The sequence below is a fragment of the Cyclobacterium sediminis genome (assembly GCF_054781075.1).
The window spans coordinates 288,358-403,700 of the sequence record NZ_BAAGVC010000007.1 but is presented as its reverse complement, the minus strand read 5'-3'; the positions used below and the strand labels follow the sequence as shown (position 1 = coordinate 403,700).

At 39.0% G+C, this 115,343-nt stretch carries 101 protein-coding genes (1 of these 101 running past the window's edge); 50 read left to right on the top strand and 51 right to left on the bottom strand.

The genetic code is table 11. The annotated features are described in order from the left end of the window. On the top strand, positions 1 to 403 hold the 3' portion of the coding sequence (locus ACYVHJ_RS10410) for an EcsC family protein (protein ID WP_339902036.1). 374 nt of this gene lie to the left of the window's left edge; 403 of the gene's 777 nt are visible here — the last part of the coding sequence; its start codon lies beyond the left edge, outside the window; its stop codon occupies positions 401 to 403. A 21-nt stretch (positions 404 to 424) separates the two neighbouring features. On the opposite strand, the gene ACYVHJ_RS10405 is transcribed toward ACYVHJ_RS10410, so the two are convergent. Both ACYVHJ_RS10405 and ACYVHJ_RS10400 read right to left on the bottom strand, forming a co-directional pair. Next, the gene (locus ACYVHJ_RS10405; RefSeq protein WP_460514493.1) at positions 425 to 1,519 is read right to left on the bottom strand and encodes a Gfo/Idh/MocA family protein; all 1,095 of its coding nucleotides are present in this window, start codon (positions 1,517 to 1,519) and stop codon (positions 425 to 427) included. After that, positions 1,516 to 2,133, bottom strand: coding sequence for a hypothetical protein (locus tag ACYVHJ_RS10400; protein WP_460514491.1), 618 nt, complete (start codon positions 2,131 to 2,133; stop codon positions 1,516 to 1,518). The genes ACYVHJ_RS10405 and ACYVHJ_RS10400 overlap by 4 nt, the downstream gene beginning before the upstream one ends. 301 nt (positions 2,134 to 2,434) lie before the next feature. Here ACYVHJ_RS10400 and ACYVHJ_RS10395 point away from each other — a divergent pair, with 301 nt between their 5' ends. Continuing rightward, positions 2,435 to 3,181 carry a hypothetical protein gene (locus ACYVHJ_RS10395; RefSeq protein WP_460514489.1) on the top strand — a complete coding sequence of 249 codons (747 nt, stop codon included), beginning with the start codon at positions 2,435 to 2,437 and terminating at the stop codon, positions 3,179 to 3,181. Positions 3,182 to 3,278: 97 nt separating this feature from the next. Here the strand turns inward: ACYVHJ_RS10395 and ACYVHJ_RS10390 are convergent, their stop codons facing one another. Together ACYVHJ_RS10390 and ACYVHJ_RS10385 are read right to left on the bottom strand one after the other, a co-directional pair. Continuing rightward, complete coding sequence (locus ACYVHJ_RS10390) at positions 3,279 to 4,859, bottom strand: FG-GAP repeat domain-containing protein (protein ID WP_460514487.1); 1,581 nt, start codon at positions 4,857 to 4,859, stop codon at positions 3,279 to 3,281. A 132-nt stretch (positions 4,860 to 4,991) separates the two neighbouring features. Then, positions 4,992 to 5,432, bottom strand: coding sequence for a response regulator (locus tag ACYVHJ_RS10385; protein WP_460514485.1), 441 nt, complete (start codon positions 5,430 to 5,432; stop codon positions 4,992 to 4,994). A gap of 284 nt (positions 5,433 to 5,716) precedes the next feature. On the opposite strand from ACYVHJ_RS10385, the gene ACYVHJ_RS10380 reads away from it, so the two are divergent. Both ACYVHJ_RS10380 and ACYVHJ_RS10375 read left to right on the top strand, forming a co-directional pair. After that, positions 5,717 to 6,088: a BlaI/MecI/CopY family transcriptional regulator gene (locus ACYVHJ_RS10380; RefSeq protein WP_460514483.1), complete on the top strand. Its 372-nt coding sequence runs from the start codon at positions 5,717 to 5,719 to the stop codon at positions 6,086 to 6,088. Further along, a complete protein-coding gene (locus tag ACYVHJ_RS10375; RefSeq protein ID WP_460514481.1) occupies positions 6,085 to 7,329 on the top strand; it encodes a TonB family protein in 1,245 nt (414 codons plus the stop codon). The genes ACYVHJ_RS10380 and ACYVHJ_RS10375 overlap by 4 nt, the downstream gene beginning before the upstream one ends. An 87-nt stretch (positions 7,330 to 7,416) precedes the next feature. Here ACYVHJ_RS10375 and ACYVHJ_RS10370 read toward each other — a convergent pair whose 3' ends face one another. After that, positions 7,417 to 8,253 carry an alpha/beta fold hydrolase gene (locus ACYVHJ_RS10370; RefSeq protein ID WP_339902044.1) on the bottom strand — a complete coding sequence of 279 codons (837 nt, stop codon included), beginning with the start codon at positions 8,251 to 8,253 and terminating at the stop codon, positions 7,417 to 7,419. Between the two features lie 159 nt (positions 8,254 to 8,412). Further along, positions 8,413 to 9,615 (bottom strand): MFS transporter, encoded by a 1,203-nt coding sequence (locus tag ACYVHJ_RS10365; RefSeq protein ID WP_460514479.1) that lies wholly within the window; start codon positions 9,613 to 9,615, stop codon positions 8,413 to 8,415. A gap of 618 nt (positions 9,616 to 10,233) precedes the next feature. Between ACYVHJ_RS10365 and ACYVHJ_RS10360 the strand changes: the two genes are divergently transcribed. Beyond that, positions 10,234 to 11,466, top strand: coding sequence for a DEAD/DEAH box helicase (locus tag ACYVHJ_RS10360; protein ID WP_460514477.1), 1,233 nt, complete (start codon positions 10,234 to 10,236; stop codon positions 11,464 to 11,466). A gap of 232 nt (positions 11,467 to 11,698) precedes the next feature. Here the strand turns inward: ACYVHJ_RS10360 and ACYVHJ_RS10355 are convergent, their stop codons facing one another. From ACYVHJ_RS10355 to ACYVHJ_RS10290, 14 genes are all read right to left on the bottom strand, one after another. After that, a complete protein-coding gene (locus tag ACYVHJ_RS10355; RefSeq protein ID WP_460514475.1) occupies positions 11,699 to 12,373 on the bottom strand; it encodes an ABC transporter ATP-binding protein in 675 nt (224 codons plus the stop codon). Next, positions 12,366 to 13,040 (bottom strand): molybdate ABC transporter permease subunit, encoded by a 675-nt coding sequence (gene modB / locus ACYVHJ_RS10350; protein WP_339903579.1) that lies wholly within the window; start codon positions 13,038 to 13,040, stop codon positions 12,366 to 12,368. Before modB ends, ACYVHJ_RS10355 begins: the two co-directional genes overlap by 8 nt. Beyond that, positions 13,040 to 13,810, bottom strand: a complete 771-nt coding sequence (gene modA, locus ACYVHJ_RS10345) for a molybdate ABC transporter substrate-binding protein (RefSeq protein ID WP_460514472.1) — start codon at positions 13,808 to 13,810, stop codon at positions 13,040 to 13,042. Before modA ends, modB begins: the two co-directional genes overlap by 1 nt. A 188-nt stretch (positions 13,811 to 13,998) precedes the next feature. Beyond that, on the bottom strand, positions 13,999 to 15,102 hold the full coding sequence (locus ACYVHJ_RS10340) for a serine hydrolase domain-containing protein (RefSeq protein WP_460514470.1): 1,104 nt from the start codon (positions 15,100 to 15,102) through the stop codon (positions 13,999 to 14,001). A 31-nt stretch (positions 15,103 to 15,133) separates the two neighbouring features. Continuing rightward, on the bottom strand, positions 15,134 to 15,634 hold the full coding sequence (locus ACYVHJ_RS10335; RefSeq protein ID WP_460514468.1) for a MepB family protein: 501 nt from the start codon (positions 15,632 to 15,634) through the stop codon (positions 15,134 to 15,136). 495 nt (positions 15,635 to 16,129) lie between these two features. Next, positions 16,130 to 17,413, bottom strand: coding sequence for an alkaline phosphatase family protein (locus ACYVHJ_RS10330; protein ID WP_460514466.1), 1,284 nt, complete (start codon positions 17,411 to 17,413; stop codon positions 16,130 to 16,132). 82 nt (positions 17,414 to 17,495) lie between these two features. Then, positions 17,496 to 18,122 carry a hypothetical protein gene (locus ACYVHJ_RS10325; RefSeq protein ID WP_460514464.1) on the bottom strand — a complete coding sequence of 209 codons (627 nt, stop codon included), beginning with the start codon at positions 18,120 to 18,122 and terminating at the stop codon, positions 17,496 to 17,498. A 206-nt stretch (positions 18,123 to 18,328) separates the two neighbouring features. Next, a complete protein-coding gene (locus ACYVHJ_RS10320; RefSeq protein WP_460514462.1) occupies positions 18,329 to 19,138 on the bottom strand; it encodes a DUF1206 domain-containing protein in 810 nt (269 codons plus the stop codon). A gap of 130 nt (positions 19,139 to 19,268) precedes the next feature. Continuing rightward, the gene (locus ACYVHJ_RS10315; RefSeq protein ID WP_460514460.1) at positions 19,269 to 19,928 is read right to left on the bottom strand and encodes a DsbA family oxidoreductase; all 660 of its coding nucleotides are present in this window, start codon (positions 19,926 to 19,928) and stop codon (positions 19,269 to 19,271) included. A gap of 258 nt (positions 19,929 to 20,186) precedes the next feature. Beyond that, positions 20,187 to 20,753: a carboxymuconolactone decarboxylase family protein gene (locus ACYVHJ_RS10310; protein ID WP_460514458.1), complete on the bottom strand. Its 567-nt coding sequence runs from the start codon at positions 20,751 to 20,753 to the stop codon at positions 20,187 to 20,189. A 56-nt stretch (positions 20,754 to 20,809) separates the two neighbouring features. After that, positions 20,810 to 21,373, bottom strand: a complete 564-nt coding sequence (locus ACYVHJ_RS10305; protein WP_339903124.1) for a TetR/AcrR family transcriptional regulator — start codon at positions 21,371 to 21,373, stop codon at positions 20,810 to 20,812. Positions 21,374 to 21,525: 152 nt separating this feature from the next. Then, complete coding sequence (locus tag ACYVHJ_RS10300; protein WP_460514456.1) at positions 21,526 to 22,485, bottom strand: NAD-dependent epimerase/dehydratase family protein; 960 nt, start codon at positions 22,483 to 22,485, stop codon at positions 21,526 to 21,528. A gap of 210 nt (positions 22,486 to 22,695) precedes the next feature. Then, entirely contained in the window at positions 22,696 to 23,097 is a 402-nt protein-coding gene (locus ACYVHJ_RS10295) for a hypothetical protein (RefSeq protein ID WP_460514454.1), read from the bottom strand. Further along, on the bottom strand, positions 23,094 to 23,600 hold the full coding sequence (locus ACYVHJ_RS10290; protein WP_460514452.1) for a hypothetical protein: 507 nt from the start codon (positions 23,598 to 23,600) through the stop codon (positions 23,094 to 23,096). The genes ACYVHJ_RS10295 and ACYVHJ_RS10290 overlap by 4 nt, the downstream gene beginning before the upstream one ends. A 186-nt stretch (positions 23,601 to 23,786) precedes the next feature. Here ACYVHJ_RS10290 and ACYVHJ_RS10285 point away from each other — a divergent pair, with 186 nt between their 5' ends. Together ACYVHJ_RS10285 and ACYVHJ_RS10280 are read left to right on the top strand one after the other, a co-directional pair. Beyond that, positions 23,787 to 24,572: a 3-keto-disaccharide hydrolase gene (locus ACYVHJ_RS10285; protein ID WP_460514450.1), complete on the top strand. Its 786-nt coding sequence runs from the start codon at positions 23,787 to 23,789 to the stop codon at positions 24,570 to 24,572. After that, positions 24,569 to 25,921, top strand: a complete 1,353-nt coding sequence (locus ACYVHJ_RS10280) for a Gfo/Idh/MocA family oxidoreductase (RefSeq protein WP_460514448.1) — start codon at positions 24,569 to 24,571, stop codon at positions 25,919 to 25,921. Before ACYVHJ_RS10285 ends, ACYVHJ_RS10280 begins: the two co-directional genes overlap by 4 nt. A gap of 204 nt (positions 25,922 to 26,125) precedes the next feature. On the opposite strand, the gene ACYVHJ_RS10275 is transcribed toward ACYVHJ_RS10280, so the two are convergent. From ACYVHJ_RS10275 to ytxJ, 13 genes are all read right to left on the bottom strand, one after another. After that, complete coding sequence (locus tag ACYVHJ_RS10275; protein WP_460514446.1) at positions 26,126 to 26,998, bottom strand: SDR family oxidoreductase; 873 nt, start codon at positions 26,996 to 26,998, stop codon at positions 26,126 to 26,128. Between the two features lie 53 nt (positions 26,999 to 27,051). Next, entirely contained in the window at positions 27,052 to 27,633 is a 582-nt protein-coding gene (locus tag ACYVHJ_RS10270; RefSeq protein ID WP_460514444.1) for a Crp/Fnr family transcriptional regulator, read from the bottom strand. A 560-nt stretch (positions 27,634 to 28,193) separates the two neighbouring features. Continuing rightward, entirely contained in the window at positions 28,194 to 28,550 is a 357-nt protein-coding gene (locus tag ACYVHJ_RS10265) for a helix-turn-helix domain-containing protein (protein ID WP_339903116.1), read from the bottom strand. 2 nt (positions 28,551 to 28,552) lie between these two features. Then, positions 28,553 to 28,846 carry a type II toxin-antitoxin system HigB family toxin gene (locus ACYVHJ_RS10260; protein WP_460514442.1) on the bottom strand — a complete coding sequence of 98 codons (294 nt, stop codon included), beginning with the start codon at positions 28,844 to 28,846 and terminating at the stop codon, positions 28,553 to 28,555. Between the two features lie 278 nt (positions 28,847 to 29,124). After that, a complete protein-coding gene (locus ACYVHJ_RS10255) occupies positions 29,125 to 29,799 on the bottom strand; it encodes a hypothetical protein (RefSeq protein WP_460514440.1) in 675 nt (224 codons plus the stop codon). A gap of 477 nt (positions 29,800 to 30,276) precedes the next feature. Then, complete coding sequence (locus tag ACYVHJ_RS10250; RefSeq protein ID WP_460514438.1) at positions 30,277 to 31,197, bottom strand: MBL fold metallo-hydrolase; 921 nt, start codon at positions 31,195 to 31,197, stop codon at positions 30,277 to 30,279. 69 nt (positions 31,198 to 31,266) lie between these two features. Further along, positions 31,267 to 32,460 carry a hypothetical protein gene (locus ACYVHJ_RS10245; protein WP_460514436.1) on the bottom strand — a complete coding sequence of 398 codons (1,194 nt, stop codon included), beginning with the start codon at positions 32,458 to 32,460 and terminating at the stop codon, positions 31,267 to 31,269. Between the two features lie 4 nt (positions 32,461 to 32,464). Next, entirely contained in the window at positions 32,465 to 32,905 is a 441-nt protein-coding gene (locus ACYVHJ_RS10240; RefSeq protein ID WP_460514434.1) for a hypothetical protein, read from the bottom strand. A gap of 687 nt (positions 32,906 to 33,592) precedes the next feature. Next, the gene (locus tag ACYVHJ_RS10235) at positions 33,593 to 37,342 is read right to left on the bottom strand and encodes an NACHT domain-containing protein (RefSeq protein WP_460514431.1); all 3,750 of its coding nucleotides are present in this window, start codon (positions 37,340 to 37,342) and stop codon (positions 33,593 to 33,595) included. A 302-nt stretch (positions 37,343 to 37,644) separates the two neighbouring features. Further along, positions 37,645 to 38,100: an SRPBCC family protein gene (locus ACYVHJ_RS10230; RefSeq protein ID WP_460514428.1), complete on the bottom strand. Its 456-nt coding sequence runs from the start codon at positions 38,098 to 38,100 to the stop codon at positions 37,645 to 37,647. Between the two features lie 69 nt (positions 38,101 to 38,169). Continuing rightward, positions 38,170 to 38,328 carry a hypothetical protein gene (locus ACYVHJ_RS10225; protein ID WP_460514426.1) on the bottom strand — a complete coding sequence of 53 codons (159 nt, stop codon included), beginning with the start codon at positions 38,326 to 38,328 and terminating at the stop codon, positions 38,170 to 38,172. Positions 38,329 to 39,251: 923 nt separating this feature from the next. Continuing rightward, complete coding sequence (locus ACYVHJ_RS10220) at positions 39,252 to 42,095, bottom strand: outer membrane beta-barrel protein (protein ID WP_460514424.1); 2,844 nt, start codon at positions 42,093 to 42,095, stop codon at positions 39,252 to 39,254. A 186-nt stretch (positions 42,096 to 42,281) separates the two neighbouring features. Continuing rightward, on the bottom strand, positions 42,282 to 42,620 hold the full coding sequence (ytxJ, locus tag ACYVHJ_RS10215; protein ID WP_339901052.1) for a bacillithiol system redox-active protein YtxJ: 339 nt from the start codon (positions 42,618 to 42,620) through the stop codon (positions 42,282 to 42,284). Between the two features lie 159 nt (positions 42,621 to 42,779). Between ytxJ and ACYVHJ_RS10210 the strand changes: the two genes are divergently transcribed. Further along, the gene (locus tag ACYVHJ_RS10210; protein WP_460514421.1) at positions 42,780 to 44,174 is read left to right on the top strand and encodes a DUF4403 family protein; all 1,395 of its coding nucleotides are present in this window, start codon (positions 42,780 to 42,782) and stop codon (positions 44,172 to 44,174) included. 8 nt (positions 44,175 to 44,182) lie between these two features. Here ACYVHJ_RS10210 and ACYVHJ_RS10205 read toward each other — a convergent pair whose 3' ends face one another. The 8 genes from ACYVHJ_RS10205 to ACYVHJ_RS10170 all read right to left on the bottom strand — a co-directional run bounded on the left by ACYVHJ_RS10205 (position 44,183) and on the right by ACYVHJ_RS10170 (position 53,996). Continuing rightward, the gene (locus ACYVHJ_RS10205; protein WP_460514419.1) at positions 44,183 to 44,857 is read right to left on the bottom strand and encodes a 3'-5' exonuclease; all 675 of its coding nucleotides are present in this window, start codon (positions 44,855 to 44,857) and stop codon (positions 44,183 to 44,185) included. 1 nt (position 44,858) lies between these two features. Continuing rightward, complete coding sequence (locus ACYVHJ_RS10200; protein WP_460514417.1) at positions 44,859 to 46,805, bottom strand: DUF294 nucleotidyltransferase-like domain-containing protein; 1,947 nt, start codon at positions 46,803 to 46,805, stop codon at positions 44,859 to 44,861. Between the two features lie 84 nt (positions 46,806 to 46,889). Then, positions 46,890 to 48,788, bottom strand: coding sequence for an acetate--CoA ligase (gene acs / locus ACYVHJ_RS10195; protein WP_339901047.1), 1,899 nt, complete (start codon positions 48,786 to 48,788; stop codon positions 46,890 to 46,892). Between the two features lie 88 nt (positions 48,789 to 48,876). Continuing rightward, the gene (locus ACYVHJ_RS10190; protein ID WP_339901045.1) at positions 48,877 to 50,562 is read right to left on the bottom strand and encodes a sodium:solute symporter family protein; all 1,686 of its coding nucleotides are present in this window, start codon (positions 50,560 to 50,562) and stop codon (positions 48,877 to 48,879) included. A gap of 23 nt (positions 50,563 to 50,585) precedes the next feature. Next, positions 50,586 to 50,849 (bottom strand): DUF4212 domain-containing protein, encoded by a 264-nt coding sequence (locus ACYVHJ_RS10185; RefSeq protein WP_014019634.1) that lies wholly within the window; start codon positions 50,847 to 50,849, stop codon positions 50,586 to 50,588. A 170-nt stretch (positions 50,850 to 51,019) separates the two neighbouring features. Beyond that, the gene (locus ACYVHJ_RS10180; protein WP_460514414.1) at positions 51,020 to 51,541 is read right to left on the bottom strand and encodes an AAA family ATPase; all 522 of its coding nucleotides are present in this window, start codon (positions 51,539 to 51,541) and stop codon (positions 51,020 to 51,022) included. Further along, positions 51,541 to 52,158, bottom strand: coding sequence for a nicotinamide mononucleotide transporter family protein (pnuC, locus tag ACYVHJ_RS10175; RefSeq protein ID WP_460514412.1), 618 nt, complete (start codon positions 52,156 to 52,158; stop codon positions 51,541 to 51,543). Before pnuC ends, ACYVHJ_RS10180 begins: the two co-directional genes overlap by 1 nt. 95 nt (positions 52,159 to 52,253) lie before the next feature. Further along, positions 52,254 to 53,996: a GMC family oxidoreductase gene (locus ACYVHJ_RS10170; RefSeq protein WP_460514410.1), complete on the bottom strand. Its 1,743-nt coding sequence runs from the start codon at positions 53,994 to 53,996 to the stop codon at positions 52,254 to 52,256. Positions 53,997 to 54,385: 389 nt separating this feature from the next. Here ACYVHJ_RS10170 and ACYVHJ_RS10165 point away from each other — a divergent pair, with 389 nt between their 5' ends. The 18 genes from ACYVHJ_RS10165 to ACYVHJ_RS10080 all read left to right on the top strand — a co-directional run bounded on the left by ACYVHJ_RS10165 (position 54,386) and on the right by ACYVHJ_RS10080 (position 75,429). Continuing rightward, a complete protein-coding gene (locus ACYVHJ_RS10165; protein WP_339901039.1) occupies positions 54,386 to 56,101 on the top strand; it encodes an IlvD/Edd family dehydratase in 1,716 nt (571 codons plus the stop codon). Positions 56,102 to 56,166: 65 nt separating this feature from the next. Further along, positions 56,167 to 56,943 (top strand): SDR family NAD(P)-dependent oxidoreductase, encoded by a 777-nt coding sequence (locus ACYVHJ_RS10160; protein WP_460514407.1) that lies wholly within the window; start codon positions 56,167 to 56,169, stop codon positions 56,941 to 56,943. Between the two features lie 654 nt (positions 56,944 to 57,597). Beyond that, on the top strand, positions 57,598 to 58,614 hold the full coding sequence (locus ACYVHJ_RS10155) for a family 43 glycosylhydrolase (protein ID WP_460514405.1): 1,017 nt from the start codon (positions 57,598 to 57,600) through the stop codon (positions 58,612 to 58,614). Positions 58,615 to 58,789: 175 nt separating this feature from the next. Continuing rightward, positions 58,790 to 59,419 (top strand): hypothetical protein, encoded by a 630-nt coding sequence (locus ACYVHJ_RS10150; RefSeq protein WP_460514403.1) that lies wholly within the window; start codon positions 58,790 to 58,792, stop codon positions 59,417 to 59,419. 104 nt (positions 59,420 to 59,523) lie between these two features. Next, positions 59,524 to 60,894 (top strand): serine hydrolase, encoded by a 1,371-nt coding sequence (locus tag ACYVHJ_RS10145; protein ID WP_460514401.1) that lies wholly within the window; start codon positions 59,524 to 59,526, stop codon positions 60,892 to 60,894. Between the two features lie 41 nt (positions 60,895 to 60,935). Beyond that, positions 60,936 to 61,634, top strand: a complete 699-nt coding sequence (locus ACYVHJ_RS10140) for a DUF1826 domain-containing protein (RefSeq protein WP_460514399.1) — start codon at positions 60,936 to 60,938, stop codon at positions 61,632 to 61,634. A gap of 54 nt (positions 61,635 to 61,688) precedes the next feature. Further along, the gene (locus ACYVHJ_RS10135) at positions 61,689 to 61,979 is read left to right on the top strand and encodes a hypothetical protein (protein WP_460514397.1); all 291 of its coding nucleotides are present in this window, start codon (positions 61,689 to 61,691) and stop codon (positions 61,977 to 61,979) included. Positions 61,980 to 62,110: 131 nt separating this feature from the next. Beyond that, a complete protein-coding gene (locus tag ACYVHJ_RS10130; protein WP_339902666.1) occupies positions 62,111 to 62,374 on the top strand; it encodes a hypothetical protein in 264 nt (87 codons plus the stop codon). Between the two features lie 209 nt (positions 62,375 to 62,583). Further along, positions 62,584 to 64,116, top strand: coding sequence for a sulfatase (locus ACYVHJ_RS10125; RefSeq protein ID WP_460514394.1), 1,533 nt, complete (start codon positions 62,584 to 62,586; stop codon positions 64,114 to 64,116). 16 nt (positions 64,117 to 64,132) lie between these two features. Beyond that, positions 64,133 to 64,639 carry a GNAT family N-acetyltransferase gene (locus tag ACYVHJ_RS10120; protein ID WP_460514392.1) on the top strand — a complete coding sequence of 169 codons (507 nt, stop codon included), beginning with the start codon at positions 64,133 to 64,135 and terminating at the stop codon, positions 64,637 to 64,639. A gap of 199 nt (positions 64,640 to 64,838) precedes the next feature. Next, entirely contained in the window at positions 64,839 to 65,576 is a 738-nt protein-coding gene (locus tag ACYVHJ_RS10115; RefSeq protein WP_460514390.1) for a hypothetical protein, read from the top strand. Positions 65,577 to 65,620: 44 nt separating this feature from the next. After that, on the top strand, positions 65,621 to 66,949 hold the full coding sequence (locus tag ACYVHJ_RS10110; protein WP_460514388.1) for a hypothetical protein: 1,329 nt from the start codon (positions 65,621 to 65,623) through the stop codon (positions 66,947 to 66,949). A 130-nt stretch (positions 66,950 to 67,079) separates the two neighbouring features. Further along, positions 67,080 to 67,985 carry an alpha/beta hydrolase gene (locus tag ACYVHJ_RS10105; protein ID WP_460514386.1) on the top strand — a complete coding sequence of 302 codons (906 nt, stop codon included), beginning with the start codon at positions 67,080 to 67,082 and terminating at the stop codon, positions 67,983 to 67,985. Positions 67,986 to 68,407: 422 nt separating this feature from the next. Then, a complete protein-coding gene (locus tag ACYVHJ_RS10100) occupies positions 68,408 to 70,516 on the top strand; it encodes a bifunctional aldolase/short-chain dehydrogenase (RefSeq protein ID WP_339902658.1) in 2,109 nt (702 codons plus the stop codon). A 9-nt stretch (positions 70,517 to 70,525) separates the two neighbouring features. Continuing rightward, positions 70,526 to 71,809, top strand: a complete 1,284-nt coding sequence (locus ACYVHJ_RS10095) for a TIM barrel protein (RefSeq protein WP_460514383.1) — start codon at positions 70,526 to 70,528, stop codon at positions 71,807 to 71,809. A gap of 36 nt (positions 71,810 to 71,845) precedes the next feature. Next, on the top strand, positions 71,846 to 73,177 hold the full coding sequence (locus ACYVHJ_RS10090) for an FGGY-family carbohydrate kinase (protein WP_460514381.1): 1,332 nt from the start codon (positions 71,846 to 71,848) through the stop codon (positions 73,175 to 73,177). A gap of 18 nt (positions 73,178 to 73,195) precedes the next feature. Continuing rightward, positions 73,196 to 74,119, top strand: coding sequence for an alpha/beta hydrolase (locus ACYVHJ_RS10085; protein WP_339905765.1), 924 nt, complete (start codon positions 73,196 to 73,198; stop codon positions 74,117 to 74,119). Further along, a complete protein-coding gene (locus tag ACYVHJ_RS10080) occupies positions 74,116 to 75,429 on the top strand; it encodes an apiosidase-like domain-containing protein (RefSeq protein ID WP_460514379.1) in 1,314 nt (437 codons plus the stop codon). Before ACYVHJ_RS10085 ends, ACYVHJ_RS10080 begins: the two co-directional genes overlap by 4 nt. A gap of 89 nt (positions 75,430 to 75,518) precedes the next feature. On the opposite strand, the gene ACYVHJ_RS10075 is transcribed toward ACYVHJ_RS10080, so the two are convergent. Then, complete coding sequence (locus ACYVHJ_RS10075) at positions 75,519 to 75,941, bottom strand: YjbQ family protein (RefSeq protein ID WP_460514377.1); 423 nt, start codon at positions 75,939 to 75,941, stop codon at positions 75,519 to 75,521. Positions 75,942 to 76,046: 105 nt separating this feature from the next. Here ACYVHJ_RS10075 and ACYVHJ_RS10070 point away from each other — a divergent pair, with 105 nt between their 5' ends. The 3 genes from ACYVHJ_RS10070 to ACYVHJ_RS10060 are packed head-to-tail and all read left to right on the top strand — an operon-like array spanning position 76,047 to position 78,661. Beyond that, positions 76,047 to 76,514: a GlcG/HbpS family heme-binding protein gene (locus ACYVHJ_RS10070; RefSeq protein WP_339905677.1), complete on the top strand. Its 468-nt coding sequence runs from the start codon at positions 76,047 to 76,049 to the stop codon at positions 76,512 to 76,514. A gap of 45 nt (positions 76,515 to 76,559) precedes the next feature. Further along, entirely contained in the window at positions 76,560 to 77,717 is a 1,158-nt protein-coding gene (locus ACYVHJ_RS10065) for a pyridoxal phosphate-dependent aspartate aminotransferase family protein (protein ID WP_460514375.1), read from the top strand. A 14-nt stretch (positions 77,718 to 77,731) separates the two neighbouring features. Beyond that, positions 77,732 to 78,661, top strand: a complete 930-nt coding sequence (locus tag ACYVHJ_RS10060; RefSeq protein ID WP_460514373.1) for a sugar phosphate isomerase/epimerase family protein — start codon at positions 77,732 to 77,734, stop codon at positions 78,659 to 78,661. Between the two features lie 53 nt (positions 78,662 to 78,714). On the opposite strand, the gene ACYVHJ_RS10055 is transcribed toward ACYVHJ_RS10060, so the two are convergent. Then, positions 78,715 to 79,794 (bottom strand): endonuclease/exonuclease/phosphatase family protein, encoded by a 1,080-nt coding sequence (locus tag ACYVHJ_RS10055; protein WP_460514370.1) that lies wholly within the window; start codon positions 79,792 to 79,794, stop codon positions 78,715 to 78,717. A 123-nt stretch (positions 79,795 to 79,917) separates the two neighbouring features. Here ACYVHJ_RS10055 and ACYVHJ_RS10050 point away from each other — a divergent pair, with 123 nt between their 5' ends. The 8 genes from ACYVHJ_RS10050 (at position 79,918) to ACYVHJ_RS10015 (ending at position 92,967) form a co-directional block, all read left to right on the top strand. Next, complete coding sequence (locus tag ACYVHJ_RS10050; RefSeq protein WP_460514368.1) at positions 79,918 to 81,495, top strand: ATP-dependent DNA helicase; 1,578 nt, start codon at positions 79,918 to 79,920, stop codon at positions 81,493 to 81,495. A 133-nt stretch (positions 81,496 to 81,628) separates the two neighbouring features. Beyond that, positions 81,629 to 83,758 carry a PA14 domain-containing protein gene (locus ACYVHJ_RS10045; RefSeq protein WP_460514366.1) on the top strand — a complete coding sequence of 710 codons (2,130 nt, stop codon included), beginning with the start codon at positions 81,629 to 81,631 and terminating at the stop codon, positions 83,756 to 83,758. 148 nt (positions 83,759 to 83,906) lie between these two features. Next, on the top strand, positions 83,907 to 86,726 hold the full coding sequence (gene uvrA / locus ACYVHJ_RS10040; RefSeq protein ID WP_460514364.1) for an excinuclease ABC subunit UvrA: 2,820 nt from the start codon (positions 83,907 to 83,909) through the stop codon (positions 86,724 to 86,726). A 163-nt stretch (positions 86,727 to 86,889) separates the two neighbouring features. Continuing rightward, complete coding sequence (locus ACYVHJ_RS10035; RefSeq protein WP_460514362.1) at positions 86,890 to 88,350, top strand: MBOAT family O-acyltransferase; 1,461 nt, start codon at positions 86,890 to 86,892, stop codon at positions 88,348 to 88,350. Between the two features lie 5 nt (positions 88,351 to 88,355). Beyond that, positions 88,356 to 89,285 (top strand): hypothetical protein, encoded by a 930-nt coding sequence (locus ACYVHJ_RS10030; RefSeq protein ID WP_339902618.1) that lies wholly within the window; start codon positions 88,356 to 88,358, stop codon positions 89,283 to 89,285. Between the two features lie 442 nt (positions 89,286 to 89,727). Next, positions 89,728 to 90,708, top strand: coding sequence for a formylglycine-generating enzyme family protein (locus tag ACYVHJ_RS10025; protein ID WP_460514359.1), 981 nt, complete (start codon positions 89,728 to 89,730; stop codon positions 90,706 to 90,708). A 17-nt stretch (positions 90,709 to 90,725) separates the two neighbouring features. Continuing rightward, positions 90,726 to 92,042, top strand: coding sequence for a Gfo/Idh/MocA family protein (locus tag ACYVHJ_RS10020; protein ID WP_460514357.1), 1,317 nt, complete (start codon positions 90,726 to 90,728; stop codon positions 92,040 to 92,042). A gap of 4 nt (positions 92,043 to 92,046) precedes the next feature. Then, positions 92,047 to 92,967: a hydroxypyruvate isomerase family protein gene (locus tag ACYVHJ_RS10015; protein WP_460514355.1), complete on the top strand. Its 921-nt coding sequence runs from the start codon at positions 92,047 to 92,049 to the stop codon at positions 92,965 to 92,967. 79 nt (positions 92,968 to 93,046) lie between these two features. Here the strand turns inward: ACYVHJ_RS10015 and ACYVHJ_RS10010 are convergent, their stop codons facing one another. Next, positions 93,047 to 93,520, bottom strand: coding sequence for a YcxB family protein (locus ACYVHJ_RS10010; RefSeq protein ID WP_303613205.1), 474 nt, complete (start codon positions 93,518 to 93,520; stop codon positions 93,047 to 93,049). A 347-nt stretch (positions 93,521 to 93,867) separates the two neighbouring features. Between ACYVHJ_RS10010 and ACYVHJ_RS10005 the strand changes: the two genes are divergently transcribed. Then, positions 93,868 to 94,089, top strand: a complete 222-nt coding sequence (locus ACYVHJ_RS10005; RefSeq protein WP_339900771.1) for a hypothetical protein — start codon at positions 93,868 to 93,870, stop codon at positions 94,087 to 94,089. Position 94,090: 1 nt separating this feature from the next. Here ACYVHJ_RS10005 and ACYVHJ_RS10000 read toward each other — a convergent pair whose 3' ends face one another. After that, positions 94,091 to 94,507, bottom strand: a complete 417-nt coding sequence (locus ACYVHJ_RS10000) for a Fur family transcriptional regulator (RefSeq protein ID WP_339900767.1) — start codon at positions 94,505 to 94,507, stop codon at positions 94,091 to 94,093. A 120-nt stretch (positions 94,508 to 94,627) separates the two neighbouring features. After that, the gene (locus tag ACYVHJ_RS09995; RefSeq protein WP_339900766.1) at positions 94,628 to 96,403 is read right to left on the bottom strand and encodes a sodium:solute symporter family protein; all 1,776 of its coding nucleotides are present in this window, start codon (positions 96,401 to 96,403) and stop codon (positions 94,628 to 94,630) included. A 294-nt stretch (positions 96,404 to 96,697) separates the two neighbouring features. On the opposite strand from ACYVHJ_RS09995, the gene ACYVHJ_RS09990 reads away from it, so the two are divergent. The 8 genes from ACYVHJ_RS09990 (at position 96,698) to ACYVHJ_RS09955 (ending at position 105,233) form a co-directional block, all read left to right on the top strand. Next, a complete protein-coding gene (locus ACYVHJ_RS09990; protein ID WP_339900764.1) occupies positions 96,698 to 97,768 on the top strand; it encodes a phosphotransferase enzyme family protein in 1,071 nt (356 codons plus the stop codon). Between the two features lie 18 nt (positions 97,769 to 97,786). Further along, positions 97,787 to 99,880, top strand: a complete 2,094-nt coding sequence (gene recG, locus ACYVHJ_RS09985; RefSeq protein WP_460514352.1) for an ATP-dependent DNA helicase RecG — start codon at positions 97,787 to 97,789, stop codon at positions 99,878 to 99,880. Positions 99,881 to 99,966: 86 nt separating this feature from the next. Next, entirely contained in the window at positions 99,967 to 100,803 is an 837-nt protein-coding gene (locus tag ACYVHJ_RS09980) for an OmpA family protein (protein WP_339900761.1), read from the top strand. Between the two features lie 10 nt (positions 100,804 to 100,813). After that, entirely contained in the window at positions 100,814 to 101,470 is a 657-nt protein-coding gene (locus ACYVHJ_RS09975; protein WP_460514349.1) for a pseudouridine synthase family protein, read from the top strand. Between the two features lie 76 nt (positions 101,471 to 101,546). Next, positions 101,547 to 102,518, top strand: a complete 972-nt coding sequence (locus ACYVHJ_RS09970; RefSeq protein WP_339900758.1) for an AAA family ATPase — start codon at positions 101,547 to 101,549, stop codon at positions 102,516 to 102,518. 32 nt (positions 102,519 to 102,550) lie between these two features. Next, complete coding sequence (locus tag ACYVHJ_RS09965) at positions 102,551 to 103,591, top strand: sensor histidine kinase (RefSeq protein ID WP_339900756.1); 1,041 nt, start codon at positions 102,551 to 102,553, stop codon at positions 103,589 to 103,591. 23 nt (positions 103,592 to 103,614) lie between these two features. After that, positions 103,615 to 104,349 carry a LytR/AlgR family response regulator transcription factor gene (locus ACYVHJ_RS09960; RefSeq protein ID WP_339900755.1) on the top strand — a complete coding sequence of 245 codons (735 nt, stop codon included), beginning with the start codon at positions 103,615 to 103,617 and terminating at the stop codon, positions 104,347 to 104,349. Positions 104,350 to 104,477: 128 nt separating this feature from the next. After that, positions 104,478 to 105,233: a LytR/AlgR family response regulator transcription factor gene (locus ACYVHJ_RS09955; protein WP_339900754.1), complete on the top strand. Its 756-nt coding sequence runs from the start codon at positions 104,478 to 104,480 to the stop codon at positions 105,231 to 105,233. 52 nt (positions 105,234 to 105,285) lie between these two features. Here the strand turns inward: ACYVHJ_RS09955 and ACYVHJ_RS09950 are convergent, their stop codons facing one another. Continuing rightward, positions 105,286 to 106,647, bottom strand: coding sequence for a PhoH family protein (locus ACYVHJ_RS09950; protein ID WP_339900753.1), 1,362 nt, complete (start codon positions 106,645 to 106,647; stop codon positions 105,286 to 105,288). 371 nt (positions 106,648 to 107,018) lie between these two features. Here ACYVHJ_RS09950 and ACYVHJ_RS09945 point away from each other — a divergent pair, with 371 nt between their 5' ends. After that, positions 107,019 to 107,489: a nucleoside triphosphate pyrophosphohydrolase family protein gene (locus ACYVHJ_RS09945; protein ID WP_339900752.1), complete on the top strand. Its 471-nt coding sequence runs from the start codon at positions 107,019 to 107,021 to the stop codon at positions 107,487 to 107,489. 472 nt (positions 107,490 to 107,961) lie between these two features. Here the strand turns inward: ACYVHJ_RS09945 and ACYVHJ_RS09940 are convergent, their stop codons facing one another. Together ACYVHJ_RS09940 and ACYVHJ_RS09935 are read right to left on the bottom strand one after the other, a co-directional pair. Then, entirely contained in the window at positions 107,962 to 108,786 is an 825-nt protein-coding gene (locus ACYVHJ_RS09940) for a helix-turn-helix domain-containing protein (RefSeq protein WP_339900750.1), read from the bottom strand. A 210-nt stretch (positions 108,787 to 108,996) separates the two neighbouring features. Next, positions 108,997 to 109,251, bottom strand: coding sequence for an addiction module protein (locus ACYVHJ_RS09935; RefSeq protein WP_460514344.1), 255 nt, complete (start codon positions 109,249 to 109,251; stop codon positions 108,997 to 108,999). Positions 109,252 to 109,516: 265 nt separating this feature from the next. Here ACYVHJ_RS09935 and ACYVHJ_RS09930 point away from each other — a divergent pair, with 265 nt between their 5' ends. Next, entirely contained in the window at positions 109,517 to 110,065 is a 549-nt protein-coding gene (locus ACYVHJ_RS09930; RefSeq protein ID WP_460514342.1) for an REP-associated tyrosine transposase, read from the top strand. A 108-nt stretch (positions 110,066 to 110,173) separates the two neighbouring features. Here the strand turns inward: ACYVHJ_RS09930 and ACYVHJ_RS09925 are convergent, their stop codons facing one another. Further along, complete coding sequence (locus ACYVHJ_RS09925) at positions 110,174 to 112,357, bottom strand: S9 family peptidase (RefSeq protein ID WP_460514340.1); 2,184 nt, start codon at positions 112,355 to 112,357, stop codon at positions 110,174 to 110,176. A 289-nt stretch (positions 112,358 to 112,646) separates the two neighbouring features. Here ACYVHJ_RS09925 and ACYVHJ_RS09920 point away from each other — a divergent pair, with 289 nt between their 5' ends. Next, entirely contained in the window at positions 112,647 to 113,750 is a 1,104-nt protein-coding gene (locus tag ACYVHJ_RS09920; protein ID WP_460514338.1) for a serine hydrolase domain-containing protein, read from the top strand. A gap of 56 nt (positions 113,751 to 113,806) precedes the next feature. Here ACYVHJ_RS09920 and ACYVHJ_RS09915 read toward each other — a convergent pair whose 3' ends face one another. Then, positions 113,807 to 114,583, bottom strand: a complete 777-nt coding sequence (locus tag ACYVHJ_RS09915; RefSeq protein ID WP_339900745.1) for a type III pantothenate kinase — start codon at positions 114,581 to 114,583, stop codon at positions 113,807 to 113,809. Positions 114,584 to 114,712: 129 nt separating this feature from the next. Between ACYVHJ_RS09915 and ACYVHJ_RS09910 the strand changes: the two genes are divergently transcribed. Next, positions 114,713 to 115,192, top strand: coding sequence for a GNAT family N-acetyltransferase (locus ACYVHJ_RS09910; RefSeq protein ID WP_339900743.1), 480 nt, complete (start codon positions 114,713 to 114,715; stop codon positions 115,190 to 115,192). The last annotated feature ends 151 nt before the right edge of the window (positions 115,193 to 115,343 follow it).

Genomic DNA, 115,343 nt, shown 5'->3' with positions numbered 1-115,343 from the left:
TTTGGCCATTAAAATGAAAATGCTATTCAATATAGCGGCAGCTTTTGGCCACGACACCAAAGACCTGAGAGAGAGATTGTTTGTACTTTATATTTTTAAGCTTAGCTTTTCTACGCAGAAAACGCGAAATGAAACCATAGGTATCCTTGAAAATTGGAACAGCTTCTCTCAAACTTTACCCGACAATTTGGATGACTTTGACTGGAGACAATTTCAACTAGAGTACCGAGATTTTATGGACCTTGCCAAACTGGCTCAAATGATACCGGTGATCGGTGCAGGAATAGGGGCAATTGCCAATTATAAACTGAGCCAGATGCTCGGGAAAAATGCCATCCTTGCTTACCGGCTTAGACACCTCCAAGAGGTAAAAGCAATCTCCGGAAATAACCCCGTCACCTAAAGCAAATTTGGGCTTACTTTTTTATTTAAGGTATATACGCTTTCCTTTTTTTGCACTTTCCTTGGCTGCATCTAAAATTTCTACCACCACCAAATTGTTTTCTAAAGAGGATAGATCTTTAGCAGTTACTTGAATTTCCCCTCTCACCACAGCTGCTAAATATGCAAAAGGGTCATTGTATGGATTGGTTCTTTTGGACAGGGTCTCTGCCTTTTCTTGTTTTTGTCCTTCAGATCTGCTCAACAAACTTGTACTGTTTTTAGCTACCATATACCCCGTCTTTCCATATACTTCCATGTCTTTTCTGCTAAAAGGCCAGTTCCAGGAAGCCTGTATTACCCCTTGGGCTTTGGGATATTCTAATAGAATGGTTGCTTCATCATCCACCTTGGGATAAATATCAGGTTTGATCTGTTTTAACTCAGCGGTAACCGATATGGGTTTTACCCCATCCATTAACCAAGTCATCAAATTGGCGCCATAGCATCCAAAATCAATGACAGCTCCCCCTCCATTCAAAACAGGATCTGTGAGCCAATCCAAAAATTCCTGATTGACACCAATCTCCATGGGTCCTTCATGCCCATCATTGACAATTACCCTTCTAACAGGACCTATTTCCTCTGCTTTCAGTCGCTTTTTTAGTTCATGGTTACTTGCATACCAGGTTGTTTCGTAATTGGTCAATAAATGGATCTGATATTTTCTGGCCAAATCTGCCATCTCTTTGGCATGTTCCATGCTGACCGCCAAAGGCTTCTCTACCATAACATGTATTCCTCGGGGAGCGCAAGCCTGCACTACCTCTAAATGCTCATAAATGGAACCAAATGCCGTGACAGCTTCAGGCTTAACAGCTGCAAAAAGTGACTCCATATCCGGATAAAGCAATTGCTTGTCTAAACCATGTTGAGACATCAAGCGATTGGCCAAATCTTTATTTGGTTCCACTATTCCTACAATCTCCACATCCCCCACATCTTCCCTGCCCAGTATCCAGTGAACATGGGAATGAGTAAGGCCCACCACCGCAATTTTCACAGCTGATTGTGCAAATAGACACTGAAAAGGTAGCAATATAAAAGCAGCAAAAAATATTAGTATTGATTTTTTCATGGTTTATTGTTTTTAATAGCGTCAATCAAATTATGGAAAAAACCATCTGAATTGCTTTTTCTTTTTCTTCTGGCTTTCTGTCGTCTTTTCTTATTTTGCTTTTTCCCCTTCACCAGGACCGATCTCACTGAGATCCCCACTTGTCCACTATACCAAGGTTGCCTACCAACAATATTGATATTGGGTTTATAATCTACAGAGAAATTTATCCCTAGCAAAGTAAGCTCTACACCACCAATAAAATCAACCCCTAGGGTTTTGTTGCCGTAGGTACGGATTATTTGCATGCTCTCGCTTACTTTCTGCCGACTTTCCTCTATTCCTACAGCAGCCCCAGCCCCGTAATAATAGTTTAGCCGCTTGGATAGTAGTGGCCGGTGTCTTTCCAATAGGGCATGGATGGTGGTATTGTACCCAAAATCTGACTGGACAATCCCCTCTAGGGTCAGTCTTTTTGTGAGTCGTTGCTGGACGGTAAAACCCAACATGCGTCCTTGATCATTATTTCCCAATCTCAATCCTGCGCTGGTGCCATAACTCTGTCCATAAGACCAAGAATAGCTTCCAATCAACATTAAACCTGTGAGTACAAGTGCTAAAGTGTATTTCAACATCACTATCAATTAAATATCAGGAACATCTACCAAAAAACCAGCCAGAACACGAAAATAAAACAGGAATTTTCTCGCTCGTAGCCATTTAGAATTAAATTAGGCAATGACAAAGCGCATATTTTAGGCTAATTTCTCTTTCTTTAAATCCTATTGTCTAAATAACGAGCCTTTCAAACAATAAAACATTAAAACTCCTAAATTATTAATCAAAAAGTGCTTGAATGAGAAGGATTTTCAGCCTTGCCTTGTGATAATGTTTTAATAAATAATTAAATTTAAGTTTAACAATGGAGCCTGAGTTATGAAATCAATTCTTTTATTTATTTGTTTTGCCATTTGTACCACGGTTTTTTCACAAGAACTGGAGGGTTCTTGGATTTTAACCCATCAAAATGGTGTTGCCATTACCGACCAAGAATTTATAAAAATATACCAGGATGGTTATTTTGCCTTTGGGGCAAAAGAAATAAAAGGAGACAAGTTTCTCTATGCCGGAGGAGGGGAATACGACTTGAATGGAAATGTTTACGAGGAACACCTCGACTTCCTAACCCTGGATCCAGATCAAATAGGGACTACCAATAAATACACATTGGACTTTGCCAATGATCGATTAGTCATTTCCACCAAGATAAAAGGGGAAGACCTGATCGAAATTTGGGAGAGGGTATCCCAGGAAAAAGACGAGCTGACAAGAAATTGGGTAATTACCGGAAGGAAACGTGGAGATAAGATAGCTGAAATGTCTCCGGGAGCGAGAAGAACCGTTAAGATTTTAAGTGGAGGGCGATTTCAGTGGATTGCCTTTAATTCTGAAACAAAAGCATTTAGTGGCACCGGTGGAGGTGAATATGAAGCCAAAGATGGGAAATACATTGAAAAAATCACATTCTTTTCCAAAGATGACAGTCGGGTTGGTGCTCAATTAGAGTTTGATTACAAGGTAATTGACGGAAAATGGCACCACAGTGGCTTGAGTTCAAAGGGCGATCCCATATATGAAATTTGGTCACCTTATGAAGAGGCCTATAAAAAGGAAAACAACTAAGAACAAAAGCCAATCAGGCTTAAGCCAAGTGTAAAGAAGCATAAATTTCTCAGCAAGCCAATAGGAGCTGTAATGGTAAAGCCATCAGATTTTGGGGTCAATTGGAACTTGTATTTTCAAGCCAAGCAAAAGGTAGGGTGCCATCTGACCATTTTTCAAAAAATCTGCTATAATCCGTACCAAATATCATTGAACCAAGAAGGATGTCAAGGTCGCCATCCCCATCCATATCTCCAGCATCCATAGCCATCCATCGTCCGTCTGCACTACCGGAAAAGGTGAAAGAATCAAAATTCAGGTCTCCTTTATTCTCAAGGTAAACAAAACTCTCCTCAGGACTTCTTTCATAATCCGGAAAAAAACTGATTGCCGCAATATCGACGTCCCCATCCTTATCAAAATCTGAAGGAATGGCTTTGTAGGCCCCATTAAGCGGATAAAAAAATGATTCTTTAAAATGGTTTGTTCCATCATTGATATAAACCCTGATCCCATGATAGGGCTTGAGTATTGGATCATAATCTGCATTATCTCCGGCAGTATAAATAATATCCTCTATCCCATCTCCATTAAAATCGTATAAATCAAAATAACTAGATCCATATGTTGGAGGAAACCTTAATACCGGTTCCTCTGCAAAATTGCCATTTCCTTGATTATGGTATATAAAAATACCCTCATCTCCCTGGCCAAAAAGCGCGATGATATCTTTTAATCCATCATTGTTCAAGTCACGGATATATGCTTTGGTAGCTCCCGGCTTATTCCTTAAAATAAACTTTTGAAAATTTCCAGTAGGACCTTGCTTCCACCAGCCCAGGCTTCCGGTATTTTTCCCGTATTCAGCAATGACCATATCTTCCAATCCATCCCCATCAAGATCTCCCATGTCCATATGTACGGGTCTTTGTAAATCTTTGGCCACAATTTTTGTTACCTCTCCGGCGGCATTTGGCAAGCGCATTACAAAACCCAGATCCATGTCTGTAGGGTTAAATGTACCGATTACCAAAGCATAGGAATACAGTTCCCCTTTATGCACCCATACTGTCCCTTCCGGGCTCGAAGCTGTTTTCTGCACTTTAAATTGATTGTTCATGATGGAAAAGGAAGACCTACCTGCATCACTAATGTACCAGCGATCAGGGCCTATGATTTTCACCATTAAATGCATTGGGTTCTTAGTCTTATTGGGCGGGCGATGGAGTTTAAAGTTATTTAAGCCGGTTTTAATTTCTTTGACTTCAGTTTCCGGCAATTTGTCAGGAGCCTTCTCCAAATAATAAGCTTTGATTTTGTCAAAGATCAAAGTGTCTATTGTGGGAGACTTTGGGAAAACATTATTTCTTTCTACAATTGCACCGGCTCGTCCTCCCTCCAAAAGATTTTCCCTGCTGCTGTCTGATTCATAGATACCAAAAAAATGACCCATTCGTGGGAGAATTGTTTTCCAGGTAGTTTTATCCAACTGACTGGGATCTGGGTACAAATGACATCCGGTACAATATGTTTTGGCAAGCATTTCTGCAGGCTTATCCAGAGGGTCTTGTAAAGCCTCCTTTTTCACTTCCTCCTTTGGGTTGGTAGGGTCCTCCTTTTGACTTTTTTTGTCATTGGGATTACATGCTTGGCCTAAAATGATAAAACAAAGGGCAAGAAAGTACAGGGCTATCCTCATGAATGCAAAGGTTTGGATCTGATAGACAATGAATCGTCAAAGATAACCAAGGACTGTTAAAATCAAGCCATTAAATAAAAATCAATACCAAATACATTGGTAAAAACTACCTAAGTTCAATAATGAGATGAACTAATTGGCTTGTTTGTTTAGCTGCTCACCCGGCCTCAAACAATGAAGAATGGCTGTCTCAAGCTTTTCAAGATCAAAAGGCTTGATCAATACATAGTTCATTTGTGATGATTTCGTTTTGGCCATGTCGGAAAGGTCTGCGGTTACAGCCAACAAGGGAGTATTTTTTCGTAATTCGCCACATGCTCCGCTCCTTATTGCTTCTGCCGTTTGATAACCACTCAATACCGGCATTTGAAGATCCATGATAACTAAATCATAATAAGATTGCTTGATTAGTTCCAAAGCTTGCTTTCCGTCACTAGCCATATCAATTATAATGTGATCCCAATTTTTCAACATTGACTTCATTACCATTCTGATAATAGGATCATCGTCAACGATTAAAAATCGTTTGCCTTCAAACTCTAAACTAAAGTTATTGGATTTGCTGTTATTCATTGTTAAAAAGTAGGCTCGCTGAAAATAAAGACATAATATTAGAAAAATATTATTTAATTACCAAATATTTATTACAAACGGCGTATTAGTAGAATTAAAGTTCATTTTTTTGTTAAAATTATATTGAGCCGATTCTAAATCTAGATAATTACATCTTCGGAAATTAGGTTTCCTTATATAGAGAAATTCACACAGAACACTAATCTCTTAAATAAAATACGTTAACCTCGTAGAGATACGTAATTTTAATAGTTTAACTAATTTTTATTTTTTAAGTTTACATTATGGAAGCACTAACAAACAATGAGGAGCAGGTCATGCGAATCATCTGGAAACTGCAAAAGGCATTGATAAGGGATGTATTGAATGAATTACCTGAGCCCAGGCCTCCTTACACCACATTGGCCTCAATCATCAAGCAATTGGAAAAAAAAGAATACCTAGATCACAAAACTTATGGAAATACACATGAATATTTTCCTTTGATAAGCAAAAAGACTTACCAACATAGCAGTTTTAATCAGATGGTAAAAAACTACTTCGATGGGTCTGCGAAAAATGTTTTGTCTTTTATGGTGAAAGAAGAAAAGCTAACTGAATGCGACATCCGGGAGCTGGAAAAAATTGTTGAAAATTATAAAAAGAAATCATCATGACAAGCCTTATCAATTACCTATGGGAAGGAGCTGTTTGTTTGACCATTCCTTGGTTGTTTTACAAGGCCGTCTTTGAAAAAAACACCTTCTTTGCATGGAACAGGGCTTATTTGCTGTGGGCAATAATCATGGCACTGGTTCTCCCTATTTTGGATTTTGAAGGTATAAACAGCATAAATTTGGCCAATGAAACTTACTTTTTTCAATTGCCAACTTTTGAATTTGACGGTTCAAATCAAGATGCAAATTTTTTCATGTCACTTTCCCTGAGCAGCATTTTGGTAGGCCTTTACTTTGTGGGAATGCTTTTTCCACTTACCAAATTTATAATAGGTATCCGCTCCTTAATACGCTCGGCAAAAAAAGCAAAAACCTCTCATAAGGGTAAATACACCCTATTGGAACATGCCTCTTTTGAGCCTTCTTCCTTTTTTCACTTGATCTTTTTGCCTCAAGGTTCACTTCAGTTAAGAAACAAAGTGGATTGGATAATAGATCATGAAGCAGCTCACGCTGATTTCAGACACAGCATAGACAAGTTACTGCTGCAATTGGTGAAAATTATCTTTTGGTTTTACCCCATTTATCTTTTGTACGAAACGGAATTAGAGGTGATCCATGAGTATCAGGTAGATAATAAAATGACCGCTAACTACCCGGTCGAAGAATACGCCTTGCTGCTAATTCATTTAGGAAGACCAAAAAGTGTAAATCAGTTGGCACATAATTTTAATAAATTTCAAATCAAAAAAAGATTAACCATGATGACACAACCCAAATCAAAAAGAATAACCAAAGGGCTTTATGCTTTGGCATTACCGTTATTTTTATGCCTCTTAGCATTGGTTTCATGTGAACAAAAGGATGAAATCGTGGAAGTAGAAATCCCGAAAGCTGAAACAATAACCGAACAAGCAATTCCAAATGCGATTTTTGAAATTGTTGAAGACATGCCGGTCCCTTATGAAGGTATGCAAGGATGGAACAAGTATTTAAGCCAAAATCTTAAATATCCTCAATCTGCCAGAGATCAAAAATTAGAAGGAACAGTTTACTTGCAATTCATAATAAACAAAGAAGGGAAATTAATTAACCCCACTGTAATAAAAAGTGTGGATCCGGATCTTGATGCAGAGGCACTAAGGGTAATAAAAAATTCACCCGATTGGACCCCGGGGAAACAAAAAGGAAAGGATGTAAATGTTAAAATAAATCTACCAATTCGGTTTAAGCTGAATTAATAATTCTTGGATTATTTGTGTTTGATTTTCCCGGTCGTGAGTAACAATTACCCGCGGCCGGGATTTTGGGTTTAAATGCCGTAAATGCTATTCTTTGATAAAATCAACCACTGCATGAATCACCTCCGGAGAACGTAACCGATGACCTAAACCGGTGGTCGTTATTAATTCCGATTGTGGCCAATGCTGATGAAGCAGCCGGGCATTACTAAAATCTGTCAACCCATCTTTTTGGTCATGAATAATAAGTCCGGGAATGGTCAAATTTTTAACCAAGTTAGGCAAGTTAACTTTGTTTAAATCTTCTTGAATAAAGGCTTCAAATTCAGCCGTAATATTTTTTATCGTGTGCAACTTAAGTCCCAATACTTGCTTGTAATACCCAATAAACTCTATGGCACTTCCCGGAGTTGACAAAGCGACAAGTTTCTTTACAGGTGGTAGCTTATACTTAGCAAAGGCATAAAAAAAAGAAAAGCTACCAATAGAATGGGTGACCACCGCCTCCACTTCTCCAACATCTTTTAATATTTGATTGATTAAAGCAGCATTTTCAGGTACCGTAAAGCGTCTACCTTGGCTTTGTCCATGTGCTGGTGCATCATAGGCCAATATTGTATAATCATTAGTTCCCAAAAGCACCTCAATGTATTCCTTCCATCTAAAGGAAAAGCTCTGCCAACCATGAATGAATAATATTTTCTTCGGTCCATTTCCCCATTGATATTGTCGAATCTTATTCCCTTTAAAAAGAATATTCGACTCCTTCGCGGTTCGAAGAAAGTCAATTTGTTTTTTACTTATTTTGGTACGAATCGGGGAGCAAAAATACTTGAAACCCAACTTTCCTCCTTGCTCTGGTGCAATACTATTCATGGTATTCAGAAAGAGTCCTGAAAACCTGTAGAAAAATCCACTTTTCATTTTAAAATTTAGAATTATTGGTGATCTGTTATTCGGGTTATATAAAAAGAATCGCTGTTACCCTCAAAACAAAAGTAAAATAAAATTCTTGATTTCTTAACAAAAACAAAAATTAAATCACGTATTTAAAAATAAACCAAATTATTAACTAATATTTTTTTACTTCGCCGGCACCAAATCCACAACTTTTATTCTTCTAATCAATGGTATACATAATAGGCTAATTACTATAGCGATATAACCAATGTACTCAAAATTCAAAAGTTTTCCATCTGTGCCTTCCACTAAAATAAGGCCTCCTATAAAAGAAGCTAAACCGGAACTTAATTGTTGAACAGCTGAATTGAAACTAAGAAAGCTTCCTCGGTTTTCAGCCTTGGCAGTACCGGTGATAAGCGCTGCAGCAGGAACCATCCGCCCATTAGAAGTAACAAAAAACAAGGTTGAAACCAGCAAAGCAAGTACAATGGGTGTGGTTCCCAAATGCGTAATTATGCCAATTGGAATAACATTTAAGCTCATAAAAATGGTGAAAATGGGGACTTTCCCATATTTGTCTGTTAACCTCCCCACCCATGGAGAAGTAAAAACCGTAAAAAAACCCCCTGCCATATAGATATAAGTCAATTGGATTTCAGAAAAGCCTACATTGGCTACCATAAATGGGCTCAAAAAAGGAATCACCATAAACTGCCCTAACATCATCATTACCGTTAAGGAAATGGCTCGCATTTGGTTGCCATTGTTGGCGACTCTCCGGATCACTTGAAGGGGATTTGGCTTTAAATTTCCTTCACTTTTAGGCACGGAGATAGAGGGAACGAATTTATAAATAAGCCCTAGTATTATCGTGGCAAGTAAAGCCAAAAAGAAAAATGGAGCGTGCCAATTGGACATGCTGGCAATAAAAAGACCAAAAGGAACGCCTACTACCGATGCCACTGAGAAAGCTGCCATTACCAAGCCCATTGCTCTACCTCTTCTTTGGTCAGGTATGGTATCTCCTATAATTGCAAAAATTAATGCTGAAGTTAAACCTCCAAATAGTCCGGAAAGAATTCTCGAAAATAACAAAAAAGGATAGTTGGGAGACAATGCACAAGCCAAAGTCCCTACCAAAAAGCCTAAAAACACCCACATCAGTATACTTCTCCGATCATATTTGTCTAGGATAAAAGCACCAAAAAAGCTACTTACCCCTGCACTTAAAGTGTAGGATGAAACCAATAAACCAAATTCTTGTGGAGATATATGAAATATTCGCATCAACTGAGGACCCAATGGCATTAAAATCATAAAATCCACTATATGGGTAAAATTGATGGCCGCCAAGGTCCAAAGTAGAAGTTTCTCCTTTTGCATTTCATAGAAATTTATTTTCTTAAAACCTTTCTCCCTTACTTAAAGTTCTTTGAATTATAGATATAAAACAAAAGATAGTAAAGCCTCACATTTGTGAATTAAATGGCAGGGAGCTAAAAAACGGACAACTAAAACAAAATTACTTAGGGCAGACCAAGCCATAAAGTAAAATAATAGGCCTTATAATATTATATACAAAATTTGCGATTGATTAAAAATTGGTGTAAGGCACTTCCAATCCAATAAATCTACCTACCTTTACAAACTTTATCAACTCCTATATACAATTGCGTTTAAACTTATTGTTTTTGAATTCAAGTAATTCAGGTGAATTGATAGCCTGATTTTCTTGGTATTTAGATTATCTATTGAACATCCACGATGAATGGTTTTGGTGATACTCCATCAGGGTAACCTTTGCAGAATTCAAAGCGAATTTGTCAATTAATCAAGCCATTTCGGGTTATATCTCCTTCAATCTTAATTCTAGCAATTTAAAACCCAATATAATTATATAGGTTAATATCAGCCGGATAGGCAAAAATTTTAATTTGCACTACAACACATAATACGTGAGGTGCAAAGCACAGGCATACATTGCCGCATAAATGAAAAAGCATGACATTCGAACAATTAGATCTTATAACGCCAATCCTGAAGGCACTTCAGGAAAGAAATTACAAAGAACCAACAGCCATACAGGCCCAGGCCATCCCTAAAATACTGGCCAAGCGAGACATTCTGGGAAGTGCCCAAACAGGTACCGGAAAAACTGCGGCCTTCTCACTTCCTATCATTCAGTTACTTCACACAGAGAAAAACAATCATAAAGGTAAATTAGCCATCCAATCCTTGATAGTAACCCCAACCCGAGAATTGGCCATTCAAATTGATGAAAATATAGCCCATTATGGAAAATACACCAAGCTAAGACATGCTGTAATATTTGGAGGAGTCAAACAAGGGGCCCAAGTAAACGAACTTAGGCGAGGAGTGGATATCTTGGTGGCAACTCCGGGCAGATTACTAGACCTTATCAATCAGGGATTTATAAAATTGGATCAAATCAAAATCTTTGTCCTTGATGAGGCAGATCGTATGCTGGACATGGGCTTTATTAATGACATCAAAAAGTTACTGAAGTTATTGCCAAAAAAGCGCCAATCACTATTTTTCTCAGCTACTATGCCGGACAATATTGTTTCTTTGGCAGGAAAAATTCTTACGGACCCGATTAAAATCGAAGTTAACCCGGTTTCTTCTGCCGCAGAAACAGTCAAACAAAAGGTTTATTACACCAATAAAAGCTCAAAGAAGGACTTGCTTTTCCACATTTTGGAAAACAAAGAAATCGACCAGGTTTTGCTTTTCTCTAGAACCAAACATGGGGCAGACAAGATTACCCGAAACCTCAAAAGCAAAAACATTCAGGCTGCAGCCATTCATGGCAATAAAGCGCAAAATCACCGACAAAAAGTATTGACCCAGTTTAAAGATGGCGCGATTCGTGTTTTGGTGGCCACAGACATTGCCGCTCGAGGGATAGACATCGACAAATTACAATATGTAATCAACTACGATGTCCCTGAGGATCCGGAAACATATGTACACAGGATCGGAAGATCAGGAAGAGCAGGAGAGTCGGGGACCGCTATCTCTCTTTGTGAGCCGGAAGAAAATGCCTATGTTAAATTGATAGAAAAATTGATCAGTCAGAAGATCTCCACGGTGGACAATAACCCATTCCCCCAGACAGATAAACCAATGACGGCTTCAGAAAAAAAAGAATTTAACAAGGAAAAACAACGTAAAAAACAAGCTTTCTTTGCCAACAGAAAAAGGTCAAGATAAAAGCTTTGGCAAATAAAATCAATTCCACTGCCCTTTAACAGCAGTGGATTTTTTATTTGCCCTCTTAACTCGGATTATAGAATAGCTATCACATCATTTTTAGGGAAGCTTACTAAAGGCAGAAAGGCAGGTCTAAAACAATACAAATAGCGACTGATTTTGAAGGAGCTTTACCATGCATTAGAAGGTTTAACCTCCTTTCTTATTGGGACTACTTTCACGAAAGAAGAGACTATTCCTTAAAAAAATCTTCAGGGCGACCATCAAAACTGAAACCACCATTTTCTAGAACCAACACCCTTTGGGCCATCCGGGAAATCTCGGAAGCATCATGACTCACCAAAAGCGTGGTCAAGCCATATTCTTGGTGAAATTTAACAATATATTCCTGCAGGTTTTTCCGCATCTTCATATCTAATGCAGACAATGGCTCATCCAAAAGTAAGACCTTAGGCTTTCTCACCATGGCCCTTGCCAAAGCAATCCTCTGCTTCTGTCCTCCGGACAACTTCACTGGACTGTGATCAGCAAGCTGCTCCATTCCTATGCTTTGCAATAAGTCCATAACAAAACTTTTGTCTTGCCTTTTTTCCAAGGCAAACACCAGGTTCTCAAAAACTGTCATATTGGGAAAAATGGAATACTCCTGAAAAATCATCCCAATATTCCGCTTTTCGGCTTTTAAAAAAACCTTTTCTGTAGTGTTTACCCAAGCCTCCTGATCTACGGTCAACAGGCCCTCATCAGGCCGCATCAAGCCTGCAATCATGCGCAAAACACTAGATTTACCCACTCCTGAAGGCCCATATAGCCCTACTAGCTCGCCCTTTTGAATACGGCAAGAAAGATCCAAGGCTATTTTACCTTCTGCTCCCGACAGCGTTTTTTTAAGTAACAACTCAATCATAGGAGAGCAATCGATTTTTCCTATGATTGATTAGGTAAGTCATCAGAAGCACTGAAAAAGAAAAGGCTATTAATAGCAAACTGTATTGGTTGGCCATCTCATAGTTCATCCCCTCCACCTCATTATAAATGGCCACAGAAATCACTCTGGTTTCTTCAGGAATATTTCCGCCCACCATTAACACCACGCCAAACTCCCCAATAGTATGTGCAAATGTGAGTACCCCTGCTGTGATCAAAGCATTCTTCATATTGGGCAAAAGTATATGAAAAAGGGTCTGCCAAGAACTTTTTCCCATCGTTTTGGCTGCATCAAGCCAGGCGTTTGGAATACCGGAAAACCCGGATCGCAGCGGCTGAACCATAAATGGAAGACTGTAAATAATCGAAGCCAAAACCAAGCCGTGAAAGGTAAAGACCAAGCGCAAATCAAAATAATTTTCCAAGAATTGCCCCAGCTTATTCTCTGGACTAAAAGCCAATAGAAGGTAAAAGCCCAAGACCGTGGGTGGCAAAACCAGAGGCATACTGACCAAAGCCTCTACGACATATTTAACCTTATATTTACTATATGCCAACCAATATGCCAAAGGAATTCCTACCAGAAATAGCAGGCCGGTGGTCAAAGTGGCCAATTTTAAGGTCAATATAAAAGGTTCAAAATTCATTATTCTTCTTCTTGAACAAAGCCATAAGTTTTGAAAATTTCTCTAGCTGTCGGAGATTTTAAATAATCGAAAAACATAGCCGCCTCAGCATTGCCTTTGCCAAATTCCGTAATGATGGCTCCTTGGTGCAAAGGATTATGGCTCTTTGCAGGCAATAGATAATAGCCCTTACCATATTTTTTCATGGTAGGAGCAAGGGCGAGGGAAAGGGCTATTATGCCAACATCTGCCGCACCTGTAGACAAAAATTGGGCAGTTTGAGAGATGTTTTCACCCAAAACTATTTTGGAACGAATGCCATCATATAACTGATAAAATAGCAGACTTTCCTTAGCTCGCTTACCATAAGGAGCATGGTTTGGGTTGGCAATGGCTACCTTTTTTAAGTTCAAACGACTTAGCCCTTCCAAAGTGGATGCATCACAATCAAACTTTCTGCTCCAAAGTACCAACCTTCCTACACCATAAATATGAATGTCAGACCCACTAAGTCCCTTTTTGATCAGCAATTTGGGATATTCTACATCTGCAGACATGTACAAATGGAAAGGTGCCCGGTTGGAAAGCTGCTCATATAGTTTACCCGAAGAGCCATAAATCGGCACCACCTCTTTACCCATGTCTTTAGTATAAACTTCAATGATATCGTCCAAAGCAAATTTTAAGTCCGAAGCAGCAGCCACACGAATGGATTGCTGGGCATGTAGGGAGTGAAAGCCTATTAAATAAAACAGCGTAAAAATTGCAAGATAAGGGTAGACACTCTTCATTGTACTGGTTTGGCAAAAGCGTTGTTTTGGGTCTGATTTGGCTTAGTTTCTAATTCATTTAAAGATAGATTGAATGCCCTTCTTTTCCAATTCAAGCCTATTTTTCCTTTTAATTTCTCTTACTCTGAAAGGGAATTTACAAAGGTAAGCATTTAAACCCAAAGCCAACCAACCGTGAGATTACAAGGTCAATTCCCTATCACAAGATTTAGCTTTCCCCACATCTCATCATGAAAGATTATCGGCACCAGGGCCTCATTAGGGGCTTCTCCCATCCTCACCACAACCAGCTTTTGCTCAGGCACTACCTCTACAAACTGACCATTTTTACCCATTCCTGCAAACAGATCATCCGGAGCATGATCTGACAAACTCTTATTAAAAGAGCTGGCAAGCGCCGGGAAAATGATCTTACTTTTGCCATTTAGCCACCATAAATAACCATAAGAAGGATTGAGTTCTTGGGAACTATTGACCATTTGTTGGTAATATTCCTCCGAATAAACTGCTTGATTATCTTCCCAAATGCCTTTGTTTAAGGTAAGCAAGCCAAATCTGGCCATGTCCCTAGCGGTACTCCAATACACATTGTTATATCCTAAAGGAACCCACCTTCCATCCATGCCGGTGATAGATTCTATTTTCTGATCAGTAAAACTATTGTAGCCCATACCCGAAGCATTGCTGATCACGCTTTCCAATAAGGTATAAGCAGCATTGTGATAGTACCATTGTGTTCCGGCATCTGTTCTATACTCCAAGCAAGAAGGTGCCGTACAATCCAAATCCGAAACCTCATAATCCAAACCCGTGCTCATGGTCAGCTGATGCTTTATCGTGATTAAATCTTCCTTTTCTTGATTCAAAGAAGTCCAGCCCTTGCCCAAATAATCAGAGGTTTTATCATTAATTGACAATAACCCTTCTATATCTGCTGTACCAACAAGCGTAGCGGTCAATGTCTTACCCGCAGATGCCCAATACCACATACTCCTTTCATCAAATGCTGCCGTGTTTAAAATATTGTTACCCCAGTATTTTTCAACGACAATTTTGCCATCCTTAAGGACAATAAATGCCCTGGTTTTATTGTCCTCCAAATAGGTGTACAGGTTTTCTAATGCCAAATCATCCCAGCCTAGGGTATTAATTGGAATTGATTCCCAGAAATCTGTTTCGGCGGGCGGAAAATACAATTCATTTTCTTGATCCTCCGGAAGAACATTCTTTTCACCACAGGATAAAAATAATCCTGCCACTAAACCAACTATTAAAATATATTGCTTCTTCATCTGTATCACAATTTCTGGAAGAGAAAAAAGCTTAAAGCCCTACCAATTCATACATCTTTTTAACCTTATCAAGGTCAATTTCAGCACTTATTTCGAAAAAATAATTCAATTGCCATTTTTGACTTTTCCTTGCTTGTGCATTCAAAATTGTTTCCCACTCAGGATAAACTCTAAACGCCCTTTTCCCTTCCTTTTCATGGGTACTTAGCAAGCCATATTTAGCCATTGCTGTTTTAGGGAAAACAAATTGTCCCAATCGACCGGCTGAGCAAATGTTAACAATTAATAATTCAAAAGGGTCCGCTAGAGTAAATGGAGCTATTGGCCCATCTCCATCTCGCTTCCAAATGGTAACAAATTGCCCGGATTTCTTTGGCGTAATTTTGGCTTGTCTGCAAATCACGGCTTTTCCATTCAATTTAAATTGACAAGCATGATAGGCCTTGGACTCGCTTTCCCACGCAAAGTCGCTTATATCAAGCCCACATTGTTCATATACATCTTGTTTTACCAGCTTGAGGATTTTATTCATCTACCTTACTTTACAATAGCCCTTTTATTACTTGCTGAAATCGCTTCAAAATTAGCCGTAAGTTGCTGATTTCAATTTCACCATAGCGATGTTAAACTAAAATCTCGAAACAGCGCATTTTTCTAACAATTTCAACCCTCTCTGAGAAAGTTTAGGAAATCCTTTTCTTCAATCCGATTTGAAAAAGCTGTCCAAATTATTCTACAGTAAATCTAACCAATACTTCCTTATCAAATAATATATTCGAAGACCAATTTAATTCACCATCACAAGTAGGGTTTTCAAAACGATAGAAATATAGCCTGTGTTGGGGCAAATTTGTGAATACTTTTCATCATCGAAAGATTTAATCATTAAGAAACCATTGAAAACAAATAGAGGTTTGTGATGATTAATTAGACGGAAAAAATTCTAAAGTCCTAAAACGCCTTATTCTCCATGAGTATTAAATGAATAAAATTTTTGAATCAGGAAGGCTCTATTAATAGTTCCCAATTATTTCAAAACACTTTTAATTACCTTCAAATCCCCATCTATATCCTTTGGAATTGGTAAGCCTAAGACCTCACACATCAAAGGAAAAACATGGACAATACCCAAGGGAGCTAGGGTGTAGGCTGATTTAAAAGCAGGCCCCTTGGCATAAAAAATGCCATGCATTGCCTTGTTTTTTGGCTCAAAACCATGCACACCAATGGCTTTAATATTGTGTTTGATCATCAACTCTTTCTTTTTACCGGGTAAAAAATAATAGCCGTAGTCCGGTATTAACTGGATCGCACCCCAATCTTTGCTCTTTGGTCTATTAACAAATCCCGGAATATCTTCCGGCGTATATACCTCAAAATGATCCCTTCTTTGCTTAAACGAATGAATCAATGCCTCTGTATTGACACCTTGGTGTGGGTAGATGTTAACCATCGCTCCATTGTCTACTGCCCGGTACAAACTGTCATTTTTAATAGAACCTATGGGAATGATATTGGAAGCAGGAAGGTCTACCATGCCATGGTCAGAAACAATCACTATATTTACAGGAAGTCCAGTTTCAGCCACTCCTTTAAAAAGTTGTCCTAAATGGTTGTCCAATGCATAGAGGGCCTCTTTTATTTTCTCCTCATTCCCCGGACCATAATCATGACCTGCCTTGTCCATGTCTTCAAAATACATGGAAATTAAATGAGGCCTTTTTTCTTCAGGCATTTTCAGCCAGTCAAGGGCTTGAGCTATCCGCTCCTCATTTTTTACTTTGGAATCATAGGAATGATAATAGGTTGGATGTATTCCTTGAATATCGGCTTCTGAGCCTACAAAAAAATAACTAGCGGTTACCATATTGGCCTTATTGGCTTCCTGCCAAATTGGAGAACCTTTATAAAACCTGCCATCAGTAGCCGTTTCTACATTTTTATAATCATACAGCTTTTCTTGTTCATGACTATAAAACGAATTTCCCAAGATCCCATGGTTGTCAGGATACATTCCGGTAACTATGGAATAATGGTTTGGAAAAGTCTTGGTCGGATAAGCGGGAATTAAAGCTTCCGAACGAACACCTTCTTTAACAAAAGCATCTAAGTTTGGAGGCTTGTATTTCTGCAAATAATCCCATCTAAACCCATCCAATGATATTAATAATAAATAAGGCTTTTTCAGAGAAGTTTTAGAATTGACAGTCGTAGCAGTTTGTAAAGAACCATGCATTTTCCGACTACAGGAAAAGATACTTGCCATTCCTATTATCAGTATCAAGAAACCACCAATAACTCCCTTTTTCATAAATACTAAAATATGGATTATGCTATTTTGGACAAATGTATGAGATTTTAGTTTTATATAAACCGGCAGCAATTATTCATTCTTACTCCTTAACTTTTTTAAAGATATATCCCGAAGGGCTCTTGGTATAGGCAATGCCACGTCTTTTGGTAATTATTTCCTCCCGTGTTGGTATTACTCCGCTCTTTGGAATCAGGTAATCGCTCAGTTTATTTTCTAAAATGGAAAATTTATCATCCGCTAGTCTTCTATAAACAGCAGTCAATTGATAAGAAGGGTCTAATGAAGCAAGGCTTGCATCCCCATGTGAATTGTTACATACCAATAGACCTCCAATTTTTAGATAAGACTTGACTGCTTGCCCTACAAAGCCTGCATATTGAGAGATCACCAAATCAAAATCTTTGGCAAGCCCATCAAAACTTTGCTCATAATCTTGTTGATAAAAATGGAATATTGCCTCTTCTTTATACCTTTTATTGGCTGAAACAAAAGCCAAGGTTTCCGGATCTTCAAAAAACTTGAAAGTATTTTTAAAGGAATCTGCATAAATCACCTCAGAAAATACCAAAGAGGGTGTAATATGTACATGTGAACCGGGGTAGAATACCTTATCAATCGAATATTTCTCGTTTAAAGCAACAAAAAGACCGATGGACGTATGCCCTTTGTCAACATGAAACTTTTTATATAGGTTGGGAATAACCATTGGTTTTTAACTTATGAATGGAAGTGAAACATGCCCCGCATATTACCACTGATTACCATTACTAAGCTAGAGGGATTTTAGCAAAATTAAAAACACAATATTGATTTAAGAAAAGTAGCGAGGCCTAACTATCCCATTTAGCTTCGCCGAAATAGCACTTTTACAAAAGTGAACCAACAAGTTGTATCATTTCAAAAATTTAATAATTAAAAATCCATTTTATGTTGGCTTGCTTTAAAAATCAGAAATAGGCCGAAGGCTAACATTCCTAAGGCAATCACTCCTAAAACAACCCCTCCAAATTCATTTTGGATAAAATTAAAAGCATCTTTTGTTCCTCCCGATTTCGAGGCATCATAGGTAATGGCAGCTCTTACAGTGAGGTAGGCTATTACGCCCACAACTATTCCTCTAGAGGTATAGCCGACACGACCGGAACTAATCATTAATTGCTGGGCTCTGTCATTCATTCCTGATTCTTTGACCTTGTCTTTAAATTTACCTGAGAAGGCAATAAAAATCTGTATGATGGCTCTTATTAAGAAAATTAATGCCACCGAAGCAACGATCCACCGCCCATATTCCTGTGATAAAAGCTGCTGAATCATTGACTCTTTCCCTCCTCCACTGCCACCGCTTCCGCCGCCAATCAACAACTGAAGGGCATTAAAAATGATAAAAAGGTAAAAAATACCACTGGAAAAATATCCCAACCTGTACATTATACCTTTGGAATCGTTTCCCTTATCCTCAGTATCTTTAAAGGTTTGATACATTCTCCAAAAAACATAACCTGCCAAGCCCAACACCACAAGCCAAAGTAAAACTTGCCCAAAGGGTTGATCAATTACGAACTTTAGGGCACCATTGCTTCCGGTTTTTTTACCTCCCCTTCCAAAAGCTTCCCATGCTGTTAGCCCTCCAATTAAAAGATAAACAACTCCTTTGGTACCTATTCCAAGACGGGCAATTTTTTTCTTTTTCTGCTTGCTCGGATTCAAATCTGATTTTTCCATATATGGGTTGGTTTATCACAAAAAATTCAAATTTGATGCCAAAGAATATTGATCCCCAATTATTTATAAAAAACCTCCAATTTCAATTGGTTTTGGACCGGATTGAATTGGAGGTAGATAACCCAATGTTTTATTGTTCCTGGTGAGTACTAGTCATTATATCTGTCAATACCTTCTTGAATACCTCAACTGGTTGGGCTCCCGTCAAAGCACTTTGCTTGTTAAAAACAATGGTTGGAACAGACCTGACACCCGCATTTTGCCAATATTCTTCCTTGCTTTTTACTTTCTTTCGAGCTTCTACATCCTCTAATCTGGCCAAAGCCTCGGAGGCATTAAAGCCAACATCCAGCAAGGCTTCCTTTAAGACTTCCCTGTCGGAAACATCTTTTCGCTCACTGAAAAAAGCAGTGGTCAAACGCATCGTTAATTCTGTTTGTTTGCCAAACTCCTCGGCATACTCCAATAAGACATGGGCTTCAAAGGTATTGGACATGCGCATTCCTTCAAAATAATCGAACTTAAATCCCAACTCATCTCCGGCCTCTGTCATCATTTCCTGAGACTCCTTTTGTTGTTCTAGCGTACTGCCATATTTTTCGGCAATGTGCTCATGAAGATCCTGCCCTTCGGCAGGCATATTGGGGTTCAACTCAAAAGGCTGCCAAGTTATGTCCACCTTATCCTCAATGCCAAGTTCACTTATGGCCTTCTCCATACGTTTGTAACCTATGGTGCACCATGGACAAACCACATCCGAAACAATATCTATTTTCAATTTTTCTTTCATCCCTTTACTCCTTTTTTGTCAATGGCTTACAATCTTACACAAACATATAATATAAGCAGTTTGTTTTGTTCAAGGCAATTAGTCCATTATCAGTCTCTCAGATCCAATTTTCTCAGGAAATCACCCAAAGTTGGAATGAATACTCCATTTATGGATCGGAATTTACCGGTTAAATGGGAATAAACTACCTTTCGAAATTAAAGTGAAAGGTAGGTATCAATCGTTTATTTATCGCTAATGTATAAAAGCCTACAGACTTTACACACCTTCAGCATTTTCCTTCTCCCAAGCAAACTTTTGAAAAGGCGCATCTACAGGTGTATTGGCAATATGATTGGTATAGTTACTGATTACTTTTTGTGACAAGCCCAAAATAATCTCCAACACTTGTCTTTCACCATATCCGGCTGCATAAAAGGCTTGCAAATCTTCTGAGTTTACATGTCCTCGGTTACGAACGATCGTTAAGGTCATGTTCCGCAAGGCCTCCAATTTGGGATTTTCCAAAGGAGTCTCATTGCGCAAAGCATCTGTAATGTCATCATCTACCTTCATCATTTTGGCAATACCTGTATGGGCAGGCACACAATAATGACAAGCATGTTCCACATTGATTGTTTGCCAAACGACAGTTAATTCTTCTTTATCAAATGAAGAGTTAGTAAACAATTTATGGATCGTCTGGTAAGCCTCAAGTAATCCCGGAGCTCCTGCCAATACGCCATGCAAACCGGGAATCATTCCATTTGCCTTGTTCGATTGTTCCAATAGTTCTTTGCTACCTTCCGGAGCGGTTTCGATGTTGTGAATTTTTAAAGTTGTCATATTATTCATTTTAAATTATTTCTAAATGATTGTTTAGATTTAGTGTAAAAAAAAGGTCAAATGCTGCTGAAGGTCATTTCAATATAGTCTTCGATCTCTTCCCGACTATTGACTCTACTCGCAGCAGCCAAACCATGTTTGGCAATGACCAGAAAATTGGCTTGTTTCAAAAGAAGGCTATCCTCTTTTTTAGAGCCTATCCTAAGTTTTTCCAAGAAAAGCAATTTCAAATTGTCCATAAAAGACTTTACCTGGGTTTTAATTTCAGGATCATCACTTTCAGAAAATTCATTGTAGGTATTTGTCAATAAACAACCTTTCTCATTTCCTTCCACAGCACATATGGCTACGGAATCATAAAAAAACTGTTTAATGTCTTCTACCCCATTGCTGGCTTTCTTGAATTTTTCAAACATGGCAGCTACTTTTGATTGGTAACAATTGAGGCTTTCAAGAAAAACGCCACGTTTGCTACCAAAACTCGAATAAATAGAGAATTTATTGATGCCCATTTCTTTTTCAAGCATTTGCATAGAAGTCCTTTCATAGCCATTGCGCCAAAACAAACGCATTGCTTTATCGATGACCTCTTCTTCCCTATATTCTTTTTTCCTTGCCATTGTCTGAACTACAATACAAACCTAACCGATCGTTTTGATTAAAGCAAGCTTTTCTTTAATTTATATTTATTCAGCCAATTAAGGAGGTGTATTCCCGTGTAAACCGAAGATTTCTGATAAAACTTAGAAAATAGATTTTACCTTAATAAAGGTCAAGATTTGGTAACAATTCCTTTTTGCTCAAAATAGTAGCTTACAGCCTCGTAAACAGCTTCAAGGGAACTGTATCGAGGTTGATACCCCAATAAATCCTTTGCTTTCGAAATGCTTCCACAGGGGCTGTGGGCAATGTGATCCCATGTAAACTCCTTATCGGTATTGCTCACGGTCTTTTCCCAACTTTCCCAGGGGAGAAATTGTAAATTGGCCTCTTTTCCAAACTTTGCAGCCATGGCTTCAGCAAATCCTCGCAAGGTCAGGGCTTGTTCGGAGACCACATGAAAACTTTCTCCAATGCCATAATCTCTATTTTCAATAGACTTAATGAAAGCTTGTGCGACATCAGCTGCATGTACATGGTGCACCGTTTCCATGCCAAAATTAGGTAATTGCACCTCTTCTCCTGTGGCCAGACGAACAAATACTTCGGGATTAAAATTACCTGCAGGATTTACAGGAAGCCAACCCGGCCCCACAATATGACCGGGATGTAAAATGGTAACCGGAAATCCATTTTCCTGATGAAAAGCATGGAGATAGGCTTCAATTTTGGCTTTATCTATACCATATTCACCAAATGGTTTGCGTGTTTGCTCTTCGGTGGTTGGTACTTGCTCACTGTGCCCGTGTACCCACATGCTACCACAATGGAGAAAATGCTTGATCTTTCCGTTCAAGGCTTCAGCCAATTTCCGTGCACTTTCTTCTGTAAAGCAAATTAAATCAATTACGATTTCCCCTTTTAGTGCTACTATTTGCGTACAAAAGGTGCCGGATTCTTCAGCTTTTTCCCGATCAATGGCTACATGTTCCACTGATTTCCATGCCGGGTGTTGGTTGTATGGATTACTTTGTTGCCTACTTACACAAACTACACTGTGGCCTGCCTCCACGAGTTTAGGAACCAAATAGGTCCCAATATGACCTGTACCTCCTATAATTATTACTCTCATTTGGTGCTATTCAATTTTAGATAAGACATAGACTCGCACCTATGCCAAAAAGAAATACCCTGCAATCGCGCAACAGGCCATGGCTGAGCCCATGTTTTGAAAGAAAAATGCCAATAATTAGCAACATTTCTACTTTGGTCTCAATAGGGTTCAATAAAAATAACGCAATTTATCAATGGTTAAAACCACTATTGGTCTCGTTAATAAAAATTATTGGTATTGCGGCCAAGCCCTATAAGCAAGCACCCCTCCACTAAGCAACAATAAAACTTGCAAGAACAAACTTGGTGCTGTTTCTAAATGCCTCCCAATGACGAAAAGTAAAAATACCATGGAAAAGAAGGCCAATAAGCCGGTAACTTCTTTTTCCTTTTCACCGACCTTCCTGTTGTAAAAAATCTTAGCTACCAAGCCTCCATACAGAAAGGTAAACCATATCAAGCGATGCCTGAGTTGTTTGACCACTAGGCTAAAAGTGGGAAAATCTTTCCCTTCCAGCATCACCAACACGATATCAATGACTACCATCAAGGCTAGCAATACCGCCACCACGATTTTAATGGTACGGATTTCTGACAGGTGCTTTTTTAAAAACTTTTTTAGCTTGCTCATGGGCTGACTATATAGTTCATGGACCAAAAAAAGTGACCGTATAAAAGGCCTGCTATTAAAATAGCCGTAAGAAAGGATTTGGTTTTTTCAAAGGGAACTTTGAAACCTATGATAACCATAATAATTGTCAAGCCAAACAGGATCAAGACGGGAAATATTCCGTTAGCCATTTTAAAAGCAGCATCGGTGGTGCCCAGAAAAAGGTGTCCGGCAATTGCTCCCAGGGCAAAAGGAATAAAAAAAGACTTACCCTTGGACCATTCCAGCAAGAGCACATTGGAAGTATCGTCCTCAACATCATTAAGAATAAGCATGATTTCAATAATGAAATAGGCAAGCGCCAAGCCTATCATTATATTGACAACTATGGTATAGCCTGTACTTTCCATCATCTCTTGAAAAAACTTAGCATAATTTAAGAATTTTTTACCCAAAATAAAATACCCAAACAAATTATTTACACCAAATTGCATATGGGTAACACCCGCCAATTGGCTGTTCAACCCATTGTAATTCTAAATGACTTACTTTAAGTGAAATTAATTTAAACCGAGAATCTGGGCTTAAAATATTCACCTAAATTCTACGAGTGAGCAAGATTGAGGCAAAAATCACTGGTACAGAAAATCAAATTTTGCTGAAGCAGACAATTCGAATTATATTTATAGCTGAAAATTTAAATCTATAATATGAAACAAATCATTTATTCCTTACTTGCTTTGGTAGCACTCAATGCTTGCAGCAGCAATACCAAGACGGAAAATAGTACTGAAGTCCAAGAAAAAGACGACTGGATAATTCTTTTTGACGGAACGACAACTGAGGGCTGGAGAGCCTATAATGGCGATGAACTCCCTCCAGGCTGGGTAATAAAAGACGGAGAACTAACCTACGACACCGAAATGGGTTTAGAACAAGATTATACTGGAGGTAAAGACATTATTTACGGTGCGGAAGAGTTTGAAAACTTTGAATTGTACTTGGAATGGAAATTACCTAAAGGTGGCAACAGTGGCATATTCTATCACATTCCTGAGGTAAAAGAAAGTTCTGGACCTTCAGGATTGGCTCCTGAATACCAACTTATTGATGATGAAAATTATGCTTCCATACATGATCTGACTGCTTACAATAAAAAAATGGGTGAAACCGAAAATTTGGACCAATTGCAAGATTGGCAAAAAACTGCCTCTGATTATGCAATGTATCCTGCCGATCAATCTAAAGTAGATTTAAATCCTGTAGGTGAGTGGAACAGCTCCAAAATAGTTTATACCCCAGAAAAAGTAGAATATTGGCTAAACGGTAAAGTTGTGGTTTCATTTGTTCCCGGGTCTGAAGATTGGGAAACAAGGAAAAACTCCGGCAAATGGAGCGGTGCACCTGATTACGCGAAAGCCAAAAAAGGATATATCGGCCTTCAAGATCACGCAAGTCCGATATGGTTTAGAAATATTAAAATCAAAAAATTATGAATCAAAAATTAATAAATAGAAGAGACCTATTGAAAGGTGGGGCTACTGTGGCCATTGCATCCATGCTTCCTTCTTGGGCCTGGGCATCAAGCGAAAATGGTCGATTAAGAACCGCACACGTTGGTTTAGGTGGTATGGGAAAAGCCGATCTTAAGGCAATTTCTTCCCACGAAAAAGTAGACGTGGTGGCCCTTTGTGACGTTGATTCAAAGATGCTTGAACCCCTAAAAAAGGAATTCCCTAAGGCCAAACTTTATTCGGATTACAGGGTAATGATGAAAGAAATGGCAGACGGTATCGATGCGGTTGTAGTCTCCACTCCGGATCATACACATGCTCCTGCCTCTATGATGGCCATGGATTATGACAAACCTGTTTATTGTCAAAAACCCCTTACCCACCATGTCTCTGAAGCGAGAGCCATGAATAAGAAGGCAGCAGAAAAGAACTTGGTAACTCAAATGGGTATTCAAGTGCACTCTTTCTATGATTACAAATTGGCTACATTGCTTATACAATCAGGCATAATTGGCAAGGTGAAGGAAGTAAGGGCCTGGTCACCCAAAAACTGGGGGACTGATGATCCCAAGCCCCAAGGATCTGATCCGGTTCCTGAAAACCTAGACTGGAACCTTTGGTTAGGAACTGCGGCAGATAGGCCCTATAAAGAAGGGCTGTATCATCCCGGAAACTGGCGTAAAGTCCTGGACTTTGGCTGTGGAACCCTAGGTGATATGGGCGTTCATATTTTTGATACGCCTTACAATGCCTTGGAACTGGATGTACCAAAAACCATCAAAAACAAGTGCAGAAAACCCACAGGATTTGGCTTCCCGGAAGAAAACACTGTAACCTATCAATTTCCCGGGACGAAATACACCACTGATAAATTCAAATGGGTATGGTATGATGGTGTAAACGCACCTAAAAAAAGCAAAAAACTTAAGCTACCCAACAATGAAGAGCTGCCGGACCAAGGGGCCATGTTTATTGGTGAGGAAGGCAACCTTTTGCTACCTCACTTTATGCAATTGCCCAAACATATAGTGAAAGGCAAATACCAGGAACTAGACCTTACTGAACTCAAAAAGTCCGGAAAAATTGGTGAAGTGTTTAGGGACTATGAAGTGGAAGGCAAACGTCACTACCACCAATTTGTGGATGCATGTCTAGGAAAAGACGAGTGTTCTGCTCCTTTCTCTTACGCTTCCAGATTAACGGAAACAATACTATTGGGCGTAATTGCAGGAAGATTTCCAAATAAAACCTTGCATTGGGACAGTGCCTTGGCGCGTTTTGAAGAAGACGAAGCCAATCAATATTTAGATGGCAGTTACAGGACCTTTTAAAAAATAACAAGAAGCTGTTTGAATAAATTATTTTGCCTACCGGCGAGCAATTGATAGAGTACCACAGATTACCTAAACCAAAGTTTTCCTTCGGTTTATTAATGTTTTACGAATGTGGAATCGAAAAAGTATCAAATTGGATATAAAGTCGGTGGAATATTAAATAGACTCATTCAAACAGCTTCTACTTTTATATTTGGTGTTTTAATGCTTGTTCTTTTTCATTTTTTCCACTTCTATTTTAAAGAAGTCCCCAAGCTTATGGTTTCCATAAGAATCAGCAATATTATCGAAAGCCATGGCTGTCATAAAAAATTCAACAGGTCCATAGGTTTTGGATGAAGTGAATGTTCTTAAAAGCCAAATCGTAAACCGCCTGGTCCAGTCCGGGAGATGAATTATTTTAATTGGCTTTTGCCAAGCTTTCAATGCCAAAGCTGCCAGGTCATTTTGGCTTAAAATATCCGGTCCACCTACGGTTGCCTCCTTAGTCCCTAACTTCATTTGATCCACGCAGACTTTGGCCAAATCCTCACCATGTATGGGGTTTAAGCGTTTAAGTCCATCACCAAATAAATAAACCCTCCCAGCTTTGGCCATGCTTAAAAAATCTTTCATATCGGAGAAAAATCCATTGGGCCGAAGGATGCAATATTGCAAACCGGATTTTTTCAATTCATCCACAAAACGCTCTTTGGCTTCAAAAATTTTAAGCTGTCTTAACTTGTCTCCATTAATGGCTGAAATGTACTGAAAGGCCTCTACCTTTTCCTTTATCGCTTCCTTCAAAAGGTTTGAATTGCCTTGGTAGTCAACATCCATATACCGCATCCCCTCTTTTTGCCGGGTGATGCCAATGCTAGAAAAAACCCAATCGATACCTTTTGTTATTCCTTTAATTGAATCGGGATCGGTGACCTGACCTACAAAAAAATCATCCACTTCTTTAAATAGACTTTTTTGTGTCTCTTTTCTGATCAATACCCTGACCCAGTAGCCTCTCTTCTTTAGCTCCTTTACTAGAAATTGGCCCAAATATCCGGTGGCTCCAGCCACTAATACTTTCTTTGCGTTCATCTTTTTTTATTTACAAAGAAAGCCGTCTTCTGCCTCATGGCTCTTGACGATCGTCAAGAAATTCGCTTATTGAATACACGGGTTTTGATTCTGCTTAAAGTTTCCGGTGAAACGCCTAGAAAAGAGGCAATGTATTGCTGTGGAACGCGCTGAAATAATTCTCCTTGGGTATTCAACAAGTCAACATACCGTTCTTCTGCTGATTTGGTCACAAAGGAAGCAATTACTCTCTGACAGGTGATCAGCTCATTCTCTGTGGCAATTCTAGCAATAACCTCAAACTTGGGCGCTAGTTCTAATAGGCGGTTAATTCTTGATTTCCCAAACACAAATATTTCGGTATTCTCTATGGCTTGATAATTCTCTATGGCCGGTATATTGAAAGTATAGCTCTCTCCGGCACAAATAAATTGCCCCTCGGTGTAAAAAAAAGCGGTTTTGTCGTTCCCATCCACATTATAAAAAAGCCTTACGCATCCTTTGGTCACAAAGAATATATCGTTGGCAATTTTACCTTCTGTAAAAATCATTTCATTCTTCCGGAAGGTTTTCTTATCTACAGCCTCCCGAAGCAGGTCAATTTCATCCTTATTCAGCGAGGTGTAAAGCTGAATATTTTCAATCAGTTTTTCCATTCAATTGGGATAATTTAATTTTAGAATTTCAGCCCATTGGACTTGCCGGTTCCCTTTTTCTCCAAGCACAATAAAAATCTAAAATACTGGTTTTCTTATGGATTGGTATAAAAAATCACCCAAAATAAGTTTGTAAACGCTAGAATTGCCTACTTCCGGAAAAAACCAATCACCTCAAAAGTCAATATAGCCTCATTCCTAGCGGGGGCCACCAGCCAACTGGTTTAATAAAATCAGAAAGCAAAATAAAAAGCCCCAGCTAGCTTAATGGGACAGGTATGTCCAAAAGGGAAAAACCACCTAATAATCACGCATAAAACATCGTAAAAGTGACTTTAGCCTCCTAAAAAAACAAAACTACGTAAAGGATAAACCTATAACTACCAAACTTTTTCATCCTCCAATCATTGAAAAATAAAACAGGGAAAACCATTCCCCATAGTAAACCAAGTTCCCAACACCCTGAACTGGTCCCTGAACACGGTCCCTGAACCTGTGGTCCCTGAGCGGAGTCGAAGGGCCAGCTGTCAGCATGCTTAGCTATTAGGCAACGTTTTTTATTAATAATCTTGAACCAAAACTTCAGTCGGAATATGAAGTGTTGAATTCAGTTTTCTAATCATTCCTAAAGTCAGTTTACGCTTTTTACTTAAAATCTCACTAACTCGACTTTTAAATCCAACAACTTCTGCTAAATCCTTTTGTTTCAATCCCAACTGTTCCATTCGGAATTTGATTGCCTCAATTGGATCAGGCATTCCAATTGGAAAGTTCTCATTTTCATATCTGTCAATTAAAATTGAAAGAATTTCCAATTCATCTCCTTCATCAGTTCCTTTTTTTGCTTCAAAAACCTCTTCAAGTCTATTCAGAGCGTTTTGATAGTCTTTTTCGTTTCTAATTGGTGCTATTTTCATAATCAAATGTTATTTGCGTCTATTTTATCGTATTCTGCGTGAGTTCCGATGAATCTTATCCAGCATATTTGATATTCAAAGTTGAACTTTACAATTAGTCGGTAGTTATTTCCTTTAATGTTGTAAACAATTCTGTTTTCTTTTAAAATACTTGCACTTGGATATTCATTTTTTAATTCATTAATATTTTTCCATTCTGATTTTTCGGTTTCTCTATACCAAGACTTTAATTGTTCCTCGCAGTCAGCGTGTTTTTCCCAAAAATCTCGTAATGTTCGTTTCGCTATTACTCTCACATATTACTTGTTTGTCGCAAATTTAATAAAAAGTTACCAAATTGGTAATAAAGTTTGTTTTTTAGCTTGCTGCCAATGTTCAGCATATTTTAAGTTGGGAATTCATAGGCGACTTCCTTCCAAATTACCCCTTAGCCAAAAGCTGTATTTTATTTTTAATTTTACATATCCAAAAGCCAAATCAGCGATTTGGCGGTGTTTATTTAAAGTCGAGAACTTTCTTTTAATCACTTAGCCCCCAAAATAATATATGCCTTGTTGGCCACCGTTTTCATTTTTTATGATACCCACATATTTCTTTGTCCGACAATTTTCCATTCTGCATCTTTTCGTTCGATAAACACAAGACTTCCCCAACCACATAAACTTCCACATGTAAAAGTATAGTAGAACACACCTCTTTGTTTGGCAGGGCTAAATGCAACACGAGACATGGTCATCATACCAATCCTGCTTTTATTGTCAGTAGTATCATTAAATTCCGCCTTGGTTACTATTGTGTAGTTACCTGTCTCCGTGATTTGATTAATGTCAAACCCTTTGGGATCTTCAATTCCGTTTAGTTTTCTTATTAGCTTAATCCAAGTTGTGTCAACAGGAAAATTGGCCTCAAAATTATTAGGGCTTAAAATCCCGTCTAAAAAGTCGTTGCTTTTATAAGTTGTCAGAGAGTCATACAGGTAAATTTTAAGCACGGAAGTGCCAAGTTTTCTATTGTTTAAAAGATTTTCAAATTCAGCGCTTTCTTTTTCATATCGTAAACTGTCTTCTCGAGTAGATTCTTCCCAAAGTGGCATTGGCGGAACAGGGAGAGGTTCATAAGAACCCTCAATACCAATCAATTCAATTAACTTTTGATTTAGAATATTTAATTCTTCATTGTCCATTTCGGTTGTATTCGAATTACAACTTGTCAGAAGCCCAAGAATTATGATTATTAACGATACTTTCATTTTTTAATGGTGACCTATATAAACAAGTTTCCCGGAGGGGTTACGTATTTATCGACTATATACCCAGCATCTTTACTTGTTTTCACCTGTCAAATTAAGGATCTCGGTCAAGGAATCTAAGGGACTGACCACATTTTTATTTGAGAGTGGCTGCAAGAAGTAGGGGAAAAACCACCTAATAATTACGCTTAAAACATCGTAAAAGTGACTTTAGCCTCCTAAAAAAAACAAAACTTCATAAAGGATAAACCTATAACTACCAAACTTTTTCATTCTCCAACAATTGAAAAATAAAACAGGGAAAACCATTCCCCATAGTAAACCAAGTTCCCAACACCCTGAACTGGTCCCTGAGCCTGTCGAAGGGACATTGAAGTTTACCCTGAACATTTCTCAGGGTTCAACACTGCATTCAGACTAGGCTGTTCCAGCCGTCAGAATGCTTAGTTATTGTAAAACGTTTTTTCAATAAATAATTCAATTTTTTGATTGTTCAATACTCTTTATTTTCACAATGACACTTTTTCTTAATGCCGTATCGATATTTCTTTTGAACTCTTCTGTTGTTAAAATTAGTGGATTTTCTTCTGTTGGTTTTCGTAATCTAAGTAATTTCATATCTTCTAGTAAATTATTTACAAAAGGATGGTTTGAAATTTGAGCATCAACACCGTTCTCAATCGCAAATGATTCAAAATAATTAAGCGATTTCAAATATTTTCTATTTTCTTCTAGAGTATTAGGCAATCCTGTTCCTCCCCAAATTGAAACCACGTGATCGATATTATTGTCAGTTGTGTTGATTATTAATGAAATAGCACCTTTAGTATGACCTGGCGTTAATAATACTTTTATGTTTGTTTCTCCAAGAGATATAACTTCTTTGTCATCTACTTTTTGATAGGATTGAGGTAGTGGTAAATCACTTGATTTATTTCCAAAAGGATCTACTAAAACGAGTGCATTGGGATCGTGAATACCATTCCAAGAAACTTCACTCATTAGAATTTTGGATTTATAGGTTTTCTCAATATAATTAGCGCCACCATAATGATCGGCATGCTCGTGAGTAACCAATAGGTACTTTATATCTTTAGGGTTTAATCCAAGTTTTTCTATGCCAGGAATAATAACATTCTTTGCATCAGCATTAGTCCACATGGCGTCTATTAATATTATTCCTTGTGTAGTATTTACAATAAATGCTCCCACACCTCCATAACCAACAAAGTAAATATTATCAAACAATTTTGTAGGTTCAACAATTTCTGTATTGAATAGTGGTGAATCACTAAGATCATTTTTTTCGTGAGAAGTTGGAATAGTTTCTTCTTTCTTCTTTTTAGAATTACATCCCAATATAAGTACTGTGAAAACTAGTAAAATTATGTTTTTCATGTTGTGACTTTAAATGTTTTACAACGGCTCGGCTAAACGCAGTATGGGCGCATAGCCCATATTGCCGTTTTAGCCATTGTTAGCGGCATCTTTGTCTTCTTCTTCAAAAATACTTGAAACTATTTTATCTCCTTCTTCATACAGCTTTGTTTTTAAATCCTTCACATTACTAAGGATAGTATCAAAAGTTTTTGAGTATTCTTTTAGAAGCATTAAAAACGTTCTGTACGTTTTAGATTCAGATTCACTTAGTTTAAGTTTTAAAATTTTTTTTCCTGTTTCAAGGCTACGATTTTTGAATTCTTCTTTCTGTGCGTTTGAATTATATTCACTTAAACTAAGTAATTTAAAATGAATATTTCCTAATAAATTAAATAAGGTATTGGAAAAAAGTAAAGATAATTCTTTAGAGATATTTAGCCCTCCTCCCATTACAGTTTCACTATTTGAATTAAGTAATATTGAAATAGCTGTTTCATCCGCAAGGTATTCGTCAGGAGTAGCCCCGATTTTGTGTTCATTATTTATAATATGAGCAATTTCATGAGCTAAAGTAAATGATTCACATCCATATGCAAATCTTTGATATAAGCCTGTAAACGTATTTGGAAGAATATCACCATGAGCATCTTTGAAAAATGAGACTTGTTTCTTTAGTCTAATTGAAAGTTCAATTTTTATTAAAGCAGCCATGCTTTGGCTTGTTGCAAGGTGAAAATTTCTTAAAAGATGCTCCTGCAATATCTCATCAGAAAAAAATCTCAACTGTAATTCTTGAATTGATTGTTCCAGTTTCATAGTTTTCTTTTCATTCACTTGCTTAATTCCAAAGCCTAAATAATTATTCATATCAAGCCACCCCATAGGTAAGACTATAAAACTTATTTCATCTAAAAAAATAGCAGTAGGGAAAGACAATCTCATTGTGGGTACAACTGCTTCTCTAACAACAATTGGAGGAATGGAAAGTATATTTTTAAATCCGATATAGTTGATTAACAAGGTTAATACTCTAAACTGAAAAAAAACTTCAGCTCCGAATGTATATGATTTTGGGTCAAATAACCATTGATAATTCTTGTGTTCACTTAACGAGAGAAAGTGTTTTTCTTTTTTGAAAAATGATATATTATTTGATATTCTTTGACTATGTAGTCGGTCGAGTTCGATAAATTCATTAAAAATGGCTTTGTCACTTCTAATGGCATCATTAAATCGAAAAATATTATTTTTCCAAATTTGATGTATTTTATCTGAATTCATTTCTTTAATTAGCCCATACTTTTTGACAAAAATGTCTAATTCCCATTCTGCTAATAATTACAGATATTAAAGGGATATTAATTCCTGCTGTCATTTTTCCTGTTAACCCTCCAGCGATGAGTGCAGCGACAGTAAAGATGTCTACAAAAGTAGCATTTGTTGTGTACTGTTTTAAAGCATTAATTTTACATATTTTCGGTTGAATTTTTGCAATTATATTTAGAAAAATTTTTGTGCCTGCATCTTTTATATTTTGACCAATTGCCCCTGCTCCATATTCTGCTCCAAGTAATTCTAATAAGTCAGTTTCTCCCTCATAATTATTTACAAGGTTATCAATAGCTACTAAATCTTGCTCTGAGAGATATTCAATATACTGAAAAGCTTCTGTTTTAGAGTTTAAATCTAAATTAGATAGTTCTAAATTTAATTTTTCTTTTAGCATATGGTTTAATTTTTCATTTTAGTTGCAGCGTAGAGTAGAGCCTGATAGCCTACCCTATTTAATTACCTATAAAGATAATAATAAGCAGTAAAGAATCAGCAACCCTTCATCAAACCGTACCCTGTTAATTACAGGGCAGGCCCCGGATAAAAACGGGGTAAACAATGAAGTTTTCCCACTGAACTCGTAATGTTTGTCATACTTCAAACACTTTTGACAGAATGTAGCACTTTCTCGACACTTCATCAGAGGTTCATTTGCATTCATCTCCTTTATCCTTACCTGACCACGCTCTTGACGTGGCCTTTTCCATAACGCTCAATACCTTGACTCTTTACCAAAGCACCTTATGGTGGTTTGATGCTCTCCCCTGTAGGACAACACCGGTGGGTCGGTTCCACCATCTTATAAACAGTTGCGTAACGATTTTCAGCCGTTCGTTACTCTCGGCACACATAAGAATAGTAGCCGAAGGCGTTGCACTTTCCTGTCAAGTTACAAAAAAGTTGAAGCGGGCTACAACCCTTAAATTTACAACTGTCTCGGCTATTATTTTTATACATTGTTAGGGTTTCGTGTTTTATTTCTGTCATCTAGTCAGTGCGTTGGGCATACAAGCTCTTTGGCTGGTTTTGGTTGTGTGTTGGCACGTGCGACCAGACAATGTGCTTGAATGCGTGTGGTGGCTTATCTAAAATCATCCAAAAATTCCCTTTTCATTTCTCTTTTAATATTCATAGAACAATATTCAATTTGTCGATTAACAAATTCTTTATGCTCAATGAAGTCTATACGATTTGGCATTTTATCAATTACAGATAAAACCTTTTGCCAGGATATTTTATCATTCTCATAATATGGAATGCGACTACCAGTAAATACTCCTCCATTTTTAACCAATTCAAGATTCTCAAATAGCTTAATGTCAGTATTTTTTGTGAGAAATAAACGTAGTAAATCATCTCGCTTATCGGGATTAGTATAGCAAATTATATTGAAACAAACTTCCATATACTTTTCATTATCAGAATAATTTGAAATCATATTCTCAAGAAATATTACTGGCTTATTACCAAATTTATTATTGTCTTTTGGGAAGAATGCATTTATTGCTCTTTCCCAAAACAAATAAGGATTATTCTTTAGAAAATAATCAATTAATGACTTTACAATTTCTTCGTATTTATTTAGTTCCCAAATGAAATCAAAATTTTCATGTTCTAAATCATGATATGAAAGTCTTTCTGGTGAATCAAAGCTTAGAAGTTCAAATAGAACATTATGCTCCTTTTCCATAAGTTTTTTCAACAATTCCTTTTTATAATCAAAGTGTCTTTCAAATTTATGAGCATAGAAATATGCCTTTTTAATTTTTTCAAAAGGGAAGTCAGGAAAAGATAAGCACATTTCAATAAATCTCGCACCTACACTAATCTTAACATTTTCATTATCAAGTTTATTGAGGATTATGTCTAATACCCCAAGATATATATTGAACTCAATTTCATCTTTAGCATATTTACTTATGAAAGTTAAATCCCTAAAAAAGTATTGGTTTTCTATTGATTTTATTGTTGAGATGAAATCTTCATAAATAGATGCCATATCATCTAAACTAATTTCTTCCGTCAGTAAGACCTGATGATAATCAAGCTTTATTGCAGTCCTGAAATTTTTAATAGAAAGAAATAGTGTATTATACTTCTTAGGATTGAACTTACAATAGTTATAAAAGATATAAGAATAATTAATGTTATAGTCAAACCTAGATACGCATTTATCAATAAGTTTTATAAAAAGTTTAGAATTTTTTTTAGCAATATCCCCAATAATTATATTCAAAGAATTGTAATACTGCCATTCGATATGGCTTTCATTAGTTTCTTTTAGAATCTGACCTACATTGTCAAACAAATCGATATAATCTAAATATTCAAAACCTTCACAATATTCAATTAATTCTTTTTCATGTAATTTTTCTTCCTCTTGCCATGGAATTGTACGTTTTCTCTTTCTATCACTTTTCAGAATCTCAGCTAGCCTATAAAGCTTATTATTAAATTTACTATTAAGTTCATTTGGATATTCAAATTCCAAAATGTCTAAATTTTCAATTAAGCTTTGTAAAACATGGCAATGCTCGAACAATTCAGGATTAAAACATTTGTCAATTAGAGGAAAAATATACTTTACATCATACTCATATATTTCTTTTGAATTTTTGTAATCGAAAATATTCAGACTATTTATTGTCTGAACAACTAATGACTTATTTGCATCCGCTTTTCTATCTAAATATTCAAAACACTTTTTTCTAAATTCCTTAATTGAGTTCGAAAGCCACAATTGATACGTGTAAATTGTAATTCCTCTACCATTTCCCTCATAATCTGTATGTTCAACTTTTAAATAACTCGGAATTAATTTTAAAAGAATATTTTCAAATATTGTTTTCTCCTTACTATTTTCAGCTTTATCAATAAGGAAGTCAATAACAATATGTTGTATATAATCACCGTGACGATACCCAAATCTTTCAAAATTGAATTTCTCTTTTAAAGTATAAATGATGGCTGGTAGTTTATCTGGTATTCTAATTCCATAATAAGATAAAAGTTCTAATGCATCTTTAAATTTGTCAGGATGTAGGTTTTTGAATCGAGAGAGCATATCAATATCTTTCCCCACGCCATATGAAAATTCGTTCGTTTCATATGTATATCTATATTCTGGATTATCGGGCTTGTCCTGATTGTCAATTTGCCTTTTGAAGAAAACTAAAACTTGTGACGATAAGTAAAACCAAAATAAGTCTAGGAATTTTACTGATTTTTCATAGTTGTTCAAGGAGTTAATATCATTCCATTTTAACAGAATTATTGGCTTCAGCTTTTCTTCTATCTTTTTGTAGTTGAATGTATTTAGGACAGGTATTATTGTGTCTGAGATTCTTAATTCATACTCCAGATAATTATCTAAAAAAAAATTGAAACTAACAATCTCTAAGTCAATAACAGCTTTGTAAAAAATATACGTTGAAAATATCTGGTCAGAAATTTTCACAACTTGTTGTTCAAATAAGTCTACTAATTCATTCGCATTTAAAGAATAGCATACTTCCCAAAACCTCTCTTCTTCTAATTTTAACTTTTGAAATATGTGGTTACATAACTCACGGTTGTCTTTGTCAATTTTACCAAAAAATGAAATTATAGCTAATGCTTTTAAAGTTTCTGACTCATTTAATATTTGAACTTCGTTAAAAATTGGGGTAAAATATTCATCGTATATCTGGGATGCATCATTGAGTGTTAAAATATTCTTTGATTCAATTGCTACTTTAGCGCACATAATTGCAAGCCTTGCATTGCCTCTTGCAATTTTTAAAATTCTGTCAATATCAGCAGGCTCTTGAATATTGAAGTCCTTAGATTTTATTATTTCTTTAATTTCATCGTCTGTAAATACATTGATTTCAATTGATTCATAATCGAATTCTTTAGAAATATTTTGCACTTGTAAAAGAGCATAGTCCCTGACGGTCACGACTACTTTAAGATTACCATTAAAGTTATCATCTAACAAGCTTAAAATCCATTGGTAGTTTTTTGCTAATCTATTGGCATCATCAACAAGCAAAATATATTTTTTGTCTTTTCTTATATAGGTTTTCAGGTCTTCCCAGATTGGTCTTCCTTTATTTCCAATACAGAGAAAGATTACATCATTTTTTGTTTGCGAATATTTTTTCGATAATTCAATTGCATATTTTGATTTACCTGTGCCAGGTACTCCATGAATCAGTAATACATTATGCTTTTCAAGTTTCTTTAGTCCATTTTCTATTTCATCTTTTCTTCCATAAAATGTATTACTCAATGGCGTTGACAACTTACTCTTTTCGTAATCAGCTATAAAATCAGAAGGCTTTTGAATTTGTTCTGTACTTAACTTGATTCCTAAATAATCACTTAGTATTGGATAATCTAAAACAGCATACGATAAATCTCGAATACCAATTAATTCAAGGATACACTTATGATTAAAGCTCTCGCATAGATTTTTTAATTCTAATCTTTCACTTGGATTTATACGTGATGTAAAACAAAGAAGTACTTTGTTAATTTCATCTGGCTTCAAACTTGTTTTGGATTGGTCAAAACAATTTTCAATATCTGATTTTAGTTTGACCAAAAAGGATTTACCGTTTTTCAGTTTCTCTTTGGTAGTATATTCAGCAAAAATCAGCTCTCCACTTTTTGTCGTAAAGTATGAATCGGGGATACCTTTTCTGCTCTTCTCTTTTCCAATTACACTGCCGATAGGGTCTATGGAATTGGGATTAAGTTTATAGAATAAGTAATGATTACAAAATTCTTGAAAATTATCTCCATTAATTCGTTTTAAAGCATCTTCTATTTCAATAATCTTACTCATATCAATTTGGAATTAGGGAGGCAAGAAATAGCTCTTTTGTAAGCTGAAGAATCAGCTTGTGTGTTGGGGCTTACAAATGTGCTATTTGTGAGTTGGCTTTTCATTGGTTTAATCTACGTTTTGTCGGTTTTTCAACATGAACGCTAACGTTCCGGCTAAGCTTTCGGGCGGATTTTACAAGTGCTAAACTATCGGCCGTGACCAAAGATAGCAGATAAGCAAAAACCTTGCGGACTGCCGTCAGCCCGCCTGAAGCTTAGGTTTTGTTAGCAAATGTTTTTTTATTTTTTCAAGACCGTTTTTCATTTATCCGATTCCGCAAATTCTTTAATCACGGAATTTCGTTTTATCAGAAAGTTAGTCATGTATTTTTTAATTAAAAGTCGGTCAGCCAAATTACCTAAAATTCCAAATGGAGATTCATAGTCAAACTTGTCAACCATTTTCGTTTCTGTCGAAGTTTGGTCAAAATAGTGATGGTGCTTGAAATATTTGAATATTCCTTTTTCTTGATAGTCAAGAAAGTAATTTGGTCTTTCAAAATCTGAAATCTTTGAAGTCAACACTTGATAAACACCAAAATGCTTTGCTTTCCAAGTAACCGATTCATTTAATTCCATTAAACCTCGGGTTCTCCCAGAAATTGCTTTTTCATTCGTGTGTTCTGTCGATATTTTGTGAAGGTCAACACTACGTGAAAGATCAAAAACGATTTCTATGTCAGCTTGAATATATGTCTCGATCTCAATTAAAGGCATGATTGGTTTTAAATATTTGCTAACAATTGTATATAATCAAGTTTATGGAAGGAGTTACGTATATATCTACTATGTACCCAGCTCCTTTCCATTGTTTTCACCTGTCAAATTAAGGATTTCGGACAATGAATCTAAGGGAGAGACCACATTTTTGTTGGAAACGGCTAAAATATGACTGTAAATTTCGGTAGTAGTGGAACTGCTATGCCCCAATAATACCTGAATCATTCTTAAACCCGAAATAAACCCTCATTTCACCGAATTGCTTTACTTTAAACCTTCTTTCTTGTCAGTTTTTGGTCAAAACCTTTGGTTAAAACTTAAAATCCCTGCCAAAAAGGCGGAAATTTCCGGATTAAAGGTTCAATTACCCACTTCCAAATTGGAATTTTGAAGTAAATATCTGCAACGGGTAGGTTAGCTTCGACAAGCTCAGCCTCCGGGAGGGTAGGTTATCAACATTTTCAATTCCTACGGCTTCGACAAGCGCAGCCTCCGGGAAGGGGCCCACTGGTTCAAGTTTAACGTAGCGTAACTTGGACCTACAATGCAGAAAGTTTTCGAATTAATTCAAATTGATTAACGAAATCTGCTCAATAGTAATGGGCTTTAGCCCATTTATTAATGCCATAACAATTCACCCGGCTTTAGCCAAAATTTGGAGGAGAGATGGGTGCTGGAAAAATAAGCCATCAACCTAGGTTTAGCGCCTAATTAATCTTTTTATTCTTGAAAAGTGAAGATTGGGCTAAAGCCCCGAAATATAATATTACATTCTAATCCCCCGGCTGAAGCTGGGGGCTATTGATAATCAGAAATCAATTCGATTTGAAATTGGATACTCAACTCCGCTGGCTTCGACAAGCTCAGCCTCCGGAAGGGTAGGTTATCAACATTTTCAATTCCTACGGCTTCGACAGGCTCAGCCTCCGGGAAGGGGCCCACTGGTTCAAGTTTAACGTAGTGTAACTTGGACCTAAAATACTGAAAGTTTCCAACTTTCTTAATCCCGAAATAGGCAATAAACCTTCTATTCCGAGTTGAAACCCCGTAATACATTGGATAACAAAAAAAGCCGAACAGTATCGAACTGTTCGGCTTTTAGTATTTTATATTAATCATCCCCTAAATGGAGCGCGCAATGGCTTTCCTTACCAGCTTCTGGCCCCACCTGGTCTTCGATATCCCCCTCCTGGCCTTCCTCCACGGTCATCCGCAGGAAGATCTGATTTCTTGAATTTACCAATGATATAGGTAAAAGAAACCATGGCATAACGGGTCATTACATTGGAATACACATCGGAAACAGATACATCAGAGATGGTTCTTGACACACTGTTGTTTTGTTTCAGCAAATCAAAAACATATACCTTAAGCTCTCCCTTATTGTTTTTAAGGAAACGGTAGCCTGCTTCTATGTTCCACAACCAAATCGATTGGTCAAAACCTTCTGCAAGGCCACTGTAGAGTACATGACTTACATTATTGCCGATAAAGGTCTTTCCATCATTGGGAGAATAATAAAACTTCAGATTACTCGTCTGGGTATAATAGTTGTTTTCTAGCGTGCTCTGAAGACTACTGTTTACAATGGAATAACTTCCCCTTGTAGAAAGGTTAAAATCTACATCCTTGGAAATATTACTTGCAAAAGTAATCCCTTGACTGATGTCTATGTTTTCATTGATATTGGTTTGTCCATTGATGATACCCGGCGTTCTGCTATAACTGACACCCGGGTTGAAGTTCACCTTGGTTTTCAATTTCGGAATGCTGGTTCCATAGTTGATGAAAAGTCGGGTGCTCATTTGCCCGCTTAGGTTCACCGGAGTAGTAATCTGCCCACCTCTACTTAACATAACCTCATTGTTGATCAGGGTATCTTGAGGAGCAACAAAGGTGCTTGTTCCAATATAGTCACTGGTAAATGAACCCAATAAAAACATAAAGAAGGTTCTATTGGTCTCCATGTCAAACTTAGAAATATTAGCAAAAATACTATTGTTATAACTTTGACCTAAGGATGGATTACCTACAGACAAATTCAGAGGATTGGTGTTGTCAATCACATTTTGCAGCTGATTTACACTCGGTTCATTCGTTCTGGTTCTGTACCTGAAGCGAAAGCGGGTTCCACCTTCGTTTCTATAATTCATGGTCACCGTGGGAAGAATGTTTTTAAAATCCCGGTTGAAAACCCCTTCGGTAGGAAACACACTTACATTATTTAGTTTTGCATACTGATAGTCTACCTCCATATTAAGGTTCAGGCCATTATTGTTATAACGGTAACCCAATCCTGTTTTTTGAGTAAGAAACTTATTGTCAAATTCATTACTTAATGCCGTATCCAATACCATGATGCCTTGCTCATTGGCCAGCTGAAAGGTTTTTTGGTCTGCAGCACTTTTGTTGTTTCCTATTTGATAGGAAGCAGTGGCCACTGATTTTTCACTTATGGGTTCTGTATAGGTAAAATTGGCCGTGTAATTAAATCCATCAGACAATGCACTTGACTGCTGAACAAGTGTATCGAAGGAATTTCTTACATAATCCTTATTGGCAGAAATCAAGTCTGTTAGTTGGTCTCTTTCATTCCAGGCCGTGCTAACATCCGTAGAAAAAGTCCTTCCTTTCTTATCAAATTTATACCTATAAGTAAGATTGTTGGATAGGGTGAATCCATTGGTATTTATCCCTGTTTCATTTCTAGTATCACTCAAGCTATCCAAATTTTGGTCCAGGTTCAAACCTCCAAGATTTGTAAATCTACTATTGTCCTGAAAATTGATACTTGGTCGGATGATCAGCGCATTCTTATCATTGATATCGTATTCCATCCTGGCATTTGCACGGTGGTTGTTATTGGTAATATTACTGATCTGATTTTCCTGATAAATCTGACTTACATCTTCCGAAACCACCGTTTGTCTGTTGGTGTTTTCCAAAATAGAGTTCTCCGTAGCATTGTAAAAATAACTACCTGTAAAATTGATCTTTTCCCCCCATTTATCACTATAGTTCAACCCTAAAGAATTGGTGTTTACGATTCCATTGTTTTGGGATACCCCAAAGTTCCCTCCACCTTGTCCCCCTCTTCTTCGGCCTCCGCCTCCTGTGCTTACTCCCAGCATATCGTCTGAAGAGAAATTTTGTTGGTTGACATTATTGGACATGCCTATAATAGAAATCCTTCTCGCTCCGTTGAAAAAATTAATATTACCGCCTACAGAATACCTGTCATCAGTTCCATAGCCACCATATACCCTACCAAAGTAGCTATTTCGCATGTTTCCTTTGGTGATGATATTGATGGTTTTGGCATAGTTGCCATCATCTAGACCAGTAAGCCTAGACTGATCAGATTTCTGGTCAAGCACCTCCACGCTGGAGATGGCATCGGCAGGCAAATTCTTTAAGGCAATGGAAGGGTCACTTCCGAAAAATTCTCGCCCATCTACCAATATTTTTTGTACATCCTCCCCTTGGGCTTGTACTTTTCCATTCTCTATGGTTACCCCGGGAAGTTTACCTATCAAGTCCTCTGCCATCCCATTTTCTCTGGTTTTAAAAGCACTGGCATTAAAGACGGCAGTATCACCCCTCATTTCACCCACCACATTCTCTCCTTCGATGGTCACCTCTCCAAGCAGTTGGCTATCTTCACCAATGCTTATTTTACCGAGATCCAAGGTCATCCCGCGGCGAAACTCCTTGGTTACTTTTTCGAAACCTACATAAGAAACCTCCAGTTTAAAAACAGGAAGGCGAGGATGAGCGATAGTAAAACTACCATCTGCCCCTGTAGTGGTATTGCTAATCAAAGAGTCCCCCTGGGTTTTTAGCAATACATTGGCCCCTATCATTGGGTCCTGGCTATTTTGGTCTACAACAATCCCTCGAATCAAAGGAGGGCCTTGTCGGTCTCTTTGGGCTAATAGTGGCGTAGAAGCCAACAATAGGGCAAAGAAGGTAAGAAAAGTAAAAATCCTCATATACATATCTTTTTAAATATGAGGGTTAGACTTATTCCATTACCAAAGGTTTAATGGAAAGACTGAAAAAGTTTGAAAGGAATTTTTACCCAACAAACGGTAAATTTAAGGGATTAATAGCCAACCAAATAGCACAAGCCATCCAAGGGTTTAAAACCCTTGGATGGCTACAAAAAGTCAATATTTCTATACCTCCAATGAAACCAATTCATTATAATTGATTCCCATATGGCTATTATTATAGACCGCTTTTCCACCCTTCACCACAATTACTTGAGGAGAAGCATGGGTTACATCAAATTCCTCTGCTATGGCATTGGACAAAGCCCTGTAAGATAAGAGGTCAAGGTAATAAGGGGTAAACTTTTCACTATCTCCGTCTTTCCAGTTTCTTTGCAATCTATTCCAAGCCATACCGCTAATGGAACAACTCGTGGAATGTTTAAATATCACCACCGGTTTTTCATTGCTCTGCTCTTTGATCGCATTCAATTGAGAAGCATCCTCTAATTTTATCCAACTCATAATTTATTTCGACTAATATTGAAAACCAATAACCAAAATAAAAGTGCTTAAAGTTCAAAGGAGGCTCATTTTTTTTGAATTGTCCTATTTTTCTCTTACCTCTGCATTAAAATCCCATTTCTTCACCCCCAATCTTTCCATTTAGACGTTAAAGTCAATATGCCAAGATATTCATTGCTAATAATTGCTCTTCTTATTGCTGCCTTTTCTAGTTGTAGTAGTTTAAAATTAAATGGTCCTGAGGCCCAAGCTCCTCCACCTGCTTTACCAAAAGCAGCCTTATCCATAAACCTGGGCCTTGAAATCCCTTTGTCCTACGTTCAGGGAAAAATAAATGAAAGCCTCACTGAAAAATTATTTAAAGAGGAGGGATTGGAACTGGGGAATGGGCTGTATGCGGATGTGGATCTAAAGAAAAATGGGCGCTTCAGCTTGTCAGCCACAGATGAGGGCAAAGTATTGGTAGGGCTACCTGTTTTTTTGGACGGCAAGGTAAGGCTGGAAAAGAAAATATTCGGACAAAAGATCTCTTCTGCCATTCCCTTTCAGGAAAACCTCTCTCCACAAGTCAGTTTTATTCCTCAAATCAATAGCGACTACAGCTTTGGCATAGAGGAATTGGATATTTTATCTTGGGGCAAAGCTTTACAATATGATTTTCTGGGTTTTAACATCGATTTCGAACCTCTGGTAAAGAAGAAAATGATAGGGGTAATGGAGGATCAACTGGCCTCCGGATCTTTAAAGTCTCTGGACATCAAACAAATAGCCAATAATTTCTGGGCCACCTTTGGACAACCCAGGTATTTGGACAATGGACTCTCTGCCAGCTATTTGTATACAAGGCCTGACAAAATTGCCGTGGAAAACCAATTTACAAATGATCAAAAGCTCTTGCTCAACATTGGGTTGGAAGGAGAGGTTTTAAGGCAAAAAGAAAAACCGCTGCCCACACAATTGGCAGCCCTTCCTCCGGTGAGCCAAGAAAATGTGCAAGGAAATGATTTTAACCTAACCTTACCTATCTATATAAGTTTTGAAGAAATGGCGGCTTACCTTGAAAAACAACTCAAAGGAAAGCTCCTAACTGTAGACAAACAAACCAAATTATTGCCGAAGAAATTTAGCCTTCGCCACTTCGGTGAAAGAACCCTGATCACCATGGAATTCACCGGAAAAAGAAGCGGAAAAAAAGATTTAGATGGCACTTTTTATTTGGCCGGAAAACCGGTTTTTGATCCTCAATCCCAAAACGTAGTACTTGAAGCTATAGACTTTAAGCTTTCTACCAAAAACTTTCTGGCAAATACCACCAATTGGCTAAAGCGAAGAAAAATTCTGAAAGCTATTCGAAAAAAAGCGGTGTTTCCGGTGGAAGAACAACTGGCAAAAGCAAAAACGATTTTACTTCAAGAAAGTCAATTGGACTTAAGCTTATTTGCGCTTTCCCTCCAATCTCCTGAAATAGTCATTGAAGGCATCTACCCATCTGAAACAGGTTTAAATATTTATGTAAAAGCCGCTGCTGCCATTGATGCCCGTTGGAATCCCTAAGTTTAGGGTCATGCCATCAACTCACCAAAGGTTTTTATTCCCTTTTTATCAGCCATTTTCAGAAGTTTTATTAAAAGCTGAGAGGTAAGCAAGGCATCTCCTGCCGCCGTATGCCTGTCATCCAGCGAAATCCCATACCGCTCACAAAGCTTGTCCAAGGAGTAATCCTGAGAGGCTATGGTATGTGGGTTATAAAATTTCCCTACCTCCATCCTTACTGCCAAGTCATAGGTATCTAGACCGGGCTGGCGGATTTTCTTCAAGCCAAGTTGGTAGCCAACCTTCTCCAGCATGGCAAGGTCAAATCCCAAATGATGTCCTACAATAATTCTATTGGCTGCATCAGCCAGAAAGCTCCTTATCAATTCCTCTCGGCTGATATAGGGCCTTTCCTGAACCAAGCCATGTACTTTTACAGCTTCTTTGCTGCGTTTTTTTGGCCGCAAATAAAATTCCTTGGACTCGGAAATCCGTATGCTATTGTTGCTCACAATCACTGCTCCATAGGAAAGCACATAATCTTTTTTTACTTCCAGTCCCGTTGTTTCTGTGTCAAAAACCAGAAACTCCAGTTCTCTGATTGGTTTACCTTTAGGGATTTTTTTGAGTAAGGTCTGTTCATAAGCCTTGATATAGGCAGGCTTTGGTAGGGGACGAAGGCCAAAAATTGATTTCCATTCCATATCATTTGCCAAAATAATCCAGTTGAAACCTTACCCGTAAAATTTTCTGTATTTCATCAATGGGAAAAAATGCATTTTTAAGCAATTGGCGTTGAAGTTTACCTAAAGAGTCGGGTTGGATAAACCTCCCGGAAGAGGAAGAAGACAATCCTTCCAGGGCCCTGATGCGCATAAATATTTCATAGGCTTTCCCTGCATCCTTAAACAATGCCGCTTGATTGGGTTCAAGTTCGGCAAGTTTTTCATACCGTTTGAAAGTATTGTTGATTCCCACTACCTGATGGTTTAGGATCAATACCCTTGCAGCATCAGCCAGCGGCATCATGGCCCTTAACTTTATGTCAAACTTCTCTGCATGCTCTCCGGATTTTTCAATAATAAAGTTCCGAAAGAAGCCCAATGGGGGAGGGTTTAACAAGGCATTTTTGGCAAAGAAATTTAGGAAAATTTTCCCTTTGCTAATCTCTTCATACACATGCATTGTCAGCTCTTCCGCAAGGGCCATTTTTCCGGCCACTGCCCTAAAATCAAAGAATATAGAAGCCATTAACAAAGAAGGCTGGTCAGATTTCCTGATCCATTGACTGAAATAATCTTTCCATTGAGACATGGGTTGGCACCATTTGGGATTGTTTGCCATCATCTCTGCAGGGCAAGAATGAAAACCACAGGCAAAAAGTATATCCATCACATCCCTTGCCAACAAGTGCATAAACCCCCTGGCCTTTTCTTCCAGGGAAGCCGAAACATCCTCATAAACAATGGCATTGTCTAAGTCTGTACGAAGCAATTGTTCCCCTCGACCCTCTGAGCCGAGACCAAGAAAACAAAAGGGAGTATCACAAACTTCTGGAAATTGAGGCGAATGCCTGCTTTTAGCAATGTGAATGGCCCGCTGAATGATGGTATCATTGATTTCCGTAATGATCCCGGCAATAAAATCAATGGCCAGTTCATTTTCCAAGAAATAGATCAGCATTCCTTCTGCCTGATTCCGTAATTTGGCAATCTCATGCACATCCTCACTGTCCTGCAAAGCCTTGATAAGCACTGCCGGGCTATTGCCCTGTGAAAGAAGCACATCATGGTCTGAGATAATTCCGACTATACCGGATTGATCGGTCCCATCTTCGGTAAAAACCAGGTGGTGCAGCCTGTTTTTCACCATGTTGAGGTATATCTGTGAAAATTCGAGGTCCTTTTTTGCTGTCACCACAGGGTGACTCATGATTTTCTCAACCCGGGTATCATAAGGCAAGCCTTCAGCAATCAGTCGATTTCTGAGATCTTTGTCCGTAATGATGCCTTGTGGGAAATTATCCTCATCCACGATAATAATCGAGCCTACCTTGGCTTCACTCATTTTGGCTACAGCACGGGACACGGTATCACCTATATAACATTGGATAACAGGCTGTGAATAATTTATAGAAGCCTGTCCTGGAAATAGCAATAGTCCATTCTGCTGCGCACTTTTGCCCAAAAGGGAACGCACTTTCTGTGTTTCTGAAAGGTCTGAACGGATCACCACCTGGCCGGAGGCAAATCCCGAAGCAAAGTAAAGACTTACCTGGCTGTTTTCTTTGAGAATCTTATCGAATACTGCCACAGGGACAGCAATAATTAGGCTATTTTCATTGGCTTTGGCATCTAGGATATAAGGCCGTTTGCCCAACAGGGCCAGCACCCCAAAGACATCCCCTTCATCACAAAATTCCATGGTTTGCTCCTTACCATCAATAATGTCTGTTAGCTTGATGGCACCTTCTCTGACCACGAAAAAGTATTTTTTTGCCGGCTCTCCTTTTTGAAACAAAAATTCATCTTTTTCAAAATAAATAAGGTCTACCTGCTTTGCGACCTGAGTTAGCAGTTCAGGAGACAAAAAGCTGAAAGGGGGGAATTTTTTCAGGAAATCAACAACCCTATTAACGATGACATTGCTCATATGGGAATTGGGTCAAAGGAATAGCAATGTATAGCAGAAAAGTCCTGCCATACATTGCTTATATAATAACAGAAAATTAAGGATTTACTCCTTCCTTCCTGCAATAATCTTATCTACTACATCCGGATCCAGCAAGGTGGAGGTATCTCCCAAATTATCCATGCTACCTTCTGCAACTTTTCTCAGGATCCTACGCATGATTTTACCTGAACGAGTTTTAGGAAGCCCCGGAACAATCTGAATTTTATCAGGTTTGGCAATTGGCCCAATGATATTGGTAACCGAAGCTTTGATCTCATTGGTCAGGTTTGCTTCTGTCCTATTGGACATGTCACAGATCACATAAGCATAAATGCCTTGGCCTTTAACTTTGTGCGGATAACCTACCACAGCAGATTCCACTACCAAAGGATGCTCATTGATGGCATTTTCTACTTCAGCAGTACCCATCCTGTGCCCTGACACATTGATCACATCATCCACACGACCGAGGATACGATAATAGCCGTCATGGTCTCTTTTTACTCCATCACCTGTAAAATACATGCCTTTATAAGCGGAGAAGTAAGTTTGTTTACACCTTTCATGGTCACCATAAGTGGTTCGGATCATTCCTGGCCAAGGGAATTTAATGCAAAGGTTTCCTTCTACAGAATTTCCTTTAAGCTCTTTCCCATCCGGATCCATAATCGCCAGCTGCACGCCCGGAAGTGGAAGGGTAGCAAAAGCAGGTTTGGTTGGTGTAATGCCTGCCAACGGAGAAACCATAATCCCCCCGGTTTCAGTTTGCCACCAAGTGTCAACGATTGGGCATTTTGTTTTTCCTATATGGGTATGGTACCAATGCCAAGCTTCTTCATTAATAGGTTCTCCTACTGATCCCAAAACTTTAAGGGAATCAAGTTTATAAGGGGCTATCGGCTCAGTACCGTGCACCTGCAAGGCCCTAATGGCAGTAGGTGCGGTATAAAATTGATTGACCTTATACTTGTCCACAATTTCCCAGAACCTACCTGGGTTAGGATAGGTTGGCACTCCTTCGAACATGATGGTGGTGGCTCCGGTCAAAAGTGGTCCATACACAATGTATGAATGCCCGGTAATCCAGCCCACATCGGCCGTACACCAGTACACATCTCCGGGGGTATATTGAAATACATTTTCAAAGGTAAACTTGGAATAAATCATGTATCCACCACAAGTGTGTACCACACCTTTAGGCTTTCCTGTAGAACCGGAAGTATAAAGGATAAACAATTCATCCTCACTGTCCATTTCTTCTGCTACATGGCTGGTACTTTGACCTTCAATGGCTTCATGCCACCAAAAGTCTCTGCCGGCTTTCATGTTTACTTCCTGTCCTGTTCTTTGGAACACAATCATGGTTTCTACCAGATCGGTGCTCTCCAAAGCCTCATCTACAACTGATTTTACGGCAATTTTTTTCTTCCCTCTATAGTTTCCATCTGAGGTAAGCACCACTTTGGCTTTACAGTCTTCAATCCTATCTGCCAAGGCAGAACTGGAGAATCCTGCAAAAACGACGGAGTGCACTGCTCCAATACGAGCACAGGCAAGCATGGCGATTGCTGCCTCCGGTACCATGGGCATATAGATAATAACCTTATCTCCTTTACCTACACCTTTTTCTACGAGAACATTAGAAAAACGACAAACTTCCTCATACAATTCCTTGTAGGTAAGGATTCTGTTTGGATCTCCGGGTTCGTTAGGTTCCCATATAATCGCAGGCTTATCGCCCATGATAAAAAGATGCCTTTCCAGGATGTTTTCGGTAATGTTAAGTTTCCCATTTACAAACCACTTTACATCCGGACCATCAAAATTCCAATCCAGGACCTTATCCCATCGTTTTTTCCAATGAAAAGAATCGGCAATTCTGGCCCAGAAATTTTCCGGATCTGCTACACTTTTTTGGTATTCATGGAAATAACCACTCAGGCTATGAATTCTATCGCTCATATCTCGATATTTTAGGTTTTATTAAACTTTAGGTGAATTAAATAATGCAAAGCACTTGACTCCAACAAATCCCCTGCATTGATTTAGGTTAATGGTTATGGGCTTCTCCGGCTCCTCTAGGGATCCTAATTTCTTGAATCATTTCCTGCACATCCTCCGGTGGTGGTGGGGTAAGTTTGGAAACAACATAACAAACAACAAAATTTATTACCATTCCCATGGTGCCAATTCCTTCGGGCGAAATGCCGAACCACCAATTGTCCATGGAATTGGATTCTGGTTGAATAAATTTAAAATAGATAATATAGGCAAGGGTAAAAACCAATCCGGTCACCATGCCTGCTATTGCGCCTTCTTTATTCATTCGGGTAGAAAATATACCCATAATTATGACAGGAAAAAAGGATGCCGCAGCCAACCCAAAGGCAAAGGCCACTACCTCAGCCACAAATCCCGGTGGGTTGATACCAAAGTAACCGGCAATAATTACTGCTAAAGCTGCAGAAACCCTTGCGATGATTAACTCGGTTTTTTCGGTCATGTCCGGAACAAATGTCCTAAACAAATCTCTGGAAACTGAGGTGGAAATAACCAATAGCAGACCTGCTGCGGTAGATAAGGCAGCGGCCATCCCTCCGGCAGCAACTAGCCCTACCACCCAGTTGGGCAATACTGCAATCTCCGGAGCTGCCAATACCATAATGTCCTTGTCTATATTGAGTTCATTGGTCTCAGGGTTTGGCGTATACTGTACGATGCCGTCATTGTTTACATCATCAACGGTTATTAAATTGGTTTTTTTCCAATTTTCGACCCATACAGGCAATTCATTCACAGGCTTATCTGCTACAGTATCGATGGCATTGTAAATTCCGAAAGCAGCAATGGCTGGGGCTGTAGTATACAAAATGGCAATAAATACCAAAGCATATCCTGCAGATAATCTTGCATCTTTTACCCTCGGCACGGTAAAAAACCGAACAATCACATGTGGTAAGCCGGCAGTACCAACCATCAGCGCCAGCGTAATGGCAAAAATATCTGTCATTGATTTCCTTCCGGATGTATATTCCTCAAAACCCATGTCCAACAACACCCCATCCAACTTATCCAATAGATAAGTTCCATCTTGAACGGTGCCTCCCAGTCCCAATTGAGGAATTGGATTACCGGTCAACTGGATAGAAATAAATATGGCAGGTACCATAAAGGCAAAAATCAGCACACAATATTGGGCTACCTGAGTATAGGTAATTCCTTTCATTCCTCCCATCACGGCATAGAAAAACACAATGGTCATTCCTATCAATACTCCAGTTTCAATATCCACTTCCAGATACCTTGAGAAAACTATGCCTACGCCACGCATCTGTCCGGCTACATAAGTAAAAGAGATAAAGAGGGCACAAAATACGGCTACCACACGGGCCTTGTTGCTGTAATACCTGTCTCCTACAAAATCAGGGACGGTAAATTTTCCAAACTTCCGAAGATAAGGAGCTAGCAATAATGCCAAAAGCACATAGCCTCCGGTCCAGCCCATAAGGTATACAGATCCATCATATCCGGAAAAAGCAATAATTCCGGCCATGGAAATAAAGGAAGCGGCTGACATCCAATCGGCCGCAGTGGCCATACCGTTTGCCAAAGGGGAAACCCCTCCCCCTGCTGTATAAAATTCTTTGGTTGATCCTGCTCGGGTATAGATGGCAATGCCGATATACAGGGCAAAAGACAGACCTACCAGAATGTAGGTCCAAGTTAAAATATCCATAGGTAGGTGATTATTTATAAGGGTTACTTTTCATTGACATCAAATTCCTCATCTAGCTTATTCATCCGATATACGTAAACGAAAATTAATATAACGAAAGAAAATATGGAGCCCTGCTGCGCAAACCAAAAGCCCAATTTATAGCCACCAATCTTGATAGCATTAAGCGGTTCAACAAGCAAAATTCCAAAGCCAAAAGAGACAATAAACCAAACCGCAAGAAGAATCAATAAGGTTCTAATATTGCGCTTCCAGTACTTTTGCATTTGTTGCTTATGGTTATCCATGGGTAAGTATGTTTGAGTTTATTTGGTAAAAACAATCCTGAAATTATTTAAAAATTCCGTAACTATCAGCAAGAATCCGTTAATCTATCAAAAAAAAGATAGTTTCGGTACCTGCAATAGATGATTGGTTAAATTGGGAGAATAAAATAAGCATGAATTTATGAAAATTTCTATTGATCCAAAGACTTTTCAATAAAATCAATGGCTGCCTGCAAGCGTGCTTCCTCTTCTCCTCGAATGGTTTTCCAAGGCAAACCTGAGGTGCGTACCTCATTTTCATAAATCTGCATAAAATGCGCGCGCATGGCCGGATCAGCATGTTCGCGCTGGGGGTCATCTTTCCAAGGAATGTCTATTGCAGTGAGCAGATAAAGGGTATATTCTCTGCTTTCGATTTGCTTTTTTATCCAATCATGGGTTTGCCTGAACTTATGCTCACTCCACACCTTAACCACCCTAAGGTCTGTATCACAAAACAATTTACTTTCAGCCTTTTTTGCCAGATCATCTTCCAGTTTTACCTGCCCCTTCGCTATGGCCAACAAATCGGCATAGGTATAGGATCGGTCCAAACCATCAATATATTCTCTGGCGTATTCCCTTACCCAAGGTTCATTATAATGGCTTGCCAATTGCCGGCTTAAAGTGCTTTTCCCGGTTGACTCCGGTCCTATGATTACAATTTTATGCATCAGGCTTCAGCATATTTTTTTGCAGCCTTTACCCAGGCTATCAAACCAAGCACTGCCAAAACTGTGAAAACAAAAAACTGAAAAGAAGTAAGCACCAAACCCTTGTAAAAATAAAGAGGTACCGAAACCAAATCCGTAATGATCCATGCTATCCAGTTTTCCACCTTCTTTTTGGCCATCAGCCACATTCCTACAAAAGCGGTGGAAGTGGTAAATGAATCCCAATAAGGCACATCGCTGTCTGTAAAATTGGTCAAAACTAAATACAAGCTCAGGTAGGAAATTGCCCATAAGGCCAAAGATTGATACACTCCTGTTTTACTTAGCCAGGTGATGGGCACAACTGCTTTCCCGGGTTTAGGATTGGACCAAACATACCAACCATAAATGGACATGGAAAAATAATAGGCATTGATGCCCATGTCTGCATACAGTTTTACTTGCAAACAAATCCAGACATAGATCAATGTACTGATGATGCCTGTGGGGAAGACCAATATATTTTCCTTCATCGAATAATATACTGAGCTTAGCCCAAATACAACTGCTATGCCTTCCAGCCAGCTCATGGCTGCTAAACCATTTCCAATACCTTCTATTATATATTGCCAATCCACGGCCCGAAATTGCGATATATTTTTAACAAAAAAAATCAGCACCAAAGTTTGTGAAAACTCCGGTGCTGATTTCTCTATTTCCTACTACAGCTTTATTAGCCGATATTTTTCTTCTTAAGCTGATCTACGATGTACTCAGATGTTCTCATAGAGAGTGCCAAAATCGTCCAGGTTGGATTTTTATCTGCCTGAGAAACAAATGGCCCGGCATCTACCACAAACAAATTGTCGCACTCATGTGCCTGAGAATACTTGTTCAAAACAGAAGTATTGGGGTCATTGCCCATTCTGGTAGTTCCTACTTCATGAATAATTCTTCCGGGAGCTTCCAAGCCGTACTTGGTGTCGGCTCCGGGCTTCTTGCCCATCACTGTAGCACCCATGGCATCAAACACTTCCTCAAAAGTTTCCTGCATGTGCTTGGCTTGTTTGACTTCATAATCCGTCCAATTGTAATTGAACCGAAGCACAGGGATACCAAATTTATCTACAACAGTTGGGTCTATTTCACAATAATTGTCGTACTGAGGAACGGATTCTCCTCTGCCTGCGATCCCAACAGTAGCCCCATAAATATTTCTGATGTCTTGTTTTAGTCCTGCACCATAGCCTCCATTTGGTCTTGGTTTGCCGAACTCATCTTGCATGTATTTACGCATGGACTCCATACCAAATCCAAATCCATAATTGGGTTGGCGCATGCCACCCCCAAACTCAAGGTGGTAACCTCTTGGGAAATCAAGTTTTTTGTTGTCTAGCCACCATGGAGTATATACATGAAGGGATCCCACACCATCCTCATTGTACTTGTCCCTTGCTAAGAAATCTGTCATCAATGCAGATCTGCTTGCCCCTGTAGAGTCATGCAAATACCTGCCCAATGTTCCACTGCTGTTGGACAATCCATTAGGGTGTTTGGTAGAAGCTGAATTCATCATGATTCTAGCCGTTTCACCGGCAGAGGCACCTAAAACCACCACCCTGGCTTTCAGCTTGTACTCTTTCATGTCCACCTTGCTAACATAGGAAACACCCGTCGCTTCTCCTTTGTCATTGGTGGTAACCTTACGCACCATGGCATAAGTATATAAATCTACATTACCTTTTTTGATTGCCGGTTTTACCAAAACGGTTCCTGCAGAGAAATCACCATAAACCTGGCAACCCCTGTTACATTGTGCACAGAAAAAACAAGCGCCTCTTTCATTGTTGACAGGACGAGTTAACACTGACACCCTTGAAGGCAAAACCGGAAGGTTGATTTTCTTGCCGGCCTTGGTAAAGGCTGCTTCGTGCAACCTTGGCTTTGGTGGAGGTAAAAAGTTTCCATCAGGTTCATTTCTCATGCCTTCTTTAGAACCGAAGACACCGATCATTTTATCTACCCTGTCATAGAATGGTTTAACATCATCATAGCCTATCGGCCAATCATCTCCTAAACCATCAATACTTCTTCTTTTAAAATCATCCGGCCCAAAACGTAAGGAAATCCTTCCCCAGTGATTGGTTCTTCCACCAACCATTCTGGATCGAAACCAGTCAAACTCAGTACCGTCTTTTCTGGTATAAGGTTCTCCTTCTATTTCCCATCCACCATAAGCAGCATCAAAATCACCAAAAGCCCGCACAGTATTGGCACCTCTTCTCGGTGATTCCCAAGGAAACCTCAATTGGGTTCTGTATTCTTCCATTGCAGGGTCAAAATCACTACCCGCTTCTACAACAGCTACACTTAAACCGGATTCTGAGAGAATTTTGCTTGCCATTCCGCCTCCGGCGCCGGAACCTACTATGATCACATCATAGGTGCCCATGGATGATTTTATTTCAAAGCTCATTGATGATTGTTTTGAGTTTATTGTTAATTGACCTCCCAAAATAGGAGTTTAAAGCTAATTATTCATCATTTGCAAAACCAACTAAAGGTTGATTTCTCAATAAAATGTCGGTAAATCCAAATTTTATTTGCTTACCCCCTTATACCCATGCCCTATCCATGAATATAAGACTGATTCACTTGCTTTTACCGACGAATATTTTTATTAATTATTTTGAAAAAGAATTCGCCTACTTTAAGATTCATTTATTGTCGACTGCAATAAAGGTTTTTAGATGTTTAAAATTTTATTTTGGCCAAACATTTACTATCCTTATACTTTAAATGGATCGAAAAGTACTACCCTTGCCGGGTTGTTCACTTTTTAGCAAAAATTAATATAACCCAAAAATGAATAAAAAGGAAAGAAGAAGCCAAGGCTGGTTCGGAAAAACTGGCAAGGATGGTCTAATTTACAGGTCATGGTTTAAGAAACAAGGCATCCCAACCCACGAACTGGGAGGTAAACCAATCATTGGCATCTGTAATACTTGGTCTGAGTTAACACCCTGTAATTCTCATTTTAGAGAATTGGCAGAATTTGTAAAAAAAGGCATCTTGGAAGCAGGTGGCTATCCGGTAGAATTTCCGGTAATGTCATTGGGTGAAACAGTGATGAAACCTACTGCCATGCTTTACCGAAACCTGGCAAGCATGGATACAGAAGAATCCATCCGTGCCAATCCTTTGGACGGGGTAGTCTTACTCTGCGGTTGTGACAAAACCACTCCTTCATTGGTTATGGGAGCGGCAAGTGTAAACTTGCCCACCATCGTGGTTTCCGGCGGGCCAATGCTCACAGGAAGGTATAGAGGCAAAGAAATTAGTACCAGTGATATCTGGAGATTTAGCGAAAGTGCACGTTCAGGTGAAATCAATCAAGCAGAGCTTTATATCGCAGAATCAGGCCTTTGCCGAAGTGACGGGCATTGTGGGGTCATGGGTACTGCTTCAACCATGGCTTGTATGGTGGAATCTCTCGGCTTGTCACTTCCCGGAAACGCGGCTATTCCGGCTCCGGATACCGGCAGAAAAGTAATGGCCCATATGTCCGGAATGGAAATCGTCAAAATGGTTGAAAATGACCTGAAGATGTCTGATATCCTGACCAGAGAGGCCTTTGAAAATGCCATCATGGTCAATGCTGCCATAGGTGGTTCTACCAACTTTGTCATCCACCTATTGGCCATTGCAGGCAGAATGGGCATAGAACTTAATCTGGAAGATTTTGATAAATATTCGGCAGAAATCCCTCTTCTGGCCAACTTACAGCCTTCAGGAAAGTATTTTATGGAGGATTTTTACTACGCGGGAGGTTTGCCTCCGGTTATTCGCCAGCTAAAAGACCACCTGCACAATGAGGCCATGACGGTAACTGGGCAGGGCATAGGTAGGAACAATGAAAAATTTGAAAATTATAACAAAGAGGTAATAGCAGCCATTGATGAACCTTTCAATCCTTTGTCAGGAATTGTAGTGCTCAAAGGAAACCTTTGCGAAACAGGCTCCATAATCAAGCCTTCGGCTGCCAGTCCGGAATTGATGAAGCATACAGGTAAGGCAGTAGTATTTGAAGACATCGATGATTACAAAAATAAAATTGATGATCCTGATCTTGATATTGACGAAAATTCCATAATGGTGCTTAAGAATGTCGGTCCTAGAGGCTATCCGGGAATGCCGGAAGTGGGCAATATGGGATTGCCACCAAAAGTACTGGCCAAAGGCATCAAGGACATGGTCAGAATTTCTGATGGAAGAATGAGTGGCACCGGCTTTGGAACAGTAATCCTTCACGCCACTCCGGAAGCAGCAGAAGGAGGGAATTTTGCCGTGGTTCAAACAGGAGATGAGATAGAGCTTGATGTAGAAGCCCGAAAGCTAAATTTATTGGTATCAGATGAAGAGCTGACCAAAAGAAAAGCAGCTTGGAAAAAACCGGCCAGCCCTACAGAAAGAGGTTATGTAAGCCTGTATGTAAAAACCGTTGAACAAGCCAATTTAGGAGCCGATCTGGATTTCCTAAAAGGCAATTCAGGAAGTGAAGTCACCAAAGACTCTCATTAATTCATTCCCATTATTACCGGAAAGCAAAGTTGTTTTCCGGTGATTTTTAAACTTTACAAAACCCGATGAATAAAACCAACACGGAAGCTGCTCCGGTAGCCTTAGTGACAGGAGCCGGTGTGGGCATAGGCTTTGAAATCGTTTTTTTACTGGCTTCCAGAGGGTATAAGGTCATGCTAAATGACTTAGATGAAGCTGCCACCATCAAAGCTTGTGAAAAGATCAACGACAGTTTTCCCCAGTCCTGCCAAGGCATTTCCGGAGATGTGTCAGATACCCATTTCATTGAAAAAATGGTGCGACAAACGGTGGCAACTTTTGGCGCCATAGACGTGGCCGTAGCCAATGCAGGCATCACTGTTTTTGGGGATTTCCTATCTTACAAAGAGGCGGATTTTCATAAAGTCATGCAACTTAACCTGGCAGGGAGCTTTTTCCTCGCCCAACAAGTATCCCTGCAAATGATTAAGCAGCAAACAGGAGGTAGCCTGCTCTTTATGTCTTCAGTTACCGGCCATCAGGCCCACAAAAATCTGGCAGCCTATGGCATGAGCAAAGCCGCATTGGAGATGCTTGCCAAAACCTTGGTGGTAGAACTTTCTCCCTATAAAATCAATGTAAATGCCGTGGCTCCCGGAGCCACCATGACCGAGCGTACGGCTTCGGAAGAAGGCTATGAAAAAACCTGGTCGGAAATAACCCCCATGGGAAGGCCTGCTTATCCAAAAGACATTGCCGAGGCCGTGGGCTTTTTGGTCTCCCCTGCCGCAAGGCATATCACGGGACAAAGTCTGGTCATCGATGGAGGCTGGACTTCAACAAGTCCATCTCCTTATCGGTAGGGGATCGGTAATTAATCCAGACCTATAAGGTTTTTAAAACCTTGAAGGGCTTAATAAAAAATACGAACGTAGAGGAGCACTTTGGATAGACTTTACGAAGCGATAAAACCCGAAATATGCAATAGACAATCTATTACGTGCTGAAATCGCTTTAAAATCAGCCACTTCGTTGCTGTTTTCAACCCTGCCTGTGGGTAGACAGGTTCACCATAGCGATGCTATGCTAAAATCTCCAAACAGCCTGATCTTCTTACGATTGCAACACTCATCACGAATTCTATCACATAATCCGGGTTAAAAATTGAATCAGGTAGTTACCTTACTTCGGTCATTAATTATATTCACCAAAACCCCGTAAAAAACAGATTTACAGTAGATTTACGAGATTGGCGTTACAGTTCTTACTGGTCTCATTTTTCAGAAAAAACTACTTTGCTCGCAAGAAAGGAAGTAATAAATTGGTTTGGGGGAGCAAAAGAAGTTGCTAATTTTCATACCTCAAATAACGAAGGCCTTTTCGAAGAATGGGAATTTTAAACCCGAAGCAAAAACCAATCACTTTGTGTAGCGAATTTATGACTTGACGCCAAAAGAGAACGGAATATTTGACAACTTGCCATCGCCAAGCCTTGCTCCGCACTAAATAAAACACTTATGAAAAACAGCATCTTACCACTGATGGTTTTATTCCTTTTAATTGGTTGTGTTACAAAAAATAACACTAAAATTGATGAGGTGTCTTTTAGTTATTCGGTTCTTAAAGGTTTAGAGCCCGAAAATGGGATATGCCGAAGAGACCCATCCGATGTTATGTTGGTTGATGGAGTTTATTACTTATGGTATACAAAAACAGACAAGCAGTATAGCGGGTATGATGCCTCTATCTGGTATGCGGTTTCTAAAGATGGGGAAATTTGGGAAGAAAAAGGAGAAGCAATTGGCAGAGGTGAAAAAGATAGTTGGGATGAATACAGTGTATTTACGCCAAATATTCTCAAAGCTTCCGGCAAATATTATCTTTTTTATACCGGTGTGAAGCCTACTCCCGGAAACCCGGATAGAAAATTTGAAAACAATGCTGAAACAGACATTACCGCCATTGGACTGACCGTGGCTGATTCTCCTGATGGCCCATTTGAACGGGTTTCTCCAAAACCTGTATTAGAAATAAGTGACCTCCCCGATGATTTTGACAGCTACAGAATTGATGATGCTTGTATTGTTTACAAAGACAAGCAATACTGGATGTATTATAAAGGAAGAAGTATCAAACATGGAAAAGAAGGACCAAGAAATACCAAAATGGGAGTGGCTATCGCTAAAAACCCTGAGGGACCTTATGCTAAATACAAAAACAATCCGATCATCACTAGCGGACATGAGGTAATGGTTTGGCCTTATAATAACGGCGTCATGGCTTTAATTTCTGAACATGGTCCTGAAGGCAAAACCCTTCAATTTGCTTCGGATGGGTTGAGGTTTAGCAGAGTTGCTTCTTTTGATGCCGATTATCCCAAAGCACCGGGATCCTATAGGATAGGAAATTTTACAGATGCCTCAATGCAGGAAAAAGGCATTGATTGGGGCGTCTCTATGGATTATGGAAACAAAGAAAAATGGCCTCACTTGTTAAAATACACAATGAGTTTGAAAACATCGGAGGTTAAATAACTTAAACAGATTATGTAGTAAGCCATACGCCCGAGACATAGCCCAAAGCAACCTAGGTTATTGCTACACAGCTAACTTGCCTGCTATTTTTTCATGTGGAAATTTTAAATGGGCGAAAAAAATAGGAACTTGAAGCTTTACAGCATATGTTTTTTTTTAATCAAGAAATACTCAAATGAAACTTCAGCCATTAAGAATAGAAGCGGGTTGGCAAGTAAGTTATAACCAATTTTATGAAGTTGACCCAGCTCCGGGTTATGAGCATTATTTTGAAGGCTCGAGTTTGCTTATCCTTCATAACAACTCCAGGCTAAAGCTTATTGACCTTCAGTGGCGACCTGAAAAAGACCTAGAGGGAGAATATCAAGTGGAGGTTTTAAACTTTTTAGAAAATTTCAACGCTAAAACAAACGTATTTGACATAGTCCCTAACTGGGAAAATCCATTTCTAACCTTCACTTCAAAGTCCAGAGTCAAACTTGTAGAAAAATTAGAGGAATTGATGCGGGTCCTGCCAGTATACGAAGATCCTAGAATGACGGAAAAAAGAGGCCTCGTGGATGAACTTTCAGAATCTTACCGATTGGAGCTATTAGAAAATGGAATTTCTACAACCCTGGCTCATAAAATATTAAAAAATGGAAACCCAGCCATTCAAAGCCACCTTTTAGACCTAAATGAACTCACAAGAGAAATAATTTTGATGTTGGCAGAAAAAGGTAAAACTAAAAAAGTGAGAAATAAGGCCAAGCAAAAATTAAACAGCAAACAATTTAAGGAGAAAAAACCTCCAAAAAGTGAATAGTGAGTGGTTTTCTGTATTTATCTTTCAAAACATAAGCCCTAGTCAACTCCAATAGGTAAAACATCGTTAAGCAAAGAGATTATTAACTTATAAACCAAGCCCAAATGAAACAGTCCATAATCCTTCTGATTATGCTTTTGAGCCCTTTTGTTACCTTTCCGTTTCAAGAAAAATCCGATAGAAATGGGCTCCCAACAGAAGTTGTTGAGACCATTGAAAAACGAATCGAAGAGGGGGTTACCCCAAGTATCGCCTTGGCGATTATTGATTCCACAGGCATTCAATATTTTAATTTTGGTCTAACTGCTGCAAAAGGTAAGAAAGTAAATGAAAATACCATCTACGAAATAGGCTCCATATCAAAGGCCTTTACTGGAATTCTACTAGCTCAACAGGTTGTAGATGGTGAACTCAAACTAGATGATAAAGTAAACGACTTTCTTCCCAAAAATATTAAAATTCCGACAAAAGGTCTTAAAGAAATAACATTTGGCAACCTTTCAGACCACAGCTCCGGCCTTCCCAGAATGCCCGACAACTTTACCCCTGCCAATCCTAACAATCCATATGCAGACTATACCGTTGAGCAGATGTATGATTTTATTTCAAATTATAAACCCCTGAGAGCGGTAGGTGCTGCGTATGAATATTCAAATCTTGCTCAGGGCTTATTGGGCCATTTGCTCGCAGTGAATAAAAACAGTAATTATGAAGATTTAATGATCCAAACGATTGCAGCCCCATTAGGGATGATGAATACCAAAATTGAGTTCACTAGAAAAATGAAAGAAAATTTGGCTTTAGGTCATGCGGGTGGTAAGCAGGTCGAAAATTGGGACATCCCAACACTTGCCGGTGCCGGTGCAATTAGAAGCTCAACTTCTGATATGTCTAAATTTATTGCAGCCAACTTAGGCCATGTTAAAAGTCCATTAACAGAAGCAATGGAGTTATCCCATAAGGAGAGACACCATAAAGCCGGTGAAATGTCAGTAGCATTGGGTTGGCATATTAAGGAGGGGGAACTTGGTGAGCTTATCTGGCATAACGGGGGAACCGGAGGTTATAGGGCTTTTTCGGGATTTGTCAAGGAAACAGGTAAAGGGGTGGTTCTCTTTTCAAATTCAACAGCAGATATCGATGATATAGGCTTTCATTTACTCGATCCCGGAATGGATTTAGCTTCTTTCACATCCAAAAATGATGCCGTTGAAGTCTCTGAATCAACGCTGGAACAATACCTTGGTTTGTATGAACTACAACCCAAATTCACAATAACAATTACAAAAGAAGGTAATCAGTTATTTGGCCAAGCCACAGGACAGGATAGATTTGAAATTTATCCTGAAAATGATACTACTTTTTTCCTAACGGTTGTCAAAGCAAAAATTACATTTCAACTAAAAAATGATACTGTTGAGAGCCTGACACTTTTTCAAGGAGGGCAAGAAATAAAAGGAAAGAAAATCAAATAGGCCTTCCTTTAAAAGTATTAAAACATAGTCTTCTGCTTAATATGACCAATCAATCTCCTCCAACGCAACCTATTCAATTTGTAAATACTTTTCGTGATCTTGTTACTACGCCCTTTCAAGGAAACGTCAATGCGCTTTGTTGGAAACGTCAATTAATAGGAGATTTTTCAGAGATTGTTAATCAAATAGCGCTTAATGAAAATATGACCGAGCTTCATCCAGATGAGCTCCATGGACTGAAGCTAAGTGAACAAGGGCAGCTTGCCCGTGAAATGCTTTTACAAGATTTGAAAACCCTGGAAGCGCATGGTGCCTCGCCAACACTTAATGTGATTCATTCCTATGAAAGGGACGATAGCTACCCCTTTTTTCCAACCGATGTTTACTCATTTCATGTAGATCGCTCTCCTATTCCCGTTGATACCTATTTATGCACGTACTATGGGGACTCAAGTGAAGTATTACCCAATGCACAAGCCGAACAGAAAGTCCTTGTACCCGAAATAAGAGCGGAGCTTAAAAAATTATTTGGTGGACCGGATAAATATTTTGAATTATTTTTAAATGAACAGTATTTTGACCTCCACTATCAGCCAAAATCCAATGCACAGCCAATAAGCCTGGGCATTGGCCATATGTGTAGATTGGCTACTGATCACCCTAATGGCAAAGTTCCGCCTTGTATTCATCGTGCTCCAAAGGAAAAGAACGGAAAGAAAAGGTTGCTGCTAATCTGCTAAATAGCAGGGGTCAATATTCCTTTTTCAAGGAATAATCCTGTTATTGTAAAAAGAATGAAACCCGGAAAAAATAAACTGATCCTACTTGTTCTTATTGCCCTATTGATAGGTCTGGTTTTTGGTAATTTCCAAAAAGAACCAAAACCTACTCTCAAGCCCAGAAATATTGAAGTTCCACAGAAACGGAGCATACAATGGAATAATGACTCCGAATTTAAAGATTCTATTATTGGCCTCTGGGTAAAGAAAAAAGTGGAATATGGCTCAAAAAAAGGAAAGGTAAGCAACCCAAGAGTTTTGTTGGCTCGGCTTTACTTCATAGGAAGACCTATTGATGCTTTGTAAATTCCCTTAGCTATTTAACAACGGTCAAACTCTTGGTTTAAAATTTAAATCCTTTAAACCTGACCCATACACAATTTCTTATATTGACATCTTTGGGTTGATTTATAAGGGAAAATGAACTTGTTACCCAAGTGGATATTGCCAATCAAGGCAATGCAGCTAGGATGATGGTTTCTAAAGTTTTGAGAAAGTATATTCAAAGACATGCACATCCAAATGACAACAGGGCCAAAATAATCAAGTTAACCGAGGAAGCAGCCACGGTGCTTCAGAAGGCTCTCAGGAAAATTGAGAAGACAGAATTGGATTTCTTTCCTGTTTTAGGAGATGAACTTGAATTCTTCAACAAAAACATGAGGGAATTGATGAGTAAGAACCAAAATACAAGCCATTGAATGTAATAGATAAACTAAATTGGCACTAGCCAACCAAATTATTTGGAGCTTCCCCAAAGTATGGTCAATTAAGCGACAAGTCCCTTTTGACGGTTCAGCATTTAGATTTATCTTCACCGTTTATAATAAACGGGTCCAAAAACAACGGTGATCCCAACAAGACCAGGTGGTATTTAAAACTGAGGTCGAATTCAAGAAAAAACTAACCTATGAAAAGTCTTTTTTACCTAACCCTACTATGTATGGTTTTTGGAAGCTGCAAAAATCAAGCAAGTCTCGAAGCTTCAGAGCAACCAAATATTGTTTTATTTTTTGTTGATGATATGGGTTGGCAGGACACTTCTCTTCCTTTTTGGCATAAAAAAACCCCTTTTAATGAGCGCTATCATACACCAAATATGGAAAAACTAGCAGCTGAAGGGATGAAATTTACTCAAGCTTATGCCACACCTGTTTGTTCTCCCACACGTATAAGTCTAATGACCGGCATGAACGCTGCACGACATCGTGTAACCAACTGGACCCTACACAAGGACGCCCTACAACCTATGGAAACCAACCATAAAGCGTTGTCTTTTCCTGCCTGGAATGTAAACGGAATGAGTCCGGAACCGTTGGATCTGGCAGTATATGCAGATGCCCTACCTTCCTTGCTTCAAAAAGCAGGTTATTTCACCATTCATGCCGGAAAAGCACATTTTGGAGCCATTGATACTCCTGCCGAAAACCCTGAAGCCATCGGTTTTGATGTCAATATAGCCGGACATGCTGCCGGAGGTCCAGGTAGCTATTTGGGAGCAAACAATTTTAGTGCAAATTGGCGTGGAGGCAGTGCTGTATGGGATGTCCCAGGCCTTGAAAAATACCATGGGCAAGAAATCTTTTTAACAGAAGCGCTTACCCTTGAAGCCAAAAGTGCTATGGATGTAGCTCTTAATAAAAACAAACCCTTTTTTATGTATATGTCGCACTATGCAGTGCATGCCCCTATAGAAAAAGACAAACGTTATTATCAAAAATACCTGGACAAAGGCCTTGATGAAAAGGAAGCCAGCTATGCCGCCCTTATAGAAGGCATGGACAAAAGCTTGGGAGACATCATGAAATATCTCGAAGAAAAAAGTTTGATGGATAACACCATCATCCTCTTCATGTCAGACAATGGTGGCCTTAGCGTTCATGGCAGAGGTGGAGAACCTCACACCCATAACAAACCCTTATCCAGTGGCAAAGGATCCATCCATGAAGGTGGCATCAGGGTTCCTATGATCGTAAAGTGGCCCGGCGTAACGATTCCCGGATCAAAAAATGACAATTACCTGATCATTGAAGATTTTTATCCGAGCATTTTGGAAATGGCGGGAGTAGAAGACAAAACCACCGTTCAGAAAGTTGATGGAAAAAGTTTCACAGGTTTGCTGAAAAACAATAGGCCGGGACAAGTTGAACAGCGGTCTTTGTTCTGGCACTACCCCAATGAATGGGGGCCTAAGGGGCCTGGGATAGGCGCCTTCAGTGCTATTCGAAAAGGGGATTTTAAGTTGATTTATTACCATATAGATGAAAGTTTTGAATTGTTTAATATCCGTGAAGACATAGGAGAGCAAAACAATCTGGCAGCCACAAAACCGGAAAAAGTAAAAGCCTTGGCCAGTCTTTTGACGGCTCACCTTAAAGAAGTAGCGGCACAAATGCCCATACACAAAGAAAGTGGAACCCCTGTAGCCTATCCCGGAGAGTAGCCATTAGACACGAATAATGACGGAGATAACGTTTAGACAAATAGGAATAAAAGACCTAACACTGGTTTTAAATTTACTGAAGGAAGCAGCCGAAAAAATTAACCGGATGCAGATTGACCATTGGCAATATTGGAAGAACCCTCCACAAGAAAAAGTACGATGGATTGAAGAGGGTATTAAAAACGGTGAATTCTTTTTCATCGATGACCAGGATAAAAACAATATCGGCATGGTGAGAATGTTAAATGAAGACCTACTCTATTGGGGAAAGCAAAAAGATAAAGCCATCTATGTGCATTCATTAATCGTTAAGGAAGCCTATAACGGAAGAGGAATTGGGCAAAGAATCTTAGAAGAAATTGGACATAAAGCCAAAAAAAATGAATGCCAATACTTGCGATTAGATTCAGACTCAAAAAACCCTAAGCTTTGTAAGTACTACGAAAAGTTAGGCTTTAAGAAAGTAGGAGTAAAAGACTTACCATTGTCTACCTACAATCTTTATGAAAGAAAGATACAATGAACTAGTGATCAATTTGATAAAATACTAGAATGCACACCTATAATATTCAATTGCCGGGGTCAAAATTTCCTGACTGTTTTTTTAAATTTTATATTAACACCCCCTAAATCGACATACATAAAACACACTATACGAGCGAATTAATCAACTTTTCATTTGCCAATCTCAATATTTTTTATTACTTTAAATGAAGCTTTCTGTGAATCCTACCTCCCAAGTCATGCTTCTTACAACTTTCCATACAGACGAATTTTTCCAAATTTCATGTTCCTGCCCATCTGTAATACAGCCGGGAGAAGACCTTGAGGTTGACTTACACATGACTGCTTTAAAAACGTGTAAGCTGAACAAAATAATTTGGAATCTTGAAGGGATTACTAATAAGGCCGCCAAAAATGACGAGGAACACTTGGCGATAAATATGGATGTACAGGAAGGAAAATCAGTTGACCGGAAAGTAATCTTTAATACCGAACTCGGGAAGGAGGGATTCGGGGAAATCCAAATGACGCTGCATTTTTCCATCGCCGGGGAGGCTGAAAAAACTTTTCACTGGAATTTTTGGGCGTCGGTATTTAAAAAAGTTACTGCGGATAATGAAAAGGCCTTGGACGATGACTTAAGAAAAAGGCTGGTCGATGTCGTTAATGCCAGAACAAGAAACGGACATATTTTTATGGCAGACCATGTTCGTTTTTTTTCCGAATTCCTCAACATTGACGTTCCTGATGAAATTGCTAATATTTTAAATGATGAATTGCTACTAGAAGAAGAAGGCTTACCAGTAAACGAAGAACTCTTCTATTCCATAGCAATCGGCCAAACTCAATTTTACGGATTAGAAAAACTGAAACTGATCTATGAAGAAAATTGCACTGATAGTGATGATAAGTTTGATATGGATGATGCAAGGGAAGTTCCTGCAAGCGTCATATAGGAATTCTAAAACAAAGTAAATTTTGGCTTTAAATACAAAATGGTATGTCATGGGCAGCAGGTTTTTCTTTAGCGCTTGAAATTAATCAAACCATTCTCAACCTTGTATTGGATAAATTCTTGCAAAGTTTACAGGCGCAATTAACTTACCAGGCAAGACTTGGGAGAATAGGTTCATTCGAAGCATCAGTTAAGGATCTGGAGATATTGGATTTGGAAGACCCGGCGCCATTGGGTGGGGTGTTGACAGACTTGCAGGCAAAGGCAGATTTTAAATTAAGGCTATTTGGAATTCAGCTTGTCAATACAACCATGGCATTTACGATCGACAATGTCGAACTCAACCTTTCAAGAACAGCCGCCGGTCAACCTAAGGGGATTGTCATTCAAATAGCCCCTACACTTTCGATAAGAATTAGTTTTACTGGTGGAAATTTTCTTATCAATTGGATATTAAATGGCATCATTGCCCCACTGATTACTTTTGGTGTCTGGCTGGCTTTTAAACTGATCCGTAAAGTCGAAATCCCTGTTTGGGACCTGATTGATATTTTCGGTGTGTTGGGACTGAGATTCGCTCCAAACAGTCCATTGCTAACAGCTCAGAAAACCGTCCCGCCTACATCAATACTCATGGCTTCAGACTTTAACCTAACAGCTCCGGCAATGGGTATTGGTCAGCAACTGAAGCATTTCAATCCGCCAAACACAAGTATAGGTGCGGTTGTCAATGACAAGGTTATCAGCGCAGCTGTACAAATTGCATTTTCGAAGGGTTGGGTTCCATCACAATTCCGGGTATCCGGTTGGAAAATCTACATCAATTCCATTCATGTTAAATTTGTTCAAGACAAGATCGTAGCCACGGGGTCTTTAAAAGCCAAGCGAGGAAAATGCTGGTGCCGTGTAAAAGCCAAAATTTCCTTCAAGGCCGAAGTTACTCCAAAAATAACCGGTGCACCTGCTCAGCCTCAACTGAAATTTACTTACGATGCCAATGTCAATACACAGCTATCCACTTCCGGCATGCTCGTGGTTTTAGGTGTCATCATGTATGCCCCGATTTTTATGGCATTGACCATCTCCATGTCTTTCCTTATCAACATTGTACTGAATCAGTTTTTACCTTTTACTACCGGCTGGCAACAGAACGGACTCCAACTAAAAATCACTGCTAATTCTGTCAATTATTCAGGTTTCACTCCTTTATCTATGCAGTTCCCACTGGAGTTAAGTGGAAGCGGATCCTACGATCTTAGTAATTTTAGGCAATTTTCACTCCCCGGAAATGGCCCACAATTTCAGGTGAAATACACCAATGAAAGCCTCACAATTCAACCGGAAGAATTAAGACTTGCCATTGATTTACAGTAGCAATCTGTTTACTTCATTTGAAGAATGATTTTGATACATGAGGATTTGAAATTCCATGGTTTTTATTTTTACATTGAGCTTTTAAAAGGAAATTTAACTGTAATAACTAAATATCAATCGACCCAAATCCATGAAGCAATTTGCGCTAATCCTGTTTTTAATAATTTCCTCCAACCTGGAGGCCCAACAAATAATGGATTTATACCCAGAGAATATTCCTAATAGTAAGGCTTATGCCATGCAGGAAGAGGTCATTGAGGACAATGGCCGTATTGCCTGGTTAAAAAATGTTTCCAAACCTACCCTCACAAGTTATCATCCTAGTGAAAAAATAGCTACAGGGGCTGCAGTGATAATCTGCCCTGGAGGTGGATACTCAGGCGAGAGCTACCTCCGCGAAGGAACCTTGATCGCTGAAACATTTGTAAAAAAGGGAATTGCTGCATTTATTTTAAAATACCGATTGCCCAGTGATTCGATTATGATTGACAAAGCTATTGGTCCTCTTCAGGATGCCCAGCAAGCAATTAAAACGGTAAGACAAAACGCCTCAGCATGGAATATTGACCCGAGCAAAATTGGAATCATGGGCTTTTCGGCTGGAGGACACTTAGCATCCACTGCCGGAACACATTTTGACAAGTCTTATATCCTAAATAAGGAGCAAATAAGCTTAAGACCAGACTTTATGGTCCTTATCTATCCGGTCATCAGTATGACAGACGAAATAGGTCATTTAGGTTCAAGACAAAATTTACTCGGCAAGTCTGCTTCAGAAAAACAAAAGCAACTGTTTTCTAATGAATTGCAGGTCGGCCCAAACACCCCACCCACTTGGATCACCCATACCGGAGATGACAATGTGGTACCTGTGGAGAACAGTATCCGCTTCTACCAAGCACTGATAAAAAATGAAGTTCCCTCAGAAATGCATTTGTACCCGAAAGGCAATCATGGATTTGTTTTGAGTATACCAACCGAAGAATGGATGCAACCGCTGTTTGACTGGATGAGCAATAGTGGAATAAGCCTTTGACACAATCCATTCAATCCCGTGACTCTTTGATGAGCCAAGGGATGATTCATTCAAATTACCCATTTTTCATTGAATAGTGACTTCTTAAATTTTTGTGATTTTAGAAATATTCTTGCCTTATTTGTAATTAGGACGAATTTAAAAGTTGCGGTTTTCATTTTCATTCCTCCGGTATTGGGGTTTTATTAAACCTTGTTAAATTTTAATAATCGAAAAACAATAATTTCTTATCATTGTCTGATTTTTAAGACAGATTATCCGAAAAAATGGCTCATTAGAGAGGAAAAGTATAGTTTTTTGACAGATTAATGCTTTTGTAATGGGTAATTTGCCATTCAAACAGCATAGAACAGGACAGTTAAAATTTTTGAATAAGGTATATTCGCTAAAATATTAAAAAGGAATTCAAATTTATTTAAAATATGGCAATTACAAAAGACACTTTTAAGCACGTAGATTATCTATGGGATGATGAAAAAGCTAAGGCTTTAGGGGACGATCAAGTAGCCCTTTTGCTTTACCGCTCTAACATTTTAGGTGCAGACCTAAGAATCACCAATTATGGAGGAGGAAACACAAGCTGCAAGACCATAGAAAAAGACCCACTTACCAAGGAAGACACGGAAATAATGTGGATCAAGGGATCAGGTGGAGACATTGGAACTTTGAAAAGAAGCGGCCTTGCAGGGTTGTATATGGACAAACTGCTAGCGCTTAAAAATGTCTATCGCGGATTGGAGTTTGAAGATGAAATGGTGGCACTTTTCAACCACTGTATCTATGACTTGGACTCTAAAGCTCCTTCTATAGATACTCCATTGCACGCTGTATTACCTTTCAAGCACATTGATCACCTTCACCCTGATGCTGCCATAGCCATCGCAGCAGCCAAGGATGGAGAAAAAATTACCCAAGAGTTATTCGAAGGACAAATTGCCTGGGTTCCTTGGCAAAGACCTGGCTTCGACCTTGCCCTTCAATTGGACAAAGCGCTTAAAGCCAATCCAGGAATCAGGGGAATTATGCTTGGAGGACACGGACTTTTCACTTGGGGAGATACTGCTTATGAATGTTATATCAACAGTCTTGAAGTAATTGACAAAGCTTCCCAGTACCTGGAAGACAATTATGGCAAAGATCGACCTGTATTTGGTGGACAAAAAGTTTCCTCCCTTCCTGAAGAAGAAAGAAAAGAGCAAGCTTCAATCATTGCCCCACATTTAAGAGGATTGGCCTCTAGTTACAATAGAATGGTAGGTCATTTTTCAGACGATGAAAGGGTTTTGGAATTTATAAATAGCAATGACCTGGAAAAACTAGCTCCTCTTGGAACCAGCTGCCCTGATCATTTCTTGAGAACAAAAATCAGACCTTTGGTATTGGAAATAGCTCCGGATACGGACCTGTCTGACATGACTGAGGTAAAAGCTTACCTTGAAAAAGAATTTGAAGCCTACAGACAATATTACACCAAATATTATGAAGACCACAAACGTGACAATAGTCCCGGCATTAGGGATTCAAACCCTGTGGTTATCTTATGGCCTGGTGTAGGAATGTTCTCTTATGCCAAGAACAAACAGACGGCAAGGGTAGCAAGTGAGTTTTACACGAATGCTATCAATGTAATGAAAGGTGCTGAAGCTGTTTCTTCTTATGTTTCATTGCCTTTACAGGAGGCTTTCGACATTGAATATTGGTTATTGGAAGAAGCCAAGTTGCAAAGAATGCCTAAGGAGCAACCGCTTTCCAGAAAAGTGGCTTTTGTAACCGGAGGAGCCGGAGGCATCGGAAAAGCAATTGCCGATAAACTGGCCAAAGAAGGTGCTTGTGTATTCATTACAGACATCAACAAAGACAACCTGGATACTGCCCTGGCGACCTACGGCAAGGACACCGGATCCGGAGCTTTAATGGATGTGACCAAAATGGAGGACATAGAAAAAGCTTTGAAAGCTGCTTGTCTGAAATTCGGAGGTGTAGACATTATCGTCAATTGTGCAGGACTGGCCATTTCTAAACCAATCGCACAAACTACAGAAAAGGATTGGGACATTCTTCAATCTGTGCTTGTAAAAGGTCAGTTTGCCGTTTCTAAAGCAGCCGTTGCCATTTTAAGGGCTCAGGATAAAGGAGGAGACATCGTCAATATTGCAAGTAAAAATGCTTTGGTTTCCGGACCTAACAATGTTGGTTACGGAACGGCCAAAGCCGCCCAAGTACACATGAGCAGATTGCTAGCTGCTGAACTGGGACCTGATAAAATCCGAGTGAATGTAGTCAATCCGGACGCGGTAATTGAAGGAAGTAAAATCTGGGAAGGTGAATGGGCCAAAGGCAGAGCCAAGGCTTATGGAATCACTGTGGAAGAACTTCCTGCATTCTATGCCAAGCGTACCATCATGAATGAAATTATCTCAGTAGATGATATTGCCAATGGAGTTTTTGCCTTTGTTGGAGGTCATTTAAGTAAGAGTACCGGAAATATTTTAAACGTTGATGGAGGGGTAGCTGCTGCCTTTGTCAGATAATTTATTATCATGAGAATTGATAAAAATCAAATCAATACTATCAATAACAGAGCTCTCCCGGATCACCGGGAGAGTTTTGAGTATCTAAGCAATAAATTAACCACCAAAGGTCTGGAACCTGAGCAACTCATTCAGAAGATTCAGGATTTTCAAATTGCCATTCCAAGCTGGGCTCTAGGCACTGGAGGCACAAGATTTGGCCGATTTCCCGGTGGTGGTGAACCTCGGTCTTTAGAGGAAAAAATTGATGACGTAGGCCTTCTTCATGCATTGAATGCCGGATCAGGTGCTATTTCCCTACATATCCCTTGGGATATTCCCGAAGACATCGATGCAGTGAAAGCTCATGCGGCTTCTCATAACCTGCTTTTTGATGCCGTCAACTCAAATACCTTCCAGGATCAAGAAGATCAAGCTCTCTCTTATAAGTTTGGCTCTTTGTGTCATACAGATAGCAAGGTAAGGCAACAAGCCATTGATCACAACCTTGAGGTCATCAAATACGGAGACCAATTGGGATCGAAAGCCTTAACCGTTTGGTTGGCAGATGGGTCTTCATTTCCCGGACAAATGAATTTCAGAAAAGCCCTGCAACACACGCTGGATTCTTTAAAAGAGATTTATCAGGGGATGCCTGCAGATTGGAAAATGTTTGTGGAGTACAAACCTTATGAGCCCTATTTTTACCATACCGTTATACAGGATTGGGGAACATCTCATTTACTGGCTTCCCAATTGGGCGAAAGGGCCTTTACATTGGTTGATTTGGGTCATCACCTGCCCAACACCAATATTGAACAAATTGTGGCCACCCTTATGATGCAGGGAAAACTTGGGGGATTTCATTTCAATGACTCCAAATTTGGTGATGATGACCTTACCGTAGGTGCCATGAAACCTTACCAATTGTTTTTGATATTTAACGAATTGGTAGAAGGTATGGAAGACAGTGCTTCCAAAAATCCTGCTCCGGCATGGATGATCGATGCAAGCCACAACTTAAAAGACCCAATGGAGGACTTACTCCAATCGGTTGAAGCCATCCAGTTGGCCTATGCCCAAGCCTTAACTGTGGACAGAAATGCCTTGGAAAATGCCCGCGAATCTAATGATGCGGTATTGGCCCAAGAAATTTTACAAAATGCTTTCCGTACAGACTTAAGACCTCTAATTGCGGAAGCCAGACTTCAGGCAAATGCGGCCCTGTCACCGGTAGAAATTTACAGAGACTTGGCTGTAAGAAAGCAATTGGTCAAGGAAAGAGGTGCCAAAACACTTGCCACCGGCCTTTAATTTAAATCAATCCATTCAAAATAATCCGACAATACAATGTCCATACCGGTAACTGCCATTTTTGATATAGGAAAAACGAACAAGAAATTTTTTCTATTTGATGAAAATCTAAATGAAATCAAGGAAGAATATGTACAGTTTCCAACGATAAAAGATGACGACGGATTTGAATGTGATGATTTGGAAAAAATTACTAAGTGGGCCAAAGAAAATGTAGAGAAATTGTGCCAAGATCCTCAATATGAAATCAAAGCATTGAATTTCTCTACTTATGGGGCCACTTTTGTATCGATTGGAGAAGACGGAAGGCCAGTTACCCCGATTTACAATTACCTTAAGGACTTCCCTGAAGATGTGCATAAGGAGTTTTACAGCAAATACCCTGAGGAAAGCATCAATCAAACCACTGCCTCTCCAACTTTAGGTATGCTTAATTCAGGTTTGCAGCTTTACTGGCTCAAAAGAAAGAAGCCCGAAGTATTTAAAAAAATCAAATATTCTCTACACCTTCCACAATACATCTCTTATCTTTTTACCGGGGAGGTTGTAAGTGAACCTACTTCCATTGGTTGCCATACCAAATTATGGGATTTTCCTAAGGGCGATTATCACCAATGGGTTTATGATGAAGGCATAGCGGATAAACTTCCACGCCAGGTCCCCACTACGCACAGCTTTGAAAAAGAGATCTGTGGCCAAAAGGTTAAAATTGGCGTGGGTATCCATGACTCTTCTTCAGCGCTTGCTTCTTATTTAATTAAAATTAAAGAGCCATTCCTATTAATATCTACGGGTACTTGGAGCATTTCACTAAACCCTTTTCCCCAAAGAGACCTGTCATTTTCTGAATTAGAAAATGACTGCTTGAATTTCTTATCCATTCATGGAAAAACGGTCAAGGCCAGTCGCTTCTTCCTTGGCTATGAACTGGATCATCAGCTCAAGAAAATGAACCAAGCCTTTGGAAAAGAGCCCAAATACTATAAAAATATTGTTCCTAATGAAAAATTGGTTAACCAACTTTTAAGTGGAGAGGTTTCCGGGACTTTTTATCCTGATGCCATAGCAAGAACCCCTTTGGTGGCTCAAATCTTCCCTGAAAATAACTGGGACATCTCTTCCTTTTCAGATTATGAAGAAGCCTTTCACCATTTGATCTTTGGTTTGGTAAAAATGCAGGTGGCCTCATTGATGCTCGCTAAAGGTGCAACAGCTATAAAAAAAGTGTATATTGATGGTGGTTTTGTTCATAACAAGGTCTTTATCCGTTTTTTAAATGCGCTTTTAGAAGGTTATGAACTCGAATTTTCAGACTTCCCTCTAGGCTCAGCTTATGGGGCAGCCTTAATGCTAAACGCTTTTAAATAATAAAAACATTTAAGCTCAATGAAGCAGTTTATTCTAGTACTAAGTTTCTTTTTTATCATGGAAGCCTTATCTGCCCAAAATCAATCCATCATAATGGACATTTATCCGGGAGAAATACCCTTTCAGAAAGTTTCTCAGGTGAAAGAGGTGAGCGAGGTTGATGGAATTACCCGGATTAGCAATGTGCAAGTCCCCCAAATTCAAGTATTTTTACCAGCCAAAAGTTCTGCTACAGGACAAGCAGTAATCATTTGTCCCGGTGGAGGATATGGTATTTTAGCATATGATTGGGAAGGAACAGACATTGCCAAATGGCTCAACAGTCATGGCATTGCCGGCATTGTGCTGAAATACCGCCTGCCTTCAGCGGTAACTCAAACAAGCCCTCACTTGGTCCCCATGTCGGATGGCCAACAAGCCATTAGGCTGGTAAGACATCATGCCGAAGAGTGGAATATTGATCCGGATAAAATTGGTATTATGGGTTTTTCTGCCGGTGGTCATTTGGCCTCCACTTTGGGCACCCATTTTGATTCAGGAAACCCCGGCGCCGATGACCCCATACTGCATCAATCAAGCCGTCCTGATTTTATGATCCTTGGATACCCTGTCGTTTCTTTCAATAAAACCTTTACACATATAGGCTCAAGAAACAATTTACTCGGTGAAAACCCGGAAGCGAAATGGGTCAGTTATTTCAGCAATGAAGAACAAATAAGAGCAGACACACCACCAACCTTTATCTTCCACTCCCAAGATGATACCGGAGTCCCGGTCAAACATAGTTTGATGTTTTATCAAGGATTGGTAGAAAAGAACATCCCTGCAGAGATGCACTTGTACCCATTAGGTAAACATGGGTATGCCCTCTCCATCAATAAAGAAGGCACCCAAAAAGACTGGCCAAAAAGTTGTATTAACTGGTTGCAGCACTTAGAATGAAAGCAAATTTACAACCCTTGAAAATAAGCCCTAATGGCAGGTTTTTAACCCATCAGGATGGAAGTCCTTTCTTCTGGCTGGGAGACACTGCGTGGGAATTGCTTCATAGGTTGTCACTGGAAGAAACCAAATTTTACTTTCAAAACCGTCTTGATAAAGGTTTTACCATTATTCAAACGGTTATTTTGGCAGAACTGGATGGGCTCAACAGCCCCAATGCAAATGGGCATTTACCCTTGAAGGAGTTAGACCCTTGCCAACTCAATGAAGAATATTTCAAACATGTAGAAGAGGTGGTCGCCTTGGCGGAGGAAATGGGACTATACCTTGCCCTACTACCTACCTGGGGAGACAAATACAATAAAAAATGGGGAACCGGCCCCGAGATTTTCACCCCAGAAAATGCCGGAACTTACGGTGAATTATTGGCCAAGCGCTTTGCCAAATACCGGCACTTGGTATGGGTTTTAGGTGGAGACAGGGCCCCGGAAGACCAAGAAGATGAGGAAATTATTGAGCAGATGGCCTTGGGCATTAGGGCAATTGATAAAACAAGCCTAATCACCTACCATCCCGGAGGAGGAACCATTGCAAGTGATCTTTTTCCCAACGCATCATGGTTGCAAATCGACATGTTTCAATCCAGGCATCAAAAAAAATTTCGGGAATACAGATTTGTAAACAAGGCCAGAAGCAGAAAACCTATCCGACCTGTAATCAATGGAGAGCCCGGTTATGAAAACATTCCCAACTTACTAAATAAATGGCATTTTCAGCGATTGAATGCCGCTGATGTTCGGCTATCTGCCTATTGGAGCATGCTGTCCGGCGCGGCCGGTTATACCTATGGATGCAATGAAGTTTGGCAAATGCATTCAGAAAATGTCCCCCCCCTATTTGGCGCTCAAATGTCTTGGGACAAAGCCCTGGACTTACCCGGAGCCTCACAGATAGGTTTATTGCCAAGGCTTTTTGCCAGACTACCCTGGCAGGAAATGCGGGTTTCAACAAAAGTTTTGGCAGGCTTAAGGTGGCCTTTCCATCAACAGAAATTAGCCTTAACGACGATTGATCAAGGCTGTATCCTTATTTACCAACCTCGAGGAAGCAAGATAAAAACACGTATAAAAAAGACCATTTTGAATAAGGCTGAAGCTTATTGGATCAACCCTCAAAATGGAAAAATTGAAGCCCTCAAAGGGCGGATTTCAAATACTTTTCAGACACCAAATAGTTTACAAGATTGGTTGCTATTGATCCTATCAGGCAGCTACCAGGAACAGTGGAAATCTTACAAGCCTGAGATTTAAACAGTTGTTAAATTGCTGTGGATAAAATTGTGGATAAAGCAATAGATTGCTGTTTTCTCTTCATTATTTCATTAATCACTCAAAATAGCTTATTCTCCCATTACTGTAAGCACGAGATTTCTCTTTCCTCCATAATTGCGATACTCTCCAAGGTAAATGCCTTGCCATGTCCCCAGATTCAATCTACCACGAGTAACGGGAATTTGTACTGAACAGCCAAAAACACTTGATTTAAGGTGTGCAGGCATATCATCAGGGCCTTCCATGGTATGTACAAAATGGGGGTAATCCTCAGGAATCAAGTAATTGGTAAAGGTTTCGAAATCTACTCTTACAGTAGGATCAGCGTTTTCATTGATCGTTAAACCTGCGGAAGTATGTTTTATCCACACCTGAAGCAGTCCCCGATCAATTTTATTTAATTCAGGAAAGTTATCCACAATATGTCTAGTAATGAGGTGAAAACCTCTTTTGTATGCGGGCAATTGAATTTCTTTTTGAAAAGTTTTCATTGAATTTTTTACCGATTTGTTTCTTACTCAAATATAAAAAATTTAAGAATTGCAGTTTATTAATTATATTTAAGATTAATCCTTTTAAAACTTAAATTCAATAAAATGCAGAAGCTAAGCTTTTCAATTTTAATCTTGTTATTCACCGTGGTGAGTTTCACTACCAATGCCCAACAGATGACAGAAATCCTTAGCCTTAAGGATGCTCAGGCAATTGCAGATGCTGCTGAAGCTAAAGCCAAAGCAAACGATTGGAATGTAGTCATAGCTATCGTTGATGCCGGCGGACACCTGGTCGTCCTCAGAAGAATGGATGGAACCCAAAGTGGAAGCATTGACGTGGCCTTAGAAAAAAGTGAAACTGCCGCTAAGTTTAAAAGGTCAACTAAAGAATTTGAAGACATGGTCATGGAAGGGCGATTAAATATTCTTAGTCTACCCGGAGTACTGGCCATGGAAGGCGGGCTTCCTATAATTTCCGGAGATCAGGTTATCGGAGCCATTGGGGTGAGTGGAGCTGCCCCACCTGAAGATGGGATTATTGCTGAAGCCGGAGTTGCAGCTTTCAAATAATTTTCACTTTTCCACATTGGGAATAATTCTGATGGATCTTTACAAATGATGACAAAAGCAAAAAATCTACCCTCTAAACTCCCTTATGTAGGCACAACCATTTTTACGGTCATGTCCAAATTAGCGACAGATGAGGGGGCTTATAATTTATCTCAAGGCTTTCCAAGCTTTGATTGTTCTCCAAAGCTAAGTGAATTGGTTTGTCACTACTTAAAAAACGGCTACAACCAATACGCTCCCATGTCCGGTGCACCGGTTTTTAGGGAAAGCATCGCCCAAAAAACCGCCGATGTTTATGGAACAGCCTACGACCCTGAGACAGAAGTGACCGTCACCTCGGGAGCTACAGAAGCCATCTTCTGTGCAGTTACTGCAGTAGTCTATCCCGGAGATGAGGTAATTGTATTGGAACCGGCCTATGACAGCTACGTGCCGGCTATAGACCTTAATGGTGGCATTCCGATTTTCGTCACCTTAGACGCCCCTGATTTTAAAATAGATTGGGAAATGGTTAAAGCCAAAATCAGCCCCAAAACCAAAGCCATTCTTATCAACACTCCCCACAACCCCGTGGGAACGGTTTTCAGCAAAGAAGACCTTGATAGCTTAGCCGATATTATTCGGGACAAAGACATTTATATCATCAGTGATGAGGTTTACGAACATATTGTTTTTGATGGAGGGGTTCACCATTCCATGATGACGCATCCGGAATTAAAAGAAAGGTCTTTTATTTGCAATTCTGTGGGTAAAACCTACCATGTTACAGGCTGGAAAATTGGTTATTGCCTGGCTCCTGCTGCACTCACCAAGGAGTTTAGGCGTATCCACCAGTACATCACTTTCTGTACAGTGTCTCCCATGCAATATGCCTTGGCAGATTTCTTAAAATTGCCTGAACATTATGAAGCCCTATCTGAATTTTACCAAAGGAAGAGAGATCGTTTCAATGAAGCTTTACGTGCATCGAGATTTACCTTTAAACCTTCTAAAGGTAGTTTCTTTCAAATCGTATCTTACGAAAATATTACAGACGAAAATGATTATGATTTGGCCATAAGGCTTACCAAAGAAATCAAGGTAGCATCTGTACCTGTATCCGTTTTTTATAAGGATAAAAAAGATGATAAATTATTACGGTTTTGTTTTGCTAAGGACGATGACATCCTGGACAAAGCCGCTGAATTGTTATGTAAATTATAAATTGTTTCCAAGGAATGCTTGAATTAGGTTTTGTAAGTGCCATCCTGGCTGAAAAAAGTTTTGAAGAAGTCATTGACTTTGCTGCCAATGAAAAATTTTCATGTGTAGAAATCATGTGTTGGCCGAAAGGCAAGGCAGAAAGGCGTTACGCCGGAGTTACACATATTGATGTGGGCAACCTTGATGACAAAATGGTAGCACATATCAAAGACTACCAAAGAAAAAAGAAAGTCTATGTATCGGGACTGGGCTTTTATCCCAACCCAATGGATCCTGATGAAAAAGTGGCAGAGAACGCACTCTCTCATATTTTGGCAGTAATTGATGGGGCCGAGAAATTGGGAATACCCGTAGTCAATACCTTCATTGGAAGAAATCCTACTCTAAATATTGCTGACAATTTGCGCCTATTTGAAGAGCGTTTCCCACAAATCATTAAGCATGCATCAGCGAAAGGCATTAAAATAGGGATAGAAAATTGCCCGATGTTTTTTACAGATGATGAATGGCCCGGAGGTAAAAACCTAGCCATTTCTCCTGCCATTTGGGACAAAATGTTTCATATAATTCCTGATGCCAATTTTGGGTTGAATTACGATCCTTCTCATTTGGTTTGGATGCAAATGGACCCAGTACAGCCCATTTATGATTACAAGGAAAGATTGCACCACATTCACCTTAAAGATGTAAAGGTCTACCAAGAAAAGCTTAACAGAGTAGGCATTCTGGCCAATCCGCTGGAGTATCATTCTCCCAAAATACCCGGGTTGGGAGATGTGCCTTGGGGGAGGTTTTTTGCTGCCCTTACGGATGTAGGGTATAGGGGGCCCTGCTGCATTGAAGTGGAGGATAAAGCCTACGAAAAATCAGAAGCCGATGTAAATATGGCTATTTTAACCGCTAGAAATTACCTGCGCCAGTACATTCCATTTAGAGCCTATTAAGCTTCAAAAAAGCCGTATTTTTTGCCAACAATACGGCTTTTTTTTCCGGCTTATTAAATGGTTAAAATCCTAGGATTGGCTTTATCAATGGTATCTTCTTTCCAGTCTTTTTCATCCTCTTCCAGTGCCTCTTTTTTATCATCCTGATCGTTTTCAGGTTTTAATTTAAGTTTGATATATATTGGAAAATGATCTGAGGAGATGGAGGGTAGCCGTTTTATCTCCCTCAACAGGAAATCTTCGGTATGAAAAATATGATCCAGTGGCCATCTAAACGGAAAGTATTTGGCATTATAGGTATTAAAAAAGCCCCTTCCTTTTCTAGGATCCAAAAGTCCGCTGATTTTTTGAAACAAGCGGGTGGTTCTCGACCAGGCAACATCATTCAGGTCACCAAAAACCAAAGTGGGCAGCCCCGGATCTTTTACATTTTCTCCAACAATTAGCAGCTCTGCATCCCGAGAAAGTGAAGTATCACTCTCGGTAGGACTGGGTGGCTCAGGATGGATGCAGTGGATTTGAATGGCTTTACCTGAAGGTAAAATGACACTGGAGTGAATGGAAGGGATATCATCTTCTACCAAATAATGCACCTTTGTATTTTCCAGTTCTAGATTAGAGTATAGATGCATCCCATAAAGATTATCCAAGGGAATCTTCACCTGATGTTTATAATCTTTTTCTATAACTTCCAATTGATCTTCCCACCATTTGTCCGACTCAAGGGTCAAAACCAAGTTGGGTTTCTTTTTTTTAACTAGCTTGATCAACTTTTCTACATGTCTATTGGGTGTAAGCACATTACTTACTAAAATCCCTATTTCATTATCAGGAGAGGCTTTTTTATCTCTTTTTACTTCTTTTTTGGCCAGTAAGGTATAAGGAAAAATCTTTCTTGCCTGATAAAACCATGAAAAGACCACCAACAAAAAACCAGTAATGTTCAATGCATTAAAGGATAGCGCAGGGACTACATATATTGCTATTGCCATAGTGGCCATAATCAATAACTGTATTCTGGGAAAGTCAAAAACCCTTATCCACCAATTGCTTAACTTTAACTTTGAAGCGATGACAGCGAAAACACAAATGATACTTAATATAATTTTGAAGATATTTAAAACCAATTCCATTTAATAAGGAGGTTAAATTCTATACCCAAAAGGTATTTTTGTTTTAGGAAATATTTACAATATATACCAAAGCGGGAAAATAATTAATAATTTTAAGCCTCAATTTAACAAACATTTTGCCTCATGTCTTTCTTAAAATCATTTTTTCGCCAGGAATTTGAAGCCAAAGGATTGGACATGACCAATGAACCCTTTATTCAGGCACTAGAAATTGCCCTGTACACCAACAAATCATTATTTTTGACAGGAAAAGCAGGCACAGGTAAAACCACCTTTCTGCATACCTTAAGAAAATTTAATGCGACCAAAAGCATGGTGGTTGTGGCTCCTACTGGGGTGGCTGCCATCAATGCAAAAGGGAAAACCATTCATAGCTTTTTTAAAATTGATCCCAGACAAATATTCCTCCCAGGAGACCATAGGCTATCCCCCAAAGGATCCAAGCAGAATATCTTCGACACTTTCAAATATACCAAGAGCCGCTTGTCTGTAATTCGCAACCTGGATATTCTTGTTATTGATGAAATTTCCATGGTACGTGTAGAGATTCTGGATATCCTGGATCAGATCCTCCGGGTGTTTAGAAAAAAACAGCATTTGCCTTTTGGAGGTGTGCAGCTTGTCTTAATAGGCGATCCCTTTCAGTTGCCCCCGGTGGTAAAAGACAAAGACTGGTCCTTATTATCCGGCAAATATGAAAATCGTTTTTTCTTTAGCTCTTTTGGTTTTAGAGAACTGATGCCTTTTCACATTGAGCTTCAAAAAATATACCGTCAAAAAGATGCCACGTTTAAAAACCTATTGAATAGAATTAGAGAAAGCCGGCATACCTTTGAAGACATCCATTTTCTGAATCAGCGAGCAAATGATTATCATTTTGATCTCTTGGATCAGGGGTATATTATACTGGGTACCCATAATCATAATATCCTCCAGATCAACAAAAGGAAACTTGAACTTATAGAAAGCGAAGAGCGGATCTACAAAGCCAGCATTGAAGATGATTTCCCTCCAAACATGGCCCCATTTGAACCATTAGATATTAGGCTGAAAGTAGGTGCTCAGGTGATTTTTATGCGCAACAATGCAGAAAAAAACTATTACAATGGGATGATTGGTAAAGTAATGGAAATGCATGATAACAAAATACTTGTGGAGGCGAACAATGGTACTTTTTATGAGGTGGAAAGAGAAGTTTGGGAAAATGTAGATTACCAATACAATGAATCAGAGCGAAGAGTAGATGCCAAAGTTATAGGCAGGTTTACTCAGTTTCCGTTAAAACTTGCTTGGGCCATAACCGTCCATAAAAGCCAAGGACTTACCTTTGAAAAATGTATAGTAGACATTGACCGCTCATTTGAAGCGGGTCAGGTATATGTGGCCCTTAGTCGCTGCACAGATTTGGAAGGATTGGTTCTCAAAAATCCCATTGGGATGCAAAGTGTCTTGGTAAGTTCCGATAGTTTGAATTTCAGCCTTCAACGACAAGAGGAGGGGCAGATTGAAGAAGACTTAAGGCTTCAACGAGCCTTTGCTTCGTTGCCTTATGCCTTCGACGCTTACCGAAAAGGGGATTTAAACAAAGCCAAGGCTATTTTTAATGAAGTTCAAAGTATTCATGACATCACAAGTTATGCAAAATTCAATCAATTTCTACAGTTAAAACCTAGGCTAGATCAGAAAAATAAAGACAGATAAATGAATTTTAAATAACTTTTTTAGCATTTTATAAAAATTTTTTCTCCATTTTGCTTGCCTATTAATCTCAAATGCATAAATTTGTATTTTAACAGCAATTTAAGAGCCTTGTCAACATTAAATATTTTTAAGAATGGAGGGGATTTTGAGAGGAGCAAATCAGGACAAAAGCTATTTTAACAGCGTAGTTTTATCCATCGTATTGTTTTTAGTCATTACGGGTCAAACTTATGGTCAATTGGCTTGTACCAATACTGAACCAATAACACTAACAAAGCCATGGCAAAATGGCTGGCAAAATGGTTATCCCATCGGTGTATGGAATGCCTATGTTTACCAATTGACCGAAGAATACAACCCAAATGGTGCCAATGCGGGCCATAATGAGCCGTCTGAGTTTAAAAAAACTTATGACGGTGTAGGTGGACAGTATAAGGGCATGCTACGAAGGGATGGAAACAATTTCCTTCCGGTTTCAGGGGTAAATTTCGATACTTATTTCAGTGATCCCAACCCCGGTGATGGCTATTCCTCAGATTCATTGTTTTTTCAAACCGGAATAGACCCTTCTACGCCCGGAGGATGTGATACCCAATTCAATTTATTTGGCGTGCATATGCGTGGCAGGTATATTCCCCAAGCCAATGGGATCTACCGCATTAGCATAGGGAGTGATGACGGCTCTCATTTCAGTATGTTTTCAGACATTGATAACGCTAGTTCAAGTGGTGCTGTGGATGTAAATGGAAATGACCTGATTCACAATAACTGGGTAAAGAACGAATCAGATACGCTATTGTATGACGGTGTTGATAATTTCATATACGAAGACAATATCAGAAATTATTATATTGAAATGGAAACCACCCAACAATGGTACATGACATTGAACTATTATGAAAATGATGGAGCCAATAGATTTTCTTTCAATATTGAATTGTACTTTGGCCCGGGTGAAATAAAAATGGGTAATGATGCCTCCGGATCAGTTACTTTTTGTGGAATTAACCCGGATCCAACCATTATCAGCTCCTTAGGTCCTGCGGTATTTGAAGATGGGGAGGTAACCGAATACTTTTGGCAGTATGCCACCACCAATGATGAATCCACTGTTTGGACCACCATCCCCGGTGCTACCGGCAAAGATTATGACATCCCTGCTTATCAGGACGATAGCTGGACAGGAACAAGGTACTATAGAAGAGGTGCAACCAATACCATCGTGGACGATGAAGGGGTAAGTACAGATGTAGATGTGTTTACCAATGTATTGGAAGTAATCATGAATCCTATTCCTGATTTAGACCGAACAGAATTTGGTGACAATGAGTGGATCGGTCATACCTATGATGCACCTAGGAATTTCGCTACTTCTAATTATGCCGGAAGGGTTTTTGAAGATGCTGAATTCAATCAAAGCTTTCCTTCTGGCGTAGGTTGTACCAGCCAGACTTCTAACTTCACGGTTCAATACAGAATGCGCTTGGATGTGTCTCCGGGAACTTACGACTTTTATGTAAATGGAGACGATGGATACAGGTTGTCAATCGACGGAGTGGCTGTAATTGATGAATGGACGAAAGAAGGTGGAAAAAAAGAGGCTCCGGGGGATACTTATCAAATGGAGATTTTGGAAGCAGGGGTATTAGAATTAATTCTAGATTACTACGAATTAGGTGGTGATCAATCCATTTCTTTTGACTATGAGGAAACCCTGCTAGTTCTGCCATTGGAGTGGGGAGATTTTCTAGGACAGTCTTGCGGTGAGAAAAATTGCCTGAACTGGAGTACTCTTCAAGAAAAAAATACCAGTCATTTTATATTGGAAAGGTCTCATAATGGTTTTTCTTGGGAGATCTTCGGAGAAACCATAGAAGCGCAAGGCAACAGCAACCAAGAAGTGTACTATGATTTTGCAGACCATTCCATTACCAACGATGTTACTTTTTACCGAATCAAACAAGTGGATTTGGATGATACTTTCAGTTATTCAGACGTAATCAGGGTAGAAAACAATTCAAATAGAGACAGGCTTATGCCTTTCCCTAATCCAACCACAGATTTGTTATTCGTTGATTCTGATGAGGCCATACTAAGCGTAGAGCTAACCAGCCAAGATCAGAGAGTAAGGGCAAACCCTCTACTCGAAAAAGTGCGTGACAACAGGTATCAAATAGACATGCGACAGTTCCCAAGCAATCACTATCTGGTAACGATCCAAACTGAGAAATCAAAGAAAACTTACAAAATCATGAAACGATAAGTTTGAAGAATAACAATAGATTTAATGAGCTTATTGGTGGCAATCGCACTATTTTTAAGAAGCCGACATTCAAACAAAGGATGCCGGCTTTTTAATTTTTTAATAACATTTTATCATTTGTAGGGTTGGGTTGGTATCTTTGCACATTATGGGTACAACTACTGTCAATACAAACACTTCACTCGAGCATCTGGATCCTAAATCTTTTATAATTATAAAGAATGCAAGGGTCAACAATCTCAAAAACCTGAGCATAGCCATTCCCAGAAATAAACTGATTATCATAACCGGTTTATCAGGTTCAGGAAAGTCATCTCTGGCATTTGACACGTTATTTGCAGAAGGCCAAAGAATGTATGTGGAGAGCCTTAGCTCCTATGCCAGACAGTTTTTGGGTAGGATGGAAAAACCCGAAGTAGAGTACATCAAAGGCGTATCCCCTGCCATCGCCATCCAACAAGGCGTAAACACCAAAAACCCAAGATCTACGGTTGGTACTACCACTGAAATTTACGATTACCTTAAGCTATTATTTAGTAGAATAGGGCGAACCATCTCTCCCATAAGTGGGGAAGAAGTAAAACATCATACCGTAACTGATGTGGTCGCTTACATCCACAGTTTCGATGAAGGAGCCAAGGTAATGATCAGTTGTCCGCTTCATTTTAATCCGGAAAGAGCAAAAGAGAAAGAGTTGGAGATTTTGTTACAGAAAGGGTTTACCAGGGTGCTTATTGACGGTCAGGTATCATTTGTGGAGGATTTACTTGAATTGGAAAAATTACCTGAAGGGGACTTTGAGATACTTGTAGACCGGGTATCCGTTATGAAAGAGGATGAAGGCAACCAGTTTAGAATCGCAGACAGTGTGCAAACTGCCTTTTTTGAAGGCTTGGGAGAATGCAAGGTTATTATTCCGGATATTGCCTCCAGGTCCTTTAGTGATAAATTTGAGTTGGATGGTTTGCATTTTGAAATACCAACCGTCAACTTTTTCAGCTTCAATAATCCATATGGTGCATGTAGAACTTGTGAGGGCTTTGGTTCAATATTGGGAATTGATCCTGATTTGGTCATTCCCGATAAGTCCATTTCTATTTTTGAAGGAGCTATTGCTCCATGGCGTGGGGAGACCACCAAAAAATGGTTACAACCTTTGTTAAAAGATGGGATAAAGTTTGATTTTCCAATCCACAGGCCTTATGAAGACTTGGACGAGAAAGACAAGGCTGTATTATGGACGGGAAATAAATATTTCAAAGGCTTAAATGATTTTTTTGCTTTTCTTGAAAGCAAACTCCATAAGATTCAATACCGGGTGATGCTTTCCAGGTTTAGAGGGAGGACCGTTTGTCCGGACTGCAAAGGAACCAGGATTAGAAAAGATGCTTCTTACGTAAAAATCTCAGGAAAATCCATCACCGATATGGTTTTACTTCCTATTGATAAAGCCCTGCCTTTCTTTAGGTCTATGGAACTTACTGCAACAGAAAAAAACGTATCCCAAAGATTACTCAAAGAAATCATCAACAGGTTGGAGTATCTTGACCAGGTAGGCCTGGGTTATTTAACCCTAAACAGATTGACATCCTCTCTTTCCGGAGGTGAGTTTCAACGGATTAAGTTGGCAACTTCCTTGGGCAGCGCACTTGTGGGTTCCATGTACATTCTAGATGAGCCAAGTATAGGGCTACACCCAAGAGATACGGAGCGTTTGATTACGGTATTAAGAGCGCTTAGAGACTTGGGAAATACGGTGATAGTGGTGGAGCATGAAGAGAAAATTATCCTTACTGCCGATCAAGTCATCGACATAGGTCCGGATGCAGGCGTACATGGCGGAGAATTGGTTTTCCAGGGTAACTTAAAGGAACTGATGGACGCAGGCAATACGCATACATCTCGGTACCTTAGTGGAGAAGAGTCCATCAATGTCAAGTTGCACAACCGAAAATGGAAGGAATATATTTTGATTCAAGGCGCCAGAGAGAATAACCTCAAAAATATCACTGTAAAAATACCTTTAGAAGTATTGACTGTAGTGACAGGTGTGAGTGGCTCAGGAAAATCTACTCTGGTAAAAAAAGTATTGTACCCAGCTTTAGGAAAAATACTGGGTAGTGTAAATGAAGAATCGGGGAAATTTGATAAAATTGATGGAGATTATAGAAACGTAAATCGGATTGAGTTTGTAGACCAAAATCCAATAGGGAAGTCCTCCAGGTCAAACCCCGTCACCTATGTCAAGGCATATGATGGAATTAGGGCGCTGTATGCAGAACTTCCTATTTCCAAGCAAAGAGGTTATAAACCTGCATTTTTCAGTTTTAATGTAGATGGTGGCAGGTGTGAAGCCTGCCAAGGAGAAGGAACGCAGAAGATCGAGATGCAGTTTATGGCTGACATTTACCTTACCTGCGAATCTTGCAAAGGAAAGCGCTTTAAAAATGAAATCCTGGATGCCAAATACAAAGACAAAGATATATCCGAGGTTCTGGACTTAACCATTGATGAAGCCATGGATTTTTTCATTGAGAAGCAGGGCATCATTCAAAAATTAAGACCTTTACAAGAGGTTGGTTTGGGTTATATAGGACTGGGACAATCCAGCAATACCTTAAGTGGTGGCGAAGCACAGCGGGTTAAACTCGCTTCTTTCTTAGGAAAAAATGACACAAAAAATAAGGATAAAATTCTTTTTATCTTCGATGAACCTACTACCGGGCTTCATTTTCATGACATAAAAAAATTACTATTTTCTATTAATTCCCTGATCGATCAGGGACATACCGTATTAATAATTGAGCACAATACAGAGGTAATTATGGCTGCAGACTGGGTGATTGATTTAGGGCCAGAAGGCGGGGAAAAAGGGGGCAATGTAATTTTCGAAGGTGTACCAGAAGATTTAATGAAGGAAGAAAATAATTATACAGGAAAATACCTCGTGGAGCTCAGCAAGGCCTAATAATATAAATATATATAGGAATAGATTTATTTTTTCTACACAAAAAGTGATTTAAATGAATTTTATACATAGTTTTGTGCTATATATAAAATTTAGGCCTCTTTTAAATGGTATTTTTAAGGAGCCTAAACAAATCCTTTGAAACTACCTAATTCCTATTGCCATGTTATTCAATTCAATTGAATTTCTGATTTTTCTACCGATTGTATTTTTCATTTATTGGTTTGTCTTCCAGAAGAATTTAAAGCTTCAAAACCTATGGGTATTGTTTGCCAGCTATGTCTTTTACGGCTGGTGGGATTATCGTTTTTTATCACTTATATTTTTTAGCTCCTTGGTTGATTACTTAATTGGGATGCAACTCAGCAAACGCCAAAACATTAATCAGAGAAAGTTCCTGTTGTTTATTAGTTTGGCTGTTAACCTTGGATTTCTAGGCTTTTTTAAATACTATAATTTTTTCGCAGATAGTTTTGCTAATGCTTTTACCCTATTCGGCAATTCGATGGATCCTTCAAGGCTAAATATTATTTTACCGGTTGGTATCAGTTTTTATACTTTTCAAACGATGAGTTACACCATTGATGTGTACCGCAAAAAAATGGCTCCTGTCTCAGAACCTATTGCATTTTTTGCCTATGTCAGTTTTTTTCCCCAGCTCGTTGCAGGGCCAATTGAAAGGGCCACAAATCTATTACCCCAATTCTTCAAGAACAGAAGTTTTAATTACACCAAAGCCAGTGACGGCTTAAGGCAAATACTCTGGGGCTTATTCAAAAAAATTGTAATTGCAGACAATTGCGCGATCTATGTAAACGACATTTTCAATGATTACACATCTTATTCAGGTTTCACCTTATTCTTGGGTGGGATACTGTTTGCCTTTCAGATTTACGGCGATTTTTCCGGTTACTCAGATATTGCGATTGGCACATCTCGGCTATTCGGATTTGATTTAAAAAAGAATTTTGCATTCCCTTATTTCTCAAGAGACATTGCAGAATTTTGGCGTAGGTGGCACATTTCTCTTTCCACTTGGTTTAGGGATTACCTTTATATTCCATTAGGAGGAAGCAGGGGAGGCCATGCCATTAGGAATATATTCATAATATTTATTGTCAGTGGTTTTTGGCATGGAGCCAATTGGACATTTCTTTTTTGGGGTGCTTTAAATGCCGCCTTTTATCTACCATTATTGTTGACCAAAAAGAACAGAGTGCATACTTCCGACACAGTAGCAGCTGGCAAATACCTGCCAAGTATTCGAGAAACTTTTCAAATGGGTATCACTTTTCTTCTTACCGTTATTGCTTGGATATTTTTCAGAGCAGACAGCCTTTACATGGCATTTGACTATTTATCTATCATCTTTTCACCAAAATTCTTTGTCTTACCCATCCAAGATTTTTGGAGCATGAACACCGGTAATCACCTGATTTATCTTTTCTTTTTATTAATAGGCTTCATTCTTGTAGAATGGTTACAACGAGAAAAGAATCATGGACTCGAACTAAATCCTCAAAAATTACCTAAAACGGTAAGGTGGGCATTTTACTACGTGATTATCATATTTTGCTTTATCATGAATGGCGTTCAGCAAGAATTCATTTATTTTCAATTTTAAGCACCATGAAAAGATTTATAAAAAATAGCCTCTATTTTGTAATTCCTTTTGTGCTATATAGCTGTTTAATTGCCTTAATTGACCCTTTCAATTATTTAAATGGCTTTGGAATTACCAGTGAAGAGAAGAAAAAAGCCATTGCTATGCACATTGAGCCCCACCTTTATAAAATGATCGATTTTAAAAACAAACCCAAGAAAAACTGGGTACTGGGTGACTCAAGAAGCAATGGGCTTTACGATGCCATGGACAGTGCAACCTGGTCCAATTTGGCTTATGGGGGCGCAAGTTTAAAAGAAGTCATTCAATCATTTTGGTGGGCCAGAGAAATTGAAAAACCCGACACAGTTTTGATAGGAATCAACTTAAACTTGTACAATAAATACAATCGTCGGTTTTGGGTAGAAGAGACCATAAACAGAAAAAGCAATTTTTTTACCTACGCCTTTAATAAGTATACGTTCGATGCCACCTTTGCTATAATAACTGAAACTAATCAAAGTGAAGAAGAGAGCGAACCTCAAGTTGAATTACCGGGAGCAAAAGAACAATTTTGGAGGAAAAAATTGAAAGGGACTGACAAATTTTACAAAAACATTACTTACCCGGAGGAATACCATAAGCAATTGACAGAAATTGCAATCCATTGTAAAGAAGAGGGTATTAAGCTGATATTCTGGATCCCTCCACTTCACAAAGACTACCATGAAGTATTGACCAAGTATGAATTAGAAGAATTTGAAGCTAAGTTTAAACATGACTTATTCACCATAGGTGATGTATTTGATTTCAATTCTTCTCAATTAACAGTTGATGAAAATAACTTCAGAGACCCGGTACATTTTAATGCACAGGTTGCAAGGCTAATTGAGAAAGAAATAAGAAGTTATTCTCCTCAGCATTCCATACTTTATAAAAAGAAATGGCTGGATTAATTTGAATAATTAAGCGAGGAATCGATTGCTCTTGATTCCTTATATAAACCTGACCATTAAACCATTCAAAATAAGATCGAGACACCATTTTTTTAACCCGAACTTATACAATAGAATGTCATGAACTTTCTAAGGGAGGCTCGCAATCAAAAGAAAATCAGATTACCTGGGAATTTTAGCCTCGAAGTAAGATGGTGAATGTGAAAACCGGAACCAAAGGCATGATTTTGAAGTGATTTCATTCTGTTAGTGAAGGTCTTTTGTATATTTCAGGGGTAAGCTTATATACCGCCTATCCTTTTTTTGGGATGGAAAATAATGTCTAAATGCCTGAAATTTTCAATATTTAAAAAATTAAGGTAATTTAAGCATCCAATTAATTTTTATAAAAAATTGAAGTAAAATAACAGTAATTAACGTAACGAATACCTAAGCCTAATCCATGTTAAAATTATTAAAAAGAACTTTATTTTTGGGTTCTATTTCATCGGTCTTGTTTGTTGCAAGCGCTTATCAATCTATTGAGAACTTTGAGCCCTACTCACAAGAAATTCCCGGAACAGGAATCTCCTTCGATATGGTACCTATACCTGAAGGAAGCTTCAAAATGGGAAGTAGTGATGGCGCATCAGACGAAGCCCCTGTTCACGAGGTAAAGATAGATCCGTTTTGGATGGCTTCTCATGAGACCACTTGGGATCTTTATGAATTATTTTTAGACAAGAGCTTTGAGGCTTCCTCAAGTGAAGGCCCCTTGACGCCTGAAATTGATGGTTTGACAAGGCCTTCTATTCCCTATTTGGACATGACCTTCGGCATGGGAAAAGAGCACAAACCGGCGATAGCCATGACCCAATATGGGGCCATTCAGTTTTGCAGGTGGTTGTATCTCAAAACCGGAGTATTTTTCCGTCTGCCTACAGAGGCAGAATGGGAATATGCCGCTCGTGCCGGCACCAACACCAAATACTTCTTTGGAGACGACCCGTCTCAATTGGGAGAATTTGCCTGGTATAAAGCCAACAGCGATGGGACCACACATGAAATTGGACAGAAAAAGCCGAATCCTTGGGGCTTATATGACATCTTAGGAAATGTCAATGAATGGACCATGGACCATTATGAAGCAAATGCCTACACCCAGCGAGGCTCTAAAGCAGACAATCCAATCAATTTGTCTGAAGAACTATACCCTAAAGTAATTAGAGGGGGAAGCTATGATGACAAGCCTGAGGAAATGACCAGCAGCAAGCGGGCTGCAAGTACTCCTGAATGGAAAAGGATCGACCCACAAATTCCAAAAAGCCAATGGTGGTTTCCTGAAGCACCTTTCTTAGGAATGAGGATTATCAGACCTCTCACACCACCTAGCAAAGAATATATTGAACAATACTATGGCACCGAGCCAATGGAGGATTATTAAAATAAACTCAATAAATAATGAAAGAAAATAATAACGAAAGAAGGAGTTTTATCAAAACTTCTGCTTTAATAACCGGAGGAGCAATGCTAAGCCCTTTCACTTTACCCGGCGCTTATGCTGCCGGAGACGATGCAATAAAAATCGCAGTTATTGGATGTGGAGGTAGAGGAACAGGAGCAGTTTTTCAGGCATTTGAAACCGGACAAAACATCAAACTTGTGGCCATGGCTGATGCCTTCAGGGATCGTTTGGATCAAAGTCACGAGCGTATTCTAAAAAAATATGGTAAGGATAAAGTAGTTGTTCCTGAAGAGAAGAAATTTGTAGGCTTTGATGGTTACAAAGAGGCAATGAAAGATGCGGATGTTGTAATCATCGCAACTCCTCCAGGCTTTAGACCTGATCATTTTGAAGAGGCTGTGCGTCTTGAAAAACAAATTTTCATGGAAAAACCTGTGGCTACAGATGCTGTAGGGATCCGCAGAATTTTAGCCGCTGCCAAAACTGCCAAGGCCAAAAAATTAAATGTGGTAGTTGGCCTTCAAAGACATTATCAAGACAATTATATCCAAACCATTGACAGAATTCACAATGGCCAGATTGGTGATATCATTGGTGGGCAGGTATTCTGGAATGACGGTGGCGTATGGGTAAGAGAACGTCAACCGGGACAGACAGAAATGGAATACCAAATGAGAAACTGGTACTATTTCAACTGGCTATGTGGAGATCACATCACAGAACAGCATGTACACAACCTGGATGTGGCCAACTGGGTGAAAAATAGCTACCCAATAAAAGCCGAAGGAACCGGAGGAAGAACCGTAAGAAGAGGCAAGGATAATGGGGAGATATTTGACCACCATGTGGTTCTTTTTACCTATGAGGATGGTACCGTTATCCACAGTGAATGTCGTCATTTCCCCGGCGCACATAACCGAGTTGACGAAAGCTTCCAAGGAACAAAGGGTAAGGCCTATATGAATGCCGGACATGTTGGTAAGTTAACGGATTTAAAAGGAAATAGCCTTTATGACCATGATGGTGCGGGCAATGCCAACCCATACCAAGTGGAGCACGACAAGTTGTTTGATGCGGTAGTGAAAGGAGAATACAAATTTGCTGATGCTGAAAATGCTGCAAAAAGTACAATGACTTCCATCTTGGGACGATACGCCACTTATTCAGGCAAACCTGTTACCTGGGAAGAAGGCATCAACGCTAACATAAACCTAAAACCTGAAAGGCTGGCTTGGGATGCAATGCCTAAAGTACTTCCAAACGAAGATGGATTTTATCCTCATGCTATCCCAGGTCAAACCAAAGTAATATAAACCCATGGAAAGAAGAAAATTCATTCGAAACGTATCCTTAGGAACAGCCGCAGCAGGAATGGTGGGTGTAGGCGCTAACCAGACGGTTCAAGCTGCCTCCCCAAAGGCAGACGCTACATTCAATTTGGACTATGCACCTCACTTTGGTATGTTTAAAAATCTGGCGGGAGATGACCTGCTAGACCAAATAACCTACATGCATGAGCGAGGCTTTAGAAGCCTTGAAGACAATGGCATGATGAAAAGGACACCTGCCATGCAGGAAAAAATTGGCAATCATTTGGCAAAACTGGGGATGACCATGGGCGTTTTTGTCTTGAATAAAGGAGGCAATGGTGCCAATACATTGGCCGCAGGCAAGCAGGAACATGTCGATATATTTCTTGACGGTTGTAAAAAAGCCGTAGAAGTAGCCAAAAGGGTCAATGCAAAATGGACCACAGTAGTTCCTGGTAATTTTCAAAGAAATTTACCACTAGACATCCAAAATGCCAATGTCATAGAAGCACTTAGAAAAGGTGCTGAAATCCTAGAGCCTCATGGCTTAACGATGGTACTTGAGCCACTAAGTGACAACCCGGACCTGTACCTAAGGTACTCCCCACAAACCTATCTTGTTTGTAAAGGAGTGGACAGTCCTAGTTGTAAGATTCTATATGATATTTACCATCAACAAAAAAACGAGGGACACCTAATTACCTTGATGGAAATGTGTTGGGATGAAATTGCCTACATCCAAATTGGTGACAATCCGGGCAGAAAAGAGCCCGGTACGGGAGAAATCAACTTCCAAAATGTCTTCAAATACATTTACGAAAAAGGATTCAAAGGTGTGTGTGGCATGGAGCATGGTAATTTCGGCTCAGGAAAAGAGGGTGAAGAAGCAGTAATCCAAGCCTACCGAAAAGCAGACAGCTTTCTATAAGGTTTATTCAAAGAATGCAAAAAGGGCAGGTAATGATTATACCTGCCCTTTTTTTATTGTTTGACGAAGTTTTGAACCTTTAAGCCAAATACCCTTTTCGTTTCAATATTGTTTCTACAAATTTGACTTCATTCTGTGTATTGAAAATCTTGAAAGGAAGATGAATAAACTGTGCTTTTGACAAAACAAGAATATAAGCATCATCTTTAATTTGAGCATCCTTTACCATTTCCCATTTAATTGGCATTCCTTGCTTACTATTGATTTTCATCAAGATCTGCCTGCTATCAATTTCATAGGAAAGCTTTTCAAACATCACCTTGTTTTGCTCCATTTGTGTAACCCCTGCAAATTGTATTACCCAAAAAAGCCAATACAATACATAGGCCAAGATAGCCATGCTGATCCACCACCAAGAAGGGATCCAAAAATAGCCGCAAGCGATGGCAATAGCGATCAAAACTACCCACCATTGCTCTTTTAAAATATTCATCAACCCTTGTTTGATATAGGTGCCTGTTTCCAGTTTATATTTCTTTGTCTTTACGATCATTTTAAAATATTCATTTTGCTGGGCAAATATCTTACCTTATCCATTAGATAGCAAGTTTATTGGGTATCCCTTTTCACTTTTTTACACTTTTTCGATCCAATTCCAAGGGTGTAAGAAGCGAGGTGCATACTTTTAGCAATTCCCAATCGAGGAGTTGAAGAATAATTACCAGAGTTCTACTTAAAATTTCCAACTTAGACACTCTTGCCTTTGTCATTCTCAAGAAACAAATAGCTTGATCACTATTTTAGCACCCATTGCTCCGTTAAATCTTGGATTAATCTACTGGATCGTATGTTGATATATTCAAATTATTATTGTATCTTAAACATCAAACCTTCAATATGATGAATAGCCTGGTGATAGATTTGATTTTATGTGGCATAGCCTACGTAGTATTGATTTACTTCGTGGCCACGCTAACTAAGTCAAAAATTCAACGAAACAGGAAAAATAATGATGATGATGGCGATGGAGGTGTAGAAACCAACACACCACCTGTGATTGATTTACCCCCGGGCATTGTGTGGCCTTCCGATGAGAAAGATAAAACACCCGTGCATTATTAATTTATTTGCACTTATTACAAGTCCCTTGGATTAAGAGGCTCATTTCTTTGGGATTATACCCCTTAGGCAAAGAGATTTTAGGCAAGGAAATATCCTCTAAACAGCTCGTATTCCCACATTTTTCACACTTGAAATGGACATGCTCATGGTCATGATGTGCTTCATCTGCGCCATGGTTGCACAAGGCATATTTTGCCGCACCGGTATCGTCCAGGACCTTGTGAACAAGGTCATTTTCTAAAAAGGTCTTTAGCGTCCTATAAATGGTAACCCTATCAAAATTATCCTTTAACGCCTCTTCGAGATCACCGTGAGACAAGGCAATCTTTCTAACTAGAAATGTATTGAGCACCTCTCTTCTACAGCTCGTTACCCTTAGTTTATTGTTTTTTAATATTTCAGCCGTTTCATTAGCCATAAGATTTATTTTGGTAGCTGCAAATATCCAACTGTTATTAGGATTTTCCAACTAATTCATGGGAAGAAAGATCTTTCTACCTTTCTTCCCATGATTTCAATTTTATAATTTCATTATGTTTTATCTCATTTTTTTCCAGCCTTTAAACACAAGAACACCACCGGCAATCGCTATCACAGAAGCAATAATAGCAGGTAATACTTCTCCATAAATCCAGAAACCTACACCGAATAAGGCCGAATAAACCATAATTGAAGCGATTAGCATCAAACCAATCTCCATAGGCAATTGACCAAATTCTTCTTTTACATCAGGGTATTTAGCCAATAGTTTTTTCCAGCCATGAGATGCAGGCCTAACCTTCTTGTAGAAGGCAAGCAATACTTCGTCGTCCTCAGGCTTGGTCAATAAGGTAACTGCCACCCAGGTAATGGTGGTAATGGAAACACCCAGTAGTAATTTAAGGTAGGCCATGTCATCAGGAATCGGATAAAAGCCCAATTTATTGTGTATGGATTCAAAATAGATGGCTACAATAAAGGATACAATCATCGCAGAAATCTCAGTATAGGCATTGATTCTCCACCAAAACCACCTAAGAATAAATATTAATCCGGTTCCTGCTCCAATTTGTAACAAGATATTAAAGGCCTCTAATGCATTTGAAAGTACAGTTGCCAATAACGCGGCAAGTACCATTAATCCCACCGTTGAAATTCTACCTACGGCAACTAATTCCTTATCTGTAGCATCCGGCTTAACAAACCTGGAATAAAAATCATTTACAACATAAGAGGAACCCCAATTAAGGTGGGTAGATAGTGTAGACATTACAGCTGCAATAAGCGAAGCAAGTACAATTCCAATAAGTCCTTTTGGAAGAAAGGTAAGCATGGCAGAATAAGCCAAATCATCTCCCAGTTTACTTTCTTCAATATTTGGGAAGGCTGCTTGCATGTCACTCAACTGAGGAAATATAATAAGCGAAGCCAATGCTATAATTATCCAGGGCCATGGACGAATGGCATAATGGGTAACATTAAATAACAAGGTGGCACCAATGGCATTCTTTTCATCTTTGGCAGACAACATCCTTTGTGCGATGTATCCTCCACCTCCCGGCTCAGCTCCAGGGTACCAAGTGGCCCACCACTGAATAGCCAAAGGCATAATAAATAGAGGGATAAGTAAATTCCAATCGCTAAAATCAGGTATGATATTTAGCTTATCTGAAACATTTGGGTGGGTTAGCAAAGCATCCAAGCTTCCGATTTCGGGTAAGCTTACAATATATATAGCTGCGCCAAAAGCTCCGGCCATGGCAATGAAAAATTGAAAAAAGTCTGTAAGCAATACTCCTTTCAAACCTCCCAATGAACTATAAAACACCGTTACAACAGAAACAATCAATAGCGTTTCCCAGGAACTAAGGCCAAGCATGACCCCAAAGATCTTAATTGCTGCCAAAGAAACCGTGGCCATGATTACAACATTGAAAAAGACACCCAAGTAAAGGGCTCGGAAGGCCCTTAAAAATGCAGCACCTTTCCCGCCATACCTCAATTCATAAAACTCCAGATCGGTGGTTACCTCCGACCGTCTCCAAAGTTTGGCATAGACAAATACTGTTAACATACCTGTCAACAAGAAAGCCCACCAAACCCAGTTGCCGGACACGCCATTTTTTCTTACGATATCCGTTACTAAGTTTGGCGTATCTGCAGAAAAAGTGGTGGCCACCATACTGACACCCAAAAGCCACCATGGCATGTTTCTTCCGGAAAGGAAGAATTCTTTAGCGTTCTTACCTGCTGTTTTAGAGGCAAATACCCCTATTAACATTGAGATAACAAAAAATGAAATAATTATTGCCCAATCAAGGATTGAAATATTCATGGTGACTTATTTATGGTATATTTTTTCTACAAATGATGATGAAGTAATAATTTTAATCTCCCAAGTAAGAAGAAAATTTTTCTAAATAAATAAAACTTTTTCAATTATTTTAATTAATTCCTTTAAATATTTGTGGAACTAAGTCTGAGCACTCGTTTTAAAGTGTTTGCAATCTCTTCAAAAGTAAATATAAACTCTTTCAATAACATATATTTAAAAGTATCGTAAATTTACTATTTGAAAATGCCAAAAGTGTCAAAATAATTAACCTTATAGGGTTTTTGAATTATAACTATGAAAGAAACAATATTAGATGCCTTAAAATCTGCTTACGCATTAGACGAAGGCCAAATGGTAGCCAATAGATTCGGTTCGGGTCACATTCATAAGACATATAAAGTGGATGGCCCCAATAAATCCTATATTTTACAAGAATTTAATGACACAGTTTTTAAGTACCCTGAGCGAATTTCAAATAATCTCGGATATCTCTTAGATAATTTTGACCCGGCTAAGCTCCCTTTTGTTTTGCCTTTGCCTATTCCTAACCGCAAAGGGGAATTATTTACAACCTTAGACGGGGGACAATACCGCCTTTTTCCCTTTGTAACCGGGCTAACCAGAGATGACATTGAAGAAAAAGAACAAGCTGAAATTGCTGCGGAAGCTTTTGCTTACTTTGTCAAAATATTCTCCAAAACAGACCCCGGCAAACTCCAAGATACCATACAAGATTTCCATAACCTGGAATGGAGGTATGAACAATTTGATCAAGCCTTAAAAAATCCTACCATTGAAATCGACAAGGAGACAGAGGAAATGATCGCCTATTATGAGGCCCAAAAGGAGTTATTGAAGCAGTTTAGAATTTACCGTGATCAGCTGCCACTTAGAGCTACGCACAATGACACCAAAATCAACAATCTGATCTTTAGTGAAGACCTAAAGAAGGTCAATGCAGTAATTGATCTGGACACCATCATGGCCGGTTTTGTATTTTATGATTTTGGAGACCTTGCCCGTACAGTGGCGTGTACCAGAGATGAGTCCTCCTTAGATTGGGGAAACATTCATGTTGATATGGTTAAATATAAGGGCTTACTCGAAGGCTTTTACACCGTATTGGCAGGCCATATTACGAATAAAGAAATGGACTCGATTCCCTTTGGAGCTGAAATGATGACCCTTATCATGGGACTTCGTTTTTTAACGGACCATTTGATGGGCAATGTGTACTATCAGGTTACCTATAAAGAACAAAATCTTCATCGTGCCAAAAACCAAGCGGAGTTGCTAACCGCGTTTATCGAGAAAAGGCCGGAAATCAAGGCACTTGAATCTGAGCTGAAAAAAAAGTTTCTGTGAAGTATTAAATAGTTAGATTTGTCCGGATTCTTTGATACTAAAATCGAATACCTGAAAGGTGTTGGCCCTCAAAAAGCAGCACTTATCAATAAAGAGTTGGATATTTTCACCTTTGGTGAAATGCTACAACATTACCCCTTCAGGTATGAAGACCGGACCAAATATTATAAAATAGCAGACATCCGATCAGACCTACAGCAAGTGCAACTTGTGGGAACCGTTTCTTCTTTAGAAATTATCGGTGATGGAAGAAAAAAGAGACTTGTGGCTCAATTTAGGGATGAAACAGGCCTTATAGAATTGACTTGGTTTAAAGGCATACAGTGGGTAAGTAAAAGACTGGTCAAAGGTGTTCCTATGGTTGTCTTTGGCAAACCACAACAATTTGGTAGAAAAATCAGCATTGCACATCCTGAAATCGAACCCCTTACCCAAAAGCAAGAAAAAGAGGCAAGCTTCCAACCGGTTTATCCCACCACAGAAAAACTAAGAAGTAGGTACCTAGACAGTAAAGGCATTTCCAAAATCATAGAAACCTTATTGCCTTTGGTTCTGCCCAAGGTTCCTGAAACCCTTCCACTTTCACTTTGCCAATCCTTGCGCTTGGAAAGAAAGCCGGTAGCTCTCAAGGAAATTCACTTTCCCTCTGGCCAACAAGCATTAAAAATAGCCCTTTACCGATTGAAGTTTGAGGAGTTTTTTTTCTTGCAACTGCGTTTATTGAAAATGAACCTGGCCAGAACCGAGAAATTCAGAGGAAAGGTTTTGGACAAAACAGGTTTGCTCACCAAGTTTTACAAAGAATTTCTTCCTTTTGACCTTACCAACGCCCAGAAAAGGGTAATTAAGGAAATTTACAGCAACCTAAAATCCGGGCTTCAAATGAACAGGTTGGTCCAGGGCGATGTAGGCTCAGGAAAAACCATTGTCGCTTTTATCTGTCTATTAGTAGCTGTCGATTCAGGCTACCAAACCTGCCTGATGGCTCCAACAGAAATCTTAGCTACCCAGCACTATGAGGGCTTAAAAGATTTTTCGGAACAAATGGGCTTGAAGATTGCCTTGCTTACCGGGTCTACTAATAAGAAAAACAGGGCAATCATTCATGAAGCTTTAAAATCGGGTGAATTGAACCTATTGGTGGGCACCCATGCACTGTTAGAGGATGTGGTGGTCTTCAAGCAATTAGGCCTGGCCATTATTGATGAGCAACATCGATTTGGCGTGGCACAAAGAGCGAAATTATGGGGCAAGAACAGTGATTTCTATCCCCATGTACTGGTAATGACTGCTACACCCATCCCCAGAACCCTGGCCATGACAGTGTATGGAGACCTGGACATTTCTGTGATTGATGAATTGCCCGCAGGCAGAAAGGCCATACAGACGGTTCACAGATATGACAAAGACCGGCTCAAAGTTTTTGGCTTCCTGAAAAAAGAAATCGCCAAGGGTCGACAGGTTTATATTGTATATCCTTTGATTGAAGATTCTGAAAAAAGCGACCTGAAAAGCCTAATGGATGGCTATGAAAGTATTTGTAGGGCTTTCCCCGAAATGCCTGTTGGTATATTGCATGGCAATATGAAACCTGCTGATAAGGAGTTTGAGATGAACCGGTTTGTCAAAGACGAAACAAAAATAATGGTAGCAACTACGGTCATAGAAGTAGGAGTAAACGTTCCAAACGCTTCGGTTATGGTGATCGAAAATGCAGAAAGGTTTGGTTTGTCCCAACTGCATCAATTGCGGGGAAGGGTAGGTAGAGGCTCAGACCAATCTTACTGTATATTAATGAGTAAATATGAACTAAGTAAAGACAGTAGGGTAAGACTGGACACCATGGTTAGGACCAACGATGGATTTGAGATTGCTGATGTAGACCTGAGGCTTCGTGGCCCCGGGGATTTGGCCGGCACCCAACAATCGGGAATTACAGATTTAAAGATTGCAGACATTGGAAAAGACAGCGAGATTTTGGTCCAAGCCAGGGCTTCAGCACAATCGATTCTGGAGAAAGACCCTCACCTTAAGGAGTTAGAAAATAAACCCATCGCTGATCAATTGTCTAGACTCAGAAAGAACGAAATGAATTGGAGCAGGATTTCCTGAACTATTTGTGCAAAAATGCCAAATTTCGAAGAGAAGCCATTAAATTGGTATGTTTTTCGTTACAGATTACTTAAAACAAGACAATTATGTGGAACAAGATAATTTTTCGAAGTATCGTATTGATCCTACCATTGTGGTATGCATGCGTACCGCAGAAGAAATACAACGAAGTAAACATAAGGAATGCAGAAATGATGCGTTCTTTAAGAACGACGGAAAACAAGCTGGACAGCACCAACAATAGCCTTGAAGCCTTTGTTAAAAAGGCCGATAAGCTGGAAGAAGACTTGGAGGCTTCTAATAGAAAAAACGAAGCACTGGAGGCCAAACTTGAAAGGGCCATTGCAACTTCTTCTTCTGTGCAGCAAGAGCTGACTGCAAAGGAACAAAGGATGCTGGAACAACAGGAAAGGCTTGACCTGTTGCAAAACCTGCTGGACGAACAAAGAGCGATTATGGAAGGTTTAAAAACAACCATTGATAAAGCCTTGGTTCAATACCGATCTGATGAACTTCAAGTCTATGAACAAGATGGAAAATTGTATGTTTCCTTACAAGACAAGTTATTATTTCCTTCAGGAAGTGCCACTGTAAATAAAGAGGGAAAAGAAGCTTTGAGCAAATTAGCAGCAGTGATAAGCAACAGTCCGGACATTCAAATATTGGTAGAAGGGCACACTGACAATGTACCAATCAGGGGTAGATTTGAGGACAATTGGGCATTAAGTACAGCCAGAGCAACGGCCATTGTTCGTGTTTTAACCAATGCATATGATGTACAGCCAGAACGAGTAACAGCAGCTGGAAGGAGTTTTTATTACCCCAAAGCATCCAATGAAACTCCTGAGGGAAGGGCAAAAAACCGGAGGACAGAAATTATTCTTACCCCTCAATTAAACGAATTATTTCAATTGCTGAGGTAAGCCAAATCATATGTCATTTAGTTATTATATCATTTATAAGCCTTTTGGCGTTTTGAGTCAATTTAGTGGTGAAGGAAACACGCTGGGCTTACTTGGAGATTTCCCTTCCGACGTCTACCCTGTAGGAAGGTTAGACAAAGACAGTGAAGGCTTACTCATTTTAACCAATGACAAACAACTCAATCACTTATTACTTGACCCTACTTATTTGCATGAAAGAACTTATTGGGTGCAGGTAGAAGGAGAAATCACAGACAAGGCTGTGCGAGACCTGGAGCAAGGGGTAATCATAACTGTGAATAAAAAACCCCATAAAACCTTAAAAGCCAAGGCAAAATTAATTCAAGACATTGAACAGCTGTTACCGGAAAGGAACCCTCCTATTCGTTATAGAAAAAACGTTCCTGACTCTTGGGTAGCTATAAGCCTTAAGGAAGGTAAAAATAGACAGGTAAGGAAAATGACTGCAGCCGTAGGCTTTCCAACCCTCCGTTTGGTCAGATGGTCAGTAGAAAATTTAACGATTGAAGGATTTGAAGTAGGGGAAGTTAGGTCTTTTGATCAAAAATCCATTTATTCTTCTTTAGGGATTTCCGGTAAACCACATTACGGAGAGCACTATAAAAGTACCAATAGTAGAAAAATGAAAAAGAAGAAAAGGTTCTAAATTGTGATAAAGAATGTTTTATTCTAATTTAGGCTTCTTATAGGCAAAATATCAATAGAAATTTCAAATATCCATTATGCATCAGGAGAAGATTCAGGAAGTTATAAACGAAGTAAAAAAGATAGTAGTTGGTCAGGAAAAGATGGTCAACAGACTCTTAATAGGCTTGTTTACCAACGGACACATTTTATTAGAAGGGGTACCGGGCCTTGCCAAAACCCTGACAGTTAACACACTTTCGAAGGTGCTTCATCTGGATTTTAAGCGTATTCAATTTACCCCAGACCTGTTACCTGCTGACTTGATAGGTACCATGATCTACAATCAATTGAACGCCAATTTTGAAGTAAAAAAGGGTCCGATATTTTCTAATATAATCTTAGCTGATGAGATTAACAGATCTCCTGCGAAAGTGCAATCTGCTTTGCTCGAAGCGATGCAGGAAAAACAAGTTACCATTGGTGAAAACACCTTTTCCCTTGACAAGCCTTTTTTGGTTTTGGCCACCCAAAACCCTGTAGACCAAGAAGGAACTTACCCATTACCAGAAGCGCAGGTAGATAGGTTTATGATGAAGGTAAATATAGAATACCCTTCGAAAGCGGATGAATTGGAGGTAATGCGAAGAATGACCAATTCAAAATTCATTTCAGAGGTACAACCCATTTTAAACAAAGAGGAAATTTTCGATATAAGAACCGCCATCAATGAAGTTCAAATTGCAGAGGCATTAGAGAATTACATCATTGAGATTGTCTTTTCCACCAGATACCCTGAAAAATACGGCATGCATGAAGAGGCAAAATACATACAATTCGGTGCATCTCCCAGAGCATCCATAAATCTTAACCTAGCGGCCAAAGCCAATGCTTTTATGCAAGGAAGAGACTATGTTTTGCCTGAAGACATCAAGGAGGTGGCAGAAGATGTGCTGAATCACAGGATAATCCTAAACTATGAAGCAGAGGCTGACAATGTAAGCACCCGTGATTTGATTAATAAAATTCTTGACAAAATACCTTTGAACAAATCGGCCTCAATACAGTAAACACATATCCGCCGGAGGAAGTAGGGACTTGAATGAATAAAAACAAGCTATATTGGTTGTTACAAATTTTTGGTTGGCTGAGCTTTGCTTTGGTCAACCTGTTTTTTGCATCCATGGCTCGGGGAATCACCCCTATTCAAATTGGCGCGTATTTTTCTTTGGCAATAATCTATTTTGCTTCTACCCATTTTTTTCGGCACCAAATTAAACACAATAGTTGGCTTGAATTCCCTACCACTAAGTTGATAAGTCATGTATTGACGGCTGTTTTGATCTTGAGCTTAATGAATACTTTTTCTCAAATCCTGATCAACTGGGTATTTGGCACCTTACATTATCCTCAAGATTTTAGGCCCTTGGTCTTGATGGTCAACCTTTTTACCAGCTTTCTTTATTATTCTTTATGGTCATTGCTTTATTTTCTATTTTATTTCCTGGACAATTACAATTCCAGCCTGCAATACCAAGCAAGAATCAATGAAATCAAATTGATCCATCTACGCAATCAGTTAAATCCACACTTTATCTTTAATGCATTGAACAGTGTTCGTGCCTTAGTGGATGAGGATCCAATCAAAGCAAAATCTGCAATTACCCAACTGTCCAATATTTTAAGGTATTCTTTGGTAGTAGACAAGCACAAGACCATCCCTTTGTCTGAAGAGATGAAGACAGTAAAAGACTACCTAAACCTTGAATCTATACGTTTTGAGGAGCGGTTAAAAGTGATTTATGATGTAGAACCCAAAACCAATCAATACCGCATTCCACCAATGATGCTACAGACCATCGTTGAAAATGCCATCAAACATGGTATTTCAAATTTGATGAAAGGCGGGATTATAGAAGTCAAGTGTACTGTGGGCTTACTAGATGATTTATACATTTGGGTTAGAAACAGTGGTCAATTAAAACCATCAGGGACACCCAAGAAAAAAGGCGAGGGCCACGGCATCGCCAACACCATTCAACGGTTAAAACTTATTTTTGGAAACAAGGCCTCATTCAAAATTTTCAATTATGGAAATGAATTTGTGGTTACAGAAATAAAAATACCAAAACAAAAAGGTTAAATTTAGGTTAAAATATAAATAGTATGCGTGTATTAGTAGTAGATGATGAAAGATTGGCTAGAAAAGAGCTTATCAGTTTGCTTGGTCAAAATGACAATATAGAGATTCTTGGAGAGGCACCGAATGTGGATGAAGCCAAGGAAAAAATTGAATCCCTACAACCTGATGTTGTGTTTTTGGATATTCAGATGCCTGAAAAAACAGGTTTTGACCTACTGGAGGAATTAGATTTTGTTCCTTTGGTTGTATTCATAACCGCGTATGATGAATTTGCCCTGCAGGCATTTCAAGTAAACGCATTAGATTATTTGCTAAAGCCAATTGAACCGGATAGATTAACTGAAACACTTAAAAAGCTTGAGAAAAAACTTGAAGAATTAAAGAAAGAAGAAGCCCAAGAGGTTGATTTACCTAAGGACAAACTTTCTTTAAACGATCAGGTTTTCGTCAAAGATGGAGACAAATGTTGGTTTGTAAAATTGGCAAACGTGAGGTTATTTGAATCTGATGGCAACTATATCAAAGTCTATTTTGAGAAAAACAAGCCAATGATTCATAAATCACTCAATGCACTAGACGAGCGACTGGATGAAAAATCTTTCTTTAGAGCAAGCAGAAAACATATTATTAACTTAAGTTGGGTAGAAAGTATTGAACCATGGTTTAATGGAGGTCTGGTAGTGACCTTAAAAGGGGGCGAACGAATTGAAGTGAGTAGAAGACAGGCAGCAAGATTTAAGGATCTGATGAGTTTATAATCATTTTAATAAAAAATATTGAAATCAAATGGTCAGTTAATTGGTTGTTCTGTGCATTTATATGTATTTTATTTGTAAATTTCGTTGGAGTGTTAATTTTTAGATTTTTCAATTAAAACAGTATAGAAATGAAAGAAGAACGAATACTGATCGTTGAGGACGATGTAAATATTTCTGAAAACATTGAAGAAATATTACAACTTTTAGGTTATGTAAATATTGATATTGCCAATTCTGCAAACCAAGCCATCAAAGTAGTAAAGAAGTACCGGCCTGACATGGTATTTATGGATATCAAGTTGAAAGGGGACAAGGATGGTATTGAATTGGGAGAAATAATACAGCAAATGGTGGATGCACCAATTGTATATGTAACCTCTTATAGCGATCCTGCCATTATAGAAAGAGCAAAAAGAACGCACCCTGCCGGGTTTATCGTCAAACCTTTTAATAGCAATGACATCCACGCCATGGTTGAAATTGTGCTATATAACCAAAGGACAAGGCCGGCTTTATCTGACAGTGGTTCTTCAAAAATTGCAGAAAGCCCTTACCTGGTAATAGATGCAGTCTATATCAAAGCTGACAATAGTTTTGAAAGGGTAGACTATAGCGACATTTATTATGTGGAAGCAAATGGCAACATGGTGACAATATTCTCTAAAAACAGAAATTTCACCATAAGGAAATCTATGAAGGACATGGAAGAAAAACTACCTTCAAATTTGTTCTTGAGGGTACAAAAGTCCTACATTGTTCAATTGGCTCAAATAGAAAGCTTTAACACTAAAGAAATAAATTTGAGAACAGGTGATGTCGTACAAGTGGGAAGGCAGTATTACAACAGCTTTCTGGCCAAGCTCAACACCATTACTGAAAGTTAATTAAAATATTAGACATGGAATATGCAATAGTAATCCTGTTGCATATTCCCTATTAAAGCAAGTCATTGGCTAAATTGGCCAATTCAGACCTTTCCCCTTTTTCTAGTTTAATGTGTGCATATAGCGGATGTTTTCTTACCCTATCTATCAGGTAAGACAAGCCATTGCTTTGACTATCCAGATAAGGTGTATCGATCTGGAAAACATCACCGGTAAAAATTATTTTTGTATTCTCCCCCGCTCTGGTAATGATGGTTTTCACCTCATGAGGGGTTAAATTCTGGGCCTCATCCACAATAAAGAAAATATTGGACAAGCTACGTCCTCGAATATAAGCAAGTGGTTGAATGACCAATTTTTCCTGATTGATCATGTCATTAATCCTTTGGTATTCCTTATCGGTTTCTTGGTATTGGTTTTGGATAAACTTTAAATTGTCCCATAGAGGCTCCATATAGGGGTTTAATTTGGACTTGATGTCCCCAGGCAGATAACCAATGTCTTTATTGCTCAAAGGCACAATTGGTCGAGCCAAAAATATTTGTTTGTAATCTTTGCGCTGCTCCAAAGCACCGGCAAGTGCCAGCAAGGTTTTACCTGTACCTGCCACTCCCTGAATGGTCATCAGCTTTATATTGGGGTCCAATATGGCATTCAGAGCAAAGGCCTGCTCGGCATTTTTAGGACCTATATTGTAAGCTTTTGTCTTTGATATTTTTGAGAAATCATTTTGCGCTGCATGATAAAAGGCCAGGATGGAAGCATTGCTTTCCAAGCCCTTCAAAATATAAAAAGTATTGTTTTCAGGCAGGTTTTTTCTCCTTTTCCCAAAAACTTTTGCTCCCGTAAGGCTACCTTTTTCGTACAGGTCATCAATTATTTCATTGTCTAAATTGTCAATAATCCCCTTGCCGGTATTTTCTATTTCACTAATATTCTTAATCTTCCCCGTTTCATAATCCTCCGCCGCAATGTCCAAGGACTTGGCCTTCAACCTTAAGTTGATGTCCTTGCTCACCAAGATGACTTTTCTGTTGGTCTCCGTTTGCTTAAGGCTTAAGGCCGCATTTAAAATCTTATGGTCATTCTTTTCTTCGCCAAAGATCTCATTGGCATTGAGCTTATTCTCCGGGTTCATCATGATTTTAAAGGAACCCTTGTTTTTTCCATTCAAAGGTGTCCAATTTTGAATCATCTGGTCTTCGGAAAGTTTGTCTAGAAGCCGAATAAATTCCCGGGATTCAAAGTTCTTGGTATCATTCCCTTTTTTAAACTGATCCAGCTCCTCCAATACGGTAATTGGAATGACTATATCGTGTTCTTCAAAATTCATAATGGAATGGTGATCATATAAAATGACCGATGTATCGAGTACAAAAATTTTCGAGGTACTACTTGTTGCCCGTTTTGCCATAAAGCTAATTTGAAAGTAAAAGTCTCTTAATAATAATTATTTTAATTCACAATGCTTAAAAAAACAACTGCTAAAATTAACTCTTATTTAATAGATAAAGTCATTCAATTTCATAATCCCCTAATAAACTGCTGGTTAAGCCCTTGTCTATTTTCGTTAAAAATAAATGAATAAATCCTTATAGAGGGGCAGGGAAATTGACCACCTTTCCGAAGGATCATATCTGGCCGGAAAAAGGTGTAAAATGCAATTTCAGTTTTATTCAATTGAAACTCCGGAAATCAAAGTGCTTCTTTTGATTAATTAATTTGACATATACTGGTTTCATAAGCCAACATTTTTTTTCTTTGAAACCAGAAGAATAAATCACCATGAAAGATCCCAAGACTTTAACAGCAGTAGCCGATTTTCACCAGACCTTTAAGCACCCTATTTTGCCTTCACCGGTTATTCCTGATAAATCCCGCTGCAAACTTCGGGTTTCGTTAATCGCTGAAGAATTAAAGGAATTGGAAGAAGCCATTGCAAATGACGACCTAGTAGAAGTAGCCGATGCACTTTGTGATATCCAGTATGTATTGTCCGGAGCAGTATTGGAGTTTGGCTTGGCAGATCAATTCAAAAGCCTTTTTGATGAGGTTCAAAGATCCAATATGAGCAAAGCCTGTAAAAATGAAGAGGAGGCAAAAGCCACAGTTGCACATTACCAAAGTAAAGGCACCGACTGCTATTATGTTAAATCTGATGAGGTGTTTTTGGTTTATCGCAAGGAAGACAACAAGACATTAAAGTCCATTAACTACTCTCCTGCGGATTTGGCTTCTCTTTTAAAACGCCCATAAACTTTACACGCAGTAAGGACTGACTTCATTGTCCCTACCAATGGCACCCTAATGGCAGTCCTATCCATCAGTGGTATCTCGTACAATTCTGGCTTAAGTTTGCCCTAAAGCCTGTGATTTTGATGGTACTATTAACTCCCATTGCAATCATTAAGGCTGTGGCCACCGGATATTAGGCAAGTGTATACCACTGATTAAAAAATGTCGTTACTGGTCGAAGTTTGAGCGATAGCAGCAACTTCGTCCCAGCATCGTTCAAGTTTTCAACTTGAGTAAGACATAAAGGGCCTTTTTTTTACTAAAATATAATGGTTTTATGGGTAGGAAATAGAATTTCCATAACCTTCAAAACATTACTTCGTGGATTTTGCTATTGTAAGTCTATGTTTTGAAGGTTGAAAACTTTCTCATTTTAGGTCTAAGTTACGCGCCGCTAAACTTAGACCAGAAAAGGAATCAGGAAATGAAGCCATTATTTTTTCTCCCTAAATTCCGAAGGAGATATCCCTATTTGGTTTTTAAAGAACCTGCTAAAGGATTGAATGTCCTGAAATCCTAGCTCATAACCTATCTCTGAAACGTCCTTTTCTGTATAATACAATAACCTTCTAGCCTCCAACATGATCCTTTCCTGAATCACCTGCAAAGGCGTTTTTTTACTTAATTTTTTAAAAGTATTTGAAATGGTTTTAGGGGCTTTAAAGAGCAGTTCTGAATATTCGGCCACGCTGTGCTTTTCTCTGAAATGTGTTTCTACCAAATAGTTAAACTCCCTGAATAAATCATTTTGTTTAGGAGTAGGACTTTCGTGATACTGCTGCCTTTTAAAAATACGGGTACATAAGATAAGTATCCGCTTAAGCATCATCTGAAGCATCTCTAATTGAAGGTCATCCTTCATTTCGAACTCAAGCACGGCCATTTTCCAAGCCGTTTCGAGTATTTCCAGTTCCTTGTCGGCTGCCTTTATAATGGGTGGAGTAGCAGCTCCATAATACAAAACGCCCTTACAACTGACCTCACTGTCGTGATCCAAAATACAATAAAATTGCCGGTTAAACCTTAATAAATTGATGGTATTGATTTTCTTGAATTCCAGTTTATTGAGCTGCGACAAGCTTAATAACTCATTTTTATTGAAAGTATAAGGAATCCCATCAATTAGTAGTTTATTATTATCCGAGGTAAACCAGATCAATTTTAAAACCTCCGGCTGACTTTCTAACAGGTGTTTACAGTTAGTAGAGTCAATGGATTGAATTTCAAAATATTCGTTTTGCTTGCCTGTATATATCATCTTTGGTAAATAACCCTATCTTTTACTGTTTCTACTGGTCGAAGTTATGATTTGCTAAAATTCTTTACTGGACGAAATTTGAGCGAGAGCGGTAACTTCGTCCCATCATAACGAAAGTTTTCAACTTGAGTGGGTCTAAAACATGCTAATTTTTACTAGATTAACGAGGCAGAAAAACCCATTATAAGTCTAAGTTACCGGTTTCTAAATTTAAACCAGCCGACTTTTTATCCTCTCTCTAACTTGCTCCCAAGACGAGAACTTCATTTCCCCATTTTCATATCGCTTAAGCCTGCTGTCCAGTTCCTTCGTCTGTTCGGAATTTAAATTCAAAGAACTTTCTTGTTTCGCTTTCATGCCTTGAAGTTGCTCAAGGACAGACAAATCCTGAAGCTCAGTAAGCCAATGGATAAGGTCGACTTTAATTGATTGGATATCCCTACGAATCATTTTTTTATGTTCCATGAAGTTAACGATTTCATATTACATTTTAAATTACAGCAATGGATTATGAAAGTTGAAAACTTTCATCATTTTAGGTCTAAGTTACGCTCCGCTAAACTTCGACCAGTTGGATTACTGGTCGAAGTTTCAGCGATAGCGGTAACTTCGGCCCACCATCATTCAAGTTTTCAACTTGAGTAAGGTTTAATTATTTTGATTTTTACTAAATTAAAAGCTCAGAATCTATTTTTAAAAAAAATTTCAAAAATTTAGACATGTTAGTTTTATGGGCAGAAAATATGTTTTCCATGATTCCCGTGAACTTTATTTCGTAAGTTTTGCTACCGTAAATTGGATAGACGTATTTACGAGAAAGGTCTATTTTGAAATTATCGTAGATTCTCTGGTCTTTTGTAGCAAAAATAAAGGCCTTGAATTGTATGCTTGGTGCATAATGCCTAGCCATGTACACCTTATCATTAGTTCCGAAAACAATAGACTTTCAGACATTATGAGGGATTTAAAGCGGCATACCTCCAAAGCTTTGTTAAAATTGATTGCCGAAAACCCAAAAGAAAGCAGGAAAGAATGGATGCTTTGGATGTTTGAAAGGGCGGGCAAAAGAAATGCTAACAATGAAAAATTTCAATTTTGGCAACAAAGTAACCACCCTATAGCACTTTTTAATGCAAAAATGCTGACGCAGCGATTGGATTACCTTCATCAAAATCCTGTAAAAGCAGGACTCGTAACAACACCTGAACATTATCAGTATAGTAGTGCCATTGACTATGCAGGAGGAAAGGGTGTTTTACCTATTATATTTGCTACCTGAGGTTTGGTTTTGGATTTGCAAAAGTAATCTGGACAAAGAGTCTCGAAAGTTGAAAACTTTCGTCATTTTAGGTCTAAGTTACGCTTCGTTAAACTTAGACCAGTTGCATTACAGTTTCTCTTTCACGTAATTGGTCAGCATTTTATAAAGGTGCCAAGTAGTGTTGCCACCGTGAACCCCATGATTCCTATTGGGATAGTAAAAGCTGTCAAATTGCTTATCGGCCGTTATTAGGGCATCTACCAAAGCAACACTGTTTTGAAAGTGTACATTGTCATCACCCGTACCATGTACCAATAGAAAGTTACCATTGAGCTTGTTTACATGATTGATTGGGCTGAAATCATCGTATCCCGCAGGATTTAATTGAGGGGTCTGTAAAAAACGCTCGGTATAAATGGTATCATAATACCTCCAGGTCGTTACCGGTGCCACAGCCATTGCCGTTTTGAAAGTTTCATTGCCGATCATCAGTGCCAGTGAAGACATATATCCCCCGTAAGACCAACCCCATATGCCAATCCGGCTTGCATCTACATAAGGCAGTTCAGCGAGGTATTTCGCTCCTGCGATTTGATCTTCTGTCTCCAGTTTTCCCAACTGATTGTAAGTGCTGTGCTTAAAGTCTCTTCCTCTTCCTCCAGTACCTCTATTGTCTATGCCCACCACGATATACCCCTCGGCAGCCAGGTGTTGGTGCCACCAATCACGGGTGCTACCCCAGTTGTTCATTACATTCTGAGAACCCGGACCACCATACACGTACATAAGTACAGGATAGGTTTTCGATGGATCGAAAGTCACGGGTTTTATCATATAGCCATTCAAACTGGTGCCATCTATGGTTTTAAAATCAAAAAATTCCTTAGGAAGATATGCGTATTCCTTCATTTTTTCCTGAAGTGCTTGATTGTCTTCCAATACCTTAATCTCTTTCCCTTCATTATCACTCAAAACAACCTGCAAAGGCTGCGTAACGGTGCTGTAAGCATCAATATAATACTGCTGATCGGGACTCATATTAATGGAATGTGTGCCTTCCTCAGGAGTAAGTAGCTTTTTCTTTTTCCCTTTTAAATTGATGGAATAAAAGTGTCTTTCAAGGGGGGACTGTTCAGTAGAAACGTAATACACTTTCCCTTCTTTGCTATCCACAGCCACCAATTCAGTCACTTCCCATTCGCCTTTTGTAATTTGACGAATTTTGTTTCCTTCCATGTCATATTGGTAGACATGCTTAAAACCATCCTTCTCAGAGGTACCAATAAATCCTTTTCCTTCTGGAAGAAAGAGAAAATTGTCATTGTAATCCATGTCCACATAGGTTTCTGCAGTTTCAGAGAGGATGGTTTTGGTTTTTCCTGTTTGGCTATCTGCAAACAAGATGTCCATCTGATTTTGTAGCCTGTTTAAACGGATAATAGCAAGGGTATTGTTGTCGGCTGCCCAATACATCCTGGGCAAATAAATGTCAGTATCCGCACCGGTATCCACAGTTTGCGTCTGCGCATTTTCCAGATGGTAGATTTGGATGCTTACCACAGCATTCTTCTCCCCGGCTTTAGGATATTTAAAATGCTCATCTTCCGGATACAAGGCACCCCATTTTTGCATATTGAAAAGCGGCACTTCACTTTCGTCAAATCGAATATAGGCCAGTTTACTGCCATCGTTAGACCAGGCAAAAGCTTTGGACATGGAAAACTCCTCTTCATAAACCCAATCTGCAGCTCCATTGATAATGGCGTTTTTTTCTCCATCTGAAGTAACCTGAACTTTTTTATCGGTTTGTAGGTCCAAGTAATAAAGGTTATTTTCTTTTACATAGGCCACCTTCTGATTGTCAGGAGAAAGGCTGGCATAGGAGATTTTTTCTCCCTCTTCTAATTCTTTCAAGTTTCCGGTTTCCAGGTCAAGCAAATGGTAGATTGCTTTGGTAGACCTCCTATAGATGGGCTCTATTTCAGATCCCAGCAAGGCCATGCTTTCCTCCGGATTAAAAGCGTAATTGCTAAAATTGAGCCCCAATTCCCTACCATCAATCAATACTTCACTCTCTTCACCTGTAGCCACATTAATTCTTACTACCTGAGGAAAACCTGCCACCGTTTTTAAGCTACTGTAAAATTTACCATCCTTCATCCAGTTGATGCCTTGAACGGTTTTGGGGGTGAAAACCTGGTCTTTTATAACCGCTTCAAGTGTTAATTTTTTATTATCCTGTGCCAATCCACTAATTGTAAAGAGTAAGACAAAGACCAAAACGGCCTGTATTTTATAGTATCGTTTCATATTTTTCTCCTTTTAGCCAGGTGAGCAAAAGACAGTCCGGCTTATATGATGCCCAAAGGTAATTAAACGGTGATTACTTTAAAAACCAGCTCCATTTCAATAATGTTTTGCCGTAGAAATTAACTTTAATTCAGCTTATACGTTTTATTGGGATAAATTGTTAAACAGGTCGTTCAAAAGAATTAGGTTCTTGACTAATTAATAAAGAACTCCAGAACGATAATCACCTATTCCTAAGGCAATCAAGGATTTAATTGATATCTTCAACCCAAGCAAAGGGTAAACTTTTATGTCAAAATTTATAATTCTTGTTCTAATTGCATGTCTTGGAATCAGCTGTCAGGAAGAGCGCGCTGCCGTTAACTTTCAGCAAGCCTATGAAGGTAAAATTACGGAAGGCCAATCAAGATTGATTCATACGGAAGCCAAAGGTTTTTTTAACCAAACCCAGCTTTCCATAGCCATAATAAAGAATGGAAAACCGGAATTTTATGGAGTGAAATTAGAAAATGACACCTTGTTCTCAGTAGAAAACCATGATAAGGTCTTTGAAATTGGGTCTATCTCAAAAGTATTTACAGCTACATTACTGGCAGGCTTAAGCCTCGAAGACAAGCTAAACCTCAATGACCCTGCCAGTAAATATTTGCCATGGAAACTCAATAACACAGCTGAATTTACCCTGCAACAACTTTCGAACCACAGTTCAGGCTTACCCAGGCTCCCTGATAACCTGATCCTTTCAGAAGTGGATACAGCCAATCCCTACAAAGATTATGGGGTAGAAAAATTGAGAATATACCTCACAGAACAGCTAGAACTAAAGCAGAATCCAGGACTAAAATTTGACTATTCAAATTTGGGAGTAGGACTATTGGGTTATATTCTGACCAAGATAGATTCTTCAAGTTATGAAGAAATGATCCAAAATAGAATCGCCATTCCATTTAATATGCAATCCACAACCGTCAAGAGGGAAAAGGTTATGAAAAAGCTTGTCAAAGGTCTGGACGTGGAAGGTCAGGTTACTCCCAACTGGGATTTAAATGTTTTGCAAGGTGCCGGGGCCATTCTATCCAGTACCCAAGATCTGACTAAATTTGCCCTTGCTCAATTCAATCCGGCCAATCAGGCATTGGCCCTTACACAAAAGAAAACATTTTCTATAACCCCTTATGAAAAGGCCATAGGACTTGGCTGGATGATTGAAAATAAAAATAATGGCAAATGGTTGTGGCATGGAGGGGGAACCGGAGGATATGCCTCTTCTTTTACCTTGGATATAGAAAGGAAAAATGCCGTAATTATTCTGTCCAATATTTCCGGTTTTTCAGAAAAGGTGGTAAACATTTCAAACCTTGGTTCACGCTTATCGGAGATGATAGAAGATTGATTCTGTTCCCACATGTATCCATTCCTTAGCTTTCCTTAACAGGGCAGGGATTACACTCATTGATCAAAATTAAGTTTTGTGATTGCATAAATTCCTTTCAATGTCAGGTTGATATCCACATTATTGAATCTATCCCCCAAATGCCCCATTAATGAGGACATGCCTCCGGTAACCAGCAATTGATATTCCTTTCCGGTTTCCTTCTCAATGGCCTCCACCATTCCTTTGACCAAGCCCGAATAACCATAAAAAATGCCTGCCTGAATGGCATGAACCGTATTTTTTCCCAAAGCTGATTCGGGCAATTCCAATTCCACTTTGGGTAATTTCGCGGTATTGTTGAACAAGGAGTTGATAGCAGTTTTGATCCCTGGTACAATGTTCACCCCAATAACTTCCCCATCTTTATCCACCACACTGAAGGTCAAGGCTGTTCCAAAATCTACGACAATACAAGCCGCTTTAAATTGCAAATAAGCAGCAGTTATATTGGCCATTAGATCCGAACCTATTTCTCTGGGGTTCATCGCTGTTACAGGCAGTTTTTCGTAGCTATTCTCATTGACAACATAGGGCTCTTTTCCAAAAAACCGCTGGCAAAATTGGATCAATACAGGTTCTAAATCCGGCACAACAGTACTGATTCCTATTAGGTCTATACGATCGGTTCCCCAACCTTTCTCCAAAAAATACATGGCAACCTTTCTCTCCAAATTAAAAACCTTGAGGTCTTTTTTTGTTGGGATCCGAAGGACTTCCTCCCAGCAATCATCTACTTCTTGATAAAAACCAAATACAATATTAGAATTTCCTGCATCAATTGATAGAAACATAATTCAAAGGGTTAAGTCTCAAAGATAAAAATTGTAAGTCATCCAAAAAGCAAAAATCTACCAATAAAAATTTTAGAGAAAGCTTCGGCTTACAAAGGTAAAGTTGACCAATTTTATTAATTTCAAATTATGTATACTGTTAGAGAAGGAAAAAAAGAGGATTTACCTGCTATTCTTGAACTGATCAAAGAATTGGCATTGTATGAAAAAGCCCCTGAGGAAGTAACCAATACCCTTGAAATGATGGAAAAGGATGGGTTTGGACCTCAACCTGTTTTTGGTTTTTATGTGTTGGAAAAGGAGGAAACTCAGACCATTATCGGAACCGCTATATATTATTATCGTTACAGCACTTGGAAAGGCAAGCGCCTCTATTTGGAAGATTATATTGTCACTGAAAAAGAGCGCGGAAAAGGTGCCGGAAAATTGCTTTTTGAAAAAGTAATGGCCAAATCACTTGAGGAAGGTTGCACAGGCATGATGTGGCAGGTTCTAGATTGGAATGAACCGGCAATTAATTTTTACAAAAAATACAATGCCACCATGGAAGAGGAGTGGATCAACTGCAACCTCCAGGCTGAAAAAATCAAGGAAATGTTAGCTACTTGATTTACTATTGCTTACAAAAGGTGTTCTTGGGCTATAGAGCCCCCTAGGATCAATTCAATTTAAGACCTTAGAAAAAGTCAATACGCATATAATTACACCCTTGGAATGAGTGGACCCAAAACTGCAATCCATTAAAGTCTAAATTTCTTTG

Bases quoted from the DNA above. Each gene is read 5' to 3' on its own strand.
- ACYVHJ_RS10405 (WP_460514493.1), bottom strand. From the start codon at position 1,519: ATGAAAAAATCAATACTAATATTTTTTGCTGCTTTTATATTGCTACCT.
- ACYVHJ_RS10400 (WP_460514491.1), bottom strand. From the start codon at position 2,133: ATGTTGAAATACACTTTAGCACTTGTACTCACAGGTTTAATGTTGATT.
- ACYVHJ_RS10395 (WP_460514489.1), top strand. From the start codon at position 2,435: ATGAAATCAATTCTTTTATTTATTTGTTTTGCCATTTGTACCACGGTT.
- ACYVHJ_RS10390 (WP_460514487.1), bottom strand. From the start codon at position 4,859: ATGAGGATAGCCCTGTACTTTCTTGCCCTTTGTTTTATCATTTTAGGC.
- ACYVHJ_RS10385 (WP_460514485.1), bottom strand. From the start codon at position 5,432: ATGAATAACAGCAAATCCAATAACTTTAGTTTAGAGTTTGAAGGCAAA.
- ACYVHJ_RS10380 (WP_460514483.1), top strand. From the start codon at position 5,717: ATGGAAGCACTAACAAACAATGAGGAGCAGGTCATGCGAATCATCTGG.
- ACYVHJ_RS10375 (WP_460514481.1), top strand. From the start codon at position 6,085: ATGACAAGCCTTATCAATTACCTATGGGAAGGAGCTGTTTGTTTGACC.
- ACYVHJ_RS10370 (WP_339902044.1), bottom strand. From the start codon at position 8,253: ATGAAAAGTGGATTTTTCTACAGGTTTTCAGGACTCTTTCTGAATACC.
- ACYVHJ_RS10365 (WP_460514479.1), bottom strand. From the start codon at position 9,615: ATGCAAAAGGAGAAACTTCTACTTTGGACCTTGGCGGCCATCAATTTT.
- ACYVHJ_RS10360 (WP_460514477.1), top strand. From the start codon at position 10,234: ATGACATTCGAACAATTAGATCTTATAACGCCAATCCTGAAGGCACTT.
- ACYVHJ_RS10355 (WP_460514475.1), bottom strand. From the start codon at position 12,373: ATGATTGAGTTGTTACTTAAAAAAACGCTGTCGGGAGCAGAAGGTAAA.
- modB (WP_339903579.1), bottom strand. From the start codon at position 13,040: ATGAATTTTGAACCTTTTATATTGACCTTAAAATTGGCCACTTTGACC.
- modA (WP_460514472.1), bottom strand. From the start codon at position 13,810: ATGAAGAGTGTCTACCCTTATCTTGCAATTTTTACGCTGTTTTATTTA.
- ACYVHJ_RS10340 (WP_460514470.1), bottom strand. From the start codon at position 15,102: ATGAAGAAGCAATATATTTTAATAGTTGGTTTAGTGGCAGGATTATTT.
- ACYVHJ_RS10335 (WP_460514468.1), bottom strand. From the start codon at position 15,634: ATGAATAAAATCCTCAAGCTGGTAAAACAAGATGTATATGAACAATGT.
- ACYVHJ_RS10330 (WP_460514466.1), bottom strand. From the start codon at position 17,413: ATGAAAAAGGGAGTTATTGGTGGTTTCTTGATACTGATAATAGGAATG.
- ACYVHJ_RS10325 (WP_460514464.1), bottom strand. From the start codon at position 18,122: ATGGTTATTCCCAACCTATATAAAAAGTTTCATGTTGACAAAGGGCAT.
- ACYVHJ_RS10320 (WP_460514462.1), bottom strand. From the start codon at position 19,138: ATGGAAAAATCAGATTTGAATCCGAGCAAGCAGAAAAAGAAAAAAATT.
- ACYVHJ_RS10315 (WP_460514460.1), bottom strand. From the start codon at position 19,928: ATGAAAGAAAAATTGAAAATAGATATTGTTTCGGATGTGGTTTGTCCA.
- ACYVHJ_RS10310 (WP_460514458.1), bottom strand. From the start codon at position 20,753: ATGACAACTTTAAAAATTCACAACATCGAAACCGCTCCGGAAGGTAGC.
- ACYVHJ_RS10305 (WP_339903124.1), bottom strand. From the start codon at position 21,373: ATGGCAAGGAAAAAAGAATATAGGGAAGAAGAGGTCATCGATAAAGCA.
- ACYVHJ_RS10300 (WP_460514456.1), bottom strand. From the start codon at position 22,485: ATGAGAGTAATAATTATAGGAGGTACAGGTCATATTGGGACCTATTTG.
- ACYVHJ_RS10295 (WP_460514454.1), bottom strand. From the start codon at position 23,097: ATGAGCAAGCTAAAAAAGTTTTTAAAAAAGCACCTGTCAGAAATCCGT.
- ACYVHJ_RS10285 (WP_460514450.1), top strand. From the start codon at position 23,787: ATGAAACAAATCATTTATTCCTTACTTGCTTTGGTAGCACTCAATGCT.
- ACYVHJ_RS10280 (WP_460514448.1), top strand. From the start codon at position 24,569: ATGAATCAAAAATTAATAAATAGAAGAGACCTATTGAAAGGTGGGGCT.
- ACYVHJ_RS10275 (WP_460514446.1), bottom strand. From the start codon at position 26,998: ATGAACGCAAAGAAAGTATTAGTGGCTGGAGCCACCGGATATTTGGGC.
- ACYVHJ_RS10270 (WP_460514444.1), bottom strand. From the start codon at position 27,633: ATGGAAAAACTGATTGAAAATATTCAGCTTTACACCTCGCTGAATAAG.
- ACYVHJ_RS10265 (WP_339903116.1), bottom strand. From the start codon at position 28,550: ATGAAAATAGCACCAATTAGAAACGAAAAAGACTATCAAAACGCTCTG.
- ACYVHJ_RS10255 (WP_460514440.1), bottom strand. From the start codon at position 29,799: ATGAAAGTATCGTTAATAATCATAATTCTTGGGCTTCTGACAAGTTGT.
- ACYVHJ_RS10250 (WP_460514438.1), bottom strand. From the start codon at position 31,197: ATGAAAAACATAATTTTACTAGTTTTCACAGTACTTATATTGGGATGT.
- ACYVHJ_RS10245 (WP_460514436.1), bottom strand. From the start codon at position 32,460: ATGAATTCAGATAAAATACATCAAATTTGGAAAAATAATATTTTTCGA.
- ACYVHJ_RS10240 (WP_460514434.1), bottom strand. From the start codon at position 32,905: ATGCTAAAAGAAAAATTAAATTTAGAACTATCTAATTTAGATTTAAAC.
- ACYVHJ_RS10235 (WP_460514431.1), bottom strand. From the start codon at position 37,342: ATGAGTAAGATTATTGAAATAGAAGATGCTTTAAAACGAATTAATGGA.
- ACYVHJ_RS10230 (WP_460514428.1), bottom strand. From the start codon at position 38,100: ATGCCTTTAATTGAGATCGAGACATATATTCAAGCTGACATAGAAATC.
- ACYVHJ_RS10225 (WP_460514426.1), bottom strand. From the start codon at position 38,328: ATGATTCAGGTATTATTGGGGCATAGCAGTTCCACTACTACCGAAATT.
- ACYVHJ_RS10220 (WP_460514424.1), bottom strand. From the start codon at position 42,095: ATGAGGATTTTTACTTTTCTTACCTTCTTTGCCCTATTGTTGGCTTCT.
- ytxJ (WP_339901052.1), bottom strand. From the start codon at position 42,620: ATGAGTTGGATAAAATTAGAGGATGCTTCTCAATTGAATGCGATCAAA.
- ACYVHJ_RS10210 (WP_460514421.1), top strand. From the start codon at position 42,780: ATGCCAAGATATTCATTGCTAATAATTGCTCTTCTTATTGCTGCCTTT.
- ACYVHJ_RS10205 (WP_460514419.1), bottom strand. From the start codon at position 44,857: ATGGAATGGAAATCAATTTTTGGCCTTCGTCCCCTACCAAAGCCTGCC.
- ACYVHJ_RS10200 (WP_460514417.1), bottom strand. From the start codon at position 46,805: ATGAGCAATGTCATCGTTAATAGGGTTGTTGATTTCCTGAAAAAATTC.
- acs (WP_339901047.1), bottom strand. From the start codon at position 48,788: ATGAGCGATAGAATTCATAGCCTGAGTGGTTATTTCCATGAATACCAA.
- ACYVHJ_RS10190 (WP_339901045.1), bottom strand. From the start codon at position 50,562: ATGGATATTTTAACTTGGACCTACATTCTGGTAGGTCTGTCTTTTGCC.
- ACYVHJ_RS10185 (WP_014019634.1), bottom strand. From the start codon at position 50,849: ATGGATAACCATAAGCAACAAATGCAAAAGTACTGGAAGCGCAATATT.
- ACYVHJ_RS10180 (WP_460514414.1), bottom strand. From the start codon at position 51,541: ATGCATAAAATTGTAATCATAGGACCGGAGTCAACCGGGAAAAGCACT.
- ACYVHJ_RS10170 (WP_460514410.1), bottom strand. From the start codon at position 53,996: ATGAGCTTTGAAATAAAATCATCCATGGGCACCTATGATGTGATCATA.
- ACYVHJ_RS10165 (WP_339901039.1), top strand. From the start codon at position 54,386: ATGAATAAAAAGGAAAGAAGAAGCCAAGGCTGGTTCGGAAAAACTGGC.
- ACYVHJ_RS10160 (WP_460514407.1), top strand. From the start codon at position 56,167: ATGAATAAAACCAACACGGAAGCTGCTCCGGTAGCCTTAGTGACAGGA.
- ACYVHJ_RS10155 (WP_460514405.1), top strand. From the start codon at position 57,598: ATGAAAAACAGCATCTTACCACTGATGGTTTTATTCCTTTTAATTGGT.
- ACYVHJ_RS10150 (WP_460514403.1), top strand. From the start codon at position 58,790: ATGAAACTTCAGCCATTAAGAATAGAAGCGGGTTGGCAAGTAAGTTAT.
- ACYVHJ_RS10145 (WP_460514401.1), top strand. From the start codon at position 59,524: ATGAAACAGTCCATAATCCTTCTGATTATGCTTTTGAGCCCTTTTGTT.
- ACYVHJ_RS10140 (WP_460514399.1), top strand. From the start codon at position 60,936: ATGACCAATCAATCTCCTCCAACGCAACCTATTCAATTTGTAAATACT.
- ACYVHJ_RS10135 (WP_460514397.1), top strand. From the start codon at position 61,689: ATGAAACCCGGAAAAAATAAACTGATCCTACTTGTTCTTATTGCCCTA.
- ACYVHJ_RS10125 (WP_460514394.1), top strand. From the start codon at position 62,584: ATGAAAAGTCTTTTTTACCTAACCCTACTATGTATGGTTTTTGGAAGC.
- ACYVHJ_RS10120 (WP_460514392.1), top strand. From the start codon at position 64,133: ATGACGGAGATAACGTTTAGACAAATAGGAATAAAAGACCTAACACTG.
- ACYVHJ_RS10110 (WP_460514388.1), top strand. From the start codon at position 65,621: ATGTCATGGGCAGCAGGTTTTTCTTTAGCGCTTGAAATTAATCAAACC.
- ACYVHJ_RS10105 (WP_460514386.1), top strand. From the start codon at position 67,080: ATGAAGCAATTTGCGCTAATCCTGTTTTTAATAATTTCCTCCAACCTG.
- ACYVHJ_RS10100 (WP_339902658.1), top strand. From the start codon at position 68,408: ATGGCAATTACAAAAGACACTTTTAAGCACGTAGATTATCTATGGGAT.
- ACYVHJ_RS10095 (WP_460514383.1), top strand. From the start codon at position 70,526: ATGAGAATTGATAAAAATCAAATCAATACTATCAATAACAGAGCTCTC.
- ACYVHJ_RS10090 (WP_460514381.1), top strand. From the start codon at position 71,846: ATGTCCATACCGGTAACTGCCATTTTTGATATAGGAAAAACGAACAAG.
- ACYVHJ_RS10085 (WP_339905765.1), top strand. From the start codon at position 73,196: ATGAAGCAGTTTATTCTAGTACTAAGTTTCTTTTTTATCATGGAAGCC.
- ACYVHJ_RS10080 (WP_460514379.1), top strand. From the start codon at position 74,116: ATGAAAGCAAATTTACAACCCTTGAAAATAAGCCCTAATGGCAGGTTT.
- ACYVHJ_RS10075 (WP_460514377.1), bottom strand. From the start codon at position 75,941: ATGAAAACTTTTCAAAAAGAAATTCAATTGCCCGCATACAAAAGAGGT.
- ACYVHJ_RS10070 (WP_339905677.1), top strand. From the start codon at position 76,047: ATGCAGAAGCTAAGCTTTTCAATTTTAATCTTGTTATTCACCGTGGTG.
- ACYVHJ_RS10065 (WP_460514375.1), top strand. From the start codon at position 76,560: ATGATGACAAAAGCAAAAAATCTACCCTCTAAACTCCCTTATGTAGGC.
- ACYVHJ_RS10060 (WP_460514373.1), top strand. From the start codon at position 77,732: ATGCTTGAATTAGGTTTTGTAAGTGCCATCCTGGCTGAAAAAAGTTTT.
- ACYVHJ_RS10055 (WP_460514370.1), bottom strand. From the start codon at position 79,794: ATGGAATTGGTTTTAAATATCTTCAAAATTATATTAAGTATCATTTGT.
- ACYVHJ_RS10050 (WP_460514368.1), top strand. From the start codon at position 79,918: ATGTCTTTCTTAAAATCATTTTTTCGCCAGGAATTTGAAGCCAAAGGA.
- ACYVHJ_RS10045 (WP_460514366.1), top strand. From the start codon at position 81,629: ATGGAGGGGATTTTGAGAGGAGCAAATCAGGACAAAAGCTATTTTAAC.
- uvrA (WP_460514364.1), top strand. From the start codon at position 83,907: ATGGGTACAACTACTGTCAATACAAACACTTCACTCGAGCATCTGGAT.
- ACYVHJ_RS10035 (WP_460514362.1), top strand. From the start codon at position 86,890: ATGTTATTCAATTCAATTGAATTTCTGATTTTTCTACCGATTGTATTT.
- ACYVHJ_RS10030 (WP_339902618.1), top strand. From the start codon at position 88,356: ATGAAAAGATTTATAAAAAATAGCCTCTATTTTGTAATTCCTTTTGTG.
- ACYVHJ_RS10025 (WP_460514359.1), top strand. From the start codon at position 89,728: ATGTTAAAATTATTAAAAAGAACTTTATTTTTGGGTTCTATTTCATCG.
- ACYVHJ_RS10020 (WP_460514357.1), top strand. From the start codon at position 90,726: ATGAAAGAAAATAATAACGAAAGAAGGAGTTTTATCAAAACTTCTGCT.
- ACYVHJ_RS10015 (WP_460514355.1), top strand. From the start codon at position 92,047: ATGGAAAGAAGAAAATTCATTCGAAACGTATCCTTAGGAACAGCCGCA.
- ACYVHJ_RS10010 (WP_303613205.1), bottom strand. From the start codon at position 93,520: ATGATCGTAAAGACAAAGAAATATAAACTGGAAACAGGCACCTATATC.
- ACYVHJ_RS10005 (WP_339900771.1), top strand. From the start codon at position 93,868: ATGAATAGCCTGGTGATAGATTTGATTTTATGTGGCATAGCCTACGTA.
- ACYVHJ_RS10000 (WP_339900767.1), bottom strand. From the start codon at position 94,507: ATGGCTAATGAAACGGCTGAAATATTAAAAAACAATAAACTAAGGGTA.
- ACYVHJ_RS09995 (WP_339900766.1), bottom strand. From the start codon at position 96,403: ATGAATATTTCAATCCTTGATTGGGCAATAATTATTTCATTTTTTGTT.
- ACYVHJ_RS09990 (WP_339900764.1), top strand. From the start codon at position 96,698: ATGAAAGAAACAATATTAGATGCCTTAAAATCTGCTTACGCATTAGAC.
- ACYVHJ_RS09980 (WP_339900761.1), top strand. From the start codon at position 99,967: ATGTGGAACAAGATAATTTTTCGAAGTATCGTATTGATCCTACCATTG.
- ACYVHJ_RS09975 (WP_460514349.1), top strand. From the start codon at position 100,814: ATGTCATTTAGTTATTATATCATTTATAAGCCTTTTGGCGTTTTGAGT.
- ACYVHJ_RS09970 (WP_339900758.1), top strand. From the start codon at position 101,547: ATGCATCAGGAGAAGATTCAGGAAGTTATAAACGAAGTAAAAAAGATA.
- ACYVHJ_RS09965 (WP_339900756.1), top strand. From the start codon at position 102,551: ATGAATAAAAACAAGCTATATTGGTTGTTACAAATTTTTGGTTGGCTG.
- ACYVHJ_RS09960 (WP_339900755.1), top strand. From the start codon at position 103,615: ATGCGTGTATTAGTAGTAGATGATGAAAGATTGGCTAGAAAAGAGCTT.
- ACYVHJ_RS09955 (WP_339900754.1), top strand. From the start codon at position 104,478: ATGAAAGAAGAACGAATACTGATCGTTGAGGACGATGTAAATATTTCT.
- ACYVHJ_RS09950 (WP_339900753.1), bottom strand. From the start codon at position 106,647: ATGGCAAAACGGGCAACAAGTAGTACCTCGAAAATTTTTGTACTCGAT.
- ACYVHJ_RS09945 (WP_339900752.1), top strand. From the start codon at position 107,019: ATGAAAGATCCCAAGACTTTAACAGCAGTAGCCGATTTTCACCAGACC.
- ACYVHJ_RS09940 (WP_339900750.1), bottom strand. From the start codon at position 108,786: ATGATATATACAGGCAAGCAAAACGAATATTTTGAAATTCAATCCATT.
- ACYVHJ_RS09935 (WP_460514344.1), bottom strand. From the start codon at position 109,251: ATGGAACATAAAAAAATGATTCGTAGGGATATCCAATCAATTAAAGTC.
- ACYVHJ_RS09930 (WP_460514342.1), top strand. From the start codon at position 109,517: ATGGGCAGAAAATATGTTTTCCATGATTCCCGTGAACTTTATTTCGTA.
- ACYVHJ_RS09925 (WP_460514340.1), bottom strand. From the start codon at position 112,357: ATGAAACGATACTATAAAATACAGGCCGTTTTGGTCTTTGTCTTACTC.
- ACYVHJ_RS09920 (WP_460514338.1), top strand. From the start codon at position 112,647: ATGTCAAAATTTATAATTCTTGTTCTAATTGCATGTCTTGGAATCAGC.
- ACYVHJ_RS09915 (WP_339900745.1), bottom strand. From the start codon at position 114,583: ATGTTTCTATCAATTGATGCAGGAAATTCTAATATTGTATTTGGTTTT.
- ACYVHJ_RS09910 (WP_339900743.1), top strand. From the start codon at position 114,713: ATGTATACTGTTAGAGAAGGAAAAAAAGAGGATTTACCTGCTATTCTT.